110 protein-coding genes and 3 pseudogenes (2 of these 113 cut by a window edge) are annotated in these 112,554 nt (G+C 71.6%); 72 read left to right on the top strand and 41 right to left on the bottom strand.

The window, feature by feature from the left end; all coding sequences use genetic code 11:
- The 21 genes from OG254_RS38015 to OG254_RS38115 form a co-directional block, all read left to right on the top strand.
- On the top strand, nt 1-917 hold the 3' portion of the coding sequence (locus OG254_RS38015; protein ID WP_405591191.1) for a hydrogenase expression protein HypE. Its footprint begins 172 nt before the window's first position; 917 of the gene's 1,089 nt are visible here — the last part of the coding sequence; its start codon lies off the left edge, out of view; its stop codon occupies nt 915-917.
- Between the two features lie 89 nt (nt 918-1,006).
- Nucleotides 1,007-2,791 (top strand): nickel-dependent hydrogenase large subunit, encoded by a 1,785-nt coding sequence (locus OG254_RS38020; RefSeq protein ID WP_405591194.1) that lies wholly within the window; start codon nt 1,007-1,009, stop codon nt 2,789-2,791.
- Nucleotides 2,788-3,303: a hypothetical protein gene (locus OG254_RS38025; protein ID WP_405591197.1), complete on the top strand. Its 516-nt coding sequence runs from the start codon at nt 2,788-2,790 to the stop codon at nt 3,301-3,303. The genes OG254_RS38020 and OG254_RS38025 overlap by 4 nt, the downstream gene beginning before the upstream one ends.
- Nucleotides 3,300-3,929 carry a DUF5947 family protein gene (locus OG254_RS38030; protein WP_405591200.1) on the top strand — a complete coding sequence of 210 codons (630 nt, stop codon included), beginning with the start codon at nt 3,300-3,302 and terminating at the stop codon, nt 3,927-3,929. Before OG254_RS38025 ends, OG254_RS38030 begins: the two co-directional genes overlap by 4 nt.
- A complete protein-coding gene (locus OG254_RS38035) occupies nt 3,926-4,609 on the top strand; it encodes a DUF6084 family protein (protein ID WP_147995723.1) in 684 nt (227 codons plus the stop codon). Before OG254_RS38030 ends, OG254_RS38035 begins: the two co-directional genes overlap by 4 nt.
- Nucleotides 4,606-6,021 (top strand): hypothetical protein, encoded by a 1,416-nt coding sequence (locus OG254_RS38040; RefSeq protein ID WP_405591203.1) that lies wholly within the window; start codon nt 4,606-4,608, stop codon nt 6,019-6,021. The genes OG254_RS38035 and OG254_RS38040 overlap by 4 nt, the downstream gene beginning before the upstream one ends.
- The gene (locus OG254_RS38045; RefSeq protein WP_351199619.1) at nt 6,018-6,560 is read left to right on the top strand and encodes a hydrogenase maturation protease; all 543 of its coding nucleotides are present in this window, start codon (nt 6,018-6,020) and stop codon (nt 6,558-6,560) included. Before OG254_RS38040 ends, OG254_RS38045 begins: the two co-directional genes overlap by 4 nt.
- Nucleotides 6,557-6,670 (top strand): DUF6893 family small protein, encoded by a 114-nt coding sequence (locus tag OG254_RS38050; protein WP_405591206.1) that lies wholly within the window; start codon nt 6,557-6,559, stop codon nt 6,668-6,670. The genes OG254_RS38045 and OG254_RS38050 overlap by 4 nt, the downstream gene beginning before the upstream one ends.
- A gap of 140 nt (nt 6,671-6,810) precedes the next feature.
- Nucleotides 6,811-7,209: a hydrogenase maturation nickel metallochaperone HypA gene (hypA, locus tag OG254_RS38055; protein WP_405591209.1), complete on the top strand. Its 399-nt coding sequence runs from the start codon at nt 6,811-6,813 to the stop codon at nt 7,207-7,209.
- Between the two features lie 3 nt (nt 7,210-7,212).
- Complete coding sequence (hypB, locus tag OG254_RS38060; protein ID WP_405591212.1) at nt 7,213-7,995, top strand: hydrogenase nickel incorporation protein HypB; 783 nt, start codon at nt 7,213-7,215, stop codon at nt 7,993-7,995.
- Nucleotides 7,992-10,364: a carbamoyltransferase HypF gene (gene hypF / locus OG254_RS38065; RefSeq protein ID WP_405591215.1), complete on the top strand. Its 2,373-nt coding sequence runs from the start codon at nt 7,992-7,994 to the stop codon at nt 10,362-10,364. The genes hypB and hypF overlap by 4 nt, the downstream gene beginning before the upstream one ends.
- A gap of 28 nt (nt 10,365-10,392) precedes the next feature.
- A complete protein-coding gene (locus OG254_RS38070) occupies nt 10,393-10,698 on the top strand; it encodes a HypC/HybG/HupF family hydrogenase formation chaperone (RefSeq protein WP_351199611.1) in 306 nt (101 codons plus the stop codon).
- The gene (gene hypD, locus OG254_RS38075; protein ID WP_405591218.1) at nt 10,695-11,822 is read left to right on the top strand and encodes a hydrogenase formation protein HypD; all 1,128 of its coding nucleotides are present in this window, start codon (nt 10,695-10,697) and stop codon (nt 11,820-11,822) included. Before OG254_RS38070 ends, hypD begins: the two co-directional genes overlap by 4 nt.
- Nucleotides 11,815-12,870: a hydrogenase expression/formation protein HypE gene (hypE, locus tag OG254_RS38080; protein WP_405591221.1), complete on the top strand. Its 1,056-nt coding sequence runs from the start codon at nt 11,815-11,817 to the stop codon at nt 12,868-12,870. Before hypD ends, hypE begins: the two co-directional genes overlap by 8 nt.
- Nucleotides 12,871-12,961: 91 nt before the next feature.
- A complete protein-coding gene (locus OG254_RS38085) occupies nt 12,962-13,213 on the top strand; it encodes a hypothetical protein (RefSeq protein WP_405591223.1) in 252 nt (83 codons plus the stop codon).
- Nucleotides 13,210-13,578 carry a helix-turn-helix domain-containing protein gene (locus tag OG254_RS38090; protein WP_405591226.1) on the top strand — a complete coding sequence of 123 codons (369 nt, stop codon included), beginning with the start codon at nt 13,210-13,212 and terminating at the stop codon, nt 13,576-13,578. The genes OG254_RS38085 and OG254_RS38090 overlap by 4 nt, the downstream gene beginning before the upstream one ends.
- Nucleotides 13,579-13,701: 123 nt before the next feature.
- Nucleotides 13,702-14,211, top strand: a complete 510-nt coding sequence (gene uraD, locus OG254_RS38095) for a 2-oxo-4-hydroxy-4-carboxy-5-ureidoimidazoline decarboxylase (protein ID WP_405591229.1) — start codon at nt 13,702-13,704, stop codon at nt 14,209-14,211.
- 7 nt (nt 14,212-14,218) lie between these two features.
- Nucleotides 14,219-14,611 carry a hydroxyisourate hydrolase gene (uraH, locus tag OG254_RS38100; RefSeq protein WP_351199600.1) on the top strand — a complete coding sequence of 131 codons (393 nt, stop codon included), beginning with the start codon at nt 14,219-14,221 and terminating at the stop codon, nt 14,609-14,611.
- Between the two features lie 5 nt (nt 14,612-14,616).
- Nucleotides 14,617-15,540, top strand: a complete 924-nt coding sequence (pucL, locus tag OG254_RS38105) for a factor-independent urate hydroxylase (RefSeq protein WP_405591232.1) — start codon at nt 14,617-14,619, stop codon at nt 15,538-15,540.
- Between the two features lie 120 nt (nt 15,541-15,660).
- Nucleotides 15,661-17,040, top strand: coding sequence for an 8-oxoguanine deaminase (locus OG254_RS38110; RefSeq protein WP_405591235.1), 1,380 nt, complete (start codon nt 15,661-15,663; stop codon nt 17,038-17,040).
- 227 nt (nt 17,041-17,267) lie between these two features.
- Nucleotides 17,268-18,653 (top strand): nucleobase:cation symporter-2 family protein, encoded by a 1,386-nt coding sequence (locus tag OG254_RS38115; RefSeq protein ID WP_405591238.1) that lies wholly within the window; start codon nt 17,268-17,270, stop codon nt 18,651-18,653.
- On the opposite strand, the gene OG254_RS38120 is transcribed toward OG254_RS38115, so the two are convergent.
- A complete protein-coding gene (locus OG254_RS38120; protein WP_405595432.1) occupies nt 18,619-19,140 on the bottom strand; it encodes a 3'-5' exoribonuclease domain-containing protein in 522 nt (173 codons plus the stop codon). The two genes, OG254_RS38115 and OG254_RS38120, sit on opposite strands and share 35 nt — an antisense overlap.
- Before the next feature lie 101 nt (nt 19,141-19,241).
- Here OG254_RS38120 and OG254_RS38125 point away from each other — a divergent pair, with 101 nt between their 5' ends.
- A complete protein-coding gene (locus OG254_RS38125) occupies nt 19,242-20,768 on the top strand; it encodes a recombinase family protein (protein ID WP_405591241.1) in 1,527 nt (508 codons plus the stop codon).
- Nucleotides 20,765-20,920, top strand: a complete 156-nt coding sequence (locus tag OG254_RS38130; RefSeq protein ID WP_405591244.1) for a hypothetical protein — start codon at nt 20,765-20,767, stop codon at nt 20,918-20,920. The genes OG254_RS38125 and OG254_RS38130 overlap by 4 nt, the downstream gene beginning before the upstream one ends.
- Nucleotides 20,921-20,985: 65 nt before the next feature.
- Here the strand turns inward: OG254_RS38130 and OG254_RS38135 are convergent, their stop codons facing one another.
- Together OG254_RS38135 and OG254_RS38140 are read right to left on the bottom strand one after the other, a co-directional pair.
- Nucleotides 20,986-21,198, bottom strand: coding sequence for a hypothetical protein (locus tag OG254_RS38135; protein ID WP_405591247.1), 213 nt, complete (start codon nt 21,196-21,198; stop codon nt 20,986-20,988).
- Nucleotides 21,195-21,572: a DUF6415 family natural product biosynthesis protein gene (locus OG254_RS38140; RefSeq protein ID WP_405591250.1), complete on the bottom strand. Its 378-nt coding sequence runs from the start codon at nt 21,570-21,572 to the stop codon at nt 21,195-21,197. Before OG254_RS38140 ends, OG254_RS38135 begins: the two co-directional genes overlap by 4 nt.
- 155 nt (nt 21,573-21,727) lie before the next feature.
- Between OG254_RS38140 and OG254_RS38145 the strand changes: the two genes are divergently transcribed.
- The 7 genes from OG254_RS38145 (at nt 21,728) to OG254_RS38175 (ending at nt 26,044) form a co-directional block, all read left to right on the top strand.
- Nucleotides 21,728-22,975 carry a helix-turn-helix domain-containing protein gene (locus OG254_RS38145; RefSeq protein ID WP_405591253.1) on the top strand — a complete coding sequence of 416 codons (1,248 nt, stop codon included), beginning with the start codon at nt 21,728-21,730 and terminating at the stop codon, nt 22,973-22,975.
- Nucleotides 22,976-23,160: 185 nt separating this feature from the next.
- Nucleotides 23,161-23,376 (top strand): helix-turn-helix transcriptional regulator, encoded by a 216-nt coding sequence (locus tag OG254_RS38150; protein WP_405591256.1) that lies wholly within the window; start codon nt 23,161-23,163, stop codon nt 23,374-23,376.
- Nucleotides 23,373-24,596: a hypothetical protein gene (locus OG254_RS38155; protein WP_405591259.1), complete on the top strand. Its 1,224-nt coding sequence runs from the start codon at nt 23,373-23,375 to the stop codon at nt 24,594-24,596. Before OG254_RS38150 ends, OG254_RS38155 begins: the two co-directional genes overlap by 4 nt.
- Nucleotides 24,593-25,513: a hypothetical protein gene (locus OG254_RS38160; RefSeq protein WP_405591261.1), complete on the top strand. Its 921-nt coding sequence runs from the start codon at nt 24,593-24,595 to the stop codon at nt 25,511-25,513. Before OG254_RS38155 ends, OG254_RS38160 begins: the two co-directional genes overlap by 4 nt.
- On the top strand, nt 25,510-25,668 hold the full coding sequence (locus tag OG254_RS38165; protein ID WP_405591264.1) for a hypothetical protein: 159 nt from the start codon (nt 25,510-25,512) through the stop codon (nt 25,666-25,668). Before OG254_RS38160 ends, OG254_RS38165 begins: the two co-directional genes overlap by 4 nt.
- Nucleotides 25,669-25,670: 2 nt before the next feature.
- Nucleotides 25,671-25,868: a DUF4236 domain-containing protein gene (locus tag OG254_RS38170; protein WP_405591266.1), complete on the top strand. Its 198-nt coding sequence runs from the start codon at nt 25,671-25,673 to the stop codon at nt 25,866-25,868.
- Entirely contained in the window at nt 25,865-26,044 is a 180-nt protein-coding gene (locus OG254_RS38175; RefSeq protein ID WP_405591268.1) for a hypothetical protein, read from the top strand. Before OG254_RS38170 ends, OG254_RS38175 begins: the two co-directional genes overlap by 4 nt.
- Before the next feature lie 45 nt (nt 26,045-26,089).
- On the opposite strand, the gene OG254_RS38180 is transcribed toward OG254_RS38175, so the two are convergent.
- From OG254_RS38180 to OG254_RS38200, 5 genes are all read right to left on the bottom strand, one after another.
- Entirely contained in the window at nt 26,090-26,389 is a 300-nt protein-coding gene (locus OG254_RS38180) for a hypothetical protein (RefSeq protein ID WP_405591271.1), read from the bottom strand.
- A gap of 69 nt (nt 26,390-26,458) precedes the next feature.
- Nucleotides 26,459-26,662 (bottom strand): hypothetical protein, encoded by a 204-nt coding sequence (locus tag OG254_RS38185; RefSeq protein WP_405591274.1) that lies wholly within the window; start codon nt 26,660-26,662, stop codon nt 26,459-26,461.
- Nucleotides 26,659-27,006 carry a hypothetical protein gene (locus tag OG254_RS38190; protein WP_405591276.1) on the bottom strand — a complete coding sequence of 116 codons (348 nt, stop codon included), beginning with the start codon at nt 27,004-27,006 and terminating at the stop codon, nt 26,659-26,661. Before OG254_RS38190 ends, OG254_RS38185 begins: the two co-directional genes overlap by 4 nt.
- 2 nt (nt 27,007-27,008) lie before the next feature.
- Nucleotides 27,009-27,158: a hypothetical protein gene (locus tag OG254_RS38195; RefSeq protein ID WP_405591278.1), complete on the bottom strand. Its 150-nt coding sequence runs from the start codon at nt 27,156-27,158 to the stop codon at nt 27,009-27,011.
- On the bottom strand, nt 27,155-28,213 hold the full coding sequence (locus OG254_RS38200; RefSeq protein WP_405591281.1) for a C40 family peptidase: 1,059 nt from the start codon (nt 28,211-28,213) through the stop codon (nt 27,155-27,157). The genes OG254_RS38195 and OG254_RS38200 overlap by 4 nt, the downstream gene beginning before the upstream one ends.
- Before the next feature lie 279 nt (nt 28,214-28,492).
- Between OG254_RS38200 and OG254_RS38205 the strand changes: the two genes are divergently transcribed.
- The 5 genes from OG254_RS38205 (at nt 28,493) to OG254_RS38225 (ending at nt 32,494) form a co-directional block, all read left to right on the top strand.
- Nucleotides 28,493-28,690 carry a hypothetical protein gene (locus tag OG254_RS38205; protein WP_405591284.1) on the top strand — a complete coding sequence of 66 codons (198 nt, stop codon included), beginning with the start codon at nt 28,493-28,495 and terminating at the stop codon, nt 28,688-28,690.
- Between the two features lie 199 nt (nt 28,691-28,889).
- Complete coding sequence (locus tag OG254_RS38210) at nt 28,890-30,950, top strand: hypothetical protein (RefSeq protein WP_405591287.1); 2,061 nt, start codon at nt 28,890-28,892, stop codon at nt 30,948-30,950.
- Between the two features lie 164 nt (nt 30,951-31,114).
- Nucleotides 31,115-31,378: a hypothetical protein gene (locus OG254_RS38215; RefSeq protein ID WP_405591289.1), complete on the top strand. Its 264-nt coding sequence runs from the start codon at nt 31,115-31,117 to the stop codon at nt 31,376-31,378.
- Nucleotides 31,379-31,416: 38 nt separating this feature from the next.
- Nucleotides 31,417-32,223 (top strand): hypothetical protein, encoded by an 807-nt coding sequence (locus OG254_RS38220; RefSeq protein WP_405591292.1) that lies wholly within the window; start codon nt 31,417-31,419, stop codon nt 32,221-32,223.
- The gene (locus OG254_RS38225; RefSeq protein ID WP_405591294.1) at nt 32,189-32,494 is read left to right on the top strand and encodes a hypothetical protein; all 306 of its coding nucleotides are present in this window, start codon (nt 32,189-32,191) and stop codon (nt 32,492-32,494) included. Before OG254_RS38220 ends, OG254_RS38225 begins: the two co-directional genes overlap by 35 nt.
- A 267-nt stretch (nt 32,495-32,761) precedes the next feature.
- On the opposite strand, the gene OG254_RS38230 is transcribed toward OG254_RS38225, so the two are convergent.
- On the bottom strand, nt 32,762-33,559 hold the full coding sequence (locus OG254_RS38230) for a helix-turn-helix domain-containing protein (protein ID WP_405591297.1): 798 nt from the start codon (nt 33,557-33,559) through the stop codon (nt 32,762-32,764).
- A 96-nt stretch (nt 33,560-33,655) separates the two neighbouring features.
- Between OG254_RS38230 and OG254_RS38235 the strand changes: the two genes are divergently transcribed.
- Nucleotides 33,656-34,510: an NAD(P)H-binding protein gene (locus OG254_RS38235; RefSeq protein WP_405591299.1), complete on the top strand. Its 855-nt coding sequence runs from the start codon at nt 33,656-33,658 to the stop codon at nt 34,508-34,510.
- A gap of 53 nt (nt 34,511-34,563) precedes the next feature.
- Here the strand turns inward: OG254_RS38235 and OG254_RS38240 are convergent, their stop codons facing one another.
- From OG254_RS38240 to OG254_RS38260, 5 genes are all read right to left on the bottom strand, one after another.
- Nucleotides 34,564-34,986 carry an acyl-CoA thioesterase gene (locus OG254_RS38240; RefSeq protein WP_405591302.1) on the bottom strand — a complete coding sequence of 141 codons (423 nt, stop codon included), beginning with the start codon at nt 34,984-34,986 and terminating at the stop codon, nt 34,564-34,566.
- A 54-nt stretch (nt 34,987-35,040) separates the two neighbouring features.
- Nucleotides 35,041-35,670, bottom strand: a complete 630-nt coding sequence (locus tag OG254_RS38245) for a hypothetical protein (RefSeq protein ID WP_405591304.1) — start codon at nt 35,668-35,670, stop codon at nt 35,041-35,043.
- 74 nt (nt 35,671-35,744) lie between these two features.
- Nucleotides 35,745-36,344, bottom strand: a complete 600-nt coding sequence (locus OG254_RS38250) for a histidine phosphatase family protein (protein WP_405591307.1) — start codon at nt 36,342-36,344, stop codon at nt 35,745-35,747.
- A gap of 2 nt (nt 36,345-36,346) precedes the next feature.
- Nucleotides 36,347-36,880, bottom strand: coding sequence for a hypothetical protein (locus tag OG254_RS38255; RefSeq protein ID WP_405591309.1), 534 nt, complete (start codon nt 36,878-36,880; stop codon nt 36,347-36,349).
- A 25-nt stretch (nt 36,881-36,905) separates the two neighbouring features.
- Complete coding sequence (locus tag OG254_RS38260; RefSeq protein ID WP_405591312.1) at nt 36,906-38,117, bottom strand: pyridoxal phosphate-dependent aminotransferase; 1,212 nt, start codon at nt 38,115-38,117, stop codon at nt 36,906-36,908.
- Nucleotides 38,118-38,204: 87 nt separating this feature from the next.
- Between OG254_RS38260 and OG254_RS38265 the strand changes: the two genes are divergently transcribed.
- Complete coding sequence (locus OG254_RS38265) at nt 38,205-38,843, top strand: winged helix-turn-helix transcriptional regulator (protein WP_405591315.1); 639 nt, start codon at nt 38,205-38,207, stop codon at nt 38,841-38,843.
- Between the two features lie 52 nt (nt 38,844-38,895).
- Here the strand turns inward: OG254_RS38265 and OG254_RS38270 are convergent, their stop codons facing one another.
- The 3 genes from OG254_RS38270 to OG254_RS38280 are packed head-to-tail and all read right to left on the bottom strand — an operon-like array spanning nt 38,896 to nt 42,542.
- The gene (locus OG254_RS38270; RefSeq protein ID WP_405591318.1) at nt 38,896-39,702 is read right to left on the bottom strand and encodes a hypothetical protein; all 807 of its coding nucleotides are present in this window, start codon (nt 39,700-39,702) and stop codon (nt 38,896-38,898) included.
- Nucleotides 39,702-40,973, bottom strand: coding sequence for a VWA domain-containing protein (locus OG254_RS38275; protein ID WP_405591321.1), 1,272 nt, complete (start codon nt 40,971-40,973; stop codon nt 39,702-39,704). Before OG254_RS38275 ends, OG254_RS38270 begins: the two co-directional genes overlap by 1 nt.
- Nucleotides 40,974-41,027: 54 nt before the next feature.
- On the bottom strand, nt 41,028-42,542 hold the full coding sequence (locus tag OG254_RS38280; protein ID WP_405591324.1) for an IucA/IucC family protein: 1,515 nt from the start codon (nt 42,540-42,542) through the stop codon (nt 41,028-41,030).
- 107 nt (nt 42,543-42,649) lie between these two features.
- Between OG254_RS38280 and OG254_RS38285 the strand changes: the two genes are divergently transcribed.
- Nucleotides 42,650-44,173, top strand: a complete 1,524-nt coding sequence (locus tag OG254_RS38285; protein ID WP_405591327.1) for an IucA/IucC family protein — start codon at nt 42,650-42,652, stop codon at nt 44,171-44,173.
- A 52-nt stretch (nt 44,174-44,225) separates the two neighbouring features.
- On the opposite strand, the pseudogene OG254_RS38290 reads toward OG254_RS38285, so the two are convergent.
- A pseudogene (locus OG254_RS38290) lies at nt 44,226-44,366 on the bottom strand (hypothetical protein); the annotation flags it as partial.
- 44 nt (nt 44,367-44,410) lie between these two features.
- On the opposite strand from OG254_RS38290, the gene OG254_RS38295 reads away from it, so the two are divergent.
- From OG254_RS38295 to OG254_RS38320, 6 genes are all read left to right on the top strand, one after another.
- The gene (locus OG254_RS38295; RefSeq protein ID WP_405595675.1) at nt 44,411-44,884 is read left to right on the top strand and encodes a hypothetical protein; all 474 of its coding nucleotides are present in this window, start codon (nt 44,411-44,413) and stop codon (nt 44,882-44,884) included.
- Between the two features lie 32 nt (nt 44,885-44,916).
- Nucleotides 44,917-45,174: an anti-sigma factor family protein gene (locus OG254_RS38300; protein ID WP_405591330.1), complete on the top strand. Its 258-nt coding sequence runs from the start codon at nt 44,917-44,919 to the stop codon at nt 45,172-45,174.
- 101 nt (nt 45,175-45,275) lie between these two features.
- A complete protein-coding gene (locus OG254_RS38305; RefSeq protein WP_405591332.1) occupies nt 45,276-45,578 on the top strand; it encodes a WXG100 family type VII secretion target in 303 nt (100 codons plus the stop codon).
- 75 nt (nt 45,579-45,653) lie between these two features.
- Complete coding sequence (locus OG254_RS38310) at nt 45,654-45,935, top strand: hypothetical protein (RefSeq protein WP_405591334.1); 282 nt, start codon at nt 45,654-45,656, stop codon at nt 45,933-45,935.
- 31 nt (nt 45,936-45,966) lie between these two features.
- Nucleotides 45,967-46,605: a hypothetical protein gene (locus OG254_RS38315; RefSeq protein ID WP_405591337.1), complete on the top strand. Its 639-nt coding sequence runs from the start codon at nt 45,967-45,969 to the stop codon at nt 46,603-46,605.
- A gap of 49 nt (nt 46,606-46,654) precedes the next feature.
- Nucleotides 46,655-48,211 (top strand): putative T7SS-secreted protein, encoded by a 1,557-nt coding sequence (locus tag OG254_RS38320; RefSeq protein WP_405591339.1) that lies wholly within the window; start codon nt 46,655-46,657, stop codon nt 48,209-48,211.
- A 113-nt stretch (nt 48,212-48,324) separates the two neighbouring features.
- Here the strand turns inward: OG254_RS38320 and OG254_RS38325 are convergent, their stop codons facing one another.
- Entirely contained in the window at nt 48,325-52,710 is a 4,386-nt protein-coding gene (locus OG254_RS38325; protein WP_405591342.1) for an FtsK/SpoIIIE domain-containing protein, read from the bottom strand.
- A gap of 235 nt (nt 52,711-52,945) precedes the next feature.
- On the opposite strand from OG254_RS38325, the gene OG254_RS38330 reads away from it, so the two are divergent.
- Complete coding sequence (locus OG254_RS38330) at nt 52,946-53,905, top strand: hypothetical protein (RefSeq protein WP_405591345.1); 960 nt, start codon at nt 52,946-52,948, stop codon at nt 53,903-53,905.
- Between the two features lie 268 nt (nt 53,906-54,173).
- On the opposite strand, the gene OG254_RS38335 is transcribed toward OG254_RS38330, so the two are convergent.
- From OG254_RS38335 to OG254_RS38345, 3 genes are all read right to left on the bottom strand, one after another.
- Nucleotides 54,174-54,641: a sigma-70 family RNA polymerase sigma factor gene (locus OG254_RS38335; protein ID WP_405591348.1), complete on the bottom strand. Its 468-nt coding sequence runs from the start codon at nt 54,639-54,641 to the stop codon at nt 54,174-54,176.
- Nucleotides 54,642-55,169: 528 nt separating this feature from the next.
- A complete protein-coding gene (locus OG254_RS38340) occupies nt 55,170-55,892 on the bottom strand; it encodes a LamG domain-containing protein (protein WP_405595434.1) in 723 nt (240 codons plus the stop codon).
- A 208-nt stretch (nt 55,893-56,100) separates the two neighbouring features.
- A complete protein-coding gene (locus tag OG254_RS38345; protein WP_405591350.1) occupies nt 56,101-56,778 on the bottom strand; it encodes a DUF429 domain-containing protein in 678 nt (225 codons plus the stop codon).
- Between the two features lie 159 nt (nt 56,779-56,937).
- Here OG254_RS38345 and OG254_RS38350 point away from each other — a divergent pair, with 159 nt between their 5' ends.
- The 3 genes from OG254_RS38350 to OG254_RS38360 all read left to right on the top strand — a co-directional run bounded on the left by OG254_RS38350 (nt 56,938) and on the right by OG254_RS38360 (nt 58,982).
- Nucleotides 56,938-57,726, top strand: coding sequence for an alpha/beta fold hydrolase (locus OG254_RS38350; RefSeq protein ID WP_405591353.1), 789 nt, complete (start codon nt 56,938-56,940; stop codon nt 57,724-57,726).
- 63 nt (nt 57,727-57,789) lie between these two features.
- Nucleotides 57,790-58,704 (top strand): HipA family kinase, encoded by a 915-nt coding sequence (locus OG254_RS38355; RefSeq protein ID WP_405591356.1) that lies wholly within the window; start codon nt 57,790-57,792, stop codon nt 58,702-58,704.
- Nucleotides 58,701-58,982: a SelT/SelW/SelH family protein gene (locus tag OG254_RS38360; protein ID WP_147995752.1), complete on the top strand. Its 282-nt coding sequence runs from the start codon at nt 58,701-58,703 to the stop codon at nt 58,980-58,982. Before OG254_RS38355 ends, OG254_RS38360 begins: the two co-directional genes overlap by 4 nt.
- Before the next feature lies 1 nt (nt 58,983).
- Here the strand turns inward: OG254_RS38360 and aceB are convergent, their stop codons facing one another.
- Both aceB and OG254_RS38370 read right to left on the bottom strand, forming a co-directional pair.
- Nucleotides 58,984-60,609, bottom strand: coding sequence for a malate synthase A (gene aceB / locus OG254_RS38365; protein ID WP_405591359.1), 1,626 nt, complete (start codon nt 60,607-60,609; stop codon nt 58,984-58,986).
- A 210-nt stretch (nt 60,610-60,819) separates the two neighbouring features.
- On the bottom strand, nt 60,820-61,422 hold the full coding sequence (locus tag OG254_RS38370; RefSeq protein WP_405591362.1) for an NTP transferase domain-containing protein: 603 nt from the start codon (nt 61,420-61,422) through the stop codon (nt 60,820-60,822).
- A 187-nt stretch (nt 61,423-61,609) separates the two neighbouring features.
- Between OG254_RS38370 and OG254_RS38375 the strand changes: the two genes are divergently transcribed.
- Nucleotides 61,610-61,924 carry a DUF5955 family protein gene (locus OG254_RS38375; RefSeq protein ID WP_351199559.1) on the top strand — a complete coding sequence of 105 codons (315 nt, stop codon included), beginning with the start codon at nt 61,610-61,612 and terminating at the stop codon, nt 61,922-61,924.
- Between the two features lie 79 nt (nt 61,925-62,003).
- Here OG254_RS38375 and OG254_RS38380 read toward each other — a convergent pair whose 3' ends face one another.
- Nucleotides 62,004-62,801 (bottom strand): IclR family transcriptional regulator, encoded by a 798-nt coding sequence (locus OG254_RS38380; RefSeq protein WP_405591364.1) that lies wholly within the window; start codon nt 62,799-62,801, stop codon nt 62,004-62,006.
- Nucleotides 62,802-63,062: 261 nt separating this feature from the next.
- Between OG254_RS38380 and allB the strand changes: the two genes are divergently transcribed.
- Entirely contained in the window at nt 63,063-64,400 is a 1,338-nt protein-coding gene (allB, locus tag OG254_RS38385) for an allantoinase AllB (RefSeq protein WP_405591367.1), read from the top strand.
- Between the two features lie 29 nt (nt 64,401-64,429).
- Nucleotides 64,430-65,569 (top strand): allantoicase, encoded by a 1,140-nt coding sequence (alc, locus tag OG254_RS38390; RefSeq protein ID WP_405595436.1) that lies wholly within the window; start codon nt 64,430-64,432, stop codon nt 65,567-65,569.
- Between the two features lie 47 nt (nt 65,570-65,616).
- On the opposite strand, the gene OG254_RS38395 is transcribed toward alc, so the two are convergent.
- Nucleotides 65,617-66,375, bottom strand: coding sequence for an SDR family oxidoreductase (locus OG254_RS38395; RefSeq protein ID WP_405591370.1), 759 nt, complete (start codon nt 66,373-66,375; stop codon nt 65,617-65,619).
- A gap of 133 nt (nt 66,376-66,508) precedes the next feature.
- On the opposite strand from OG254_RS38395, the gene OG254_RS38400 reads away from it, so the two are divergent.
- Nucleotides 66,509-67,135, top strand: a complete 627-nt coding sequence (locus OG254_RS38400) for a dihydrofolate reductase family protein (protein WP_405591373.1) — start codon at nt 66,509-66,511, stop codon at nt 67,133-67,135.
- Between the two features lie 153 nt (nt 67,136-67,288).
- Nucleotides 67,289-67,675, top strand: a complete 387-nt coding sequence (locus OG254_RS38405) for a ribonuclease domain-containing protein (protein ID WP_405591376.1) — start codon at nt 67,289-67,291, stop codon at nt 67,673-67,675.
- Between the two features lie 60 nt (nt 67,676-67,735).
- Here OG254_RS38405 and OG254_RS38410 read toward each other — a convergent pair whose 3' ends face one another.
- A complete protein-coding gene (locus OG254_RS38410; RefSeq protein WP_405591379.1) occupies nt 67,736-67,936 on the bottom strand; it encodes a hypothetical protein in 201 nt (66 codons plus the stop codon).
- A 178-nt stretch (nt 67,937-68,114) separates the two neighbouring features.
- Between OG254_RS38410 and OG254_RS38415 the strand changes: the two genes are divergently transcribed.
- The 3 genes from OG254_RS38415 to OG254_RS38425 all read left to right on the top strand — a co-directional run bounded on the left by OG254_RS38415 (nt 68,115) and on the right by OG254_RS38425 (nt 71,389).
- Nucleotides 68,115-69,359: a sensor histidine kinase gene (locus OG254_RS38415; protein ID WP_405591382.1), complete on the top strand. Its 1,245-nt coding sequence runs from the start codon at nt 68,115-68,117 to the stop codon at nt 69,357-69,359.
- Nucleotides 69,360-69,485: 126 nt separating this feature from the next.
- Nucleotides 69,486-70,166 carry a response regulator transcription factor gene (locus OG254_RS38420; RefSeq protein ID WP_351199541.1) on the top strand — a complete coding sequence of 227 codons (681 nt, stop codon included), beginning with the start codon at nt 69,486-69,488 and terminating at the stop codon, nt 70,164-70,166.
- 44 nt (nt 70,167-70,210) lie between these two features.
- Complete coding sequence (locus OG254_RS38425; protein WP_405591385.1) at nt 70,211-71,389, top strand: cytochrome P450; 1,179 nt, start codon at nt 70,211-70,213, stop codon at nt 71,387-71,389.
- 34 nt (nt 71,390-71,423) lie between these two features.
- Here OG254_RS38425 and OG254_RS38430 read toward each other — a convergent pair whose 3' ends face one another.
- Nucleotides 71,424-72,446: a Gfo/Idh/MocA family oxidoreductase gene (locus tag OG254_RS38430; RefSeq protein ID WP_405591388.1), complete on the bottom strand. Its 1,023-nt coding sequence runs from the start codon at nt 72,444-72,446 to the stop codon at nt 71,424-71,426.
- 129 nt (nt 72,447-72,575) lie between these two features.
- On the opposite strand from OG254_RS38430, the gene OG254_RS38435 reads away from it, so the two are divergent.
- The 9 genes from OG254_RS38435 to OG254_RS38475 all read left to right on the top strand — a co-directional run bounded on the left by OG254_RS38435 (nt 72,576) and on the right by OG254_RS38475 (nt 85,087).
- A complete protein-coding gene (locus OG254_RS38435) occupies nt 72,576-73,313 on the top strand; it encodes a GntR family transcriptional regulator (protein ID WP_351199662.1) in 738 nt (245 codons plus the stop codon).
- A gap of 209 nt (nt 73,314-73,522) precedes the next feature.
- Nucleotides 73,523-74,671 (top strand): ROK family glucokinase, encoded by a 1,149-nt coding sequence (locus OG254_RS38440; RefSeq protein ID WP_405591390.1) that lies wholly within the window; start codon nt 73,523-73,525, stop codon nt 74,669-74,671.
- Complete coding sequence (locus OG254_RS38445) at nt 74,668-75,249, top strand: sugar kinase (protein ID WP_405591393.1); 582 nt, start codon at nt 74,668-74,670, stop codon at nt 75,247-75,249. Before OG254_RS38440 ends, OG254_RS38445 begins: the two co-directional genes overlap by 4 nt.
- Nucleotides 75,250-75,360: 111 nt before the next feature.
- Nucleotides 75,361-78,180 (top strand): SNF2-related protein, encoded by a 2,820-nt coding sequence (locus tag OG254_RS38450; RefSeq protein WP_405591396.1) that lies wholly within the window; start codon nt 75,361-75,363, stop codon nt 78,178-78,180.
- Complete coding sequence (locus OG254_RS38455; RefSeq protein WP_405591398.1) at nt 78,177-80,417, top strand: SWIM zinc finger family protein; 2,241 nt, start codon at nt 78,177-78,179, stop codon at nt 80,415-80,417. Before OG254_RS38450 ends, OG254_RS38455 begins: the two co-directional genes overlap by 4 nt.
- 125 nt (nt 80,418-80,542) lie before the next feature.
- Nucleotides 80,543-81,538, top strand: coding sequence for a hypothetical protein (locus tag OG254_RS38460; protein WP_405591400.1), 996 nt, complete (start codon nt 80,543-80,545; stop codon nt 81,536-81,538).
- Nucleotides 81,539-81,814: 276 nt separating this feature from the next.
- Nucleotides 81,815-83,083: an ATP-grasp domain-containing protein gene (locus OG254_RS38465; protein WP_405591403.1), complete on the top strand. Its 1,269-nt coding sequence runs from the start codon at nt 81,815-81,817 to the stop codon at nt 83,081-83,083.
- Nucleotides 83,084-83,126: 43 nt separating this feature from the next.
- Entirely contained in the window at nt 83,127-84,344 is a 1,218-nt protein-coding gene (locus OG254_RS38470; RefSeq protein WP_405591405.1) for an MDR family MFS transporter, read from the top strand.
- A 98-nt stretch (nt 84,345-84,442) separates the two neighbouring features.
- Complete coding sequence (locus tag OG254_RS38475) at nt 84,443-85,087, top strand: nitroreductase family protein (RefSeq protein WP_405591408.1); 645 nt, start codon at nt 84,443-84,445, stop codon at nt 85,085-85,087.
- A 47-nt stretch (nt 85,088-85,134) separates the two neighbouring features.
- On the opposite strand, the gene argJ is transcribed toward OG254_RS38475, so the two are convergent.
- The 5 genes from argJ to OG254_RS38500 form a co-directional block, all read right to left on the bottom strand.
- Nucleotides 85,135-86,316: a bifunctional glutamate N-acetyltransferase/amino-acid acetyltransferase ArgJ gene (gene argJ / locus OG254_RS38480; RefSeq protein WP_405591411.1), complete on the bottom strand. Its 1,182-nt coding sequence runs from the start codon at nt 86,314-86,316 to the stop codon at nt 85,135-85,137.
- A 181-nt stretch (nt 86,317-86,497) separates the two neighbouring features.
- On the bottom strand, nt 86,498-87,472 hold the full coding sequence (cs1, locus tag OG254_RS38485; RefSeq protein WP_405591414.1) for a clavaminate synthase Cs1: 975 nt from the start codon (nt 87,470-87,472) through the stop codon (nt 86,498-86,500).
- Nucleotides 87,469-88,419, bottom strand: coding sequence for an agmatinase (gene speB, locus OG254_RS38490; protein WP_405591417.1), 951 nt, complete (start codon nt 88,417-88,419; stop codon nt 87,469-87,471). The genes cs1 and speB overlap by 4 nt, the downstream gene beginning before the upstream one ends.
- 82 nt (nt 88,420-88,501) lie before the next feature.
- Nucleotides 88,502-90,028 (bottom strand): asparagine synthase-related protein, encoded by a 1,527-nt coding sequence (locus tag OG254_RS38495; RefSeq protein ID WP_405591419.1) that lies wholly within the window; start codon nt 90,026-90,028, stop codon nt 88,502-88,504.
- A gap of 2 nt (nt 90,029-90,030) precedes the next feature.
- A complete protein-coding gene (locus OG254_RS38500; protein ID WP_405591422.1) occupies nt 90,031-91,746 on the bottom strand; it encodes a thiamine pyrophosphate-binding protein in 1,716 nt (571 codons plus the stop codon).
- A gap of 257 nt (nt 91,747-92,003) precedes the next feature.
- Here OG254_RS38500 and OG254_RS38505 point away from each other — a divergent pair, with 257 nt between their 5' ends.
- Nucleotides 92,004-93,206, top strand: a complete 1,203-nt coding sequence (locus tag OG254_RS38505; protein ID WP_405591425.1) for a serine hydroxymethyltransferase — start codon at nt 92,004-92,006, stop codon at nt 93,204-93,206.
- An 82-nt stretch (nt 93,207-93,288) separates the two neighbouring features.
- Here OG254_RS38505 and OG254_RS38510 read toward each other — a convergent pair whose 3' ends face one another.
- The 4 genes from OG254_RS38510 to OG254_RS38525 form a co-directional block, all read right to left on the bottom strand.
- Nucleotides 93,289-94,263, bottom strand: coding sequence for an aldo/keto reductase (locus tag OG254_RS38510; protein ID WP_405591428.1), 975 nt, complete (start codon nt 94,261-94,263; stop codon nt 93,289-93,291).
- 28 nt (nt 94,264-94,291) lie between these two features.
- Nucleotides 94,292-95,626, bottom strand: coding sequence for a 4-aminobutyrate--2-oxoglutarate transaminase (gabT, locus tag OG254_RS38515; protein ID WP_405595438.1), 1,335 nt, complete (start codon nt 95,624-95,626; stop codon nt 94,292-94,294).
- 191 nt (nt 95,627-95,817) lie between these two features.
- A complete protein-coding gene (locus OG254_RS38520) occupies nt 95,818-98,166 on the bottom strand; it encodes a BTAD domain-containing putative transcriptional regulator (protein WP_405591431.1) in 2,349 nt (782 codons plus the stop codon).
- A gap of 528 nt (nt 98,167-98,694) precedes the next feature.
- Nucleotides 98,695-101,667, bottom strand: coding sequence for an AAA family ATPase (locus OG254_RS38525; RefSeq protein ID WP_405591434.1), 2,973 nt, complete (start codon nt 101,665-101,667; stop codon nt 98,695-98,697).
- A gap of 244 nt (nt 101,668-101,911) precedes the next feature.
- On the opposite strand from OG254_RS38525, the gene OG254_RS38530 reads away from it, so the two are divergent.
- Together OG254_RS38530 and OG254_RS38535 are read left to right on the top strand one after the other, a co-directional pair.
- Nucleotides 101,912-104,749: an AAA family ATPase gene (locus OG254_RS38530; RefSeq protein ID WP_405591437.1), complete on the top strand. Its 2,838-nt coding sequence runs from the start codon at nt 101,912-101,914 to the stop codon at nt 104,747-104,749.
- Between the two features lie 153 nt (nt 104,750-104,902).
- Nucleotides 104,903-105,391, top strand: a complete 489-nt coding sequence (locus OG254_RS38535; RefSeq protein WP_405591440.1) for a GNAT family N-acetyltransferase — start codon at nt 104,903-104,905, stop codon at nt 105,389-105,391.
- A 243-nt stretch (nt 105,392-105,634) separates the two neighbouring features.
- On the opposite strand, the gene OG254_RS38540 is transcribed toward OG254_RS38535, so the two are convergent.
- Nucleotides 105,635-106,843, bottom strand: coding sequence for a metallophosphoesterase (locus OG254_RS38540; RefSeq protein WP_405591443.1), 1,209 nt, complete (start codon nt 106,841-106,843; stop codon nt 105,635-105,637).
- 245 nt (nt 106,844-107,088) lie between these two features.
- Between OG254_RS38540 and OG254_RS38545 the strand changes: the two are divergent.
- Nucleotides 107,089-107,633 (top strand): annotated as a pseudogene (locus OG254_RS38545) (NAD-binding protein); the annotation flags it as partial.
- Between the two features lie 500 nt (nt 107,634-108,133).
- Here OG254_RS38545 and OG254_RS38550 read toward each other — a convergent pair.
- A complete protein-coding gene (locus OG254_RS38550) occupies nt 108,134-108,958 on the bottom strand; it encodes a hypothetical protein (RefSeq protein WP_405591446.1) in 825 nt (274 codons plus the stop codon).
- Between the two features lie 546 nt (nt 108,959-109,504).
- Between OG254_RS38550 and OG254_RS38555 the strand changes: the two genes are divergently transcribed.
- The gene (locus OG254_RS38555; protein WP_405591448.1) at nt 109,505-110,902 is read left to right on the top strand and encodes a trypsin-like serine protease; all 1,398 of its coding nucleotides are present in this window, start codon (nt 109,505-109,507) and stop codon (nt 110,900-110,902) included.
- A 69-nt stretch (nt 110,903-110,971) separates the two neighbouring features.
- On the opposite strand, the gene OG254_RS38560 is transcribed toward OG254_RS38555, so the two are convergent.
- Complete coding sequence (locus OG254_RS38560; RefSeq protein WP_405595440.1) at nt 110,972-111,301, bottom strand: winged helix-turn-helix domain-containing protein; 330 nt, start codon at nt 111,299-111,301, stop codon at nt 110,972-110,974.
- On the opposite strand from OG254_RS38560, the gene OG254_RS38565 reads away from it, so the two are divergent.
- Together OG254_RS38565 and OG254_RS38570 are read left to right on the top strand one after the other, a co-directional pair.
- On the top strand, nt 111,242-111,730 hold the full coding sequence (locus OG254_RS38565) for a hypothetical protein (protein ID WP_405595677.1): 489 nt from the start codon (nt 111,242-111,244) through the stop codon (nt 111,728-111,730). The genes OG254_RS38560 and OG254_RS38565 overlap by 60 nt on opposite strands.
- Nucleotides 111,658-111,861: pseudogene (locus OG254_RS38570) on the top strand (3-oxoadipate enol-lactonase); the annotation flags it as partial. The gene OG254_RS38565 and the pseudogene OG254_RS38570, both read left to right, overlap by 73 nt.
- A 187-nt stretch (nt 111,862-112,048) precedes the next feature.
- Here OG254_RS38570 and OG254_RS38575 read toward each other — a convergent pair.
- Nucleotides 112,049-112,554, bottom strand: partial view of an IS30 family transposase gene (locus tag OG254_RS38575; RefSeq protein WP_405591451.1) — the final stretch only. The gene runs 730 nt beyond the window's last position; 506 of the gene's 1,236 nt are visible here — the last part of the coding sequence; its start codon lies off the right edge, out of view; the stop codon is at nt 112,049-112,051.

A 112,554-nucleotide genomic window follows, 5' to 3' on the forward strand; every position in this document is an offset into this window, starting at 1 on the left:
TGCTGCCGGGGCTGCCGAAGATCCAGGTGCACTGGCCGCTCATCGACTTCGAGTGCGGTCCGGTCGGCGGCGCGGACACGTTCATCGAGTGGTTCTTCAAGGGCGAGCGGGGCGAGATCGACCCGTTCGTGCTGGTCGTCGAGGGCTCGGTCCCCAACGAGGCGATCAAGCCCGAGGGTTACTGGTGCGGCTTCGGGGACGACCCGCAGACCGGCCAGCCGATCACCACCAGCGAGTGGATCGACCGGCTCGCGCCGAAGGCCCTGGCCGTGGTCGCCATCGGCACCTGTGCCACCTACGGCGGCATCCACGCGATGGCCGGCAACCCGACCGGCGCGATGGGCGTCCCGGACTATCTCGGCTGGGACTGGAAGTCCCAGGCCGGCATCCCCATCGTCTGCGTCCCCGGCTGCCCGATCCAGCCCGACAACTTCGCCGAGACGCTGACCTACCTGCTCTACCAGGCGACCGGCGCCGCCCCGATGATCCCGCTGGACGACAAGCTGCGTCCGTCCTGGCTGTTCGGGGCCACCGTGCACGAGGGCTGCGACCGGGCGGGCTACTACGAGCAGGGTGAGTTCGCGGAGACGTACGACTCGCCGAAGTGCCTGGTGAAGATCGGCTGCTGGGGCCCGGTGGTGAAGTGCAACGTGCCCAAGCGCGGCTGGATGAACGGCATCGGCGGCTGCCCGAACGTCGGCGGCATCTGCATCGCCTGCACCATGCCCGGCTTCCCCGACAAGTTCATGCCGTTCATGGACGAACCCCCCGGCGCCAGGCTGTCCGTCTCGGGCAGCTCCGCCTACGGCGCCGTGGTCCGCAAGCTGCGGCACATCACGGCCAGGACGGTCGACAAGGAGCCCAAGTGGCGCCGTACCGGAGAGAAGATCGCCACCGGCTACCGGCCCCCGTGGTGACGCCCCGTCACCCCTGATCCGCCCCTGCTTCGTGCACCCCCGACACACGACCCGAACCTCCCGCACAACGAAGGGCACGGCAAACGACGATGGCAGCGAGGACGAAGGCGGCCGGTGACGGCAGCGGCCTGGTGGAGATGTCCTGGGATCCGATCACCCGGATCGTGGGCAGCCTCGGCATCCACACGAAGATCGACTTCAAGCAGAAGCGGGTCGCGGAGTGCTACAGCACCTCGTCGGTCTTCCGCGGCTACAGCGTCTTCATGCGCGGCAAGGACCCGCGCGACGCCCACTTCATCACCAGCCGCATCTGCGGGATCTGCGGCGACAACCACGCCACCTGCTCGGTGTACGCGCAGAACATGGCGTACGGCGTGAAGCCCCCGCACCTCGGTGAGTGGATCATCAACCTCGGCGAGTCCGCCGAGTACATGTTCGACCACAACATCTTCCAGGAGAACCTGGTCGGGGTCGACTACTGCGAGAAGATGGTCAAGGAGACCAACCCCGGCGTCCTCGAACTCGCCGAGCGCACCGAGGCCCCGCACGCCGCCGAGCACGGCTACCGCACGATCGCCGACATCATGCGCTCGCTGAACCCGCTGGAGGGCGAGTTCTACCGCGAGGCCCTCCAGGTCAGCCGCTACACGCGGGAGATGTTCTGCCTCATGGAGGGCCGCCATGTGCACCCCTCCACGCTCTACCCGGGCGGTGTCGGCACTGTCGCCTCCGTACAGCTCTTCACGGACTACATGAGCCGTCTGATGCGGTACGTGGAGTTCATGAAGCGGGTCGTGCCCCTGCATGACGACCTGTTCGACTTCTTCTACGAGGCCCTGCCCGGCTACGAGGAGGTCGGCCGCCGACGCGTCCTGCTCGGCTGCTGGGGCGCGCTCAACGACCCCGAGTACTGCGACTTCACCTACGCCAACATGACGGACTGGGGCCGGCGGATGTTCGTCACGCCCGGCATCATCGTCGACGGCAAACTCGTCACCAACGACCTCACCGAGATCAACCTCGGCATCCGGATCCTGCTCGGCAGCTCCTACTACGAGGACTGGGAGGGCCAGGAGCAGTTCGTCACCCACGACCCGCTCGGCAACCCGGTCGACCCGCGCCACCCGTGGAACCAGCACACCATCCCCGCCCCGCAGAAGCGGGACTTCGACGACAAGTACAGCTGGGTGATGTCCCCGCGCTGGTTCGACGGCAAGGACCACCTCGCCCTGGACACCGGCGGCGGCCCCATCGCCCGACTGTGGTCCACCGCCCTGTCCGGGCTCGTCGACATCGGGTACGTCAAGGCCACCGGCCACAGCGTGGTCATCAACCTGCCCCGCACGATGACCAAGCCGGAGACCACCTTCGAGTGGAAGATCCCGCAGTGGAGCAACGCGCTGGAACGCAACCGCGCGCGCACCTACTTCCAGGCGTACGCCGCCGCTGTCGCCCTGCACAGCGCGGAGAAGGGCCTGGAGGAGGTGCGGGCCGGACGCACCCAGACCTGGGAGAAGTTCGAGGTCCCGGACCAGAGCATCGGCTGCGGCTTCACCGAGGCCGTCCGCGGCGTCCTCTCCCACCACATGGTGATCCGCGACGGCAAGATCGCCAACTACCACCCGTACCCGCCCACCCCCTGGAACGCCAGCGTCCGCGACAGCTACGGCACCCCGGGCCCGTACGAGGACGCCGTGCAGAACACCCCGATCTTCGAGGAGAACTCCCCGGAGAACTTCAAGGGCATCGACATCATGCGCACCGTGCGCAGTTTCGACCCCTGTCTGCCCTGCGGCGTCCACATGTACGTCGGCGGCGGCAAGACCGTGAAGAGCCTGCACGTGCCCACCGGCCTGAGCGGACTGGGCGGATGAGCGCGACGACGACGGCGCGGCCGGCGAGCGCGGAGGAGACCGGCCGCCGCATCGAGGAGATCCTCGACCGGCTGTCCGCGAGCGGCGACCCGGCCACCGCCGCCGCGGCCGAGGAACTCGTCCGGTCCCTCATGGACTTCTACGGCTCCGGACTGGCCCGCGTCCTGCAGCTGCTGTCGGGCGCGCCCGGCGAACCGCTTCCCCGGCTCCTCGGCGACGAACTCGTCGCGAGCCTGCTGGTCCTGCACGACCTGCACCCCGAGGACCGCGACACCCGCATCCGCCGGGCCCTGGACAGCGTGCGCCAGCACGACCTGGACGTGGCGGGCTTCGACGAGGAGACGGGCACCCTGCGGCTGCGGGCGGCCGCGAGCGGCGGCTGCGGCTGTGGCTCCGGCACCGGCGCCCAGGAGGCCGCCGAGGCGGCGCTCGCCTGCTTCGCGCCGGAGGTCAGGGCCGTCGAGCTGGAGTCGGCGCCCGCCTTGCTGCAGATCGGGACGAAGGCCCGGTGACCGCGGCCACGGTCGGCCTGCGCAGGTTCCTCACCGAGCGTCCGCCGCAGCCCGAGCGATGCGAGCTGTGCGCGGCCCCGGTGCCCGAGGACCACCGTCATCTGGTCGACGTCGAACAGCGCGCCCTCGTGTGCGCCTGCACCGCCTGCGCGCTGCTCATGGAGCAACCCGGCGCCGCCGCGGGCCGCTTCCGCGCGGTCCCGGCCCGCTACCTCACCGACCCCGGCCACCGCCTCGACGAGCGGGCGTGGGAGGCGCTGCGGATCCCGGTCGGCGTCGCCTTCTTCTTCCGCAACGCGGCGCTCGACCGGCTGGTCGCCCTCTACCCCAGTCCGGCGGGCGCCACCGAGAGCGAACTCGAACCGGCCGCCTTCGACGAGGTCCTCGGCGCCAGCCCGCTCGCCGGACTCCTCGAACCGGACGTGGAGGCGCTGCTGCTGCGCCGCACCGGCGACGCCTTCGAGTGCCACCTCGTCCCGATCGACGTCTGCTACGAACTCGTCGGCCGGATGCGCCTGTTGTGGCAGGGCTTCGACGGCGGCGCGGAAGCGCGGGCCGCGCTGGACGCCTTCTTCGACGACGTCCGGCGCCGCGCCCGGCTCCTGGACGAGGCGGAGCGGCCGTGACCGAGTTCTCCTTCGCCTGCGTCGGCGTGCGCGCCGACCGTTACGCCGCCGGCCCCACCCTCGTCTTCCGGCTGCGCGTCACCGCGTCCGGCGACACGCCCGTGCACGCCGTCGCGCTGCGCTGCCAGATCCGCATCGAACCCGCCCGCCGCGGCTACGCGGCCGCCGAGGCCGACGGGCTCACCGACCTCTTCGGCGAACGCTCCCGCTGGGGCAGCACGCTCCAGCCGGTGCAGTTCGCGCAGGTCCCGTTGATGGTCTCCGCGTTCACCGGGGAGACCGAGACGGACCTCGTCGTGCCCTGCACCTACGACATGGACATCGCCGCGACCCGCTACCTGGACGCCCTCACCGACGGCGAGGTCCCGCTGCTGATGCTGTTCTCCGGCACGGCGTTCACCGGCACCGGGGGCTTCCGGGTGGAGCCCGTCCCGTGGGACCGCGAGGCGTCCTTCAGGATGCCGGTCGCCACCTGGCGGGAGATGGTCGAGCAGCACTTCCCCGGCTGCGGCTGGATCCGGCTGCCCGGCGACACCATGGACGCCCTGCTCGCCTACCGGTCCCGGCACGCGCTGCCGTCCTGGGAGGCGACCGTCAAGGCGCTGCTCGCAGGTGCCCGGCCACCGGCGAACGACCCTTTCCGCACGCTCACCGGCACTACCGGAAGGACCGAGCCGTGACCGCCACCGCGTTCGCGCCCGCGACCGAGGAGCGCCTCGCCCTCGCCCGGCAGGTGGCCGACGCCGTGCTCTTCGAGGGGTATGTGCTCTACCCCTACCGTGCCTCGGCGGCCAAGAACCGGCTGCGCTGGCAGTTCGGCGTCCTGGTGCCGCCCGCCTGGGGCGCCGAGTGCGAGGAGCACGACTTCCAGCACACCGAGTGCCTGATCGAGCCGAGAGCGGGTGCGACCCTCGCGGTCGAGGTCCGCTTCCTGCACGCCCGGCGCCGCACCGTACAACGCGCCCTGCCCGACGGCGGCTTCGAGACCGTGGCCGAACTCCCTCTCGACGACCGGGTGCTGGTGCCCTGGGACGAAGGGGCCGAGGAACGCGTCGAGTTGGTCGTGCCGGTCGGAGAACTGACGGGCGACGGGCTCGAGTTCCCCTTCCGCAAGCCGGCCGTGGAGGAAACCGAGCCCGTCCTGGACTCGGCAGGGCGCACGGTCGGCCGGCTGGTCCGGCGCAGCGCCGAGGTCAGCGGGGTCGTGCGGCTGTGCGCGCGCGAACTCGACGGGCCCTACCGGGTGTCACGGCTCACCGCCGTCGTCGAGAACACCACCCCCTGGGCACCCCTGGAGGGTCGCGCCGCCGACCGGGACGCGGCCCTGCCGCACTCCCTGGTGGCCACCCACCTCCTCATGGCCCTCGACGCCGGCGCGTTCCTGTCGATGACCGATCCCCCCGAGTGGGCCAGGGGCGCGGTCGCCGCCTGCCGCAATCTGCACACCTGGCCCGTGCTCGCCGGTGAACCCGGCCGCACGGACCTCGTGCTCTCCTCGCCGATCATCCTGGAGGACCACCCGTCCATCGCCCCCGAGAGCCTGGGCGCCCTCTACGACGCCACCGAGATCGACGAGATCCTCGCCCTGCGCACCGCCGCCCTCACCGACGAGGAGAAACGCGAGGCCCGCGGCACCGACGCACGGGCCGCCGCGGTCATCGACCTCGCGGACTCGATGCCGGCCGAGGTGCTGGAACGCCTGCACGGCGCGGTGCGCGGCCTGCGCGAAGTCACCGGTGAGACCGCCGGCCTCCCCGACGAGCCGGGAGTGCCGCGCCCCGAGACCCCCTGGTGGGACCCGGCGAGCGACGCGGGCTTCGACCCCGAGCAGGACAGGGTCATGGTCGACGGCCACTCGGTCGGCAAGGGCAGCCGCGTCGAGCTGCGCCCCGGCCTGCGGCACACCGACGCACAGGACCTGTTCCTCCACGGCCGCACGGCGACCGTCGAGGCGGTGCTGCACGACGTCGACGGCACGGTCCACCTCGCGGTCACCGTCGACGGCGACCCCGGCGCCGACATCCGCCGGGAACAGGGCCGCTACCTGTACTTCCAGCCGGACGAGGTCGCACCGCTGGAGGCTCCCCGATGACCCGGACGCTCGTCGCCGGCATCGGCAACATCTTCCTCGGCGACGACGGCTTCGGCGTGGAGACCGCCCGCCGCCTGACCGGACGGCACCTGCCGGAACACGTCGAGGTCCTGGACGTCGGAGTACGCGGGGTGCACCTCGCCTACCAGCTCCTGGACGGCTACGACACCCTCGTCCTCGTCGACGCCACGGCGCGCGGCGAGGCCCCCGGCACGCTGTACGTGATCGAGCACGACGGTCCCGGCGCCGGCGCCACCGGCGAGGCCGTTCCCGCGATCGACGGCCACCGCATGACGCCCGACACCGTCCTGGCGCTGCTGGACACCCTGTGCGCCGGCACCGGCGGACAGCCACCCCGGCGCGTCCTGGTCGTCGGATGCGAACCGGCCTCGACCGACGAGGGCATCGGGCTCAGCCCGCCGGTGTCCGAGGCCGTACCCCGGGCCGTTCGCCTGATCGAAGAGTTGCTCCAGGGCGGCTCGCCGGCCTTGGTACAGGCCCCGACCGCAGAAGCTTCCACCAGAGGAGAGACGGGATGAAGAAGATCATCGCTGCCGGTGCCGCCGGAGCCGCGCTGGCCGCTGCGGCCGCCGTCGTCACACAGGTGCTGCCCGACCTCAGGCGCTACTTCCGGATGCGCCGGATGTGAACCCACGCCCGCCGGGCGACCGGCGGCTGCCGCCGCCTTGCGTCGAACGGTGTACCCGAGGGCCCGGCCACGGCGTGCCGGGCCCTCGCACCTGGGGCGCTCGCCTCTAATGAAGGCCCGCCCCGGGAGGACGAGGACCCATGCACGAGATGTCCGTCGCCCTGGCCGTGATCGACCAGGTGGAAACGGCCGCCGCACAGACCTCGGACGTCACCTCGGTGCGCTCGGTGCGGCTGCTCGTGGGCGAGCTGGCCGGCGTCGTACCCGACTCCCTCGCCTTCTGCTTCGAACTCGCCTGCGCCGGAACCCTGCTGGAAGGCGCCGAACTGGTCACCGAACCGGTGCCCGGACGGGCCCGCTGCACGCCCTGCGCGCACGAGTGGGCCGCCGGCATGCCGCCCCGGCTGAGCTGCCCCGAGTGCGGCGGCGCCGAGGTCGAGCTGGTCTCGGGCCGGGAGCTCCAGATCGCCGAGGTGAGGTGGGGGGACGGCGACCCCCCGCACGCGGCCACCCACGAACCGACCCTCGAGGAGTGCTGAACCATGTGCCGTGTCGTCGACCTGCAACAGGCCGTGCTCGCGAAGAACGACGCGAGCGCCCACCTCCTGCGCACGCACCTCGACTCCCGTGGCACCACCGTCGTCAACCTGCTCTCCAGCCCCGGCAGCGGCAAGACCGCGCTGCTGGAACGCGAACTGCTGCTGGCGCGGGAGCGGTCCGTCGCCGTCGCGGCGCTCACCGCCGACCTCGCCACCGAGAACGACGCCGAACGGCTCGCGCGTTCCGGCGTCCCGGTCAAGCAGGTGCTCACCGACGGGCTGTGCCATCTGGAGGCGGCGATGCTCGCCGGGCACCTGCTCGGATGGCTGCCCGACGACACCCGGCTGCTGTTCGTGGAGAACGTCGGCAACCTGGTCTGCCCCGCCTCCTACGACCTGGGGGAGACCCTCAGGGTCGTCCTCGCCTCCGTGACCGAGGGCGAGGACAAGCCGCTCAAGTACCCGACCGCGTTCGGCCTGGCCCAACTGGTCGTGGTCACCAAGACCGACATCGCCGAGGCGGTGGAGTTCGACGAGGGCGCGTTCCGGGCGAACGTGGAGCGCGTCAACCCGGGCGTGGAGGTGGTTCTCACCTCGGCCCGTCGGGGACGCGGCGTCGGCACGCTGCTCGACCACGCCCTCGCCGCGGCGGGAGGCGCGCCCCTCCACTCGCCGGTCATGGCCCGCCGCCCGGACGCCGGCCACGGACACGGCCACGCCCACGGTCACACCCACTCCCACACCGGCGCGGCCGACGCCGCCGCCACGGCCCCCGCCCGCTCGTGAGTGCTCCGCCGCGGTCGGCCGCCGTCGCCCCGGACCCGCCGCACCGGCGGCGGGTCGTCGTCCGGGGCGTGGTGCAGGGCGTGGGCTTCCGGCCGTACGTCTACGGCCTCGCCACCGAACTCGCCCTGGTCGGGCATGTGACCAACACGTCCGAGGGCGTCGTCGCCGAGGTCGAGGGCAGTGTCTCGGCGGTGGCCCGCTTCTGCGACCGGCTCGCGGTCCAGGCACCTCCGCTGGCCCGGGTGGAGTCCGTCCACCACCAGGAGCTGCCCGTCACCGGCGGCGAGGCGTTCACGATCCTCGCCTCCCGCACCGGCGGCCCGGCCCGCACCCTGGTCTCCCCGGACGCGGCCACCTGCGCCGACTGCCTCGCCGAACTGGCCGACCCGGCCGACCGGCGCCACCGCCACCCGTTCGTCAACTGCACCCACTGCGGGCCGCGCTTCACGATCGTCACGGACGTCCCGTACGACCGGGCGAACACCACGATGGCCGGCTTCCCGATGTGCCCCGACTGCGCGCGCGAGTACGGCGATCCGGCCGACCGGCGCTTCCACGCGCAGCCGGTCGCCTGCCGGGCCTGCGGTCCCCGGCTGCGCCTGATTGTCCCGGGGGCCGAGGGCGCCGCGGGCGCGGACCCGGTCACCGAGGCCCGCGCGCTGCTCGGCCGTGGCGCGATCCTCGCCGTGAAGGGACTCGGCGGCTACCACCTCGCCTGCGACGCCGCGAACGCCGACGCCGTCTCGCTCCTGCGCCGCCGCAAGGCCCGGGGCGACAAGCCCTTCGCCGTCATGGCGAGGAGCGCGGGCGACATCGAGCACCTCGTCCGGCTGGGCCCCGAGGAGCGTCGCCTGCTCGAAGGCGCCGTCCGGCCCGTCGTGCTGCTGCGGCGGCGCCCGGACCCGTCGTACGCCGAGGGGGCGGTGCGGCCCGCCGGCGCCGTCGCGCCCGGCAGTCCCGACCTCGGCGTGATGCTGCCGTACACCCCGCTGCACCATCTCCTGCTCGGGCTGCCCGGCGACCCGGACGGCCCCCGGCTGCTCGTCATGACCAGCGGCAACCTCTCCGGCGAGCCGATCGTCACCGACGACGCCGAGGCCCTGGAGCGGCTCGCGCACCTCGCCGACGCCTGGCTCACCCACGACCGGCCGATCCATGTGCCGTGCGACGACTCCGTGGTCCGCGTGTGCGGCAAAGAGCCGCTGGTGCTCCGGCGCTCCCGCGGCTACGCCCCGCTGCCCGTCACCCTCCCGCTGCCGGTCGGCCCCGCCCTGGCCACCGGCGGAGACCTGAAGAACGCCTTCTGCCTCGGCGAGGGGCGCCAGGCCTGGCTGTCGGCGCACATCGGCGACATGGACGACGTCGCGACGCAAGCGGCCTTCGAACGCGCCGTGGAGCAGCTGGAGTCCATCACGGGGGTACGGCCGAGTAGCCTGGCGTGCGACCGGCACCCTGCCTACCGCTCCGCGCGATGGGCCGACCGGAACGCGGCCGGCCGGGCCGTCGTACGCGTCCAGCACCATCACGCCCACATCGCCGCCGCGATGGCCGAGCACGGGCTGGACGGCACCCGGCAGGTGATCGGCGTCGCCTTCGACGGCACCGGCCATGGCGACGACGGCGCGGTGTGGGGCGGGGAGTTCCTGCTCGCGGACTACGCCGGCTTCACCCGCTTCGGGCATCTCGCGTACGTCCCCCTGCCCGGCGGGGACACGGCGGTGCGCAGGCCGTACCGGATGGCGCTGGCCCACCTGCGCGCGGCCGGCATCGACTGGTCCGGCGACCTCGCCTGCACGGCCGCCTGCCCGCCCGACGAACTGCGCCTACTCCAGCGGCAGTTGGAGCGCGACCTGAACTGCGTCCCCACCTCCAGCATGGGCCGGCTCTTCGACGCCGTGTCCTCGCTCGCCGGTGTCTGCCACCGCGCCGGCTACGAGGCACAGGCCGCCGTGGAGCTGGAGGCCGCCGCGCTGGACGCGCCCGCCGGCGACACGACCGCGTACGCCTTCGGGCTGCGCGACGGCGATGGCGACGGAGCCCCGGTTCGAGCCGACGCCGCGCCCGTCCTCGCGGCGATCGTCCGCGACCTGCGGGCGGGCGACGGAGCGGCGGCCATCGCGGCCAGGTTCCACCGCGGCGTGGCCGCACTCGTGCACGCCATGTGCCGGCGGGCGCGGGAACGGCACGGGCTGGACACGGTGGCCCTGACCGGCGGCGTGTTCGCCAACACGCTGCTGTCCTCGGCCTGTTCGGCTGCCCTGCGCACGGACGGCTTCACGGTTCTGCGGCACCGGCTGGTGCCGCCGGGCGACGGCGGCCTGGCGCTGGGCCAGCTGATGGTGGCAGCCCGGACGACGACCGACGACTGAGTAACACCCGACCCCACAGGAGATGCCCATGTGCCTGGCGGTACCCGGCAGAGTGCTGGAGATCGAGGAACGGGACGGCACCCGGATGGCCACCGTCGACTTCGGCGGCGTGGTCAAGGAGGTGTGCCTGGAGTATCTGCCGGACCTCCAGGTCGGCGAGTACGCCATCGTCCACGTCGGGTTCGCGCTCCAGCGACTGGACGAGGAGTCGGCGAAGCAGACGCTGGAGCTGTTCGCCGAGCTCGGCATGCTCCAGGAGGAGTTCGGCGACGCCTGGGAGATGGCGGCGGCCGAGGCGGGCGCGGCCCCGGTGGAAGAGGTGCACAACCAGTGAAGTACATCGAAGAGTTCCAGGACCCGGAGCTGGCCCGCCGGCTCCTCGACGACATCCGGGCCACGGTGACCAGGCCGTGGGCGCTGATGGAGGTGTGCGGAGGGCAGACGCACAGCATCATCCGGCACGGTCTCGACCAGCTCCTGCCCGACGAGGTCGAGTTGATCCACGGGCCGGGCTGTCCCGTCTGTGTGACCCCGCTGGAGGTCATCGACAAGGCGCTGGAGATCGCCTCCCGCCCCGAGGTGATCTTCTGCTCGTTCGGCGACATGCTGCGGGTCCCCGGCACCGGCCGGGACCTGTTCCAGGTGCGCGGCGAGGGCGGCGACGTACGCGTCGTGTACTCGCCGCTCGACGCCCTGCGGATCGCCCAGCAGAACCCGGACCGCGAGGTGGTGTTCTTCGGCATCGGCTTCGAGACGACCGCGCCGCCCAACGCCATGACGGTCCATCAGGCCCGCAGGCTGGGCGTCCGCAACTTCAGCATGCTGGTGTCCCACGTCCGCGTCCCGCCCGCCATCGAGGCGATCATGTCGTCGCCGAGCTGCCGGGTGCAGGGCTTCCTCGCGGCCGGGCACGTGTGCAGCGTGATGGGGATGGGGGAGTACCCGGAGCTGGCGGAGCGCTTCCGGGTGCCGATCGTGGTGACGGGTTTCGAGCCGCTGGACATCCTCGAAGGCGTACGCCTGACCGTACGGCAGCTGGAGCGCGGCGAGCACACCGTCGACAACGCCTACGCGCGTGCCGTACGGCCCGAGGGCAACCCCGCCGCGCGGGCCATGCTGGAGGACGTCTTCGAGGTCACCGACCGCGCCTGGCGGGGCATCGGGGTGATCCCCGGCAGCGGCTGGCGGCTGTCGCCGAAGTACCGCGACCACGACGCCGAGCACCGCTTCTCGGTCGAGGGGATCCGGACCGAGGAACCGGCCGAGTGCCGCAGCGGAGAGGTCCTGCAGGGACTGCTCAAGCCGCACGAGTGCAGCGCCTTCGGCACCCTGTGCACCCCTCGTACACCGCTGGGCGCCACCATGGTCTCCAGCGAGGGCGCCTGCGCGGCGTACTACCTGTACCGGCGGCTGGACCTGCCCGCCGCCACGGCCCGGGAGGCGAGCCCCGTTGTCTGACCTCGATGTGACCTCGTGGACCTGTCCGGCCCCGCTGCGCGACCGGCCCCGCGTCGTCATGGGACACGGCGGCGGGGGCGCTCTCTCCGCCGAGCTGGTCCAGCAGATCTTCGCCCCCGCCTTCGGCGGCGAGGTGCTCGCGCAGATGGGCGACGCCGCCGTCCTCTCCCTCGGTGGAGCCCGGCTGGCCTTCTCCACGGACTCCTTCGTGGTGCGGCCGCTGTTCTTCCCCGGCGGCAGCATCGGCGACCTGGCGGTCAACGGCACGGTCAACGACCTCGCCATGAGCGGGGCCCGCGCCGCCTACCTCTCCTGCGGATTCATCCTCGAAGAGGGCGTCGAGCTGGAGACGGTCACCCGGGTCGCCGAGGCACTGGGCGCGGCCGCGCGCACCGCCGGCGTGGAGGTGGCGACCGGTGACACCAAGGTGGTGGAGGCCGGACACGGCGACGGGATCTACGTCAACACGGCCGGGATCGGTGTCGTCCCGGCGGGCGTCGACCTGCGTCCGCAGCGGGTCGTCCCCGGCGACGTCGTGATCGTCAGCGGCTCCGTCGGTGTCCACGGGGTGGCGGTCATGAGCGTCCGGGAGGGCCTGGAGTTCGGCGTGGAGATCGAGAGCGACTGCGCGGCGCTCGGCGGCCTGGTCGACGCCATGCTCGCCGTCACCCCGGATCTGCATGTGCTGCGCGACCCGACCCGGGGCGGCGTCGCGGCCTCGCTCAACGAGATCGCGGCCGCCTCCGGCACGGGCGTGGTCGTCCGGGAACGCGACGTCCCCGTCCCGGCCGCCGTGGCGAACGTCTGCGCCATCCTGGGCCTCGACCCGATGTACATCGCCAACGAGGGCAAGCTGGTGGCCTTCGTCCCGCGCGAGCACGCCGACGCCGTGCTGGAGGCGATGCGGGCCCACCCGCTGGGCGCGGACTCCGCGATCATCGGGGAGGCCGTCGAGGCACACCCCGGCATGGTCGTGGCCCGCACCGGGCTGGGCGGCACACGCGTCGTCGACCTGCCGCTCGGGGAGCAGCTGCCGCGGATCTGCTGAGCCGGCCGGCATGCCCTGTGACCTGTCAGGACACCTCGCGCCGGTGGTGAAGGGGCTGCCCGAACAAACGCGCGCGCGTTAGGTTGAGCGCGTGCGATTGAGAGTGGAGTTCACGACCGAGCCCTTCGACCTCGACGAGGCACCCGCGCACGCGCTGGTCGCCCGCCAGGTCATCGAGGCTGCCGAGCTCGACGAAGTGGACGTGGGCCCGTTCGGGAACACGGCGGAGGGCGGCACCGACGCCGTGCTCACCGCCGTGGACGCCCTGCTGCGCAAGACCCTGGAGGCCGGCGCCACCCGGATCTCGCTCCAGGTCAACGTGGTCGGGGAGGGTCAGGAGTGACCGGCACCGGGGACGAGCCCTTCATCGCGGCCGTGAAGCCGCTGGTCGACGCCATGGGCGGCGAGATACTCCCGCCGGACGAGGCCGGGCCCGAGGATGTCGTGCTCTCCTGGGAGGGCGCCGACGTCGTCGCCGTGCGCCTGCCCCAGCTGGCCGACTCCCTCGACCACATCCTGGCCGCCATGGAGCGCCGGCAAGGCAAGCCGCTGGCCGACCTGGACCGCAAGGCCAAGCAGGAGGTCGTACGGATACTGGAAGCGCGTGGTGCCTTCTCCGTACGGCACGGCGTGGAGACCGTGGCGAGCGCGCTCGGCGTGAGCCGCTTCACGGTCTACAACTATCTCAACCGTGACAAGAACGCCTGAGGCGGCTTACCCGGTTTCGTTGCTGCGAATTTTCAACAAAGTGTTGACGTCTCGTCGTCGTAGGGCGTTAGCTATCGGCACGCCCGTTCAGCACGAAGGCCCTTCGCGGCCACGGAGGCTCCCGTGACGTCGAATTCCCTGCCCCCGGGCCTGGCCCGGTTCAACGCCCTGGAGGAGCACGCGGCCCACGCCGCTCTCCACGAGGCGTGCGCCTCCACGGCATGGGTGCGGCGGCTGCTCGCCGCCCGCCCCTACGCCACCGTCGGCGACCTCTACACCGCCAGTGACGCCGCCATGGCCGAGCTGAGCACCGAGGACCTCGCGCAGGCCATGGCCGGGCACCCGCCGATCGGCCGCCCCAAGCCGGGCGACCCGACCTCGGCCCGGGAGCAGCGCGGCATGGCCGGCGCCTCCGAGGAGCTCAAGGCGGAGCTGCTCGAACTCAACCTGGCCTACCAGGACCGGTTCGGCCATGTCTTCCTGATCTGCGCCACCGGCCGGACCGGCGAGGAGATGCGCGACGCGGTCAAGGAGCGGATCGGCAACTCGCCGGAGCAGGAGCGGGAGATCGTCCGCACCGAGCTGGGCAAGATCAACCGTATTCGGCTCGCCCGCATCGTCGAAGAGGACTGACAGCAGCATGAGCACCAGCACCACCGCCTCCGTGTCCACCCACATCCTGGACACCAGCGTCGGCCGTCCCGCCGAAGGCGTCGCCATCCACCTTTCCGCCCGCTCCGGGCACGAGGCGGACTGGCAGGCGCTCGGCGGCTCCGCGACCGATGCGGACGGGCGGTGCAAGGACCTCCCGGCGCTGCCGGAAGGCACCACACACGTACGGCTCGACTTCGCCGTGGAGCCGTATTTCGAGAAGAAGCAAGCCGATGCGCAGCAGGACGCCCCCGCGAATCGGGACAGCGGTGCCGTGTTCTTCCCCGAGGTGGCGATCACCTTCGCCGTGAACCCCGGGGAGCATTACCACGTACCGCTGCTGCTCAACCCGTTCGGCTACTCCGTTTACCGAGGGAGCTAGCAGACATGCCCACGATCCTGGGACAGAACCAGTACGGCAAGGCCGAGAACCGAGTCGTAAAGATCACGCGGGACGGCGCCACCCACTACATCAAGGACCTGAACGTATCCGTGGCGCTGAGCGGCGACATGGCCGAGGTCCACTACTCCGGCTCGAACGCCCACTGCCTGCCGACCGACACCACCAAGAACACGGTGTACGCGTTCGCCAAGGAGCACGGCATCGAGTCGGCCGAGCAGTTCGGCATCCACCTCGCGCGCCACTTCGTCACGAGTCAGGAGCCGATCAAGACGGCCCGGATCCGTATCGAGGAGTACGCCTGGGAGCGGATCGACGCCTCCGACGCCAACTCCCAGTTCATCGGCGCCGACGAGGTCAAGCACTCCTTCGTCCGCAAGGGCCAGGAGACCCGGGTCACCCAGATCACCTACGACGGTTCGTCCTGGGAGGTCATCTCGGGTCTGAAGGACCTCGTCGTGATGAACTCGACGAACTCCGAGTTCTGGGGCTACGTCAAGGACAAGTACACGACGCTCCAGGAGGCGTACGACCGCATCCTGGCCACCCAGGTCTCCGGCCGCTGGCGGTTCAACTGGACCGACGACGAGCAGCGGATGCCCAACTGGGAGAAGTCGTACGAGCAGACCAAGAAGCACATGCTCCACGCCTTCGCCGAGACCTACTCCCTGTCGCTCCAGCAGACCCTGTACCAGATGGGTTCGCGGATCATCAACAACCGCAGCGAGATCGACGAGGTCCGCTTCTCCCTCCCGAACAAGCACCACTTCCTCGTGGACCTGGAGCCGTTCGGGCTGAAGAACGACAACGAGGTGTACTTCGCCGCCGACCGCCCCTACGGCCTGATCGAGGCCACCATCCTGCGGGACGGCTGTGAGCCGAAGATCCCGGTGGACCTGACCAACCTCTGAGCCGGTAACTGCATTTCGGCACCCGCGGCCGGCGGGCCGGGCTTGGAAAGCCCCCGGCCGCGGTACTCAAATCTCCAGGGTCCTGCCGTGCCCACTCCACCCAAGCGCAAAGGACGAATCATGGCAGCAGCCCAGCGCATCGTCATCGAGAACTGTTCGATCGCGACCGTGGACGCGCACGACACCGAGCACGCCACCGGCCACCTCGTCATCGCGGACAACCGCATCGAGTCGCTGGGCGCGGGCAGGGCCCCCGAGGGCCTGGAGAACGTCGTACGCCGTATCGACGCCACCGGGCACCTGGTGACCCCCGGCCTGGTCAACACCCACCATCACTTCTACCAGTGGATCACCCGGGGCCTGGCCACCGACCACAACCTCTTCGACTGGCTCGTCGCCCTGTACCCGACCTGGGCGCGCATCGACGAGCAGATGGTGCGCTCCGCCGCGCAGGGCTCGCTGGCGATGATGGCCCGCGGTGGCGTCACCACGGCCATGGACCACCACTACGTCTTCCCGAAGGGCTCCGGCGACCTGTCCGGCGCGATCATCGGCGCCGCCCGCGACATGGGTGTCCGCTTCACCCTCGCCCGCGGCTCCATGGACCGCAGCGAGAAGGACGGCGGACTGCCGCCCGACTTCGCCGTCGAGACCCTCGAAGGCGCCCTCGCCGCGACCGAGGAGACCGTCAAGCAGCACCACGACGCCTCCTTCGACGCGATGACCCAGGTCGCCGTCGCCCCCTGCTCCCCGTTCTCCATCTCCACCGAACTCCTCAGGCAGGGCGGCGAGCTCGCCCGCCGCCTCGGCGTGCGCATGCACACCCACGGCTCGGAGACCGTGGAGGAGGAGAAGTTCTGCCACGAGCTGTTCGGCATGGGCCCGACCGACTACTTCGAGTCCACCGGCTGGCTCGGTGAGGACGTGTGGATGGCGCACTGCGTCCACATGAACGACTCCGACATCGCCGCCTTCGCCCGCACGAAGACCGGCGTCGCCCACTGCCCCTCGTCCAACGCCCGCCTCGCCGCCGGCATCGCTCGCGTCCCCGACATGCTCGCGGCCGGAGTCCCGGTCGGCCTCGGCGTCGACGGCACCGCCTCCAACGAGTCTGGCGAACTGCACACCGAACTGCGCAACGCCCTGCTCATCAACCGCCTCGGCGCCCACCGCGAGGCCGCCCTGAACGCCCGGCAGGCCCTGCGCCTCGGGACGTACGGCGGCGCCCAGGTCCTGGGCCGCGCGGCCGAGATCGGCTCCCTGGAGCCGGGCAAGCTCGCCGACCTCGTGCTGTGGAAGCTGGACACGCTCGCCCACGCCTCCATCGCCGACCCGGTGACCGCGCTGGTCTTCGGCGCGGCGGCCCCGGTCACGGCGTCGTTCGTGAACGGCCGGCAGATCGTCGAGGACGGAACTCTGCTGACCGCCGACGAGGACGCGATCGCCCGCAGCACGCGGGACCAGGCCCGGCGGCTCGCGCAGATCGCCGCGCAGGGCTGACCGGTTGAAGATCTCCGGTCGAGGGGGACGGCCCTCGACCGGTAGCCGTGGACCCGAGCGGGGTCCATGGCGGCCGTCTCCGGGGCGCCCGCCCATGCGTGCGCCCCGGAACGGTCACCGTGCCCCTTATTTGGGGCTCCGTCCCCTCGGTCCCGCACGACCGCGCACCACCTCCTTGAAACCCACGTCAGAGCCGACGTGCTGTTAACCGACCGGAGGAGCCGCCCGTGTCCACCCACCCCGTCGACGAGAAACTCCCCGCCCTCAAAATGGCGACCACCGGCCTTCAGCACGTGGCCGCCATGTACGCGGGCGTCGTCGCCCCGCCCCTGATCGTCGGCGCGGCCATCGGCCTCTCCGCCACCGAACTCACTTTCCTCACCGGCGCCTGCCTGTTCACCGCGGGCATCGCGACCTTCCTCCAGACGCTCGGTATCTGGAAGATCGGCGCCCGGCTGCCCTTCGTCAACGGCGTCACCTTCGCCGGCGTCGCCCCCATGACGGCGATCGTCGCCTCCACCGAGGACAAGTCCGACGCCCTGCCGATCATCTTCGGCGCGGTCATCGTCGCCGGTCTCCTCGGCTTCCTGGCCGCACCCTTCTTCAGCAAGGCGGTCCGCTTCTTCCCACCGGTCGTGACGGGTACGGTCATCACCCTGATCGGCATATCCCTTCTCCCGGTCGCCTTCAACTGGGCCCAGGGCCCCAACCCCGCAGCGGACGACTACGGTTCGGCGACGAACCTGGGGCTGGCGGCGGTCACCCTGCTGATCGTCCTGCTCCTGCGCCGCTTCACCCGGGGCTTCGTCAAGCAGATCGCGGTGCTGCTCGGCCTGGTGATCGGCACGCTGATCGCGATCCCGTTCGGCGTCACGGACTTCGGCCCGGTGGCGGACGCGAGCGTGATCGGCTTCCCGACCCCGTTCCACTTCGGCGCCCCGCAGTTCCAGCTCGCCGCGATCATCTCGCTGTGCGTGGTGATGGTGGTGTCGATGACCGAATCGACGGCCGACATGCTGGCGCTGGGCGAGATCGTCGAGCGCCCGGCCGACGAGAAGACCATCGCGGCCGGCCTGCGCGCCGACACCCTCGGCTCGGCGCTCAGCCCGCTGTTCAACGGCTTCATGTGCAGCGCCTTCGCCCAGAACATCGGCCTGGTCGCGATGACGAAGATCCGCAGCCGGTACGTCGTCGCCACCGGTGGTGGCTTCCTGGTGCTGATGGGCCTGTGCCCGATGGCCGCGTCGCTCATCGCCGTCGTACCGCGCCCGGTGCTGGGCGGCGCGGGCGTGGTCCTCTTCGGGTCGGTGGCCGCGAGCGGCATCCAGACCCTCGTCCGGGCCGGCCTGGAGAAGGACAACAACATCCTGATCGTCGCCGTCTCGCTGGCCGTCGGCATCATCCCGATCACGGCGCCGGAGTTCTACCACGCGTTCCCGGAGACGGTCCGGATCGTCCTGGACTCGGGCATCTCGACGGGCTGTGTGGCGGCGGTGGCCCTGAACCTCGTCTTCAACCACCTGGGCAGGGGCCGTGACGCCCAGGACGTCACTCATCCCATGGAGGCAGGAGAGGAGATCACCGGGGCGACCCGGGCCCCTGCCACACCATGAGGTTGGCGAAGAGCTCGGCCTGCTCGACGGCGTCGTCCAGCGCATGGTGCGTGTGACGACGCCGCGACAGCAGTTCACGCGGCATCGTGCCCTTCGCCACCGCCCGCAACGGCAGCCCCGCCTTCGTCGCGTACAGCGTCTTCATGTCGAGGCAGCCCGAGTGCCCGAACGGGCTCGTGCCGGTGAAGCGGATCAGGTACCAGTACAGGAACGTCCAGTCGTACGACGCCGGGTAGCCGCACATCACCGGCTGCGCCCCGGCGCTCACCTCACGCACCCATGCGCTGAACTCGGCGAGCGCGGTGGCCGGTTCACTGCCCTCGCTCGCGAGCCGCTCCCGGTCAAGGCCGCTCACGGCCAGCGCCTCCGGCACGAATTCCTCACTGATCGGCCGCAGCTCCCGGTAGAAGGTCCGCTCCTCCGGGTCGGCCGGCGTGAAACGGTCGGCGTCCTGCACCCCGGCGACCGCCGCGCCGAAGCTCAGCATGGAGTACGGGCCGGGGATCGGGCCGTCGGCCTCGATGTCGACGGACAAATACTCACCTACGGTTGGGAGGTAAGAGGGCACACCGGGACAGGGAGGGGCACATGGCGACAGCAGTCGCAACACGGACAGCGCGGGAGTACGCGCGGTCCAGCAAGGGCAAGGGCGGCCGGTCACGGTCCACCGACGACCAGCACAAGGACAACCTCAAGGCTGAGCGGAACCACGGCCCGTGGACCTGGGGCCAGCCGTACGCCGACACCGGTAGCGCCTCCAAGTTCGCCACGAAGGCACGCGGCGACTTCGCCCAGCTCCTGGCCGACCTGCGCTCCGGCGCCTTCGGCCAGCCAGGGGACGTGCTGGTCCTGTGGGAGATATCCCGGCTCACCCGCGAGACCGGTCAGGGCTCCGAGATCATCCGGCTGTGCGAGGCGCACGGCTACCTGATCCACGTGACCGTCGCCGAGCACACCTACAACCCGGCGAACGTCGATGACTGGGCAGCGCTGATGGGTGGCGTGGTCAAGGCGGAGGAAGAGGCCCGGCGCCTGTCGGCTCGTACGCTGCGTGGTGTGAACTCCGCAGTCGACGACGGCCGCCCGCACGGCAAGATCCCGTTTGGGTACTGCCGCACGTACGAGCTGATCGACGGCCGCCCGCGTCCCGTGTCGCAGGAGCCGGACCCGGTCCAGGGGCCGCTGGTGGTCGAGCTGTTCGAGCGGGTGGCCGGGTGGAACGGGCGCAAGCGCGACTCCATCCGCGCCGTGGCCCTCAACTGGGAAGAACGAGGCATCGTCAGCCGCCAGTCCGACAAGCCGATCTCGGCTGCCAACATGCGGCCCCTGCTGATCAACAAGGCGTACATCGGCATCCGCGTGCACAAGGGCAGCGAGCGGCCGGGCAACTGGCCCGCGCTGGTGGACCGGGAGCTGTTCAACGCCGTGCAGCGGCTGCTGGCAGATCCCTCCCGGAAGTCGGTCACCTCAAGCGCCGTCAAGCACGTCCTCACCGGCACGCTGCGGTGTGACGTCTGCGGGAACGGCATGACCATCACGCCGGGCGACCGTCCGAAGAAGCAAGGCGCCGGGCACCATGGCCACGCGGCGTACGTCTGCCGCAAGTACGGGTGTCTGAGGATCGACAAGACGGCCGCCGATGACTACCTGATCAACGAGCTGCTGACCTACTTGTTCCTGGCGCCCCGGGAGGAAGTGCCTGCCCAGCTCGCCGAGGACGACAGCCACTCCGAGCTGTCGTCCGTGCGTGCCGAACTGATCCGGCTCCGTGGCGAGTTGGACGAGCTGGAGGCCGCCCCGGCGCCCAGGAACGCCCGTGCCCGCATCCAGCGCACCAACGACATGGATGAGCTGGAGACGGAGATCGCCACCCTGGAGCGCCGGGAGGCCGACCTCACCGCGCCCGACCCGCTGGACGGCCTGTTCGAAACCGGCCCCGGTGCGGCCGACCGGTGGGTGGCGTCGGATATCACGGTGCAGCGGGCCGTCGCCGCCCTCGTCTTCGCTCCGCACGGGCCGCTCGGTCAGCCCCGGGTCCGGCGCGTGGCCGACAGTGCGTCCCCGGCCGCCCGGGACCGCATCCGCCGGTACAAGGCGGAGGGGGCAGCGGTATGAGCGACATCCGCGAGCCCCTGTACGGCGCTCAGGCGGCCGAAGTCGGCCGGGCCCTACGCCGGTTGATGGCCAGCGGCACAAGGCCGGAGACGGCCCCTCAGCGTCCCGTGCTGACGCCGTTCCGGGTCGCCCTGCTGCGCCGCCGCACCTGACCCCACGCCGCACACGACGGAGCCGCCCCGCATCGGCATCGGGGCGGCTCCGCGCTGTGTCGCGGCTACTGCGCCGCCGGGCGATGCGCTGCCCAGATACGCAGCATGATCCTCAACAGGTCCGGGTCGATCAGCTCCACGTCGTCCACGTGCTCACGGTGGGCGTATATGTCCCAGCCGGGGCCCGAGTTGCCCAGCTCGTGAGCCACCAAGACGGCGTCCGCCGGGTCCTCGATCACCTCGTCGCACGCCCGGCACACGTGCAGGGCCAGGGTCACCGGTGTACCCCGTCCAGGTTCACCACGTGATCGCACAGCGCGTTCACCGAGCGGGACAGCCGCTGTGCGTGGGCGATCCCGGCGGGCAGTGTCCGCCCCGGCTCCAGCCCGAGCCGCATCCGCGCCTCACCCACGCACGCCAGCGCACACGCCCGGGGTACGTCGTCCTCGGGCAGGGGCCGGGCCGCATCCTCCACGGCCGGAATGAGCAGCATCATGTGTCCCCGCAACAGGAGCGTCAGCGTCTCCAGCTCCTCCGTCGTGGGTAGTTCGGCGTCCGGAGCCAGCAGCCGCCGGGCCGTCTCCCTCATGGTCTCCAGGTCCAGCGGCAGTGCCTCTGCCACGGGCGGAGGTGGGGCGGTAACTTCCGTCATGTCGTCGCTCCCTTGAAGCGTCGGCCACGCCCCGGGGCCGTTCGCTGCGGTCGCCGGGGTCTGTGCTGTTCACCAAACCGCTGTGGTGGATCTTTCGGAGGCGCCGGGTAGGGGGCCTACAGGGGGCCTAACCTTGAGGCCCGAGGGGGCCACAAATGCAGACCACGGAACGCAAGAGGCAGTTCGGGCAGTACCTCGCGCGCCTGCGCCGGGACGTGCGCCTGTCCCAGCGGCAGTTGGCCGACCGGCTGTGCGCCCTGTCCGGCCTCACCACCCTGACCCGCAACGAGGTTGGCCGCTGGGAGCAGGGCCGCCGCCTCCCGGACGCGTGGCTGCCCGCGCTGGCGGTCGCCCTCGACGTTCCGCTCGGCACCCTGGAGCGGGCAGCCGCGTACGCCCGGGGAGAGCCCGAGGGCCGCCTTCCCGGAGCGTTCGCCACGCTGGCGGAGCTGTTGCCCCCGGGTGACCCTCTGGAGGCGGGAGACGGACGCTCAGGCCGTCGTATCGGCGCCTCCACTGTGGCCGCGCTGGCGGGGCGGGTGCACGGCCTGCGCCTGGCGGATGACGTGCTGGCCGGGGGTGACCTCATCGTCCCGGCGTTCCGGGAGCTGTCCGGCGCCGTCGGCCTCTACCGGGACCGCACCTACGACGAGCCCACCGGCCGGGCGCTGCTCGTCCAGATCGGCGAGCTGTCCCAGATCGCCGGGTGGATCGCCTCCGACGCCGGAGAGCACGACCAAGCCGCCCACGCGTACGCCCTCGGTATCTCTGCCGCCCGTCAGGCCGGTGACGGCGCCCTGGTGGCCAACCTCGCCGGGTCGCTGGCGTATCAACACGCGAACACCGGGAGGGAGTTGGACGCGGTCGACCTAGCCCAGGCCGCCCTGGACGAAGCCGGGCCGTCCGCCCCGCCGCAGACCCGCGCCCTCTTTTTCGACCGGGTCGCCTGGGCTCACGCCAAGGCAGGCCGCACCCACGCCCAACAGGCCATGCGCGCCCTCGGAGAGGCGCACGAAGCCCTCACCGAGGAGGCCCCCGACGAGGCCCCGCAGTGGGCCTACTGGGTCAGCCGACCTGAGCTGGAAGTGATGGACGCCCGGGTCTACACCGAGCTGCGCCGACCGTTGCGGGCCGTGCCGCTGCTGCGGTCCGTGCTGGAGCGCTACGACGCCACCCACGCCCGCGAGATGGCCCTGTATCTGTCCTGGCTCGCCGTCGCCTACGCCGACGCCAACGAGCCCGAGGCCGCCGCCGACACAGCGGCCCGCATGTTCGAGCTGTCCGCCGACGTCGCCTCGGACCGGACGTCCGAGCGCGGCCGGGTGGTTATCGCCCGGCTGACTCAGTTCGACGACGTGCCCGAGGTCCGCGCGGTGCTCGCTGAGCACCCTCTTGCCGGCTGATTAATCGAATCGACTAATTCCCCAGCTCAAGTTGGGTGCGACAAGCCCCGGTAACCCCTGGAAAGCGGTGAGAAGCCGGGATACGCTGGGAGCCGCAAAGACCACAGACCACGGACCAGCAACACGCGGTCCGTGGTCTTTTTGCGTGTGCTGGGCCGGGTCATGTCCCGACCTGGAGGCGCCCCGTGGGCGATCCCGCAACCCTGGACGAGGTCCGCCGCTGGCCCGCCCTCGTCTCACTCGCTCAGGCGGCCCGTGCCCTGGGCTTCAGCACAGCCACCGCCTACCGCCTGCACCGCCGTGACGGGTTCCCGGTGCCTGTTGTCAAGGTCGGCAGCCGCCGCCGCGTACGCACGGCCGACCTGGTGCGGCTCCTGGAAGCGGGCGGGGGCACGGCATGACCGTCGTTCTCTGCCTCGCCGCTGCCGCCGGGGCCTGGTTCTACCTCCGGTATCGCTGGCGGCTGTGGAAGGCCACCCGCGACGCCCGCCGGGCCATCATCGCCGGACAGGCGGCCAAGGAGCGTGAGGCCGCCCGCCGGACCCTCACACAGCGGCTGCACGCCGTCCTGTCGGAAAAGGCTCTGGCCCGGCTGTTCCGCTGGACGCCGGACAGCCGGATCCGCCCCACGGTCCGCATCGCCCGCCGGGGATTCTTCGGCCGGTACGAGCGGATCCGGCCGGATCAGCACATCATGGTCGTCGGCTTCACGGGATCGGGGAAGTCGTCGGCGCTGCGGGTGCTGGCGGCGTGGGCTCTGTCCAACTCCTCCTGGTCGCTTGAGGCTTGGGACGGCAAGTGGGGCGCGTCGGTGCGCGCCTACCGGGGCAAGGCTCCGGTCCTGGACACCATGGAGGCGATCGAGGCCCGGCTGAGGGACCTGGTGACGCGGGAGCTGCCCGCCCGAGCGCTCATGGCCGAGCCGCCGCACCTGGCGATCATCATGGACGAGTCCCGGCTCCTCAACGAGCTGTCGGCCGCCGGTATGCGCGATCTCGTCACGGTCATCCAGACCGGCCGGGAGCTGGGTGTGCACCTGTGGTTCGGGCTCCAGGACCCCAAGACGGACAGCGTGCCGTCCGAGATCCGCGACCAGTTCAGCGCCAAGCTCGTGCACCAGCTCCAGACCCGCGAGGCCGCACAGGTCGCGCTCAAGGAGCTGGTGGCCGCCGGGTGGGCTCCGCACCGCCTGATGCGCTCGGGCCAGATGCTCATCTGGACGCCCGTGCGGGCCATGTCCGCGCCCCGCGTCGTCTACGGCCTGTGGCTGTCGGCCGGGCGGCTGGCCGCCCTGGAGCGCCGGGGCCCGTACACCGCCCCCGAGTTCGCGGTGCCCGTCAGCCTGCACAAGCGCGTTGCCCGCGTTGCGCACGCCTTTGACCTGGGCGGACGCACGCAACACGCAACACGCAACGCCCGCACGGACGAGTTCGCGGAGGCCATCGAGCGCGCACTGCTCGGGGGCCCGGTGGGCGTGCGGGAGATCGCCCGCTCCACCGGCCGCAACCCCGGCTCCGTGCAGCGCAAGATCCAGCAACTCACCGCCCGGGGCCAGGTTGAAGCGACCCCGGACGGCTACACCCTCCCCCAGGTCAACGAGCAGGAAGAGGACTACTCATGATGTTCCGCACCGAGACCCGGACGCGCCAGGTCCCGGTCACACACGACGGCATCACGCAGATGGTGCCGGAGCCGTACAAGGTAGAGGTCCCGGTGCCGCCCCGGGACGTCCCGGCCCTGGTCAAGCGGGTCATGTTCCGCATGGCCGTGGGCATCACCGTGCTGGCGGTGGCGCTGTCCGTGGCGGCCATCGGCGGGCTGCTCGCCCGGCTGGTCACGCCGTTCGTCGCGTACCCGGCCGCCATGGTGCTGGACGCGCTGTGGATCTACGCCGTGATGGGTGAGTGGGAGTCCCGCTACGACCCGAGGACGGCCCGGTGGGCGCAGTTCGCCGGGGCCGCGTTCGTGGCCCTGTCCATGGCTGCCATCGTCGTCTACGGGGCCCTGCTCGGGGAGCTGGCGGCGGGCATCATCGCCGCCCTGATCCCGCTCGGGTCCAAGGCCGCATGGGTGCTGCGGTTCAAGCTGACCGTCCGTCGGCTGGACACGAAGAACCAGGCGTGGCTGGACCAGACGCGCAACGACATCTACGCCCGCAAGGCGCTCGCCGAGGAGATGCGCACGCTCGACGAGGCCCGGCGGGTCACGGCCGAACTGGACGCCGAGCGCGCGCCGGAGGCAGCTGAGCTGGAGCAGGGGGCTCAGCCTGAGCCGCTGAGCCTGGCTGAGCCGGTGGCTCAGGTCGTCGCATCTGTGCAGGTCGCACCAGCTGAGCCGGAGCTGAGCCCGGCTCAGCCACGTGAGCCCTTCGGGTTCAGCGCCGCCACCGTGCAGCGCGTCGAGCGGACGGCTCAGGTGGCCGAACTACTCAAGGCTGAGCCCCGGCTCACGGGGGCCCAGGTGGCTGAGCGGCTGGACGTCTCGCTCGCCAGCGCCAAGCGCTACCTCGCCGACGCCCGCAAGGAGGTGTCGAAGTGATCCAGTTCGCCGCACTCGTCGCTCTGGCCGTGGTGCTCGCCATCGGAAAGCAGCATCGCATCCCCGCCCTCATCGCGGGGGCCGCCGTGGTCGTCCTGATGGGCGGGCCGTCCGAGTTCGTCCAGGCGGCGCTGGCCGCCGTACCGGGGGTCTGACCGTGGCCGTCACGTTCCGCAAGCGCATCCGGGTCCTGCCCGGGGTCTACCTGAACCTTGGCCGCCGCTCCGTGTCGGTCACGGTCAAGGCCGGACCCCTGGCCCGTACCTGGTCCACCAACGGGCGGACCACGACGTCCGCCGACCTGCCGGGCCCCCTCGGGTACCGGCGCACAACTCGCCGCCGGAGGCAGCCGTGAAGTCGTCGCCGTTGACCTGGATCGCCATTGCGATCATCGCCTATGTCCTGCTGATCTCCTCGGACGTGGGGTCGGGCCTCCCCGGAGCGCACACAGTGCGCTGCGACGGCGGCCCGGTCCTTGCGGGTACCAAGAGCGCGGAGGAGCATGAGGCGTTCTGCGCCCAGGGCAAGTAGCCCGCAGACAGAGCCACGCCGGTACGCCCGGCGTGGCTCGTGTCGTCAGCCGGTCGTGAAGGACTCGCCGTCGTTCCGGGTGATGCGGAACGTGGCGGGCCTCGCGTCGGTCGGTGGCATGCCCACCCCATCCTTGACGTCGAACGGGCCTTCCTGCCCGTCGGGGAGCCGCAGACGGAACTGCCGCGTCCTGTCGATCTCCCTCCACACCTCGACGGAGTGGAGGGTCATCGTGCCGGACCAGTAGGGATTTCGGATGCCGTCGGGCACCTGCCGGAGGCTGACGGAGACGGGCGCTTCGCCCGCGTCGGTAACGGCCGTCGCCGGGCCGCTGATTGTGCTCATGTCTGCCGAGCGTAGCCGTCCAGGCGGAGAGTGATTTAAATATGTCGGCCGGCAAGTAGACCGCCCAGCTCAGCCGGTGGGCCAGTACTGGCCGTCGGCGTCCACCCGCACGGCGCAGCCCTCGCGCAGCACCAGCAGCGCATCCGGCAGCCAGCTCCGCATGACCGCCGACCGGCACAGGCTCATCAGCTCGTCCGCCGGGCGGCCGGGGTGCTGCTGGACCAGGGCGAACGCCGCCGTGCGCTGCGGGTTCGGGATCGGGACGTGGCTCACGACAGCCCCGCCTTCACCAGGTTGTCCGCGATCTGCTCCCGTACGTCCTCGGGCAGGTCCCGCACGAACTCCCCCAGCGTCACCACGTCCCGGGGCCAGAACCACCCCCGGATCAGGTCCACGGCGACCAGGGCGTGCCGGGCGCGGCGCTCCGCGTCAGCGAGCTGGGCCTTGGTCGCGTCCATGATCGACGGCGACCGCACGGCGAGGGTCACGCCGGTCTGCTGCTCCACCACCCGCACCACGGCCCCGGCTGCTTCCGCTGAAGCCTGGTTGATGTCGGCGAGGGCGGCGCGTCCGGCGGAGACGATCGCCGCCCGGTGAGCTTCGATGTCATCGGTCATGGTCAACTCCTCCGAGCCGGGCGGGGGTTACTGACCCCCAGCCGGGTCAGCACGCGGATCTGCTCGGCCGCCGACAGGGCGGCGAAGTGCTCCAGGCAGGGCCGGAGGTTGCGGCCCGAGCCCGCGCAGGCGCATACCGGCCGCCCGCTCATGACGCCTCCAGGGCTATGCCCTGCTCGGCGGCGACGGCTCGCAGTGCCGCGAGGGCCGTCAGAGCGGCGAGAGAGCCGCTGTCGACCGTCTCCGCGCCCGAGGCCACCAGGCCCGTCCGGGACAGCCTCACGCCGTCCGTGAAGCCCTCCAGGGAGGTGTGCTGCACCCCGCCCTCGACCGCGTGCAGCACCCGGCCGCTCCCGGCGTACAGGCCCGCGTGCGTGGCCGGGCGGTTGAGCACGACGTCGCCCGGCTCCAGGCCGTCCAGTTCCACCCGCTGCCCGGCGTCGATCAGGGGCAGGTTCATGCGCGGCACGAGCACCCCGCCCGCCTGTGCGTACGCCCACCGGATGAGTCCGGCGCAGTCGAACGACATCGGGCCGTCGGCGTCGTCGGCGTAGGGGGCACCGACCTTCATCTCAGCGAACCTGAGCGCGTCGGCGCGCATCCGGCCGTCCGCCGCCGTCTGATCGCTCGCCGCGCGGGCGGCGGCCCGGCGCCTCTCCGTGGCGGCTATCTGGTCGTTCCAGCGGGCGACGTCCCGGGCACAGGGCTCCGAGCCGAACAGCACCCGGAAGGTGGCGTCGCCGTCGGGGGCGGCGAACACCTCGTCCGCCGGGACGTCCGACGCACACCACCGGCAACCGGCGCCGTCCGGCAGGAGGACCCCGTCCAGTACGTCGGGGGAGAACATCGCACGCAGGGCGGGCATCTGCCCCAGCGCCTTGTCCCGCCGGGTGCGCAGCTCCTCCCGCGTGGGCGGGGCGGACGGCGGGGGCTTCTCGCCGGTGCTGGCCAACCGGCCGTCCACCGTGAGCTGAGGCGGAGGAGGCCGGAGCTGTTCGGCGAGGTAGCGCGCGGCCGTGGCCGGAGTGAGGCCCGAGGCGGCCCGGCTGCGGCGGCGCCGGGCGAAGGCGTCCACCGACGTCCCGGTGAGCAGGATGACCCCCTCGCCGGGCACCCGCTCCAGGTCGCCCCGGTTGAGGGCGTCGTACGCCGCCTGCGTCGTCGTGTTCAGGCGATCTGCCGCCTGGGCTACGGTCAGGAATTCCATTTGCGCGCCTCCCGGCTTTTAAAAGGGAGCATAATGGTGGAGCGAGCCTGCCCCTAACCCGGAGGGATCACCGACAGGGGGCAGGCTCGCCCTGTTTAGCTAAAGATATTTACAGGCCCGAAACTGCTGTCGATATAAGTAAATCGATGAGGTGGAACTTGGTTCCCGGCGGGCACTGAATGGGGTTTACGGGACCCAATGCACAGGGCATTCTGTAGGTAGACCAAGGAACCCGGCCGCATCAGCGGTCCGGGTTCTACTGCTTTCAGGGAGGAACAGATGCCCCGGGTGAAGATGTCGGCGGCCGAGTGGTCGGCCAAGGGCCGCCAGGCGGTGGCCCTGCGCTACGGGCGCCCCGAGGAGGCGCACCGCGCGGGCGTTGACCTGCTGCGGGCAAGGGCGGAGACGCTGACCACTGAGGCCGAGCGCCTGCGCGCTGAGGCGGACGAGCTGGAGAAGACAGGCCCGGCCCTCTAGCCGGACCGAGCAGCACCCCGCCGGACGGGCAAGGCGTCCACCGACCGGCAGCACCTGACCAAAGACCACGGAAAGGAGGCGCGAGGCAACCAGTGCGGAAAGGCTCGCAATGAGCACAAAAGAAACCCCCCGGGGGCTCAAGCCGGGGGGCCCTGAAGGAGACGCGGCGACCAACCGCTCCACTGTTGAGCTTACCCGAATGGGGGCCGGATCGAACCCGTCCGATAAAGCGAATTCGACGCCGTACGACGGGCTGACCGCCGCTCTGGAGGTGCACGGCTTCTACGAGTCCGAGCGCGAGCGGGGGCGCTGGGACTGCCCGCGCCACAACGGCCAGCGGCCCGCCCTGTCGGTGAAGGACGCCGGGGACGGTACAGCGCTGCTGTACTGCTTCGCCTGCATGGACGGCAAGCCCAAGGACGAGCAGGACAAGGCGCGGGCTGAGATCGTGAAGGCTGTCGGCCTGTCCCTGGCCGACCTGTCCTGGCCCGCCGAGGACGACGGCGAGCCGCAGCCAGGCCAGGTGCCCGACTGGGCGACGCGGGAGATCCCGGGCATCAACGCGCCCGGAGAGCACGCATTCGTCTACACGGACGAGGCCGGGGAGACGCTGTACGCGGCCGTCCGCACTCAACTGGCCGACGGAACAAAGAAGTTCACGCAGAAGGGCCCTGGCGGCGTGCCGTCCATCGAGGGCATCCGGCGGGTGCTGTGGAAGCTCCCGGACGTGATCGAAGCCGTCAAGGCGGGCCGGACGGTCCACCTGGCCGAGGGAGAGAAGGCGGCCGGTGCACTGATCGCCTCGGGTGAGACGGCAACGTGCAACAGCGGCGGGTCCGGGGGCTGGAGGGACGAGCTGGCCGACAGCCTGAAGGGCGCGGCGGAGGTGATCGTCTGGCAGGACCGGGACGACAAAGGGGCGCAGTGGACCGCCGCCGTGACCAAGTCCCTTGAGGCGCGCGGTATCCCGCGCACGGTCGTCCAGAGCCGCACGACCAACCCGAGGGATGACGCCTGGGATCACCTCGCCGCCGGGTACGCCGTGGCGCAGGCCAAAGCGGTCAAGGCGGCTGAGCCGACCGAGCTGGAGGTGTTCGCTCCGGACGTCAGCCCGGTGGTGCGCGAGATGGCCGAACGGATGCTGGCGCAGAAGGCTGCTCAGCGGCTCGTGAGCCAGTGGGAAGCGAGCCAGCGGGCCAGTACCACCATGACCGTCTCGCAGGCCCTGGACGCCGTGCTGAGCGGGCAGGCGGCGGTGCTCCCGACGGTGGCCCGGCTGGAGGGCGGAGAGACGAGCGGCGGCCTGTTCTACCCCGGGCTGGTGAACGGGGTCTACGGAGACGCCTCTGTCGGTAAGTCGGTCATTCAGGCCGAGGTGGAGGCGCGCACACTCGCCGACGGCGGGATCGTCGTGCACTGGGAGTTCGACAACAACCCGGTGATGGTGATCGTGTCCCGGCTGCTGCACGCGGGGGCGAAGCCGGAGGACATCCGGGGCCGGTTCCACGTGCTGTACTCCACGCTTGACCGCGACGCCCTGACGGACGACGTACAGCGCGCGGTCAAGCTGGTGACCCTGGACGCCCTGAACCCGGCGGTCACGTCGCTCGGAGGTGACCCCTACCACCCCGGCGGCATCGACAACGCGGTGCGGGAGTTCTTCGCGCCGTTCACGCTGCACGGGGCGTGCGGGGTGTTCGTGGACCACGTGGGCCACGAGTCCAAGGACAGGCAGGCGGGCTCCATCCGCAAGGCGCAGGCGGTACAAGGCGCCCTGTATGAGTGCCAGTTCGAGGCCCCGCTCAAGCCCGGACTCACGGGGCGTACGCGACTCATCCTCCGCAAGGACAACCAGGGCGCCCTCGGGGACCGGGTCGGCAAGGCCGTCGCCACGGCCGTCATGACATCGGAGGCGGAGAAGGACGCCCCGGCCGGGCCAGTGCGGACGGTATTCGTCCCGCAGGACCCGTTCGTCCCGGAGGAGGGGGACGAGAAGAAGTGGACGGACGAGGAACGGATCGAGTGGGCCATCCGGAAGATGGACGAGGCCGGGGTGCCCACGGGGCGCGGCATCAACGCGACGCACGAGTGGATGGACGGCGAGGGCGTCAAGATCCCCCTCCGCCAGGCCCTCAAGAACCGTGCGATCAAGGCACGCAACCACAGGGCTGAAAAGGCGTCCGGTACCGATACCGGAGAGGGGCCTACCGGCCCCTCTCCGCTCCGGGTATCGGGGGCGATACCGAGTGATACCCGGTGATACCCCGATCTTGGGTATCACCATAAGTCCAGGTCAGAGCCTCGCGCGGGTGGTACCGGTACCCGCCCGCCCCGGTACCGGGTACCGATACCCGCCCGGTACCGGCCCCCCCCGGACCAAGATCCGGGTATCACCTCGAACGAAGATCGATAAGGAGAACGATCATGACCTCGACCCCCGAACTGCCCGCCTACCGTTCGCCGCTCGGGCACCAGCTCTGGGTGTGGTGCGAGCACGAGAACCGCTGGCACTACCACGGCGCCGTGGAGGGCGACCGGGCCGCCCACTGCGCCTGCCCGTGCTCGCCGCTGAAGCGGACCGGCTACGTGCTCCGTGAGGTCGGGCCCCTCACCCCGGAGGTCCGCCGCCGACATCGAGAGAGCCGGGGGCGGCACGCCTGCCCAGCACCCTGTCCCGTCGCCGCATAGGCCCCGCCCCGGCGGACTGATCACTGAGAGGTAATCGGATGACCGCTCCACCCCAGCGCCGCCCCAACAAGGCGCAGCGCGCTGCACGAGACGAGAAGATCTTCAAGCTCAAGATCCGGGGCGTGCCCGAGCGCCGGATCGCCGCCGAGGTCGGCCTCAGCCAGACGCGCGTGAACCAGATCATCGAGCAGCGGGCCGCCGCTCAACTGGGTCCCCTCTCGGAGGCGTTCGCCGCCATGCGGGACGCCGAGCTGGAAGACCTCTGGGCTCAGTCGATGCGCATCCTCGCCGAGTCGACCGACGCCGACACCCGGCTCAAGGCGATCAACACCCTCCGGGGCCTCAACGAGTCTCGCCGCCGCCTGCACGGCGCCGACGCTCAGCAGCCGCTGGAGGTCCGGCTGGAGCACCGCCTCAACGAGGAGTCGACGCTGACCGTGGAGGCGATCATGACCGGGCTCAAGGCCGTGTCGCTGCCCCAGGACCGGCTGACCTACGCCCTGGAGGCCGCAGCCGCCCGTCTCCACGCCATCGACGGCAGGGAGTTCACCCCGCCGGAGCCGCTGCCGCCGCTGGCGGTCGCACTCACGCCGTACACCGAGGACGGACAGCTCTACATCGACGGGCCGGACGGCCTGCGGTACAGGGTGGTCGCCGTGGAGCCCCAGGGCGCACCGGCCGTCACCCGGCTCGCCCTGCCGCCAGGGCGCGCGGACAGGGGCCCCGAGCCGGACAGCGCTGACGCCGTGCTGGCTGAATTGGTGAAGATCCAGAACGAGTTCGGAGATCTGCTCGACGAGGAGGACGACGATGAACCGGAAGACGATCAAGCGACGGTTGCGTGAGCTGGCGGCCGACCCCGGCCAGCCCGGCGCGGCGGCCGAGGTGCAGAGGCTCAAGGGTGCCCTCCGGCGCCTGTCCCGCTCTGAGGCTCCGCCCCGCCTGGCGGCCGGGGCACCCGCCCCGGCCGACCCGGAGGCGGACGCCGTGGCCACCTGGCCTCCGGAGCTGCGCGCCCGGCTTCAGCATGCGTCGTTCGGCCGGGTCATCGACGGCCGCACCCTGGACGATCCCGGCGGCTGGGGAGCCCTGAACGACCTGCGCCGCTCGCGCTGACCTGGGTGTCTGTGATTCGTGGGCCCCGGCGTGCCGTGGCCATTGATTCGCTGGTGCGCCCCGCTCGCCGGATCAGGCCGAAACTACGCGCTGTAGTCGACCTCGCCCCAGGTCAGACGCCTACGAATCAAAGGCCCCTGGTTAGTACTTGTCGACGGAGATGTAGAGGCTGGGTCTGGTGCGTCGTGCGGCCATGAACCGGGAGCATCCCAGCCGCCCCGGGCCTCCCGCATCCCATTTCCCCCGTGGGCGCCGACCACGGCCTCGTCAGTGGCGGGCGGCGGCCTGGCACGGCTGGGCGTCGGGGAGGCGGCCGCTGAAGTACGAGCGGGGCGGGACGCCCATCAGGGTGCGGAAGTCGGACGTCATGTGGGACTGGTCGTAGTAGCCGGAGGCGACGGCGAGCTGCGCCCAGGGGACGTCGTCGGCCCGGGCCAGCACCGCGTGGACCCGGTCGATCCGGGCATAGTGCTTCGGGGAGAGTCCGACGCCCTCGGCGAAGAGGTTGCGCAACTGGCGCTCGCTGACGGCGAGTTCGCGTGCCACGTCCCGCACCTGCCCGGGAACGTGGCCGGTGCGCATCGACAACGCGTCCGCGCCGGCCTGCAACAGGGCCGTGCGTGAGCGGTCCGCGGCGGCGGACAGACGGTCCGGGAGCGTCCGCGCCAGATGCGGCACCACCTGCTCCGGCGTCATGTGCCGCAGTTCGCGGGCCAGTTGGCGTGCCCTCGCGCCGGGCAGTTCCTCCAAAAGCGCCGCGTCACCCACGAGATCGACCGCAGGCACGCCGAGCAGGGGACGGACGGTGCCCGGCGCCAGCCGCATCTCAAGACAGGATGTGAACCGTTTGCCCAGGTGGTACGAGGCGCGGGTGCGCGGGCCGACGACCAGCGTGCTGCGGTGGCCGTCCTCGTCGACCCGGAAGACCAACTTCGTGGCGGTGTCCGGGAGTTGGACGTACGGCTCCGACGGCTCGGCGCCCACCGACACCGACCCGATGCCCGCGACCCATGGGTGCAGCGCCCGGGGTGTGGGCAGGATCCGTCGGGACATCGTGTGCGTCACGCCTCCACCGTATGCCCGGCACCCGGCCGTCCGGGCCCGTGAACCGTGCCGGAATTTCCAAGAGTCCGGCGCCGCCCGCCGCCCATCGTGGTGGTCATGATCCTAGTGACGGGTGCCACCGGCACCATTGGCAGTGACGTGGTACGACAGCTTGCGGCGCGCGGCGAGAAGGTGCGTGCGCTGACCCGGGACCCGGCGGCGGCCCGGGTGCCCTCGGGCGTCGAGGCCGTACCCGGGCACCCCCGTGACCGGGATTCGGTCCGGGCGGCGATGGCCGGCGTCGAAGCCGCCTTCCTGGTCGGGGTGTTCGGCCCGGACGACGCCGAGCACGACCGGGGCCTGGTCGAGGCGGCGCGGGCGGCCGGGGTACCGCGGATCCTGAAGCTCTCCTCGATCGGCACCGGTGACCCCCGGCTGGCCGGGTTCGGCACCTGGCACCTGCCCGGCGAGGAGGCCGTCCGGGCGAGCGGCCTGGAGTGGACCCTGCTGCGTCCTTCCTCCTTCGCCTCCAACACCACCGCCTGGGCCGAGGCCGTCCGCGCGGGCACCGCGGCGCCCAACCTGATGGGCGACGGCGCACAGGGCGTGGTCGACCCGCGGGACGTGTCCGAGGTCGCCGTGAGCGCACTGCTCGACCCACGTCATGCGGGGCGCACCTACACCCTGACCGGACCCGAGACCATCAGCGCCGGTGACCAGGCCGCGGTACTCGGCGAGATCCTCGGCCGGCCGGTGGAACTCCTCCAACTGACCGCGGACCAGCGCCGCGAACAACTCCTGGGTGCCGGCCTCGGGGCCGCCTACGCGGACAGTCTTGTGGCGAGTGCTCGCTTCATCGAGGAAGGCGGCAACGCCGTCGTCACCGAGGACGTACCGCAGGTACTGGGACGACCGGCACGGAGCTTCCGGGAGTGGGCGCTGGACCACAGGGCGGCATTTACGGAGGGGTGACCGGCGTCGGCGAGGAGGCGCCGCATCGGCACCTGCGCCGGAGCCGGTGTGAACTAGAGCCCGAACAGGCTCGGGTCCGACGACAGCTCCTTGAAGATCTCGTCGGGGCGGGCGACCAGCTTGCGCTCCTCCAGGTCCAGGACTCCGCCGACCGCGGTGATCTCGGCCGCGACCGTGCCGTCGGTCCTGCGGATGATCTGCTCGACCCGGAACGTCTTGCCGCCGCCCCACTCGAAGGCGCACGTCACCTCGACCTCGTCGCCCGCGAGCAGCTCCCGCTTGAAGCGGATGGTCGTCTCCAGGGACACCGGTCCCACGCCCTTGGAGGCGAGCCCCTTCTGGCTGATCCCGGCCGCCTGCAACAGCGCCCAGCGGGCGTGTTCCGCGTAGTTCAGGTACACCGCCTGGTTGAGGTGTCCCTGCACATCCGTCTCGTACCCACGGACGGTCACCGGAACGGAGAACAGCTCGGTCACGACTTCCCCTTCACGTGCCACGCTTCTTGTCGGTCCGATCCTGACATGTGCCCTCTACATCCGTCGCGGAGAAGCCAGCAAATACCGCACTCTTGTGCGGGACTCGGTGTGCTCGCCCACCTGCCAGCCCGCCTCTTCCAGTGTGGTCGCGCAGGCCCGCAGCCGCGCGCCGTCGGCCTCGTGCACGGCGACCGCCTCCGGCTGGGGGGTCGCCCGCACCCGGTACCCCTCCTCGGAGTCCGGCCCGGCCGGAGGAAGCCCGGCCGCCTCCAGCGCGAGCGCGGCGGCCTGCACCAGATGCGTACGCTCCCAGCCGCACGGCCGGTCCACGGCGCCGTCCGGGTTGGTCATCCGGCGCAGCTCCAGCAGCCCCTCCCAGGCCCCGCGCACCTCACGCAGCCGGGCCGGGCCCGACGCCGGGGCGCGTTCCTCACCGCCGATCCGCGCGGCGAACACACCGCGCGCCTCGGTGGCCTCGGCCTCTTCGGGCACCGCAGGCTCGGACTCCCGTATCCGATGCCCCGCCGGGGTCAGAAAGTGATCGTGCGGCGGGCGCGGGTGCCGGAAGGCGAGCCCCCGCTTCACCAGTGCCGCGAGCTGTGCCTCCGTACCCCTGAGCCGTCCGGTGTCGGGATCGGCCGCGTCGATGACACGCCGCTGGGCGGCGGTCGGTGGTCTGGTCACGGCGTGCTCCTCCCCGGGCGTTCGGATGCCGGCCCGGCCTCATGGCACGGCACCGGCTCCATCTGCTGGGAAGGCTACGACCCGGGTCTGACATTCCACCCCGAGATCACCGGCCGCCCGTGCTCCGTGCCCAGCCGGCACAGCGTCCCCGTGGCCAGTTGGAACAGCGCCCCGTCCGCGGGCGGCAGCCCGAGCCGCCGGGCGGTGAGCACCCGCAGGAAGTGCCCGTGGGCCACCAGCACCACGCACCCCTCGGTGTTGGCGAACGCCGCGTCCACCTTGGCCAGCATTCGGTCGGCGCGCTCCCCGACCTGCTCCGGGCTCTCCCCGGGATGGTCGGGCGGCCCCGGCGCGACACCGTCCCGGAACAGGAACCAGTCGGGCCGTTCGTGCTGGATCTCGACGGTCGTGATGCCCTCGTAGCCGCCGTAGTCCCACTCCCGCAGATCGGTGTCGACCTGCGTGTCGTGCAGCCCGATCAGCTCGGCCGTCTCCCGTGCCCGCTGCGCCGGGCTGACGAACGACGCCCCGATCCGGTGCGAGCGGATCATCGGCACGAGCCGTCGCGCCTCCTCCCGCCCGTGTTCGGTGAGCGGTACGTCGGTCCAGCCGGTGTGCCGCCCGGAGCGGGACCACTCGGTCTGGCCGTGCCGGACGAGGAAGAGATCACTCATGGTCACAGGCTAAGAGCCCAGCGCTCCAACTCGGCGAAGTCGTGCTCGCGCAGCCCCCTGCGCGCGTCGACCGGGAGCAGCAGGGCGGCGCCGCCGTGGTGGGCCGCGACGTGCCGTACGTCGAGGCCGGTGATCATGTCGTCGACCCAGACGAAGGGCCGCCCCGCCGCCCACGCCACCACGTGCCGGGTCTTCCAGTACAGCCCGTCGGGGTCCGTGGCGAACAGTTCGGGCCACTCGATGACCGGCAGGTCGCCGGGCAGCCCGATCACCGGCGCGATCATCTCGTTGGCCTGGTGCTGCCAGGTGGTCGCCCACGCCAGTTCGTACGGCAGCGCCAGCAGCCGCGCCCCGTGCCCCGGATGCAGCCGCACCCTGAGGCCGCGGCGCAGCCGCCGGGATCCCGGCGGCTGCCGGGCCGACCAGTTGGCGGGGTGCAGCCGGCGGGTCACATAGCCGCGATGGCGCAGGAACGGGGCGCGGAAGGGGTTGAGGGGGCCGTCCACGTCGAGGAGCAGGAGGGGGCGGGTGCTCATGGACGGTTCCTACCCACCCGGAGGGTCAGGTCTGCCGATATCCGCTCAGGAACCGCCCGATCCGCCCGATCGCCGCCTCCAGGTCCTCCGCGTACGGCAGGGTCAGAATGCGGAAGTGGTCGGGGGTCGGCCAGTTGAAGCCGGTGCCCTGGACGACCTGGATCTTCTCCCGGAGCAGCAGGTCCAGGACGAACTTCTCGTCGTCGTGGATCTTGTGCACCTTGGGGTCGATGCGCGGGAAGGCGTACAGCGCGCCCTTCGGCTTCACGCACGACACGCCGGGGATCTCGTTGAGCTTCTCCCAGGCCACGTCGCGCTGTTCGTGCAGCCGGCCACCCGGCGTGGTCAGCTCCCGGATCGACTGGCGGCCGCCGAGGGCCGCCTGGATGGCGTACTGGGCGGGCGCGTTGGCGCACAGGCGCATGGACGCCAGCATCGTCAGGCCCTCCAGGTAGTTCTTCGCGTGCTGCTTCGGGCCGGTGACGACGAGCCAGCCGGAGCGGAAGCCCGCTACCCGGTACGTCTTCGACAGGCCGCAGAAGGTCAGGACGACCAGGTCGGGGGCGAGGGTCGCGACCGAGTGGTGCACGGCGTCGTCGTAGAGGATCTGGTCGTAGATCTCGTCGGCGAAGACCATCAGGCCGTGGCGGCGGGCGAGGTCGAGGATGCCCTCCAGGATCTCCTTGGGGTAGACCGCGCCGGTGGGGTTGTTCGGGTTGATGATGACCACGGCGCGCGTGCGGTCCGTGATCTTCGACGCCATGTCGTCCAGGTCCGGGTACCAGTCGGACTGCTCGTCGCACAGGTAGTGCACGGCCTTGCCGCCGGCGAGGGTCGTCACGGCCGTCCAGAGCGGAAAGTCAGGGGCGGGGATGAGGATCTCGTCGCCGTCCTCCAGGAGTGCCTGTACGGCCATGGAGACCAGCTCGGACACGCCGTTGCCGAGGAAGACGTCGTCGACGCCGACCTCCAGACCGAGCGTCTGGTAGCGCTGGGCCACGGCCCGGCGGGCGGAGAGGATGCCGCGCGAGTCGGTGTAGCCGTGCGCCTGGGGCAGCATCCGGATCATGTCCTGGAGGATCTCCTCCGGCGCCTCGAATCCGAAGAGCGCGGGGTTGCCGGTGTTCAGCCGCAGGACGCTGTGGCCCGCCTCCTCCAGCGCGTTCGCGTGCTCGATCACCGGGCCGCGGATCTCGTAACAGACCTCGCTCAGCTTGCTCGACTGCCGGAACTCCATGCGCGCTCGCCCCTCCGGTTTCGTGTGTTGCTTGGTTTTACCAAGTTCGAGCTTGGAAAGTCCAACAACATGTCTAGACTGCGTCGCATGTCACCACGCCGAAGCTACGACCAGTACTGTTCCGCCGCCCGCGCGCTCGACGTCGTCGGCGACCGCTGGACCCTGCTGATCGTCCGGGAGCTGCTGGCCGGCCCGCGGCGCTACACCGATCTGCACGCCGATCTGCCGGGCGTCAGCACGGACGTACTCGCCTCGCGGCTGAAGGACATGGAGCGGGACGGGATCAGCACGCGACGCAAGCTGCCGCCGCCCGGTGCGGCGTACGTCTACGAACTCACCCCGCGCGGGCGGGAGTTGCTGCCCGTGCTCCAGGCGCTGGGGCAGTGGGGGCAGGCCGAGCTCGGCGAGCGGCGGCCCACCGACGCCGTGCGCGCGCACTGGTTCGCGCTGCCGCTGCTGCGAGCCCTGCGGGCAGGCGGGGCGGGGGAGGGCCTGGTCGAAGTCCGGCTGGAGGAGGGGGACTTCCATCTGTACGTCGGCGCCGAGGACGGGCCGGTCTACGGCGACGGGCCCGCACCCGGGGAGCCAGACGCGCGGCTGGTCCTGGACTCTGGGACGTGCCAGGCGGTCGCGCGGGGGGAGCTGAGCGTGGCGGACGCCGTACGGGGCGGGCGGGTCGAGGTGAGCGGGGACGGGACGTTGGCCAAGGCCCTGCGCGAGGGATGAGCCCGGCCAAAAGGGCCCACCGTCGAGTACGGCAGGCCCTTTTGGCGACGGATCAGGCGCCCGGCGGCACCCGCGACGGCCGTCCCGGTCCACGGGTCAGCGCGTAACCGCCGATCCCCGCGAGCGCGGCCAGCGCGCCGCCGATCGCCGTCCACACCCAGCGGTCGGACCACCAGCCGGAGGCCCAGCCGTCCTCGGGCTCGATGTCGGACAGTACCGCCGAGGCCGACGAACTCTCCTCGTCCGCCTGCGACTTCAGGGCCGCGCCCGGCACGAGGGGCTGCGCCAGCGCCCCGTCCACCGCGGCCGAACCGCCGATGTCCTTGGAGTCGACCCGGACCTCGGCGCCGACCGGCAGACCGAGGTCGGAGGTGGGCACGTCCACGGCCGTCAGACGGATGTAGTACGTACCCGGCAGCGGGTCATCGGCCCACTGCTCCGACCAGGCGCGAACGGTACGCAGGACGCAGGTCAGCTCCACCGAGGAGGTGCCCGCGGCGGCGGTGCGCGTCTGCGCCCCGTACTGGCAGGCCTGGCGGCGGCGCAGACCGTCGTACACGTCGATCTGCCAGGTCTCGGCGGCGTGCGTGTCCGGCAGCTTCACCGTGGCCTTCACGGTGGGACGCAGGCCGGCGTCCGCGGGGAACGACCAGTACAGGTAGTCGCCGGTGGAGGCGCTCGCGGTGGCCGTCTGGCCCTGCTCGACCTCGGTCGCCGTACGGAAGGAGGTGCCCGCCACGGACGGCGCGCCGCCCTCGTCCTGGGATGCGCTCGGGGACGGCGAGGTGTCGGCGGCGGCCGGGGTGACCGCCAGTCCCAGCATGAGCAGGGAAGCGCTCAACACACGTGTGATCCGCATCAGTTGGTCCTCCAGACCGCGACGCGCCAGCGCGACAGCCAGCCCCAGACGAGACCGGCGAGGAAGCCGGTGAGGATCAGCGCGCCGAGCAGCCACCAGCCGCGCCCGAGGCCGAAGGCGGCCACGTCGCTCGACTGCGACGGCCCGTCCACGACGTCGATCGTCAGCTCCAGCGGCAGTCCGGGCGTGGTCTGCACGCCGGAGCCCGCCGAGAAGGACTGGGTGACCTGGAGGCACACGGTCTCGGCGGGCGCGGTGTCCTCCTCGTCGCCGTCCGCCTCCGCCTTCGGGTAGCGCAGACCGGTGGACATGACGTCCGTACGGCCGTTGCCCGCCGCCTCGCCGCGCACGATCTCCCGGCCGCGCTCGGTCACCGCCCGCAGGAGCACCCCGTACGAGGGGTTCACCGCACGGTCGGCCGACACGCTCACGGACGCGCGCAGCTCCTGGCCGGGCTCGACGTCCACGCGATACCAGCGCTGCTGCCCGAACTCCTCGCGATCCGTGTACAGGCCGGACTTCAGCGCGGGCGCCTTCGCGCACTGGTCCGCGCCCGTCGTCGCGACCGGCGTCACCACCGGATCGGCCGCCCGGTCCACCAACTGGTTGACCTTGTCGGTGAGTTCCTCGGTGTGCTCGACGGAGGTGAAGGTGCCGCCGGTCGCCTCGGCGATACAGCTCAGCTGCTGGCGCATCTTGGTGTTCGGGACCAGGCCGAGCGTGTCGATCGTCAGGCCGATGCCCTTGGCGGCGATCTCCCGCGCCACCTCGCACGGGTCGAGCGGCGCGCAGGTGTCCTCGCCGTCGCTGATCAGCACGATCCGCTTGGAGCCCTCACCGCCGTCGAGGTCGTCGGCCGCCTTCAGCAGCGCCGGACCGATCGGCGTCCAGCCGGTGGGCGCCAGGGTCGCCACCGCCGTCTTCGCCTCGGTGCGGTCCAACGGGCCGACCGGGTAGAGCTGCGCGGTGTCCTTGCAGCCCGTCTTGCGGTCGTCGCCCGGGTAGTTGGCGCCCAGCGTGCGGATGCCGAGCTGGACCTCCTCGGGCGTCGCGTCGAGCACCTCGTTGAACGCCTGCTTCGCCGCCGCCATCCGCGACTGGCCGTCGATGTCCCGCGCTCGCATCGAGCCGCTCACGTCGAGGACGAGATCGACCTTGGGCGCCATCGCGCTGGTCTCATCGGCTACCGCCCCGGCCGGGAACGCCATCCCGGCCGCGAGCGCGGCGAGCAGGGCGCAGGCCCCGGTCGCCAGCCGTGTTCTTGTGATCATCGGCGGATCTTATTGATCAGAGGTGTCCTGCTTCAAACGAGGTCGGAACGAGGGTCAGAACACCTCGGTGACCAGCGGGTTCGGCAGTTCGGCCCACTGATCCCCCGGCGTCGCCGGCGACAGCCGCATCAGCGTCAGCGCCTTCGTGGGCAGCGCCTCCTCGCGCAGCGCCGCCAGATCCACGGTGTCCGGCAGCTCCCGTACGACCGCCTCCAGCGCCCCGCGCAGCGCCGTACCCGAGCCCGCCGTACCCGCGAGGGCCCCCGCCACCAGGGACCCGAACAGCTTGCGGCGCAGGGCCGTCACCTCGTCCGTGACGATCCGGCCCGTCAGTTCCGGCATCGGGATGCGGTGGCGGGCCAGCCGTGCGGGGCTGATCCGGATGTCGGCGAGGTCGCGGTAGACCAGCCGCACCGGGGAACCGTCCGCCGACAGCACCACGAGCAGGTTCTGCCCGTGCGCCTCCAGAGCGACCCCCAGCTCCAGCAACCGCAGCCCCACGGTGAGCGCGAGCCGCGTGAACTCGGCCAGCCACGCCGGGGATCCGGGCAGCCCGGTCGTCGCCAGCGCGGCCACCGGCACGACGTGCTCGCCGGGCCCGGCGTACACCTGCGGCGACTCGCGCACCACCGCCGCCAGATCGGGGGAGTCGGCCGTGGCCGCCCCCAGGGTGCGCGTGACGTGCAGCAGCCCGTCCATGCGGGACGCCAGCATGTGCGCGAACGCCGACAGCGTGGCCGACAGACCGATGGAGTACACCGAGATGTCCCGCACCGAGGACGTCAGCCTGGCGCTCAACGCGGTCTTGACGTGCGGTCCTTCGGGGAGGGCGAGCGTGCGCAGGGACATCAGCGGATGCGCGGCGATCCCCTCGCCGTAGGGATCGCGGGGGCGCTTGAGCACATGCTCGGCCTGCCACGGATGCACCGGGATCAGCAGCCGCCCCCCGTCCCGCATGCCCTGCGGCCACTCGCCGGTCACCAGGCACTCCCGCGCCCGCACCGGCACCAGCCCCAGCGTCACCACCGGCCGGTGCTCGGGCCCGTACGCCAGCTGCTCGGCGACCGAGAACCCGGGCCGGGAACGGCAGTTGGGATGGAACGGATGCCCGTCGACGACCCGCTGCTCCCACTTCCAGTCGAGCGACGGCCACTCCTTGGAGTGAGCACCCTGCCCGGCCCGCGACAACGCCAACGAGGCGACGCTGTGGCCGAGTTCGGCGGCGAAGGACGTACCGTGCGGCACACCGAGGTCGGTCAGCAGCCGGGCCGGATCGTCGTACGAGGTCTCGTCGAGTCGTACGGCGGTGACGTACGCGGCGGTGGCGTAGGGGTCGGCCTGCGGGCCGTGCAGCCGGCGCCCGTCCGAAAGGCGCAGGGTGAGGCCCTCCCCGGCGCGCTCACGGCCGGCCACCCAGGGCAGCGGCTCGTAGACCAGCGCGCGCCACAGCCGGCTCAGTACGGCCGCGCGGGCTCCGGGGAGTTCGGCCGCGTGGCGCGAGACGAGTCCGGGGCGCACCTCGGCCAGTTCGGCGGCGACCTCGGACTCTGCGCTGGGGGGACGGTGCACGGGCGGTCTCCTCGGGTACGAGTAGGGCGTCGGGACAGGCACCGACGACAGACATACTGATCGTCTCCCCGCCGAGACGGACCGTAGAGACGGACCGTAGAGAACGAGTGGATCGCGTGCATCTCAACCCTCCGCCCGCCGCCGACGTCGCGGAACGCGCCGACGCCCTCTCGGTCGCGCCCCTGCTCAACTGTCTGCTGCGCGAGGTGGCCGAACCGCAGCCCGGGTCCGGCGAGCGGCGGGTGTACCGGCTGCCCGGATCGGGGCGTCTGCTACGGGTCCTCGGCGAGCGGCGGCCCGCGGAACCCGAGGTGTACGCGGCCGGCGGCTGGCAGCGCGTCGGGCACGCCGAACTCGTCAAACTCGTCGCCGACGAGCTGCGCCGCCACACCGGTCTGTCCAACCACGAGCTGCCCGCCGAGATGATCGACAGCCGCGACGCGCTGGCCGCGCTCCTCACGGCACGCGCGCATGCCACGGCGCCGGACGACCTCTACCTGCGCTCCGAGCAGTCCCTCCTCACCGGCCACCCCTACCACCCGGCCCCCAAGGCACGCGGCGGCGGCCCGGTCGCCGGCTGGCTGCCGTACGCCCCCGAGGCGCACGCCCGCTTCCCGCTGACCCTGCTCGGCGTGCGCGAGGACACCGTCGTCGAGGAGGGCGACACCCGCGCCCTGGACGCCCTCGGCGAGGCCCCGCCCGGATACCGGCTGCTGCCCGCGCACCCCTGGCAGCTCGACCTGGTCGGCCCGGAGCTCGCGGACGCCTTCGCGGACGGCAGGCTGGTGCGGCTGGGCACGACCGGCTTCGACGCCTGGCCGACGGCCGCGATCCGCACGCTGTACGCCCCCGAGGGCGATCTGTTCCTCAAGTTCAGCCTGGACGTGCGCATCACCAACGACATCCGTCGGCTGTGGCGCCACGACCTGCTGGGGCTGCGCCGCACGGACACGGCGACGGCCGCCGCCTTCGCCGCGCTCGACGGGCCCGCCGCCTGGCTCGGCGACCGCGGATACCGCACCGCCGACTTCGCCTTCGAGGAACTGGCGGTCCTGGTCCGCGACGGGCTGCGCGGCAGCGTCCTGCCGGGCGCGACGCCGCTGCTCGCCGCGGGGCTCGTCGAGGGCTTCGAAGGCAGCCCGCTCCCGGGTGCCCAGGACCCGGCGGTCTGGTGGGAGGCGTATCTGGCCCAGGTCGTCCCACCCGCACTCGCGGCCTTCGCCGACCACGGAGTCGTACTCGAAGCGCACCTGCAGAACACGCTGGTCGCCGTCGACAGCGACGGCATCCCGGCGCAGGCCCTGTTCCGGGACGCCGAGGGCGTGAGGCTGCTGCCGGACGTGTCGCGGGCGGCGGGCTGGGAGCGGCTGGTGTACTGCCTGGTCGTCAACAACCTCGTCGAGATCGCCGGGGCCCTTGCCGCACGGCACCCGACGCTGGACCCCTGGCCCGCCGTACGCCACGAGCTCGCCCGCCACGACCTCCCCGAGATCCCGGCGCTACTCTCGGCCCCCACCCTCCCGGGCAAGACCAACCTGCTGCTGCGCTGGACGGGCGCGGGCGGCGCCGACGCCCGCTATCTGCCCCTCCCGAACCCGCTGGCCGGCAGCCAGGGGGCAGGCCGGCTGTGAGGTGCGGCGCCTTTCAGCCGACGCGACGCCGGGACGATCCGAACGACAGGGCCTAGGAGCGGCTCCCCGCCTCGGCCTCGTCTGCGGTCCAGGTCTGCCAGGCGGTCTGCCGGCCGCCCGGTCCGGTGGTGCGGGTGCTCGGGCCCGCCCAGGCGATGTAGCCGTCGGGGCGGACGAGGAGTGCGGGGCCGTCGTCGACGCGGCGGACCTGTACGAGCGGGGTGCAAAGACGGGAGTGTGGTGTTCCCGGACGAGGACGAACTCGGGGTGCTCGCGCTGGATGTCGGTCAGATGCCCCTCGGCGAGGGGGACTTCGGTGGCGCGAGTGCCGGCGAGGCGGTGCTGGTCGCGGGTGCGCGGGTAGCGCAGGGTGACGCCGGAGAAGCTGCCCGCGATGGCGTCGCGGACCGGGCCGATCCGCAGCACGGCGGGTGCCAGGAGATCGCGCAGCGCGCGGGCCGGGGGCGGGCCGAGGGTGACGGCCCGCATCATGGCGCCGCTCTGGCGCAGCACGCGGCGTCCGATGGGGTGCCGCTCCTGGTGGTACGTGTCGAGGAGTGCCGGATCGACACCCGGGCGGCACCTCGGTCGACGACGTGCCGGGCAATGTCACCGGGATTCGAACCGGCACGGCATCCGTCTCGTAGTGCGAGATGTGCCGCGATCCAGCCGAAAGCGCTTGTCGGGGCACTGCGTTCGCGGGAACAATAAACCGGCCGGTACGTACGAGGAACGGGACCTGCATGACTGTGCCAACCAGCGGCGACGCCCACGTCGAGCTGCTGCTCGGGGCGTACGTGCTCGGCGCGCTCACCGCCGAGGAGGACCGGCAGGTCACCGCCCACCTCGACGTCTGCGAGCGCTGCCGGACGGTCTTCCTGGAGCTGTCCGACACCCCCGCCTTGCTCTCCCTCGCCACCGCGGCCGATCTGGCCGAAGGGCTCGAAGGGCTCGAAGGCGCCCTCCGTCACGACGAGTCGGGCGGTCCCGCGCGCGGTTGACGCGCCGGACCCGTGAACCGATTCCGCGTAACTCCCGTAGGCCCCGGATGCGACGGCATGGATGTCCGTCGCTGTCCCAGCTGGCTACGGAGGGAACCAACATGCCGGGTCCTGGCGGAATCAACGTCGAACCGGAAGAGATCCAGGCGGCGGCGGCGTGGCTGTCGAACCAGCGTGAGCAGATGCAGCAGGCGCTCACCGATGCCAACACGAAGATGAACGAAGTCGTCGAGGCGGCCTACGCGACGCCCGGATCCCGGGAGAAGTTCGCGCCCTACTGGGAGGACTTCAAGAACGGACTCGACAAGGGGATCGGCGACCTGGAGCAGGTCAGCGAGTTCCTCAAGCAGGTCGCCCAGGCGTTCGTCGACACCGACCAGCAGACGAGCTCCGGGATCGGCTGACACTTCCGCCGGCCGGGTTGCGGAACGCCGATGTCCGGAACCCGGCCTCTCCCCTAGGCCCTGTGGAGAACAGGCATGGCAGACAGCATCCACATTCCGGTGGAAGAGCTCAAGGACACCATCACCAGGCTCGCCGAGATCCGTGCGCGTATCGAGGAGAAGACCGGCCTCGAACGCGCCGGTACCGAGGAGGACGTCGGCGACGGGGAGCTCATCAGCGCGGTCAGCAGCTTCGACGGCGCCTGGAAGTCGGGCCACGAGACGGTCCAGGACAACGTCGACACCTACAAGGAAGCCACCCAGGGCATCGTCGACAACTTCGAGAAGACCGACACGGACATAACCGCCGACCTGTAGGCCCGGGTACCCACGGAGGGACACACCCCGCATGACAGATACGGCCGTCAAGGCGTCGCCCGCCGCGGCGCCCCGGCACTTCACCGTCCGCTACCCCGACTCCTGGTGGAAGCTCGACCTGGATCCGAGCACGCGGGACGCCGCCATCCGACGTGCCGTCGCGGAACAGGTCAAGGGCATGCAGGTGGATCGCGCCCGGCTCGACGCGGCCGTACGCGACGCCCGGTCGCGCGCACGCGCGGCCCATGCGCGCGGTGCGCTCCAGATCGCGGGGATGATCGCCTTCACCGACCGCGACGAGTCGCTGACCGCGAACGTGGTCGTGATGCGCGTCAGCCCGCCCGAGGGGCACTCGTCCGATCTCGCGGAGCTGCTCCTCCCGGTCGCCCTGGAGAACGCCAAGAACCCACTGGGACGCGGGACTTCGGCGAACACGGCGGAGCTCATCGAGGTGCCCGGACTCGGCACCGTCGGGCGCGTCACCCAGATCGAGGACATCGACTACTACGGCCGCGGCACGGTCCGCACCGCGCTGATGCACACGGCGGTCCCCGTGCCGCACAGCCGGGACCTGCTGGTCATCACCTGTGCCACCCCCAACCTGAGCCTGGTCGACGCGTTCTTCGACGTGTTCGACGCCGTCAGCGGAACGCTGCGTTTCCAGCCCTGACCATGCCGGCCCCGACCATGCACGACCGACAGAGAGGGAGGGCGGTGCGATGCCTCGGCCCCCGGTGATCGAGTGGGAGGTCCTCGATCTCAGCGAGGATCCGACCCCGGGCGACCCCGATGTACTGCGCGAACTCGTGCGCCAGTACCAGAGGGTGTCCGACGACGCGGAGTCCGCGTTCTCCGTCATCTCGCGGATCGAGAGCCAGGATCTCGGCAAGGGACAGTCGATGCAGAAGCTCAAGGAGGTGCTCGACGACCTCCCCGATCAGGTGGCGGTGCTGCGGGACTCCTACGAGGCGGCGGCGTCGGCCATCTCGACGTACGTTCCCCAGCTCGAAGACCATCAGGAGCGGGCGGACCGGGCGCTCAGGGACGGCAGAGAGGCCAAGACCGCCCTGGAGGCCGCGCAGGCCACGGCGAACACCGCCGAGGCCGCCCTCGACACGGCGAAGGGTGCCGAGAAACCGGACGACACGGCGGTTCAGAACGCCACCTCGGATGTGAGCGACGCCAACGCGGCCGTGTCGACGGCCCAGGCGGATCTGGACGCGGCCAAGCGACTGGCCCTGGACGCACGGGAGTTGAGAGAGACCGACGCCAAGGTCGCTGCCACCGCGATGGGTTCGGCCGGGGACCAGGCCGTCGAGGGCAAGAACTTCTGGGACAAGCTCTGGGACCAGATCGGCTCGGCGTTCGGGATCATCAGCGCCTTCCTGGGCGTGATCTCGTTCATCATCGGCTTCATTCCCGGGCTGCAACCTTTGGCGCTTGTCCTGGGCGCCGCCAGCTTCGTCTTCGGGCTCGTACCGCTCGGCATCAACATCGCCAGAGGCGTGAAGACCGGCGACTGGGATGTCGTCGGCATCGTCCTCGGCGTGGTGGGCGGCGCCTTCGGCGGGTTCTCCGTCATCAAGGGCGTCGCCGGCGCGCTCAAGGGTGTCGGGGGCGGTGCCAGGGGCGGCGGCAGTGGCAGTTCCGCGTCGAGCACGGCGGACGACATCGAGCTGCAGAACCTGCCTCCGAGGCCGAACAATCCGACGCCGTACAACCAGCCGCCCAGGCCCGGGAGTTCGGGCAGCAGCGGGTCGTCGTCGGCGGACGACCTGGACTCGATGCCGCCCAGGCCGAACAACCCGACGCCGTACGACCAGCCGCCGAGCCCCAGCGGTTCGGGCAGCAGCAGCGGTTCGGGCGGCAGCGGGGCGACGCCGCCGCCGTCCACGGGGCGGCCGCTCAGCCCCATCCCGGAGGAGTCACCGCCGCCAAGCCCCACGCCGAGCGGCAGCAGCGGCGGCAGCGGCGGCAGCGGTGGAAGTGGCGGCAGCGGGGGAAGCGGTGGAAGTTCGCTGCCGCCCAGGCCCACGAACCCGACGCCGTACGACCAGCCTCCGGTCCTGCCCAGCAACCCGTTCACCATCGGGCAGTACTTCCAGAACATGGGCAACGGCATCCGCAGCGACATCCCCGGCGCCATCGGCGCGGGCACCGCGTTCGGCGGCGCCATCTACGCGCCGATCGCCACCGACGGGAAAGCGCCCGGAGCCGTGGCGCACGGCTATCCGCTGGTCGGCAACACCGACGTCAAGGCCGACGGCAGCACCTGAGACGGTCCTGCGAACGCGGGACAGCCGGCACCTGACTCCCCTGCAGGTGCCACACCCAGAGGGCTCCCCACCGTCACCGCCCGGTGGGGAGCCCTCGCTGCTGTGCGGTCGGCTCACTCGTCGGCGGCCACCACGGTGTGCGGCACCTGCACCGTCCGGATCAGTCCGTCTCCCAGATGCAACATGCCGCGTCCGGCCTTGCCGCCGCCGAGCCGACTGCGCTGCACCTTGATGCCGATCAGATCGCCGTCCGCGACCGTCTGCGGGCTCAGCAGAAGGCCCTGCCGGTTGCGGCGGGCGTCCGAGGGCCAACCCGAGAACCCGGACGACAGCCGGTCCACCTGGCCCGCGATGACCAGGGCGTGCCCGGTCTCCGCGCCCGAGCGGGCGATGCGGTTGAGGACGGCCTCCGCGTTGACCTTCAGGATCAGATCGGCGTCGTCCAGGATGACGACCGCGCCGTCCGGAGCCTGCGCCAACACCTCCTCCAGCGCCGTGTGTTCGATGTCGGGCTCGGCGAACACGGCGAGCACTCCGGGCCGCCCGGCGAGATCCCGCAGCGGCGAGCGCCGCGGCGCGCCGGCCACGACCGGCGTACCGGCGTCGAGCAGCGACTGCGCCATCGTGAGCAGCACGGTGCTGCGCCCGGAGCGCTGTGGTCCGCCCACGACGAAGGTCGGCGTCAGCCCCAAGTCGACTCCGATTCCGGTGAGTTCGTCACCGCCGATCCCGACCAGTGCCCACCGCGGCCCCGGCCGCTCGGCGGGCAGATACGCGGCCGTCTCGTCGTAGGAGATCCGGTCGGGCAGCACATCGACCCTGAACGGCCCTGCGGCGGCAGGTACTTGGGCATCCCGCTCCCGGCACCGCGTCCCGATCTCCAGGAGTGCCCCGGCCTGCCCCTGGCCGCTCTCGTCGGGCCCGAGCAGCGCGAACTGCACCTCGGCCTTGTCCGTCGCCCGCATCGCCCGGCCCGCGGGAATGTCCTCCGGTACGTTGCGGGACTGGATGCCGATCATGGCGTAGTCGGTCTTCTCGTTGAGCCGCAGCACCAGCTTGTCCTCGGTGGTGGAGGCGAGCCGCGTGGAGAACAGGGCACGGTCCCCGGCGATCACCAGGTGCACCCCGACGCCGGCCCCGTCCCGCATCAACGCGAGCATGCCGCCGAGCAGATTCCCCGCGTCGTACTCGCCGAGGGTCTTCTCGAACACCTCCCAGCGATCGAGCAGCACCAGCACATGTGCGGGCCGCTCGCCCGCGGGCAGGGACCTGCGCAGCTCGGGCAGATCGGCCGCACCCCGGGATGCCAGGAGCTCCTGGCGCCGGGTCACTTCCTGGGTGAGCCGGGTGACGAGGCGGGCGACCCGCTCCGGCTGGGTGCGCTGGACCACGGCCCCGCAGTGCGGCAGCGACTCCAGGGGCAGCAGCGCGCCGTTGCCGCAGTCGATGCCGTACAGGTGCACGTCGGCCGAGGAGTGCTTGCGGGCGACGGAGCCCGCGATGGTCCGCAGCGCCGTGGAGCGGCCCGCCCGGGGCGAGCCGATGATGTGCAGATGCCCGAGCGTCGCGAAGTCCAGGGCGAGCGGGCGCTGCGCCTGGTCGGCGGGCAGGTCGATCATGGCGTACGGCGTCGGCGCGAGGTCGTAGGTGCTCAGGCCGACGTGGGTGATGTCGTCGAGTTGGAGGCTCGTGGACAGCGGGGCGAGCCAGGGGCTGTGCTGGGGTGCGATGTTGAGGTCCTGGTTGGCGCCGCGGATGGCGTGGACCAGGTCGTGCAGATCGGTGACGGCGTCGTCCTGGGCGCTCTGCGCGGGCCGGGGCCGCTCCGGCAGCGGGGTGCCGAGCTGGTCCCAGCCGAGCGGTACGACCCACGGGGTGGGCACCGAGCCGGCGACGGCCCCCGGTCGCCGCCCGCCGACGCGTCCCGCCTGGAACGGGACCAGCGAGGTCTGCCCGAGGCGGACGTAGGCCCGTCCCGGAGCGTTCTTCGAGATGGCCGACGCCTCGGGGGAGGTGATGACGTCCTGGCTCTCGCTGGCGTCGGTGACGCGCAGCGCGATGCGCAGGTTGGTGTTGGCGCGGATCTCGGGGGAGATCACGCCGCCGGGCCGCTGGGTGGCCAGGATCAGATGGATGCCGAGGGAGCGTCCGCGCTGGGCGATGTTGACCAGGCCCTTGACGAAGTCGGGCAGTTCCCGGGCCATCGAGGCGAACTCGTCGATGACGATGAGGAGCCGGGGCATCGGGTCGCGGCCCGCGTCGGGCTCACGGCGCAGCAGGTCGATGTAGTCCTCGATGTCCTTGGCCCCGGCGGCGGCCAGGATGTGCTCGCGGCGCTTGAGCTCGGCGGACAGCGACACCAGTGCGCGCTCCACGAGGTGGGCGTCGAGGTCGGTGACCATGCCGACGGTGTGCGGCAGGTCGACACAGTCCTTGAAGGCGGAGCCGCCCTTGTAGTCGACGAGGACGAACGTCATGGCGTCCGGCCGGTTGGCCACGGCCAGCGAGGCCACGACGGTCTGCAGGAGTTCCGACTTGCCGGAGCCGGTGGTGCCGGCGACCAGTCCGTGCGGGCCGTCGCGGCGCAGGTCCAGGGCGAGCGGACCGTCGAGGGAGACGCCGACGACGGCCGAAGTGGTGCGGCCGCCGGCCTTCCAGCGGGCGGCGACGGCGTCGGGGGTGGGCGGGTCGAGGAGGAGGACGTCGAGCAGCCGCGCCGAGTTCGGCAGGACGGCGCCTTCGTCCTCCGCGCCGCCGGAGTCGCGCAGCGGGCCGAGGGCGCGGGCCGCCGAGCGGCACCAGTCGGAGGACACGAGGTCCGCCCTTACGCCGTGCAGGGTGCCGGAGCGGGAGAGACCGACGCGCAGCGTTCCCCCCGGCTCCTCGACGACGACGGCCTGGCACTCCTCGGGCAGCAGCCGCTCCTCGGTGTCGACGCACACCGCGTGCACGCCGACGGCGGGCCCGTCGCGCAGGATCTGGACGACGCCGGGAAGGGAACGCAGCCGGCGGGCGCCGTCCAGGACCACCAGGATGTCGGGCTGCCGCAGCGTCTTGTGCTCGCGGACGGCGGCCGCGCGCTGCGCGATGATGCCGGTCAGTTCGGCGACGCGGCGCGCCGAACTCTCGGTGTCCGTACCGATGGTGGCGAGGATGTCGCCGGAGGTCTGCCGGACGTGCGGCAGCCAGCGGATCCAGGTCCACTCGCGTTCGCCGCTCTGACCGGTGCTGAGCACGTACAGGTGCAGGTCCTTGGGGCTGTGCAGGACGGCCGCCTGGGCGACCACCCAGCGGGTGACCGACCGTACGGCGTCGCCGGGTCCCGCGATGCCGAGGACCTTGTGCTCGCGCAGCGGGACCGTGACGGGGACGTCGTAGGCGGTCCGGGAGTCCCGGCGGCGGTGCTCGTCCTTGGTGGGGTCCTCCAGGACGACCGCGGAGGGCTGGTCGGCGGTGCCGACGCGCAGTTCGAGGAAGTCGGTGTCGCTCTGCCGCCGCTCCCACAGCCTGCGGCGGGGGCCGACGGCGGTCAGCAGGACGGCGGCGGGGTCGGGGAAGCCGCGTCTGCGGGCGGTGCGTTCGACGACCAATGCCTTGTCCGCGTCCGCGGAGATCCGCTCCTTCTTCTCCTCGTACTTCTGCTTGGCCTCGGCGTAGGTCTCCTTGCCGGAGCGCCGGCTCATGATGTAGTTGCCGACGACCGCGACGGGGGACAGCAGCCCGAAGAGCAGCAGGGTGATCCGGTCGAAGATGATCACGCCGGCGACCGCCATCACGAGCGGCAGCAGTGCGGCGAAGTACGGCAGCGGGCGCCGGGCGGGCGGGACGGGCGGCGACGGCAGCCGGAAGTTGGTCTGCGCCTCGGGCGGCAGCAGGCGCGGGGGCCGGTTGTAGTCGAGGCCGGTGCCGTCCTCGGAGGGCTGCACGGCGGCGTCCGGGGGTTCGGGCGCGACGAGCTCCAACAGGCAGTCGGCCAGGCGAAGTTGGCCACCCTTGGGCCACTCCGTTTCGCCGTCCACGTCCTCCCGGTCCATGCGCATGCCGTGCTCCTCGGCCAGCGGCAGCACAGCGGTACGGCCGCCGGGTCCGACGCGCAGTGCGGCGTACGTCCGCTCGATGCCACCGCGCGCGACCTGCGGGACGTCGGCCGAGGACAGGCCGATGCGGTAGTCGCCCATGTCGAGGCGGTGCACGGCGCCGGAGCCGGGCCCACCGACCACTCGTATCTCCACCAGCCCCGTGGGCTCGCCCTGTGCGGCGGCGACGGGCCGGCCGAGGCCCACGACGGCGGCGTCCCGCAGCGGCGCCTGACGCAGCGGCAGGTCCTGGGGCAACTGGGCGCCGTCGACGTAGAGGCCCGAGCCGTCCAGGGGCAGGGGGGCACCCACGGTCTCGGCGAGCGCTTGCGCGACGGCACCGACCGGTGTGTCGGGGTCGGCGTCGAGGTGGACGTCGAAACGGTCACCCCGCTCGGCGACCACGGTGAGAATCAACGGCACGGAGTCCTCCTGGCTCGGCACGACGACGGGGAGAGCAGGCCAGGGCCGGGTCCGGTCGATCATGTCGGCGTCGCGGACAGACCCTGGGCGAGCGCTCAACGGGCCTACGGGAGCGCGCCGAAACCGGTTCACGACAGCCGCGCGCGATTTCGCCGCCCCCCGGTGAACCATCCGGAGGCGAGGCCCGTAGTGCCCGCTGTCCCGGCACCGCTCTGTGACCTGACGAGGTGGTCGCATGTCCCTTACCGCAGTACTCGCCGTCGTGATCGGCGTGGCCCTGGTCGGCGCCATCGCCGTACTCGTCGTCACCGAGATCCGGCCCCGCCCGGCCCCACGCCGCGCGCCCTCCGCGGATGTGACGGGCCGTGAGGCGCTCGACACCATCGACCTGGGCCTGCGCCGGCTGGCCGCGGACTGCGAACGCGTCGCCCGGCCGATGCCCGACGTGTACGCCCTGGCCTACTCCGGGGACCGGCTAGCGCTGCGCCTGGCCGGGGCCGACCGGGCGGCGCCGGGCGGGTGGACGGCCGACGAGGACGGCGGGGAGTGGCACTTGAGCTCCGACGTGATCACCACGTACCCGCCGCACGAGCCGCCCGCGCCGTCCCAGCCGTACGCCCTGGCGGTGACGCTGGGGCTGCACGACGGGGAGCGGATCCTGGTGGACCTGTCGCGGGCCGGGACGGCCGTCGCGGTGACCGGGGACCCGGGCGGAGTACGGGAGTTGGTGCGGGCCATGCTGTCCGAGCTGATCACCGGGCCGGTCGGGCGGCACGCCAATGTGACCCTGGTGGGCTCGGTGGCCACGGCCGGGATGACGGCCGGGCTCGGCCTGCAGTCGGCTCGGCTGCGGACGGCGGCCACGCTGGAGGAGGCCTTGGGCGACGCCGAGTACACCTCCGTCCACCCGGTGGTGACCGCGGACGACGATCCGCAGGTGACCCAGGTGTTCCGGCTGATCGAGGGCGATCGGCCGGTCGGGGTGCAGGGGCGGGCGCCGCGGCTGTTCGTGATGGACGTGGCCCAGTACCTGGACGAGCAGGCCGGAGTCAGGTCGCTGTATCCGTCGGACGCGCTGCTCGTGCTGGGTGACGCCGCCGACTTCGGCGTACGGTTCACCGTCGACATCGACGGTTCCGTCGACACCGGACCGCTGGGGCTGCGGGTGACCGCGCACGCGGGGCGGCTCGACTGAGGGGGGCGGGCCTAGGGCCTGTCCGGCGGATCAGGCCGGCTGCACGGAACGGCATCTCATCAACGCAGGTGAGCGGGGCATGGTGCGTCCAGCTGCAAGGCGGAGGAGGGAGTCGACGCGGAGCGTCGGCGAGTGACGACAACGCGGCTGGGGGTACCCCCTCTGGGGGAGGGCGTGCCATGCCCCGCGACGCCGGCATGATCCGCCGGACAGGCCCTAGGGGCGGCGGAGACGGCGGACGGGCCGTCACCCCGCTCGGGCCGGGCGGTCAGCCCTCGGCGGCGGTCGTCAGACCGCGTTCACGCAGCCCTTCCCGCAGGGCCCGAATCGCATAGTACGTACGGGACTTGACCGTTCCGGGCGGAACTCCCAGCAGCCGCGCCGTCTCGCTGACGCTGCGGCCCATGTAGTGGACGTGCAGCAGTACCTCCCGGTGCATCGGGGACAGCTCCCGCAGCGCCTCGATCACCACCTGCCGGGTCAGCGACTGGTCGACCCGGTCGGAGACCGGCAGGCTCCACGGGCTCGGCTCGCCCTCCTCGGGCGGCCGGGCCTGGCGTACGCGGTAGCCGTCGATGACGAGGTTGCGGATCACCGCGAAGAGCCAGGGGCGTAACGCCTCGGCGGTGGGGTCGAGTTCGTTCGCGTGCTGCCACGCGCGGATCGTCGCCTCCTGCCAGATGTCCTCGGCGCGATGCCAGTCGCCGCCGGTCAGCCGGGCGGCGAAACGCAGCATGACCGACCCGTGCCGGTCGTGGAGCGCCTTGAGGAACTCGTCGGTCGGTTCCGGGGCACGGGGCGGGCATGCGCCCCGATCTTGGGGCGGCATTAGATCGAGCAAGGCGCTCCCCTCCGTTGTGTGCCTTGATATGCCGTTGTGGTCGCGGCGGCGACGGACACATGCGCGCTGCGGTGCCGTCGTACGGCTCCCTGGGCCTGTCCTTGTGCGTGTTCGCGAGCGTGGGTACGCGTGGAATGCGGACGTCCGGTGCCATGCACCCGGTCGAGCGGCGCCCGGTATCGCACCGGCGGGCTCCCGTGCCACAGGGATCCTCTGCGGCACTCCCTGTGCCTTTTGTAGCGCCAGGTCGACCGGCCGAACGAGCCCGGCGCTGTATGCAATTGGCCCGAGTTCGCCCGACCGCGCGGACTCCGCCTCACCAGGTCAGGCGCCGTCGCGGGCAGCGAACGGCGCGGACGGGCGCCCGAAACGCCGCGCCCGCATGCCCGTTCACTGCCCGACTCGATGACATTCACATTGCGGTCACTGTGGTTCCTCGGCCGCCAGGGAGGCGACCTCGGCCGGGGCGAGGGCCCGTTGGAAGACGTGCACATCGGCGATCGCGCCGGCCCAGAAGTCGGCCTCCTTGCCGAACGACTTGCCCCGGCCGATGATCAGGTTGCCGTCCGTCCGCTGCTCGTTCAGGGCCACGGCGGAGCCGGCCGGCTTTCCGTCCACGTAGATCCGCAGCGTGCGGTCGGCCTGCGAGTAGGTGCCCGCCAGGTGGTACCAGCGGCCCAGCTCGGCGGGGCCGGCATCGGCCGCCACGGCACGGGCGTTGAAGAAGCTGAAGGCGAAGCGGTCGTCCTCGCCGGAGTACTGCAGATAGAAGGTGCTGGCCTCAGCGCTGTCCTGGGAGACGGCTGTACGGAAGCCCTTGTCGTCGAGACGGACCCGCGCGGCCACCGAGTAGTCCTTGGTGGCGGTGTCGAGGATCGGGGCGCCGGCGTCCAGGAACCCCGTCCGGCCGTCGAACAGCAGCGCCCGCCCGTCCGGCGCCGTGATCCAGCTGACGCCGCCTTGGAACTGTGCGGGGTGTGAACCGGCCCGGTCCTCGGCGGTCTTCCCGCCTTCGTCGTCGGTGGGCCACCAGCCCTTGCCCTTGCCCTGGTCCTTGTCCTTGGCGTCGTTCGTCTTCCCGTCGCCCTGCGGCGTGGCGGCCGCCGCCGGCTTGGCGTCGCCCCCACTGTCGAGGTTGATCAGCACCAAGGTCAGAGCGCCGGCCAGGGCGACGATCAGGGTGACAAGTGACCACCTTCGTACGTGTGTTGACTCCCGCCTCATAAACCCGTTACGGGTGTTCGGCCCGCCCTGCGTCATCGGTTCCTCCCGCGTGTGTCAGCGCATCGCACGGTGCGTGCGTTGGCTGACGGACGCCGGGAGCATCCGGTTCACCGCGGGATGTGACGGGTCATCAGTATCGGATCTCGACGACGCGGCCTTCCGCGTCCAGCTCCGGCGCCTCGGGAATCCGGTCCGAGATCCCCAGCGCGATCCGGTGTGCCGACCAGGCCGCCGCGGCGGCGTCGAGCACGTCGTCGGCAGGTACGCGATCCGCCTCACCGAGCTCGTCCGGCACCACGAGTCCGGCCGCGGCGAGCAGGGCGCGGCGCGCGTTCTGGCCGCGCCAGGTCTTCTTCGCGTACTCCAGCGGCACCCCGCCGGCCAGGGCGCGGAAGGAAATCTCGGGGTGCACCTCGTGGATCCGCTCGTCGGCGAGCCAGCACTCCCGGGCCTCGAGCAGCTTCGGAGCCAGCGCCCATGCCTGCCGGCTCAGCCGCTGCCCGGTGAGCTCATGGCACCGGTCACCGGCGGCCTCGTACCCCGATTCCCGCCACGCCTGCCGTGGCGCCACGAGGAAGACACTGCTGCGCCGCACCCCGAGCAGCGCCCGCGCCCCGAGATCCGCGGCGCGCCAGCCCCTCTCGACCAGGCCCAGCGGCATGTCCACCGCGATGACCTCGACCCCGGCGGCACGCCGGATCAACGCATCGAGCCGGACGTCGACCAGACTGCCGGCGTACGCCCCGTCCGTGACCCTGATCCCCACCCACCCCTGCTTGCCACAGGCGTCGACCCCCAGGACGTCCATCTCGCCCGCCTCTCACTCGGCTCTCGCAGGACTCAAGCATCGGCGAGGGCGGTCACGGTGAACCACTTGACGGCGTGTTGACGTCTTGCTCCATAAGGCCCCCGGGCCGGTGTCGCAAGCACCGATCTGTACCCCAACCCCCCACCGAAAGCAGCACAGATGATCACCCGACGAACCTTCACCGGCTCCATCGTGGCGGCCGGTGCGTCGTCCTCCTTGGCGGCGGCTGAAGCGACCGCGGCGCCGCAGCGTCGGTCCGAGCCCCCGGCGGTGCGCAACGTCGTCCTGGTGCACGGCGCGTACGCCGACGGCTCATGCTGGTCCGAGGTGATCGAGCGCCTCCAGTCGGCCGGCATGAACGTGACCTCCGTACAGAACCCGCTGACCTCACTGGCCGACGACGTCGCCGCGACGGAGCGTGCCCTCGCCCTCCAGGACGGTCCGACGATCCTGGCGGCCCACTCCTGGGGCGGCACCGTCATCTCCCAGGCCGGTCTCGCGCTGAACGTCAACGGCCTCGTGTACATCGCCGCCCGCGCCCCCGACGCCGGAGAGGACTACACGGCCCTGGCCGCGAGGTTCCCCACCCCGCCCGCCAACGCCGAACTGGTCGAGTCCGGCGGCTTCAAACACCTCACCAAGAAGGGCTTCCTCCGGGACTTCGCGGGCGGTGTCCCGCGCCCCCGAGCCCTCGCTCTCCACGCCGCCCAGGGCCCCGTCGCGGCCTCACTCTTCCCCACCTCGACGACCACGACGGCAGCCTGGCGCCACAAGCCCTCCTGGTACGCCGTGTCCGCCCAGGACCGAACGACGTCCCCCGACCTCCAGCGCTTCCTGGCCATGCGCATGCGAGCCCGGACCGTCGAACTCCCCACCAGCCATCTGTCGATCGTCACCCACCCCGACGCCGTCACCGACCTGATCCTGGAGGCGGCCGACAGCAGCTGACCGACGGATTCCCTCACGCCCGGTTACTATGTTCCCTTCATGTCGGCTGGATGGCCTGGGAAGATGCTGACCGAAGTCACCGCAACCCGTTACATCGCACCGCTGCACTCCGGCGGCTCCGTCCCCGGAGTCGTCGAGGCCGACGATCTGGGCACCTATGTCGTGAAGTTCACCGGCTCCGCGCAGGGCCGCAAGGCGCTGGTCGCCGAGGTGATCGTCGGGGAGCTGGCGCGTGCGCTCGGGCTGCGCTTCCCCGAGCTGGTGCTGGTGCACTTCGACCCGGCGATCGCCTCGGACGAGCCCCACCAGGAAGTGCGGGAGCTGCACAACGCCAGCGCGGGGGTCAACCTCGGCATGGACTATCTGCCGGGCGCCAAGGACTTCACGCCCGAGGTCGCCCAGCACTTCACGGTCGATCCGCTGGAGGCCGGCCGGATCATCTGGCTCGACGCGCTCACCGTCAACGTCGACCGCACGGTGCACAGCTCCAACCTGATGGTCTGGCCCACCTTCGGCACCGTGCCCCCGCGGCTCTGGCTGATCGACCACGGCGCCGCCCTCGTCTTCCACCACCGCTGGGACACCTCCGACCCCGCGAAGGCCTACGACTTCCGCCATCACGCCCTCGGCCACTACGGCCCCGACCTGCGCGCCGCAGACGCGGAACTCGCGCCCAAGGTCACCGAAGAGCTGCTGCGCGCGATCACGGCCGAGGTCCCGGACGCCTGGCTGCTGGACGAGCCCGGCTTCGCCACCGCCGAGCAGGCCCGTCAGGCGTACGTCGGCTACCTCCACGCGCGCGTGCGGGCCTCGGCGTCCTGGCTCCCCACCGACTTCCCCACCCGGGAGGAACTCGCCGCCGAGGAGGCCCAGCGGGCGGCGAAGTCACAGCAGGGCCGGCCGAAGTGGCTGAAGCAGGTCCCCGACCTGCACGGAAAACCGGCCGCGGAACAGGATTGGTCGGTGCACCTCGGATGAGTGGCCGTGTCGAGATCGAGTACTGCACCCAGTGCAGGTGGCTGCCCCGCGCGGCCTGGCTGGCGCAGGAACTGCTCACCACCTTCGAGGCGGAGCTGTCCGAGCTGGCGCTGAAGCCGGGCAAGGGCGGCGTCTTCGTCGTCCGTGTCGACGACGAGGTGGTCTGGGACCGCCGCGACCAGGGCTTCCCGGAGCCGACGGCGGTGAAGCAGGCCGTACGCGACCGAGTGGCCCCGGGGAAGTCCCTGGGCCACTCGGACAAGCCTGCGCAGGAGTAGGTCAGCCCCTGAGCTGCTCGTACGCCGGCAGGGTCAGGAAGTCGGCGTAGTCCTCGTCGAGGGAGACCTCCAGGAGCAGGTCGTGGGCCTGCTGCCAGTGGCCGGCCGCGAAGGCCTCCTCGCCGATCTCGGCGCGGATGTTCGCCAGTTCCTCGGCGGCGACCTTGCGGGCCAGCTCGGGCGTGGCCTTCTCGCCGTTCTCGAACTCGACGCCCGCGTTGATCCACTGCCAGATCTGGGAGCGGGAGATCTCGGCGGTGGCCGCGTCCTCCATGAGGTTGAAGATGGCGACCGCGCCGAGGCCGCGCAGCCAGGCCTCGATGTAGCGGATGCCGACCTGGACGGCGTTGACCAGGCCCGGGTACGTCGGCTTGGCGTCCAGGGAGTCGACGGCGATCAGGTCGGCCGCCTCGACGTGGACGTCCTCGCGCAGCCGGTCCTTCTGGTTCGGCTTGTCGCCGAGGACCTTGTCGAAGGACTCCATGGCGATCGGGACCAGGTCGGGGTGGGCCACCCAGGAGCCGTCGAAGCCGTCGCCGGCCTCGCGGTCCTTGTCCGCGCGGACCTTCTCGAAGGCCACCTTGTTGACCTCGGCGTCGCGGCGGGACGGGATGAACGCCGCCATGCCGCCGATCGCGTGCGCGCCGCGCTTGTGGCAGCTGCGGACGAGGAGTTCGGTGTACGCGCGCATGAAGGGGGCCGTCATCGTGACCGCGTTGCGGTCCGGCAGGACGAACTTGGCTCCGCCGTCACGGAAGTTCTTCACGATGGAGAACAGGTAGTCCCAGCGGCCGGCGTTCAACCCGGAGGCGTGGTCGCGCAGTTCGTAGAGGATCTCCTCCATCTCGTACGCCGCCGTGATCGTCTCGATCAGGACGGTCGCGCGGATGGTGCCCTGCGGGATGCCGACGTAGTCCTGCGCGAAGACGAACACCTCGTTCCAGAGGCGGGCCTCCAGGTGCGACTCCGTCTTCGGGAGGTAGAAGTACGGGCCCTTGCCGAGCTCGATGAGGCGCTGGGCGTTGTGGAAGAAGTACAGGCCGAAGTCGACCAGCGCGCCGGGGACCGGGGTGCCGTCCGCGTCGAGGAGGTGGCGCTCGTTCAGGTGCCAGCCGCGGGGGCGCATGACGACCGTCGCCAGCTCCTCGTTCGGCCGCAGGGCGTAGGACTTGCCGGTGCGCTCGTCCGTGAAGTCGATGTTCCGGCTGTACGCGTCGGCCATGTTCACCTGGCCAAGGATCACGTTCTCCCAGGTGGGCGCCGAGGCGTCCTCGAAGTCGGCGAGCCAGATCCGCGCGCCCGAGTTGAGGGCGTTGATGGTCATCTTGCGGTCGGTGGGGCCGGTGATCTCGACGCGGCGGTCCTGAAGCGCGGGCGGGCACGGGGCCACCTGCCAGGAGTCGTCCGCGCGGATCGCTGCGGTCTCCGGGAGGAAGTCGAGCGTGGAGGTGCGGGCGATCTCGGCGCGGCGCGCGGCTCGACGGGCGAGGAGTTCGTCACGCCTGGGCGTGAACCGGCGGTGCAGCTCGGCCACGAAGGCGAGGGCCGCGTCGTTAAGGACCTCCTCCTGCCGGGGCAGGGGCTCGGCGTCGACGATGGCCAGCGGGGACGGCGCTGGTGCGGACATGAGCTGTCACTTCCTTCAGCGAGCTACGTGGACGAGCTGTCGAGCTTCTGGCACCCGGTGCCAGTGTTCCCGGATACCACGAGCGGCGCCCGTGGAGCAGTCGGGCGCTTCTGAACAGTGGATACTAGTTTCCTCATGGTGGAAGTTCAATGGTTTGTTGATGTCGAGATTCTCTGAGTCGAGGGAAGGTGGCTCTGGGTGCCACCACTTTCACTCAAGGTGGGCGAGATCGGCCACCGTGTCGATGTCGTAGGGCTGTGCCACATCCCCGCACTCGACGAGCCGGACCGCCTCCTCGTGCTGCTTCAGGTAGGCGCGTGCGCCCCGGTCGCCGGTCGCGGACGCCGCGATGCCCGCCCAGTGGGCGGCGCCGAACAGGACGGGATGCCCGCGTACCCCGGCGTAGGCGGCCGAGGCGAGCGAGGTCTCGTCCTCGTAGGCGGCCAGCACGCGCGCGACCGCCTCCGGCCCGATGCCGGGCTGGTCGACGAGCGAGACGAGCGCCGCCCGCGCCCGCGTCCCGGCGAGCGAGTCGAGCCCGGCCCGCAGCGACGAGCCCATTCCGTCGGCCCAGTCCGGGTTCTCCACCAGGACACAAGTGCCGAGCTCCGCCTGCTCCCGTACGGCATCGGCGCCGGCGCCCAGCACCACGTGGACGCGGGCACAGCCGGCCGCGCGCAGCACCCCGGCCGCGTACTCCACCAGTGGCCGGCCGCGGTGCCGGAGCAGGGCCTTGGGCCGGCCGCCCAGCCTGCGCCCACCGCCGGCGGCGAGGAGGAGTCCGGCGACCGGCGAGGCTTCCTTATCGGTCATACGTCCTGCATACCTGACGCCCGCGGGCGGGCCGGGCTTCGTTGGGCTGAATTTCGGTCCGTACGGTGGCGCCCCCGGCATGGGTGGCGTTTACTGACCCGCGTCCCCGGCGCCCGACCACCGCCAGGGGGGCTCGACGGGGGAAGCGAGACCACTGGCGCACTACGGCGTGCGAGGGGGGAGAGCTTTGTTGCGGAGCTTGGGGCAGAGGTCGGTGACGGGCAGCGACGAGGACCCTAGGGTGGCGGAACTGCGGACGGCGGTGTCCCGTCTGCGCCGCGAACTCGCCGCGCACCCGGGCGAGTTCCGGGACCGGGCGATCGCCGAGGACGAACTGGCCGCGCTGGCCGCGATGACGGTCAGCGGCCGCCCCGAAGTCCCGCGCCTGCGCCGCTCGTTACTGCTGGTCGCCGGCGCGATCGGATCCGTCAGCGCGTTGTCCCGAGGACTGTCCCAGGTGCGGGACGCGGTGGAGCTGTTCGGGGAACACCCGCGCCGCTGAGCCCCGCTCGGGGCGGCGGTCGCTCAGATCGCGACGGCCACGTCGTAGCCGCCGCTCTGCATGTCCTCGCAGGTGGGATTCAGGCGGCCGGCCCCGAGCTGGCCAGTGCCTGCGACAGTTCCAGCGCGACCTGCTGGAGCACCGGCACGATCTTGTCCGTGGCCGCCTCGGTGACCCGGCCGGCCGGGCCGGAGATCGAGACGGCCGCCGGGGTCGGGGAGTCGGGCACCGGGACCGCGAGGCAGCGGACGCCGATCTCCTGTTCGTTGTCGTCGACGGCGTAACCCTGAAGGCGCACGTCCTCCAGTGCCGCGAGGAAGCCGTCCGCGGTGGTGATCGTCTTCTCCGTGGCGGCGGGCATCCCGGTGCGGGACAGCAGCGCGCGTACCTCCTCCGGCGGGAAGGAGGCGAGCAGCGCCTTGCCGACGCCGGTGGAGTGCGGCAGCACCCGGCGGCCGACCTCGGTGAACATGCGCATGGAGTGCTTGGACGGCACCTGGGCGACGTAGACGATCTCGTCGCCGTCGAGCAGTGCCATGTTCGCCGTCTCGCCGGTCTCCTCGACCAGCCGGGCGAGGTAGGGGCGGGCCCAGGTGCCCAGCAGCCGGGCGGAGGACTCGCCGAGGCGGATCAGGCGCGGGCCGAGGGCGTAGCGGCGGTTGGGCTGCTGGCGTACGTATCCGCAGGCCACCAGCGTCCGCATGAGGCGGTGGATGGTGGGCAGCGGCAGCCCGCTGCTCGCGGAGAGCTCGCTCAGGCCGACCTCGCCGCCCGCATCGGCCATCCGCTCCAGCAGGTCGAAGGCGCGCTCGAGGGACTGGACTCCGCCACCGTTGGACTTGGCGGAGTCGGTGGTGCTGGCGCTGGACGTCGGCACGGCGCGTTCCTTTCGGGACCGGTGGGAGGGCAGAAGCCTACCCGTGGGTCGGTTGACTCCCTGTTTGTGCATAGCTACGTTCTGCTTGATGGAATTGTAATTCCGCTTTGTGGAAACGTCCAGAGAGTGTCGCACGGGTGCACTGTGGAGAAGTGTGCCCTTGACGGCGCCGGAACGGGAGTGAAGACTCCTTCAACAGAAAGTTGAATTCCGTTTCGCGGAAGTCTCCGTGACGCGGAGGTGCGGCAGAGAGGGGTCCGGGTGTCCGACGCTGAACTGGTGCTGCGCTCGACGCGCGTCATCACTCCGGAAGGGACGCGCGCCGCCTCGGTCGCCGTCGCCGCCGGCAAGATCACGGCCGTACTCGGCCACGACGCCGAAGTCCCGTCCGGCGCCCGGCTGGTGGACCTCGGCGACGACGTCCTGCTGCCCGGCCTGGTCGACACGCACGTGCACGTCAACGACCCCGGCCGCACCGAGTGGGAGGGCTTTTGGACCGCCACCCGCGCCGCGGCCGCCGGCGGCATCACCACCCTCGTCGACATGCCGCTCAACGCCCTCCCGCCGACCACGACGGTCGACAACCTCCGCACCAAGCAGGAGGTCGCCGCCGACAAGGCGCACATCGACGTCGGCTTCTGGGGCGGCGCCCTGCCCGACAACGTCAAGGACCTGCGCCCGCTTCACGAGGCCGGCGTCTTCGGCTTCAAGGCCTTCCTGTCGCCGTCCGGCGTGGACGAGTTCCCGCACCTGAACCAGGACCAACTCGCCCAGTCCCTGGCGGAGATAGCCTCCTTCGGCGGCCTGCTGATCGTGCACGCCGAGGACCCGCACCACCTGGACGCCGCCCCGCAGCAGGGCGGCCCCAAGTACGCCGACTTCCTCGCCTCGCGCCCGCGCGACGCGGAGGACACGGCGATCGCCCAGCTGATCGCCCAGGCGAAGCGGCTCCACGCGCGCGTGCACGTTCTTCACCTGTCCTCCAGCGACGCACTGCCGCTGATCGCCGAGGCCAAGCGGGAGGGTGTGCGGCTCACCGTCGAGACCTGCCCGCACTACCTCACCCTGACCGCCGAGGAAGTCCCGGACGGCGCCAGCGAGTTCAAGTGCTGCCCACCGATCCGCGAGTCCGCGAACCAGGACCTGCTGTGGCAGGCGCTGGCCGACGGCACGATCGACTGCGTGGTGACCGACCACTCGCCCTCCACGGCCGACCTGAAGACCGGCGACTTCGCCACCGCCTGGGGCGGCATCTCCGGACTCCAGCTCAGCCTGGCCGCCGTGTGGACCGAGGCGCGCAGGCGCGGACACGGTCTGGAGGACGTGGTCCGCTGGATGTCCGCGCGCACGGCGCAGCTCGTTGGACTGGATCAGAAGGGCGCCATCGAGGCCGGCCGTGACGCCGACTTCGCCGTCCTCGCGCCCGACGAGACCTTCACCGTGGACCCGGCCGCCCTCCAGCACCGCAACCGAGTGACGGCGTACGCGGGCAAGACCCTGTACGGCGTCGTGAAGTCCACCTGGCTGCGCGGCGAACGCATCGTCGCGGACGGAGAGTTCACCGACCCGAAGGGGCGACTCCTCACCCGGACCAGCTGAATCCCACCCACCGACCTCGAAAGGCAGACCTGATCACCGTGACGGCGCAGCATCAATCCGGTTCGGCAAGCTTCACCGGCGACGCGAACCCCTACGGCGGCGGCGACCCGTACGCGGACTACCGCACCGCCGACTTCCCGTTCACCCAGTACGCCAACCTCGCCGACCGCCGGCTGGGTGCCGGAGTCATCGCCGCCAACGACGAGTTCTTCGCCCAGCGCGAGAACCTGCTGGTGCCCGAGCGTGCCGAGTTCGACCCCGAGCACTTCGGGCACAAGGGCAAGATCATGGACGGCTGGGAGACCCGGCGCCGGCGCGGTGCGTCCGCCGGGCACCCGTGGCCGACGGCCGAGGACCACGACTGGGCGCTGGTGCGTCTCGGCGCGCCCGGCGTGATCCGCGGCATCGTCGTCGACACGGCCCACTTCCGCGGCAACTACCCGCAGGCGGTGTCCGTCGAGGGCACGTCGATACCGGGTTCGCCGTCCCCTCAGGAACTGCTCGGCGACGACGTCAAGTGGACGACGCTGGTCCCGCGCACGTCGATCGGCGGCCACGCGGCGAACGGTTTCGCCGTCTCGGCCGAGCAGCGCTTCACCCATCTGCGGGTCAACCAGCACCCCGACGGCGGCATCGCGCGCCTGCGCGTGCACGGCGAGGTCGTACCCGACCCCGCGTGGCTGTCGGTGCTCGGCACCTTCGACGTGGTCGCCCTGGAGAACGGCGGCCAGGTCGAGGACGCCTCCGACCTCTTCTACTCGCCGGCCACGAACACCATCCAGCCGGGCCGCTCGCGCAAGATGGACGACGGCTGGGAGACCCGCCGGCGCCGCGACCAGGGCAACGACTGGATCCGCTACCAGCTGGTGGCGCAGTCCGTGATCCGGGCGGTCGAGATCGACACGGCCTACCTGAAGGGCAACAGCGCGGGCTGGGCGTCGGTGTCGGTGAAGGACGGCGAGGACGGCGAGTGGACGGAGATCCTTCCCCGTACCCGCCTCCAGCCCGACACCAACCACCGCTTCGTCCTGCCGACCCCGGCCGTCGGCACGCACGCACGCGTGGACATCTTCCCGGACGGCGGCATCTCCCGCCTGCGTCTGCACGGCTCACTGACGGAGCAGGGCACGGCAGCCCTGGCGGCACGCCACCAGGAGCTGGGCGGCTGAACCCGTGGGGCGTACCGGCCCGACAGCACCGGTGCGCCCCACGTCAATCACGCCGCGTGGCCGCCGTCCACGGCGAACTCCGTGCCGGTGACGTAGTCCGCGGCGGCCAGGTAGGCGACGGTGGAGGCCACTTCGTCGGCCGTGCCGAAGCGTCCCAGTGCGGTCATGGCCGCCTGGTCGGACGCGTACGGGCCCTGCGCCGGGTTCATGTCCGTGTCGATGGGGCCCGGGTGGACGATGTTCGCCGTGATCCCGCGCGGGCCGAGCTCGCGCGCCAGTGCTTTCGTCAGGCCGATCAGGGCCGACTTGCTGGTCGCGTAGAGCGTTCCGCCGGGGCCCGGCACGCGCTGTGCCATGCAGCTGCCGATCGTGATGATCCTGCCTCCGGCGCCCATGCGGGCGGCCGCGGCCCGGGATGCCAGGAGGACGCCCCGGACGTTCACCGCGAGGACCCGGTCCACATCGGCGAGCGACATGCCCCCCAGCGGGCCCAGCACACCGACGCCGGCGTTGTTCACCAGGATGTCCAGGCCCCCGAGCGCCTCGGCCGTACGCCCCACCGCGCCCTGCGCCTGAGCCGCGTCGCCGGCGTCCGCCCGCAGGGCCACGGCCCGCCGGCCCAGTGCCTGAACGGCCCGTACGACCTCCTCGGCCGCCTCCTTGCCGTGCACGTACGTCACGGCGACGTCCGCGCCCTCCCGCGCCAGCCGCAGGGCCGTGGCCGCGCCGATGCCGCGGCTGCCGCCCGTGACCAGGGCCACCTTGTCCTGCAGGGATCCGTGAGTGGTTGTCGTAGTGGTTGTCATGCGTCCATCCCAGCGCCGCGCGGGCCGAGGTGCTGGCGGCGAACGGACACCGAGGTCAGCACCGATGAGTTGCGGGTGCCCGTGGGGTCTGAGCTGATGACAGCAGGCCCCACCCCGGAAAAGAGGCACTCCCATGGGCAAGCTCGTTTCCACCCTCTTCGTCACCCTCGACGGCGTCTACCAGGCGCCCGGCGGCCGGGAGGAGGACACCCGCGGCGGCTTCGAGCACGGCGGCTGGAGCTTTCCGTACGCCGACGACGACTTCGGGCAGTTCATGAACGGCGTCTTCCAGCGCCCGGCCGCCTTCCTCCTGGGACGCCGTACGTACGACATCTTCGCGTCCTTCTGGCCGAAGGTGACCGACCCCGCCGACCCGGTCGCGTCCAAGCTCAACGCGCTCCCGAAGTACGTCGCCTCCTCGACGCTGACCGACCCCGCGTGGGCCGGCACCACCGTCGTCAGCGGCGATCTCGGCAAGGAGGTCACCGCCCTCAAGGAGCGCACCGACGGTGAGCTCCAGGTGCACGGCAGCGGCGCCCTCGTCAGGTCGCTGCTGGCGCTCGGCCTCGTGGACACCCTCCACCTGCTGACCTTCCCGGTCGTGCTCGGCTCGGGCCATCGGCTGTTCACGGAGGGAGCCGTGCCCACCGCCTTCAAGCACGCCGGAGGCAGCAGCACGAGCACCGGAGTCGCCATCAACTCCTACGAGCTGGCGGGCCGCCCCGAGTACGGCACGTACGAGCTCCCCGAGAACGCGTGAGGCACCCAGCGCGGCGCTCTCGCACGGCCTTCATGGAGATCGGGTGAGAGCGCGGGGGCGCACGTTAACTTCCCGAAAACTCATCGGACTCGAAGGGAAATTCTGCCACCTTGACATTGACATGCCAGTGTCTACGCGCGTCATCATGAAGCCATGAGATTCCCCCCACGAATCACTCGCATCGGCGCTGCAGCCGCCGTCCTGTCCGCCCTCCTCGTCGGCGGCACCGTCACCGCCACTCCGGCCGCCGCGGCCGTGGGCAGCATCTGCTACGGCGACCTGCCCTCCCAGGCCCACGACACGCTCGACCTGATCGAGCAGGGCGGTCCCTTCCCCTACGACCAGGACGGCACCGTCTTCCAGAACCGGGAAGGCATCCTGCCGAGCCAGTCGAGCGGGTACTACCACGAGTACACGGTCATCACGCCTGGTTCCCCCACACGAGGCGCGCGCCGGATCGTCACCGGTGAGGAGAACCAGGAGGACTACTACACGGCCGACCACTACGCGTCGTTCGACCTGGTCGACTACGGCTGCTGAGCCTGCCGGCCGAGGTTGACGCCCAGGAACGGTGCGACCAGCCGGGAGTCCGGTCCGCGCTCAGCCGGACTTCCGGCTCTCGGCGGCGGCGAACAGCGCGAACGCCAGCACGATCAGGGCGATGCTCGCGTAGATCTCGAAGCCGTCGAGGAACCCGATCCGCTGTACGAGACCCCAGTCCCAGTCGGTGAACTCGTGCACCAGGCAGGCGATGCCCTGCACGAGGGCGATGAATCCGAGGATCTCCAGGAACTGCTTCATGCCATGACTCTCGCCCCGCGGACCCCCCACGCCCATCCGCCGCGGGGCGAGCCATGGCCGACGGAAGTCCACGTTCCGTGCGGGCTGGTACCTCCAAAGTCGATGGTGCCGCGACTTTGGTCGGCGATCGCGCCCAAGGAAGCGCGTCGGCGCCCGTCCCTGCGTAGATTTGTCGACCGTGAGTGGTGACAAGCCGGAGTTCGCACAGCCGGCGTTCGAGGGGCGGCGCTGGCTGCTGCCCTCCGCCCTGGTGAAGGAGTTCGAGCTCGACCCCGCGCGTTCCGGCCGGCCCCGGCGCACCGCGCGCGACTGGGTGGTCGACTTCTCCTGCTTCCTGGTGGCCGTGTTCATCGGTCTGCTGGCCGCCGACACGTTGAGGGACGAGAACCTCCCCGACGGCTACGCCGTCTTCGACCAGCTGGTGGGCGCCCTCGCCTGCGCCGCGGTGTGGCTGCGCCGCCGCTGGCCGGTCGGGCTCGCCGCCGCGATGGTCCCGGTCGCCCTCGTGTCCAACACCGCGGGCGGCGCGAGCCTGGTCGCCCTGTTCACGCTGGCCGTGCACCGGCCCTTCCGGTACGTGGCCTGGGTGGCCGGGACGTACGCGGTGCTGAATCCGCTGTACTACCTGATCCGCCCCGAGCCCGACATGCCCTACGTCTGGTCGGTCTTCCTGGCCACGCTGCTGACCGCCGCGGTGGTCGGCTGGGGCATGCTCGCACGGTCCAAGCGCCAGCTCATGGTGAGCCTGCGCGACCGGGCCCGGCGCGCCGAGACGGAGGCGCAGCTGCGGGCCGAGCAGGCGCAGCGGCTCGCCCGCGAGGCCATCGCCCGGGAGATGCACGACGTCCTCGCCCACCGGCTGACGCTGCTCAGCGTGCACGCGGGCGCACTGGAGTTCCGGCCCGACGCACCCCGCGAGGAGATCCAGCGGGCGGCGGGCGTGATCCGGGAGAGCGCCCACGAGGCCCTCCAGGACCTGCGGGAGATCATCGGCGTACTGCGGGCGGGCGAGCCCGATGACGGCGGCCGACCGCAGCCGACCCTCGCGGCGCTGGAGGCGCTGGTCACCGAGTCCCGCGAGGCCGGCATGAAGGTCACTCTCGACCAGCGCGTCACCGACCCGGGCGCCGTGCCCGCCTCCGTCGGGCGCACCGCCTACCGCATCGCCCAGGAGGGCCTCACCAACGCCCGCAAGCACGCCCCCGGCACCGAGGTCACGGTGACGGTGACCGGGGCGCCGGGCGAGGGCCTGTCCGTCTCGGTGCACAACCCCGCGCCCGAGGGCCCGGTACCGCACGTTCCCGGCTCGGGACAGGGCCTGATCGGCCTGACGGAACGGGCGACGCTGACGGGCGGAACGCTGGAGCACGGGCCCGCGGCGGACGGGGGGTTCGAGGTGCGGGGCCGGCTGCCGTGGGGGTGACGCCCGCCGGGTCGGCGTCATGGCACCCAACGGCCGCCCCGGCGCCCGCTGTTGTGCGCCGCGGAGATCGGGCACTCCACGCCGTCCGGCACCTGAACGCCGTGCAACCGTGATTACGTGAGGCACATGACTGCGATCAGACTCCTCCTCGTCGACGACGACCCGTTGGTCAGGGCCGGCCTGTCCTTCATGCTGGGCGGCGCCGACGACATCGAGATCGTCGGCGAGGCGGCGGACGGCGCGGAGGTCGAGGCGCTGGTCGACCGCACCCGGCCGGACGTGGTCCTGATGGACATCCGGATGCCGTCGGTCGACGGCCTCACCGCCACGGAGCGGCTGCGCGGCAGGAAGGACGCCCCGCAGGTCGTGCTGCTGACCACCTTCCACGCCGACGACCAGGTGCTGCGGGCCCTGCGCGCCGGCGCCGCCGGGTTCGTGCTCAAGGACACGCCGCCCGCCGAGATCGTCGCCGCGGTCCGCCGCGTCGCGGCCGGCGACCCGGTCCTGTCGCCCACCGTCACACGGCAGTTGATGGACCACGCGGCCGGCTCCGCCGCCGACACCCGCCGCACGCGCGCACGCGCGCGGCTCACCGCCCTGAACGACCGCGAGCGCGAGGTCGCCGTCGCGGTGGGCCGTGGCCTGTCCAACGCCGACATCGCCGCCGAACTGTTCATGAGCGTCGCCACCGTCAAGACCCATGTCTCCCGCGTCCTGGCCAAGCTCGACCTCAACAACCGGGTGCAGATTGCTCTGTTGGCGTACGACGCGGGACTCCTGGAGGAACTGGAGGACGGCGGGCACTAGTCGGGACGCCCGCGCGTTGTCGGTGTGACGGAAGGGGGAGCGTCATGGCGGAAGTGATCGATCTGGGGGAGTTCGGGGACGGGTTCCGGGAGGACCCGCATCCTGTGTACGCGCGGCTGCGCGAACGGGGTCCGGTCCACCGGGTTCTGCTGCCCGACTGGCAGTCCGAGGTCTGGCTCGTCGTCGGGCATGACGAGGCGCGCGCGGCGCTCGCCGATCAGCGGCTGTCCAAGGACGGCACCAAGATCGGCCTGAAGTCGCTCGAAGAGGAGATGATCGGGAAGAACCTGCTGGCCACCGATCCGCCCCAGCACACCCGACTGCGCGGGCTGATCTCGCGCGCCTTCACCATGCGCCGCGTGGAGGAGCTGCGGCCGAGGATCCAGCAGATCACCGACGACCTGCTCGACGCCATGCTGCCGCAGGGCCGCGCCGACCTCGTGGAGTCGCTCGCCTACCCGCTGCCGCTCACCGTCATCTGCGAGCTGCTCGGGGTACCCGAACTGGACCGCGTGGAGTTCCGCAGGCTGTCGACGGAGGCGATCGCGCCGACCAGCTCCGGCAGTGAGCTCGACGCCTACACCCGCCTCGGTGCGTACTTCACCGAACTGATCGAGGACAAGAGGTGCGCCGGGCCCACTGGTGACCTGCTGAGCGACCTGATCCGCACCACGGCCGAGGACGGCGACCGGCTCTCCCCGGACGAACTGCGGGGCATGGCCTTCATCCTGCTGATCGCCGGTCACGAGACGACGGTCAACCTCATCGCCAGCGGCGTCCACGCCCTGCTCACCCACCCGGACCAACTCGCCGCCCTGCGAGCCGACATGACCCTTCTGGACGGCGCCGTCGAGGAGATGCTGCGCCACGAGGGCCCGGTGGAGACGGCGACGTTCCGGTATGCCGCCGAGCCCCTGGAGATCGCGGGCACTCACATCGCGAGGGGCGATGGGGTGCTGGTCGGCCTTACGGCGGCCAACCGGGACACCGGTCGCTATGCCGCTTCCGACACCTTCGACATCCACCGTGACACCCGTGGCCATCTCGCCTTCGGCCACGGCATCCACTACTGCCTGGGCGCTCCCTTGGCCCGCCTGGAGGCCCGCACGGCCCTGCGCTCCCTCCTGGAACGCGCTCCCGGCCTGGCGCTGGACGGCCCACCGGGGGAGTGGCTGCCGGGGATGCTGATACGCGGGATGCGGAGCCTGCCGGTGCGCTGGTAGCGGCGTAAGTGCCGAGGCTCTTCGGGTGCCCTCCTCACAGCGCCGCGGCCGAAGCCCCGCCCTGCAGTTCGGCGATCGCGACCGGTCTTCGGTCGCGTCTCGACAGCTCGCACGCCTCCGAGATCCGCAGCGCCTGCAAGGCCTCCCGGCCGTCACAGGGGTTGGCCCGCTCGCCGCGCACGACCTCCACGAACGCGTTCAGCTCCGCCTCGTACGCGGGCCCGAACCGCTCCAGGAACCCGGCCCAGGGCTTGTCCGCCGCGGGCGGCCCGGTCGGCTCGGTGGACGCGATCGGCGTCCGGTCGTCCAGGCCCACCACGACCTGGTCCAACTCCCCGGCCAGCTCCATGCGTACGTCGTATCCGGCGCCGTTCAGCCGTGTCGCCGTGGCCGTGGCGAGCATGCCGTCGTCCAGGGTGAGCACCACAGCGGCCGTGTCCACGTCACCGGCCTCACGGAACATCGCGGGCCCGGCGTCCGACCCGGCCGCATAGACGTCGACGATCTCCCGCCCGGTCACCCAGCGCAGCATGTCGAAGTCGTGGATCAGCGTGTCCCGGTACAGCCCGCCGGACAGCGGCAGCCAGGCGGCCGGCGGCGGTGCCTGGTCGCTGGTCAGCGCCCGCACCGTGTGCAGCCGCCCCAGCCGGCCGGAGCGCACCGCCTCACGCGCGCCCACGTAGCCCGCGTCGAAGCGCCGCTGGAAGCCCATCTGCAGGATCGTCCCGGCGGTCTCCACCTCGCCGATCGCGTGCAGCGTGCCCGGCAGGTCGAGCGCTATGGGCTTCTCGCAGAACACCGGAAGCCCCGCCCGTGCTGCCCGACCGATCAGTTCGGCGTGGGCCGATGTCGCCGTCGTGATCACCACGGCGTCCACACCCCACCTGAAGATCTCGTCCACCCCGGGCGCGGCCGTCTCGCCCAGCCGGTTCGCCAGCTCCTGGGCACGCGAGGCGTCCGCGTCCGTGAGGATCAAGGAGCCGACGTCGCGATGACGGCTGAGTGTGTTGGCGTGGATGGTGCCGATGCGGCCCGTACCGATGACCCCGATGCGCATGGAAACAAAGTGCGGGTTCAGTGCGTAAGCTGTCAATGCAAATGTCCGGACAATCAAACTACACGACTTCCCGTCAACAACGCGTAGAGCTACAGTCGGCCCGTGCCGAAACCAGAAGTGGACCCGACCGTGGAACTCGAGCTCAGCGTGGACCGGAGCAGTCCGGTGCCCTTGTACTTCCAGCTGTCCCAACAGCTCGAAGCCGCGATCGAGCACGGGGCGCTCACGCCCGGCAGTCTGCTGGGCAACGAGATCGAACTCGCCGCGCGCCTCGGCCTGTCCCGGCCGACCGTCCGCCAGGCCATCCAGTCGCTGGTGGACAAGGGCCTGCTGGTGCGCCGCCGGGGCGTCGGCACCCAGGTCGTGCACAGCCAGGTCAAGCGCCCGCTGGAACTCAGCAGCCTCTACGACGACCTGGAGTCGGCCGGCCAGCGCCCGGCGACCAGGGTGATCGTCAACACCGTCGTCCCGGCGTCCGCCGAGGTCGCCGCGGCGCTCGGGGTGGCCGAGGACAGCGACGTGCACCGCATCGAGCGGCTGCGCCTCGCGCACGGCGAGCCGATGGCGTACCTGTGCAACTTCCTGCCGCCCGGCCTGCTGGGCCTGGACACCGCGCAACTGGAGTCCACCGGCCTGTACCGGCTGATGCGCGCCGCCGGCATCACCCTGCACAGCGCCCGCCAGACCATCGGCGCCCGCGCCGCGTCCGCCGCCGAGGCGGAGCGCCTGACCGAGGAGGAGGGCGCCCCGCTGCTCACGATGCAGCGCGTGACGTTCGACGACACGGGCCGGGCGGTGGAGTACGGCACGCACACGTACCGCCCGACGCGCTACTCCTTCGAGTTCCAGCTGCTCGTACGGTCGTGAGGACGCCGACGGACCGGCCGGTAGGTTGCAATGTCAGGACAAAGCGACGCCCTGAACCGCAACGTGCCCCAGGGGCGCGGGCCGTATCGATGCGCGGCTCCGCCGCGCGGGCGACCCGCCACGGCGAACCGGCACCCGGCGTGTGACGCGCACCCCCATTTGTCGCCCCGTTCGGCACCCAGCGTGAGCGTGCGGCAGAATCGGGCCTGATGAGCACCTACCGCGACCTCACCGCCCCCATCGGCTCCCGCCGAGCCCCCGTGCTCCGAACGGTCGGCCCCCGGGAGCGCCGGTCACACCTGTCGGCGCCCAGAGTCCCCACCGTGGGCATCGACATCGGCGGCACCAAGGTGATGGCGGGCGTCGTGGACGCCGACGGCAACATCCTCGAGAAGGTCCGCACCGAGACCCCGGACAAGTCCAAGAGCCCCAAGGTCGTCGAGGACACCATCGTCGAACTGGTCCTGGACCTGTCCGACCGCCACGACGTGCACGCCGTCGGCATCGGCGCGGCCGGCTGGGTCGACGCCGACCGCAGCCGCGTCCTGTTCGCGCCCCACCTGTCCTGGCGCAACGAGCCCCTGCGCGACCGCCTCGCGGGCCGGCTCGCCGTGCCCGTCCTGGTCGACAACGACGCCAACGCCGCCGCGTGGGCCGAGTGGCGCTTCGGCGCCGGCCGCGGCGAGGACCACCTCGTCATGATCACGCTGGGCACCGGTATCGGCGGCGCGATCCTGGAGGACGGTCAGGTCAAGCGCGGCAAGTACGGCGTCGCCGGTGAGTTCGGCCATATGCAGGTCGTGCCCGGCGGCCACCGCTGCCCGTGCGGCAACCGCGGCTGCTGGGAGCAGTACAGCTCGGGCAACGCGCTGGTCAGGGAGGCACGCGAGCTGGCCGCCGCCGACTCGCCGGTGGCCTACGGGATCATCGAGCACGTCAAGGGACAGATCTCCGACATCACCGGCCCGATGATCACCGAGCTGGCCCGCGACGGCGACGCCATGTGCATCGAGCTGCTGCAGGACATCGGCCAGTGGCTCGGCGTCGGTATCGCCAACCTCGCGGCCGCCCTGGACCCGTCCTGCTTCGTGATCGGCGGCGGTGTGTCGGCCGCCGACGACCTGCTGATCGTCCCCGCGCGGGACGCCTTCAAGCGCCATCTCACCGGCCGCGGCTACCGTCCCGAGGCCCGCATCACCCGCGCCCAGCTCGGCCCCGAGGCCGGCATGGTCGGCGCCGCCGACCTGGCCCGCCTGGTCGCCCGCCGCTTCCGGCGCGCCAACCGGCGCCGGGTGGAGCGCTACGAGCGATACGCGCGCTTCGCAGAAGCCCGCCGGACGTCCCAGGGGTCGGCGTGACCGTGTCCGTACCCCGCCAGACCGACTCCCCGGGCGAGCAGTCCCAGCCGGGCGAGGACCGTCGCCACAAGATCCGCCGCAGGGCGCTCACCCTGCTCATCATCGTGCTGCTCATCGGCGTCCCCGCCGGCTACCTGGTGATCTCCGCCAACCAGAGCCGCAACAGCGGCAAGGACAAGGAGGAGAAGTACTCCGCGACCGGCCTGTCCGAGGGCTGGCCGTCCAGGGTCCAGCGCCGGATCTACCAGGTCCCGATCCCGGTGCCGGCGTACAAGGTCGCCTACTACGAGACGAACAACTGGCGGACCAGCCGTCTCTACGTCCAGTTCGAGACGACCGGCGAGAACCTGGACCCCTTCCTGAAGTCCATGGGCGTCCACCGGGACGGCCTGAAGAAGGACGACATCACCATCAACGCCCGCGACCAGAAGATCACCGGCTGGGACTTCACCGGATCCGGTCCGTGGTACGGCCTCGTCCACAAGCAGAAGGACCCGGCGCCCACGAAGGACGTCGTGGTCAACCTTTCCGACCCGGACCACCCGTTCGTCTACGTCGTCTCGCGCACGACCCCTTGACGACTCCATGAGGTGCCGCGGCCCACGCCGGTCGCCGCGACCGATTGTCAGACCCCGCCCGTAGAGTCGAAGACGGTTGATCGGACTCGAGGGCGGGAGGTGACAGGGCGTATGAGCGACAGGGCCGCGGTGGCCGAGCGAGCGGGGGAGAGCGTCCCCGTGCGGCTCGCGGCCGTCTTCCTGCCCGCGCCTCTCCCGCGCGAAGGCCGGATCGCCTTCTGGGACCCGGAGGGCGGCCCGCTGCCCGCCGAGGACACGGAGCTCACTGTCGTACGACGCCATGGAGCGGGAGTGCGCCGCAGGACCGCCCCCGCGCTGTCCCTGCCGGTCGGCGAGGCGCTGCCGCTGCTCGTGCGGGCCCGGCGCGACCCGGCCGCCCATCCCGCCACCGCCTGCTGGGGCGCGGCCGCGCTGCACGCACTGCGGCTCACCGCGCGCGGCCGCCTGCTGCCGGGCCTGACCCCCACCGGCCACGACGCCTGGCGGGCCGGCCCCCTCGACCCGGACGACATCGCCCATCTGCGCGCGGTCGCCGCGGCCCTGCCGTACGAGGGCCACGCGGTCCCCCTGCCCGGTCCGGGGCCCCTGCGGCTGCCCGAGCCGGAGGCGCTGATGCGCGCCTTCCTCGACGCGGTCGCCGACACCCTGCCCCGCACCCCCGCCGCACCGCACGTCTCGGGAAAGCCCTTCGCCGCCCGCGAGGCCCAGCGCCTGCCCGGCGCCCAGGACTGGGCGGCCGAGGTCGCCGCCGGCATGGACGCGGGCGTGCGGATCTCGCTGCGCCTGGACCTGTCGGCGTACGACCTCTTCGACGACCGCGACGACGGCGCACGCAGCGCGGGCGCGGCCATCGTCCAGGTGCACAGCCTCGCCGACCCCACCTTGGTGGCCGACGCGGCCGCCCTGCGGTCCGGCGAGGCGGACGCGGCCTTCGGGCCCCGCGCGCGGGTCGACGCGGCGCTTGCCGTGCGGCGCGCGGCCCGGGTGTGGGGGCCGCTCGACCGGCTGGCCGAGCAGGACGTGCCCGATGTGCTGGCCCTGTCCGACGAGGAGTTGGGCGACCTGCTGGGGGTGGCCACGACCCGGCTCGCGGCGGCCGGGGTGGCGGTGCACTGGCCCCGGGACCTGGCGCAGGACCTCAGCGCGGCGGCGGTCGTACGGCCCGCGCCGGGCTCGGCGACCGACGGCACCGGGTTCTTCGAGAGCGAGGAACTGCTGCAGTTCCGCTGGCAGTTGGCGATCGGCGGCGACCCGCTCAGCGAGGGTGAGATGGACGCGCTCGCCGAGGCGCACCGCCCGGTCGTCCGGCTGCGGGACCGCTGGGTCCTGGTCGACCCGGCCCTGGTCCGCAAGGCCCGCAAGCGCGAACTGGGCCTGCTCGACCCGGTCGACGCGCTGTCCGTCGCCCTCACCGGCACCGCGGAGGTCGACGGCGAGACGGTCGAGGCGGTGCCGGTCGGCGCCCTGGCCACCCTGCGCGACCGGCTGACGATGGGCGTACGACCGGCCGACCCGCCACCGGGACTGCGGGCGACCCTGCGGGACTACCAACTGCGCGGCCTGGCCTGGCTGGAGCTCATGACGTCCCTGGGACTCGGCGGCTGCCTGGCGGACGACATGGGACTGGGCAAGACGATCACGGTCATCGCCCTGCACCTCAAGCGCGCCCGCACGGCCCCGACCCTGGTGGTCTGCCCGGCCTCGCTGCTCGGCAACTGGCAGCGGGAGATCACCCGTTTCGCGCCGGGCGTCCCCGTCCGCCGCTTCCACGGCCCGGACCGCACCCTGGAGGACCTGGACGGCGGCTTCGTCCTCACGACGTACGGCACCATGCGGTCGACGGCGCCGACGCTGGCCCAGCACACCTGGGGCATGGTCGTCGCCGACGAGGCACAGCACGTCAAGAACCCGTACTCGGCGACCGCGAAGGCCCTGCGCACGATCCCGACGCCCGCGCGCGTGGCGCTGACCGGCACACCGGTGGAGAACAACCTCTCCGAGCTCTGGGCCCTGCTCGACTGGACGACCCCGGGTCTGCTCGGCCCCCTGAAGTCCTTCCGCGCCCTGCACGCGCGCGCCGTGGAGAACGGCGAGGACGAGGAAGCGGTGACCCGGCTGGCGCGCCTCGTGCGCCCCTTCCTCCTGCGCCGCAAGAAGTCCGACCCCGGCATCGTCCCGGAGCTGCCGCCCAAGACCGAGACGGACCACCCGGTCCCGCTCACCCGTGAACAGGCGGCGCTCTACGAGGCGGTGGTGCGCGAGTCGATGTACGCCATCGAGACGGCGGACGGCATGGCCCGCCGGGGCCTGGTCCTGAAGCTCCTCACCTCCCTGAAACAGGTCTGCGACCACCCCGCGCTCTACCTGAAGGAGGAGACGGCGGCGACCGAGCGACTCGCCGTCCGCTCAGGGAAGTTGACCCTGCTCGACGAACTGCTGGACACCTTGCTGGCCGAGGACGGTTCGGCGCTGGTGTTCACGCAGTACGTGGGCATGGCCCGCATGATCGCCGCGCACCTCGCCGCCCGGGCGGTCCCGGTGGATCTGCTCCACGGCGGTACGCCGATCCCGGAGCGCGAGCGGATGGTGGACCGCTTCCAGGAGGGCGCGACACCGGTCCTGGTCCTGTCCCTGAAGGCCGCCGGCACCGGCCTGAACCTGACCCGCGCGGGCCATGTCGTCCACTTCGACCGCTGGTGGAACCCGGCCGTCGAGGAACAGGCCACCGACCGCGCCTACCGCATCGGCCAGACCCAGCCCGTCCAGGTCCACCGCCTCATCACCGAGGGCACGGTCGAGGACCGCATCGCCGAGATGCTCGAATCCAAGCGGGCCCTGGCCGACGCGATCCTCGGCTCCGGCGAGTCGGCCCTCACGGAACTGACGGACCGTGAGCTGTCCGACCTCGTGTCGCTGAGGAGGGAGTCGTGACGGGGCCGGCCGAGCCGGGGCGTGCGGCGGGCGGCGAGCCCGAGCCCAGCCCGGCCGACGCGGTACGCCGAGCACTGCGGGCTGCTCGGGAGCGGCGGGAGGCGGCTCCGGACGCAGCGGGGGAGCAGGGCCTGGTGGAGCCCTCCGACGGGCGGGATTCCGAGCGAGGGGTGCCTGCGAGTGAGGAGTTGGCAGCGGGTGAGTACGAGCGCCGGGGAGCCCGGCCGGGCGACGCCGCACGTGCGGCGCTGCGGCGGGCGGTAGTTGCCAGGCGGGGTGGGAGTGAGGGCGCCGAGGAGGAGGCCGCGCAGGGCAGCAAGGGGGCTGTGCCGGGGGCTGCCTCGGACGGTGAGAAGGCCGTTTCCGAGGGTGGTTCCGTCGCTGCGCGGAGTGCTGCGGACGAGGACGATGCGGAGGGCGACCGTGGTGTGAGACGGCCCGCGGCACCCCGCACCGCCGACGGAAGCGAGGACGCGGACCGGCCCGGTACGGGGGCGGGTTCGGCCACCGACGTACCCGACCCCGCGGCCGACCGGCGAGGGGCGCGCCCCGCGGATGTCGCCCGGGAGGCGTTGCGCGCTGCCATGGAGGACCGGCGACGGGCCGAGGCGGAGGAACCCGACCGGGGTGCTCAGGGCGCGCGCCGGGTGCGTCGGCCCGCGGCGACGACCGGTTCCGACGGCCGACGTGGAGGGGAGGGTCGTACCGACAGCCTGCGTGGCCGTGCCGAGAGCATGCGTGTCCGTGACGTACAGAGCCTGCTCGCCGGTGCCTTCCGGATGCCGTCGTCGGACTCGCCGTCGGACTCGCCCCAGGGGGACGACTCGGGGCTGCCCGATCCGGCCGACCGGCACTCGGCACCCACCGACGCCGCAGCTTCGGCCGTCACGCCTCCCACGGCGGCTTCCTCATGGGCCGGCAGCGATCACTCACCCGCTCCCGCGGCACCCCAAGTCCCCCGCTCCATGGCCGCCCCCGCCCGAGACGGTGAACTCCGGCGTACCTTCCCCGCCTTCGAGCCCCGCCCGTCCGACGACGAGCGCTTCGCCGAGAGTTGGTGGGGCGACGCCTGGGTGACCGCGTTGGAGGAGGGCGCCCTCGATGCCAAGCGGCTTGTGCGGGGGCGGGGTTACGCGCAGGAGGGGCACGTCGATGCCATCACCGTGACGCCGGGCCTCGTGCTGGCGTATGTGCGCGGCAGCCGGCCGCGGCCGTATCGCGTGCAGGTGCGGCTGCGGACGCTGGACGACGCGGACTGGGCGCGGTTCCTCGACGCCGTCGCGGAGCGGCCGGGGCACATCGCGGCGCTGCTGGACAAGGAGATGCCGCAGTCCCTCGCCGAGTGCGGCGTGCCGCTGTTGCCGGGACCGGGTGACCTGGAGCCCCGTTGCAGCTGCCCCGACCGCGGCCACCCCTGCAAACACGCCGCCGCCCTCTGCTACCAGACCGCACGCCTGCTGGACGCCGACCCCTTCGTCCTGCTTCTGCTGCGCGGCCGCGGTGAGCGCGAGTTGCTCGACTCGCTGTCCCGCCTGAGCGCCGCCCGCGCGGCCCGTGCCGCACAGGAACAGAAGCCGGCGCCCCTGGCGGGCGTCCGGGCCACCGACGCCCTCGCTCCGGACCGTCGACTCCCGCCCCTCCCGGCCCCGTTGCCCACGCCCCCGCATCCGGAGCAGCCCCCCGTCTACCCGGCGTCCCCGGGCGGCCCGGACTCCTTCGCGCTGGACCAGCTGGCGACGGAGGCCGCCGCCCGCGCGCACGCCCTGCTCGGCACCGGCCGCGACCCCGTCGCCGAACTGACCCTGTGGCAGGACGCCATCCGGCTTGCCGCCGCCCGTCCCGGTTCCGGCCTCACCGCATCCACTCGCGCCCTGTACTCCTCCCTCGCCTCCGCCGCCGACCGCACCCCGGCCGAGCTGGCCCGCGCGGTCGCCGCCTGGCGCCAGGGCGGCCTCGAAGGGCTCACCGTCCTCGAAGACCCCTGGGACCCACCCGCCGGTCGCTTCGACCGCGCCCGCCCTCTCCTCCTCGCCGCCGACCTGCCCGCCTTCCGCCCCTGGCGCAACCGGCTCACCCACCCCCGCGGCCATCTCCAGCTCCGCCTCGGCCGGGACGGCCTCTGGTACCCGTACGAGTCGGAACCGGGCCACGACGACTGGTGGCCGCGCGGCACCCCGGACCTCGACCCCGTCGGCGCCCTCACCGGCCTCGACCTCGGCGCGGCGCCGGAAAGCTGACCTGGCCCCACGTCCATGGACCTTCCCCACGCCCGCCACCGCCCATACCCCAGGAGCAACTACACTGCCGCGAAGTCGACAGACGACACACAGCAACTGGCCGGAAACGAACGGTGGGAGAGGCCATGGCAACGGGGGGATGGGGTCCTGGACCCGGCTCGGGACAACCGGGCGGCAACGGACCGGGCGGCCAGGGCTGGGGCCCCAACAACGCCTACGGGCCCCACACCGGCGGCAACCCCTATGGCCCGCCCGCGCCGAACCCGTACCCGAATCCGAACCCGTACCCGAATCCGAACCCGTACCCCTACGGCCCGCCGCCCGGCGCTCCCGCCCCCGCTCCCGCGGCGCGCCGCCGTGGTAGCTGCCTGTCGTACTTCTCCCCGTTCTACCTGGCCTTCGCCATCATCCGCTCCGCGCACCGCGTCGCCACGCGGCTCTTCGTGCAGCAGGGCGACGGCCGGATAGTGGACCGCACCGTGGACCGCGTCCAGGTGGCCCGCACCGTGCTCGGCGTGCTGGCCACCCTCGCGCTGATCCTCGTCTACGGCGTGGAGAAGGACCGCTGGAACAACGCGGCGGAGGCGGGCTTCGCCAACGCGCTCATCACGCCCATCCTGCTGATCTGCACAGGGCCACTGGTCATCCTCGGATTCATCCTCTACGCGCCCCCGCACCTGCGGCCGCACATGCGTTCCCGGCTCGGCGCCCCGGCAAAGGCGGTCGGCTGGTACGTACTGACGCTGGTGGTCCTCGCCTCGGTCATCTACGTGGGCGGCACGGGACTCAAGGACAGCCTGCACGGCTGGCAGGTGTATCCGCTCGCGCTCGTCCTGATGGTCGCGATCTTCTGGGGGCTGCCCTTCTTCGTCCTCGCGTCGCTGTACTCCGCCCGCAGTGCCTTCAACACCGCCCATGTCCACCCGATGCTGCCGCCCGTGGTCACCGCCGTACTGGTGTGGGTGCTCACCATCTTCAACCTGATCGACAGCGGCATGCCGGCGGGGCCGCCGGTGGCCCAGTTCTGCTCCCTGCTGGGCGGACCGCTGTCGGTGACCGCGGTCTCGGCGTGGGAAGTGTGGCGCCTGCGCACGCGCTTCGGAGTCACCGTCCGAGGCTGAGCCGCAGCCGGGCACGGGTCGGCGCCGGGCGACGGCGCACCACGACAAGAATCGTGCAAGGCGTCGTCCCACCGACTGCAAGCCGGTGTCGGACGCCGCGTTGCCCAGCACGCCCAGCACTCCTGGCGTTCGGTGTCGGTGCGTCACATCGCTTGCAAGAGTGCGTCAAGGCCGACAGGACAGGCTGTGCGGCGGGTCGTTGGTGATCGGGATCGGCTCGGTTCCGTTCCCACCCGGCGACTCGCTCCTCAGCCGTCTTCCTCCTCGGAGATCGCCATGGCGCAACGCCCGAAGATAGTTCTCGTCGGCCAGCTCCTGACCACCCCGTGGGTGCTCGACGCCGCCCAGCGGATCGGCGTCGACGTGGTGCTCGTCCCCTGGACGGGAACCAGCGTCGAAGCGGCGCGGCAGGCCACCGCGGTCACCGAGGTGCTGCCCCTGGACATCGAAGGGGACCCGGACAACGCGCTGGCGGCCCTCGTCGAGCGCCACCGCGCCGACCCCTTCGACGGAATCATGGCGGGCAACGAGCTGGTGGTGCCCTTCACGGCCCGTGCCGCGAAGGCCCTCGGGCTCACCGGCCTGTCCGAGCAGGCCGCGGCGATCGTGCGGGACAAGCGTGCCATGCGACGTGCGTTGAGCGAGGCGGGCCTCGAGGTACCCGGGTTCGTCCTCCTGGAGCGCGCGGAGGACTGGACGGACGCGTTGACGCTGCGCTTCCCGGTCGTGGTGAAGCCGGTCCGCGGATTCTCCAGCCTGGGCGTTATCCGCGTCGACGACAAGGAGCAGCTCGAACAGGCCGTCGGCAGCACCTGGGAGCTGGTTCAGGCCCGCGCCCACAAGCCCGTCGAAACGGGCGGGGGCGGCGGCGTCCTGGTCGAGGAGTACCTGGACGGGCCCGAGATCTCCGCCGAGTCCCTGGTCCACGACGGCCGGGTACGGATCGGCGCCATCGCCTGGAAGGGGGAGATCACGGGGCCGTACTTCGAGGAGACCACGCTGCGGGCGCCGGCCCAGCTGCCCACCGAGATCCTGTCGGCGATCGAGGCGGAAGTCGTCGCCGCGCACCAGGCCTTCGGCGTCGACCAGGGCGCCACGCACACCGAGCTGCGGTTGGTCGGCGGGGTGCGGCCTGTCCTGCTGGAGATGGGCGCGCGCATCGGTGGCGGGGGCTTCATGCACCACTTCGTCCAGGTCAGCAGCGGCATCGACTTCGCGGCGGACACCCTGCGCGTACACCTCGGTCGTGAACCCCTGTGCTGGACCGAGGAGACGGTGCCGACCGGTCACGCCGCGGCCTACCTGGTGCCGGTCGGCACCGGTGGAGTGTTCCGACGGGTGCGCGGCCTGGACGAGGTGCTCGCCGACCCCCGGGTGGACCATGTGTCGCAGGGCGTCGCCCCCGGCACCGTGCTTCGCCCCTACCCGGCGTGGTCCGCGTACCCGGCGATCGTGCTGTCCCACCACGCGTCGGACGCGGCGGCCGTGGCGTTCCGCGACCACCTCGTGCGTACGCTGCACGTCGAGTACGAGGAGCAGGGGTGACGCTGCCGTTCGTGCCGCGGCGCGAGACGGCGGAGAACGGCTCGTGAAGCGGCGGGCCTCGGCCCTCGAAGGACTGCCGAGGGCGTTCTGGTGGCTGTGGGCCGGAACGCTCATCACGTCCGCCGGCGGCTTCGTCGTACCGTTCCTCGCCATCTATCTGACGACCGTGCGCGGCTACTCGGTGTCCTTCACCGGCGTGGTCATGGCCGTGTTCGGCATCGGCAGCGGCCTTGCCTCGCTGGTCGGCGGAGTCCTCGCGGACCGTCTCGGCCGCCGGGTGGTCCTGCTGGCCAGCGAGGCGCTGACCGTCGTCGGCATGCTGGGGCTCGGCGCCGCGCACAGCAAGGTCCTGCTGCTCGCGGGCACCCTGGTCGTGGGCGTGGGGCTCAACGCGACCCGGCCGGCCCGGGCGGCGGCCGTGGCCGACCTGGTGGAGGAGGCCGAACGGCCGCGTGCCTTCTCCCTGCTGTACTGGGCGACCAACCTCGGCTTCTCGGTCGCCGCCGTCACCGCCGGCGTGGCCGCGGAGCACGGCTTCCTCGTGCTGTTCCTGGTGAACGCGGGCGCCAACCTGGTCGCCGGCGTGATCGTCTACCGCTACCTCCCGGAGACCCGACCGGAGTCGGCCCAGCCGCCTGACCGGCCCGTCGGGCGGGGGACGGGAGCCGTCCGCCGGGACCGTTCCCTGCTGGTGCTGCTCGGCTCGGTGCTGTTGCTCGGGGTCATGTTCCAACAGCCGTTGGTGGCACTGCCGCTGACTATGACGGAGCAGGGGCTCAGCCCGGCGCAGTACGGCACGGCCATGATGGTGAACGGCCTGGTCATCGCGGTGTTCCAACTGCCGCTCGGCCGACTCGCGGAGCGGCTGAGGCCGGAGTCCGCACTGGCCGGGGCCACCGTGCTCGCCGCCGTCGGCTTCGGCCTCACCGGCCTCGTCCACACCCTGCCGGGCTACGCGGCGACCGTGGTGCTCTGGAGCCTCGGAGAGATCGTCGTCTGGCCCACGTGCATGGTGCTCGTGGCCCTCCTGGCACCACCCCACGCACAGGGCGGCTACCAGGGGAGGCTGCTGATGGTGTGGAGCACGTCCGTGGCCCTGGCACCGCTGCTCGGCAGCCAGTTGATCGAGGCGTCCGGCACGGCCGCGGTCTGGACGGCCTGCCTGGCGCTGGGGTTCGTGGCGGCCGGGATCCACCTCGTCCTCGCGCGTCTGCGCCGGGCACCGGCGTCCGAGGACGCCGACCCCGTGCTGCAGTCCTGACCCACCCCGACCGGCGTGCCGCTCGCACCCGTGTGTGAGCGGCGCTCGTCCACCCACCACCCCGGTCCCCGCGGACCGCCAACCCCAAGGGATGCCCCATGTCGTTGCTGGACCTGAACCCCGACGAACTGCTGACCACCACCCGATCCGTGCGCAAGCGGCTGGACCTGACCCGCCCGGTGCCGCTGGAACTCGTCAAGGAATGCATCAACGTCGCCCTGCAGGCCCCCACCGGGAGCAACCGGCAGACCTGGCACTGGATGGTCATCACGGACCCGAAGCAGCGGGCGGAGATAGGCCGTTACTACCAGCTCGCCGTGCAGACGTATCTGGGCTCGGAAGGGGCGTGCGGCACGCTGTACCCGGAGGACCCGGCACGTCACGCGGTGCAGAAGCGCGTGGGCGACAGCGTCGCCTACCTGGGTGAGCGGATGAGCGAGGTGCCCGTTCTCGTCATCCCCTGCCTGGACGCGAGCGCGGCGCCCGAGTACAACGAGGCAGGCATGTGGGGGTCGATCGTCCAGGCCGGGTGGAGCTACATGCTGGCCGCCCGGGCGCGCCGGCTGGCGTCCGCCTGGACCACGCTGCATCTGATGTACGAGAAGGAGATAGCCGAGCTGCTGGGCATTCCCGACGGCGTCGTCCAGGCGGCACTGCTTCCGACGGCGTACTCGATCGGTACGGACTTCAAGCCCGCGCCGCGACAGCCGCTCGACGACGTGATGCACCTCGACACCTGGTAGACACGAGGCGGCCCCTCACCCCGGGAGGGGGTGAGGGGCGCTCGCGCTCACGTCGAATAGTCGGCGTTGAGCCGGACGTACCCTTCGGTCAGATCGCAGCCGTACACGGTGAAGGCACCGTCCGCGATGGCGAGATCGATGCCGATGACCACCTCGCTGCCGCGCATCTGCTCGGCCACCGCGGCGCGCACCTCGTCCTCGTCGCTCCCGCCGTGCCGACCGGGCGGGTAGACGGCCACCTCACCGAACCGGATGACGACCTTGTCCTGGTCGATGTCCGTGTCCTCGGAGCACTTGCCGATCGCCATGGCCACCCGCCCCCAGTTGGGGTCGCCGCCGTGCACGGCGGTCTTCACCAGCGGCGAGTTGACCACCGCCTTGCCGACGCGCTTGGCCTGTGCGGTGTCCCGGGCCCCGCCCACCCGCACCTCGATGAGCTTGCTCGCGCCCTCGCCGTCCGACGCGATGGACTTGACCAGTTCCAACGCCACCTCGTACAGGGCCTGTTCGAACGCCGCGGGGTCCACGGGCCCCGCCAGGCCGTTGGCGAAGAGCGCCGCGGTGTCGCTGGTGGAGGTGTCCGTGTCGATGCTGACCGCGTTGAACGTCCGGTCCATGACCCGGCGGAAGACCCGGTCCTGCTCCTCGCGGTCCAGCCGGGCGTCGGTGGCGAAGAAGGTCAGCAGGGTGGCCATGTCGGGCTCCATCATGCCGACGCCCTTGGCGATGCCGGTGATCACCGCGTCGCCGACCCGCCTGCGGGCCACCTTGGGCCGGGTGTCCGTGGTCATGATGGCCTGCGCTGCCCGCTCGAAGCCGCCGTCGGCAGCGAGCGGGGCAAGGGTCTTGATGTGGTCCCGGATGCCCTCCATCGGATACTGCCTGCCGATCACGCCCGTGGAGGCGATGAGCAGTTCGTCCTCGGCCAGGCCGACCGCGCGGGCGACCGAGGCGCGCACCTCGCGCGCGTTGCGTTCGCCCTGCGCCCCGGTGGCCACGTTCGCGTTGCGGGCGAGTACGACGACACCCCGTGCGCCGCGGTCCGCGGCCGCCTCACGGCTCAGCAGCACGCTGGGCCCGGCGAAGCGGGAACGCGTGAAGACCGCACTCACCACGGCCGGCTCCGTGGACATCAGCACGGTGAAGTCGTCGCGTCCGTCGTCCGCCAGCCCTACGGGCGCGGTGTGCACCGCGAACCCTCGCGGATCGAAGGCTGCGCTGTCTGTCATGGTCGATCGTCTCCCTGGAAGCGGATATCGGTCCACCGGCCGACGGAAAGCGCTCACCAGGCGTCCGGCGGACCCTGGCATTCTTCCCTGTACCGGGAGGACATTCGGACCTCGGACAATCGACTGGCGGCGTGGGCCGGCCCTCCCAGGCCGGCCCACGCCGCCAGTGACCTGCGACGATCTACCGGCGCGGCGCGAAGTCCACGACGTCACCGGCCCGTTCGCCACCGGACAGCTGTCCGCCTCGGTCCGTGCGGATGTAGACCCGGTGCAGCCAGCGGTCCTTGCCGTCCCAGCGCGGGCTGAAGGGCGTGCGGGCGTGCGTGGTGCGGAAGTTGTCGATGATGACCATGTCGCCGGGGGTGAGGCGCACCGACTCGGTCACCTCGTCGAGCGCCTTCGACAGCACAGAGACGGCCTCGACGTCGGCCGGCTCCCGCGGCGCGAGGAGTTCACGGTCGTATCCGAGCAGCGGGTCCTGCGGATCGCCGTAGAACGGCCTGACGTTGGCGATGGCGCCGGGGTCCTCGACGCCGCCGCGGAACGCGACGTCCACGCAGCAGGGCATGGGGCGCTCGTAGAGGTGGCTGCGGACCTCGTCCGGGATGAGGGGCAGCGCCCGGCGGATCGAGCTCACCAGCGTGGCCGCCTTGCGCTCGTGGTCCGCCCGGGAGCAGGCGAGCATCACATAGTTCGGCTGGAGGACGTGGTACGCCATCTCCGTGTGGAACTCCAGCAGGGTCTCGGAGGTCTCCGAGGACAGGTGGTGCGCGCCCGGCGAGGGATACACGTCGTGGTACACGGAGCCCGAACGCAGCTCCCGGTAGGCGGTGTGCAGGCCCAGGCGGCGGCCGACGATCCCCAGCATCGCCTCCATCCGCTGGAGCGGGCGGTCCACGGGGGCCGGGGTGCTGGTGGGGGTGTCCGGCAGGTCGTCGTCGCGCTCCACCGGCAGGCCGCGCAGCAGCAGGTAACCGGCGTGGTTGCCGCCCGCGTTGAAGTCGTCGAGCGCCGCTCCCAGGTCCTCGGGGAGATCGGCGGCGGCCTCATGCGCGGCGTCGAGGAAGCCGTACAGGTCCTCGCGGGGGACCCGGGGCAACCGGGTGGTCAGCCCGAGCAGATGGGCGGAGTACTCCGAGCAGTCGATCACGGTCACGAGCTCTTCCTTTCTCGGGTGACGGAGCGCGCGTACTGGTACAGCAGTTCCGCTCCTATCTCAGTGGCCAGCACGGAGGTGATGCCGCCGTGGTCGTAGAGCGGCGAGACCTCCATGACGTCGAAGCCCACCGGGCGCAGGTCGCCGACTCCGCGCAGCAGGGCGAGCACCTCGCGCGAGGTGGGGCCGCCCGGAGCGGGTGTCCCGGTGCCCGGCGCGAAAGCCGGGTCCACGACGTCGACGTCCACCGACACATAGACCGGCAGGTCGCCGACCTGCTCACGGACCAGGGCGGCGGTGGCCTCGGGGCCGAGCGCGCAGAACTCGTCGGCCGTGAGGATCCGCACGCCGTGCCCGCGGGCGTAGTCCAGTGAGTCGGGCTGCGGATTGTGCCCCCGGATCCCGATCTGCACCATGCGCTGCGGGTCGACGAGCTTTTCCTCGATGGCGTGCCGGAACGGGGTGCCGTGGTGGTACTCGCCGCCGTAGAACGCGGGGTTGGTGTCGGAGTGCGCGTCGAGGTGCAGCACGGCTACGGGGCCGTGCTTGCCCGAGACCGCGCGCAGGGCGGCCAGCGTCAGCGAGTGGTCGCCGCCGATCATCAGGAAGGCGGCGTTGTCGGCGAGCAGGCCGGTCAGCCGCTGCTGGGCGGTGTCCATCGCGATGTGCATGTTGAACGGGGTCAGGTCGATGTCCCCGGCGTCCACGCAGCTGATGAGGTCGAAGGTGCCGGGCCCGCGGTCGATGCCCACGCCGTGGATGAGGCCGGACTCGTTGCGCACGGCGCGCGGACCGAAGCGGGCTCCGGGCCGGTAGCTGGTGCCGCCGTCGTAGGGGGCGCCGATGACCACGACGTCCTTGCCCTCGGGTGACGGGTCGTGCGGTAGGCGCATGAAGGTGGGGATCTGCGCGTAGCGGGGGGAGATGTTGGTGTCGATGCGATTCACGGTGTGGTCCCTGTTCGGTGCAGATATCCGGGGTGGGACGGACGGTGTGGGGTCGAGAGGCGGCCGGTGGACGGCTCGCACGTCACTGGGCGGCCGTCCGGGCGTCGGCCTCCAACCGGTCGGCGGCCCACTGCACGACCGCGTCGGTCTTCACCTCGTCCGGGTGCCGGCCCTCGACGACGACCTGGTCGAACAGCTGCTGGACGACGAGGTGCTTGGCCCGGTGCACGCTCCCGGGCGGCACCGACGACTCCGTCAGCAGCCGGGTGAACGAGGAGGTGGTGCCCGAGCCCTCGTGCACGCCGAGCTTGGGACGGATGACGACCTCGTGCGGCAGCAGATCGCCCATGGCGGCGCGCAGCACCCACTTGTCCTGGCCGTAGCGGCGCTTCAGCCCCGCTTCCAGCCCGACCAGCACGTCCAGGACGTCACGGTCCCAGAAGGGGTGGGTGGACCAGTGGCCGCTGATGCCGGAGAGCACCGGCGTCATCTCGTTCAGCCCGTCGAAGGTGGCCATGTCGTGGCAGACGGCCGTGTCCAGCTCGGGCAGCCGGTCCTCGCGGTGCATGCCGCCCAGCGGGATGTCGGCGCCGTACCCGGTGAGGATCCGCCGGCCCGGCCCTTCCAGCCGCAGGTACAGGGCCGTCAGCGGCAGCAGGTACTCGATGATGTCCGGGTCCAGGGACTCCGCCGCCCACACCGCGTGCGGCAGTTGCCGCAACAGGTCGGCGGTGGACATGCTGATCTCCCGGTGCGCGGAGCCGAGATGGGTGGCCACGACGCGGGCCTGCGGGAACTCGTCGGCCTCCTCGGTGCCCATGGAGACGGTGTCGATGGGCCCCGCCGACCTGCGGGCGGCCAGCGTCGCGACGCTGGAGGAGTCGATGCCCCCGGAGAGCACCACCAGGGGCGTGTCCTTGCCGGTGCGCGTTGCCACGGCACGCTCCAGAACCTGGCGGACCGTGTCGACCGCCTCGTTCTCCGACACGATCCGGCGGCCCAGCGGCGGCGTCCACGTCTGGCGGGCGACGCACTTCCCGGTGCCCACCTCGATGTCCAGCACGGTGCCGGCCGGTACCTGGTGGACGCCGGCCAGCCGGCGGACCGGCCGGGCGGCGATCGGCCGCCCGGCCGGAGCCGCCCGCAACGCCTTCGCCTCGGTCGCCGCCAGGACCCGGCCGGCCGTGGCGCAGGCGTACAGCGGCACCGACCCCGCATGGTCGGTGGCGAGCACGGCCCGGTCGGCGGACCCGACCAGTGCGGCGAACCGCCCGTTCAGCAGCCGGAACGCGTGCACGTCGTAGACGGCGAAGAGAGCGAGGACCAGGGCTGCGTCGCCGACCGGCGAGGCGTCAGCGGGCAGCAGCCGGATCAGCTCGTCCTGGTTGTACAGCTCGCCGGCGAGGATCACCGTGGTGCCCCGGGATTGAGCGTGAGCGCCGTCCGGGGCCCCCGAGTGCAGGAGGACGGCGCGCATGTTCTGACCGGGAGTGCGCTCGCTCAGTTCGGCCGTGGAGCCGAGGGACGCGAAGACCGGTTCCAGGGGCGCGCCCCCGTCCTTGCTGACCTCGACGAGGAAGCCGACGGCGGCGGGGAGGTTCCGCGCCATGATCAGATGCTCAGGGCGCCGAAGCCGCCGGCCTGGAAGTCGTAGTTCACCGGCACCTCGACCACGAACGGCCGCCCCAGCCCCGCACCCTTGCGCAGCGCGGCCAGGAGTTCCTCACGGGTACCGGCCTTGATCGCCTCGACGCCGTTGGCGCGGGCGAGCGCGACGAAGTCGACGCCGGTGAACTTCACCGCCGGGTCGAAGGAGCGGTGGTGGCCGAGGTTCTGGTACAGCTCGATCAGGCCGTTGGTGTCGTTGTTGACGACGACCGTGACGATCGGCAGGTTGAGCCGGGCGATGGTCTCCAGGTCGGCGCTGTTGGAGTGGAAGCCGCCGTCACCCGCGATGAGGAAGGTCGGCTGTCCGGGCCGGGCGAGCTGGGCACCCATCGCCGCCGGCAGACCGTAGCCGAAGCTGGAGCAGCCCGCCGAGGTGAGGAAGCCGAACGGCTGGTCGGCGCGGGCGAACAGCACCCCGTAGTGCCGGAAGAACCCGATGTCGGAGACGATGGTGCCCTCACCGGACTCCGCGGTCTCCTCCATGACGGTGTTCATGCAGTCCATGACCTGGTGCACCCGCATGCCGTCGTCGTACTGGTCGGGGTCGGCCAGGAACTCGCCGATCCGCTCCCGCAGCGGCGTGATGTCGTGCGGGGTCTTCGCGGCGACGTCCGCCGTCCGGCTGTCCAGGTACTCCATGAACATCTGCACGTCGGTGACGATGTCGACGTCCGGGCGGTAGACCCGCGGAATCGGGTTCGCCGTCGGCGACACCCGCACCGTCGTCTTCTCCCCGCCGCGCTTCCACATCGAGGGCCGCAGGTCCTCGGCGTAGTCGTAGCCGATGGTGAGGATGACGTCGGCCGGCCCGAACAGGGTCTCCAGGGCCGGGAAGGACAGGATGCCGTCCATGTAGCCGGTGACCGCGCCGTAGTTGAGCTCGTGCCCGTGCGGCAGTACGCCCTTGGCGATGTAGGTGGTGATCACGGGGATCTGCAGCCGCTCGGCCAGTGCGCGGATGGTGGGCACGGCGCCGGAGCGGATGGCCGCGGCACCGACGACCAGCACGGGGTGCTGCGCCGACTTGAGCAGGTCGACGGCCTGGTCCGCGGCCTGCTCCCAGCCGGCCTCGACCGCGCCGATCGGCTTGGCCGGAGTCCTCGCCGGGGGGTGGACCACCGAGGTGTCTATCGCGCCGCCGAGCAGGTCGACGGGCAGGGAGATGAAGCTGGGGCCCACCGGCTCGGTCATCGCGGCGGTCATCGCGGAGTCCACCAGGTCGGTGATGTCGTCGGGCCGCTGGAGTTCCACGGAGTACTTGGTCATCGGGTCCATGACCGCCACCGAGTCCAGGCACTGGTGGGTGTCGTTGGGGAAGATGTCGTGCGACTCCGACTGGGCCGCGAGCGCGATGACCGGGGAGCGGTCGAGTATGGACGTGGCGACCCCGGTGGACAGGTTCGTCATGCCGGGGCCCAGCGTGGCCCAGCAGGCCTGCGGCCGGCCCGTGATGCGGGCCAGCACGTCGGCGGCGACGCCGGCGGTGAACTCGTGACGGGTCAGGACGAAGTCGATGCCCTCCGCCTCGTCGAAGAGGATCGACGCCGCCTCCCGGCCCACCACGCCGAACACGGTGCGCACCCCGTGGTCGTGGAGTCGCCGCAGCAGGGCGTGGGCGGTCGTCGGCACAGTGCTCGGGCCGGTGGAGACACGTGACATGGCAGCTCCTCTGTGGGGAAGTCCCTGAATCAGGCGTGTGCTCGTCCAGACGGCACGGATTGGCGTGCCGGCCTGGGCACCGCCGAGTGTGCCGAGCGTGTCTTGCAGCGCCATGGACATCCCCTTGCGGCGCTCGTGCCCGGGACGGCCCGTCCGAGCCTGCTCGGTCAGTGGATGCCAAGTGCGTGCCAAGCGGGCGCTGTCAGCATCTGCGCAGTCAGCGATCTCCGCTTCCCAGGTGACCAGAGGTGTTTTCCATGGACGTGTTGGAAGTCCTGCGGCGCCAGCCCAGCCTCAATCTCTTCCCCATCGAGAACAGGCTCTCCCCGCGGGCGCGGGAGGCACTGTCCAGCGACGCGAACAACCGCTACCCGTACGTCGAGGGGCCCGTGTCCCACTACGGGGACGTCATGGGGCTGGACAAGGTGTACGACTACTGCGTCGAGCTGGCCAAGGAGTTCTACGGCGCCCGGTACGGGTGCGTGCACTTCCTGTCCGGGCTCCACACCATGTACACCGCCATCACCGCCCTGGTGCCTCCCCGCAGCCGCGTCATGGTCCTGCACCCGGAGGACGGCGGGCACTACGCCACCATCACGGTCTGCGAGGGCCTCGGGCACTCCATCTCACGGCTGCCGTTCGACCGCAAGACCCTGCTGATCGACTACGACAAGCTGGCCGCCGAGCTCGAAGAGAACCCCGTCGACGCCATCTACCTCGACGCGTCCAGCATGCTGCGCCTTCCCGACGCCCGGCTGCTGCGCCAGGCGGCACCGGACGTCCTGATGTGCCTGGACGCCTCGCATCTGCTGGGCATCCTGCCGGCCGCGCCGCAGACCCTGGTGCTGGACGGCGGCTTCGACACCATCTCCGGCAGCACCCACAAGACCCTGCCCGGACCGCAGAAGGGCCTGCTGGTCACGAACGACGAGACCCTGGCGCAGAAGGTCATGGAACGGGTTCCGTTCACGGCGTCCAGCTCGCACGCCGGGAGCGTCGGCGCGCTCGCGGTCACGCTGGAGGAACTGCTGCCCTGCCGGGTGGAGCACGCCGAGCAGATCGTGTCCAACGCCCAGGAACTGGCCGCCCAGTTGGCGGGGCGCGGCTTCAGCGTGGCGGGCGAGGAGTTCGGCTGGACGCAGACCCACCAGGTCTGGGCGTACATCCCCGAGGAACAGGGACCGCACGGCTGGGGAAGGCTGCTGACCGAGGCGAACATCCGCAGTACGACGGTCCCCCTGCCCAGCAGTGACGGTCTGCCCGCCCTGCGCCTGGGGACACAGGAGTTGACGCGCAGTGGCATGAAGGAGGCCGACATGGCCGAGGTGGCCGAGATCCTGGAGCGGATCCTGCTGCGCGGTGAGGCGCCCGAGCGGGTGGCCGGCCAGGTCCGCGATCTCGCCCTGCGCTTCCCGGGGGTCGCCTACATAGGGTCCCCGCAGGGCATGTCCGCCGACTGATCCGGTTCGGGTCCGGACGGCTTGGTCCGAACGCTGGGCGCCGCTTCCCCGGTTGAGGGAAGCGGCGCCTTGGCATTCCGGGTCAGTTGCCCACCAGTTCCATGAGGAAGTCGCCGTAGCGCTCCCCGTGCACGTCCTCCGGCGCCACCGCCTCCTCGATCTCCCAGAGGTCCCGCGCGGACAGCGCGAGCCAGGCCGCGGCCAGGTTCTCGTCGAGGTGGTCCCTGCGGGCCGTACCCGGGATGGGGACGATGTCGTCGCCCTGATGATGGATCCAGGCCAGGGCGAGCTGGGCGGGGGTGACGTCCAGCCGGCGGGCGACGGCGCTCAGCTTGCCGATGAGCGCCAGATTGAGGCGGATGTTGCGCTCGGTGAAACGGGGCAGCGTACGCCGGAAGTCCTCGGGTCGCAGACCGGCCTGCGAGGTGACGCCCCCGGTGAGGAAGCCGCGGCCGAGCGGACAGCTCGCGATGACACCGATGCCCAGTTCACGGCACGTCGACAGAACATCGTGCTCGATACCGCGCGTCCACAGGGACCACTCGCTCTGCACCGCGGTGACCGGATGCACCGCGTGGGCCCGGCGGATCGTGTCGGCGGACACCTCCGACAGACACACATGGCGCACCTTGCCCTCGGCGACGAGTTCGGCCATGGCCTGCATGGCCTCCTCGATGCGTTCCCCGGGAGCGGCCCAGTGCTTGGTGTAGAGGTCCAGGTGATCCACGCCCAGCCGGCGCAGCGACCCCTCGCACCGGCTCCGGATGTAGTCCCGGTCCCCGCGCACTCCCAGGAACTCACCGCTCGCCGAGCGTTCCAGGCCCACCTTGGTGGCGATCAGCACCCGATCGCGTCGCCCGGCGATGGCGGCGCCGACCAGCCGCTCGCCCTCGCCGAGCCCCTGTACGTCGGCGGTGTCGAGCAGGGCGACGCCCCGCTCGACCGCCTGGTGGACGGTGGCGATCGCCTCGGCTCGGTCCGACTGCCCGTAGAACGAACTCATGCTGAGACAGCCCAGCCCCTGGGCCGGGACCTTCAGCGTTCCCAGCCTGCTCACGGGCAGTGCGGCAGCCGAAGCGGACGCGTCAGTCCATAAGTTCGGCACAGCACTCCTCAAGGACGTCGATCGCGTCGGCCAGCAGGGGCAGCGGAATCACCAGGGAGGGCAGGAACCGCAGGACGTTGCCATGAGTTCCGGCGGTCAGGAGAAGGACTCCCCGCGCCTGGCACGCCTTCACGAGGCGCTGCGCCAGCTCGGGGTCGGGCAGGGTACTGCCCGGCCGGACGATCTCGACGCCCACCATCGCCCCGCGCCCGCGTACCTCGCCCACGGCTTCATGCCGGCCGGCCAGGGCGTCCAGGCGGGTGAACAGGGTGGTGCCGATCGCCTGAGCCCGTTCCGTCAGCTTGTGGGTGCGCATCACGTCGATCGCGGCCAGGGCCGCCGCGCAGGCCACGGGGTTGCCGCCGTAGGTGCCGCCGAATCCGCCGAGTTGCACGGCGTCCATGAGTTCGGCGCGCCCGGTCACGGCGGACAGCGGCAGCCCGCCGGCGAGCGCCTTGGCCGTGATCACCAGGTCCGGTACGACGTCCTCGTGCTCGCAGGCGAACCAGGCGCCGGTGCGGCAGAACCCGGTCTGGATCTCGTCGGCGATGAAGAGGGCACCGTGTTCCAGGCACCATTCCTGCAGGGCGGACAGGAAGCCGGGGGCCGGCACGATGAACCCGCCCTCGCCCTGGATCGGCTCGACGACGACAGCGGCCACGTTGTCCCCGCCGACCTGCCGGTCCAGCGCCTCCAAGGCGCGCCGCGCCGCCTGTTCGCCGGTCATCCCCTCCGGATCGCGATAGGGGTACGAGGTGGGAATCCGGTGGATGTCCGGGGCGAACGGGCCGAAGCCCTGCTTGAAGGGCGCGTTCTTGGCCGTCAGCCCCAGGGCCAGGTTCGTGCGGCCGTGGTAGGCGTGGTCGAGGGCCACGATCGCGGTGCGGCCCGTGGCGGCCCGGGCGACCTTGACGGCGTTCTCGACCGCTTCGGCGCCGGTGCTCAGCAGGACACTCCGCTTGGCATGGGCGCCCGGGATCAGGCTCGCCAGTTCTTCGCAGACCTCGACATAGCCGGAGTAGGGGCTGGTGAGGACGCAGGTGTGGGTGAACCGGCCCGCCTGTTCCCGTATGGCGTCGACGACTTGGGGGGCCGCGTTGCCCACCGCCGTCACACCGAGGCCGGACGCCAGGTCGATGAGGGCATTGCCGTCGATGTCGTGCAGCAGGCCGGGCCCGGCCGCCGCCGCGTACACCGGCACCGCGCTGCCGACGCCGCGGGCGACGACCGACCGACGCCGTTCTTCGAGGGCGCGGGAGCGTGGCCCGGGTATCTCGGTCGAGAGGTGGCGCTGTTCTGGCCGTACGGAGGGCATCGAAGTGGTCAAGAGAATTCTCCTGTCCGTTCGGTGGGCTGTCATGAGGACTGGTACGAAATAGGCGCCCAGCCGAGCGGATTTCACATTAGCGGCCTCGACAGTCCCGGAACACCGTTGTTTTCGCACGGTGGTTGGCGCGCAAGAATGCGTCAAGAAGCGCCGTCCTCAAGCGAAAATCAAGAATTGCGTCAAGCGTGGTGCAGGCACGCTGCAATCCCCGCCACCAGGTTCCGCTTGTCGCAGCACGCCGAGACGGGGAATTTCTGCAGGATGGTTTTTCCGCGAGGCGTCTTCCCTCTGCCCGGACCGGGGTCGGACTGCGTCCGGCATCCGTCACAGGCCCCGGCCGTCAGCCGGCCCATGCGTTCACGCAGTGCACGTTCGGCCTGGGCGGCCCCGCCCTTCAGCGGACGCGCGCGCAGCACCGCGGATGCCTGGGCCAGCCACATCCACGCTTCGGTCTGACGCCGCTGCCCCTCCGCCCGGTCCGCCAGAGCGACCATCGGACGCACCGCCTCCGTCGGATCCAGGACCTTGGCCGCCTGCGCGCAGTGATGACCGATGTCCGGCCCGACGACCCACCGCGAGCCGTGCGCCGTGGCGTCGGCCAGTGCCTGGGCGATGGCCAGGTGCACCTGTGCCCTGAGCATCGTGTCCAGCCCGGCGAGCACGTGCTCACGGACCAGGTACTGACTGAACCGCAGGTCGCCGGGGTCGTCGGGATTGCGCGTGAGCAGTCCGGTCTGCAGCGCGTCATTCACCGAGCCGGTCATCCTGCGCTGGGTGAGCACCGCGTTCACCAGGTAGTGGTCGATGACCGGCCCCATCACCGCGCACACTTCGAGCACGGCGATCACCTCGGCCGGGTACTCGGCGAGCCGGCACTCAAGGACGGTCCGCACGGCGAAGGGCACCGCGCCCAGCAGATCCTTGTGGATGCCGGTCAGATCCTTCAGCTTCGCCAGCCCGGTGAGCAGGTAGGGGTTCCCGCCGGCGGCACGGTGCAGGAAGGACACCTGATACCAGGGGACGGGCGCGCCATGGAGCTCGTGGATCAGGGCGTGCGCCTCGACCGGGGAGAGCCCGGTCAGATGGAGGTTGCCCACGGCGTCCGTGCGCAGCAGATCGGCCACCGCGCGCCGCAGCTCCGGGCGCAGGGCCAGGCAGTGCTCGCGCACCGTCGCGATCACCACGAGACGGGCGTCGGGGACCTCCACGGTGAGCAGGTGCAGCAGTTGCATGGTGTAGGCGTCCGCGAGATGCAGATCCTCCAGCATCAGCACCACGGGCTTGCCGGCGGCGGCCAGGAGCAGCTGTACGACGGCATGCTGGTAGGCGGTGTCGTCGAGATGCGTGAGGCGGCCGGTGTCGTGCTCCGAGGGCCGGTCGTGCTCACGGGCGGGAAACGCGCCGGGTAACTCGCCGACCGGCGCTTCGAGTCGGCCTCCCCGCGCCCGCAGCACCTTCCGTACGACCTGGTGCCACATACGGCGGGCGCTCGCCCCGGCCCCGGCGCAGTGGGCCCAGATCACCTCACGGTCCGTTGCCGCCAGTTCCTTCTCCAGCTCCTTGAGGAAGCGGGTCTTGCCGACTCCCTGCTCGCCGGTGACCAGCACCGTGCGCATGGGGCGTTCCCCCGCCACCAAGGACCGCAGCTGCGCCAACTCCTGCTCCCGCCCGACAAGGCTGCCCATCGGCGGTGCCGACTTGGCCGCCCGTGGCTGCGCGACGGTGACCTCTCGGCTCCCGGCGCCGGGCCGCTGCGCGGGCCGGCTCTCCCGGGGCGGGCCCGGACGGCAGGCCGGCAGGTCCTGGCGCAGGATCGCCTGGTGGATCTCCTGCAGTTCCTTGCTGGTGTCGGCGCCGAGTTCCGCGGAGAGATGGGAGCGGATCTGCTCGTACGTCAGCAGTGCCTCGGCCGGGGAACCGCTGTGATACTGCGCCAGCATCAGCCGGCTGCCCAGGCGTTCCAGCATCGGATTGTGCCGGATCTCTCTGCCGAGTTCCCGGACCACCTCGTCGTAGGAACCCAGGCCCAGGCAGGAGTCGGCCCATATCTGCAGGCCCTGCAGGCGCAGTTGCTCAAGGCGGGTCGCCTCCAGAGTCGCGAAGTCGTAGGCCGCCAGTTCGCCGTAGGGAGTGTCGGTCCACAGCGCCAGGGCCTGGTCCATCGCGTGGTGAGCCCCGGTCAGGTCGCCGGCGGCGAGCCGTACGCGTCCGAACTCCACGAGGCTTTCGAAACGGTGGACGTCGGTGTCGTCAGGGGAAATGTCCAGCTGGTATCCGGGACCCGCATGACGCATGCTCACGAGGACCTCGTGCTGTGTCGTCATCGTCTCGGAGATCGCCTTGCGCAGACGCGACACATAGGAATGCAGCGTGCCCATGACGGACGTGGACGGGGAAGGCCCCCATATGGAGCTGATGATGTCGTGCACCGACACCGTTTTGCCGACGTTGATGAGCAGCACGGCGAACAGGGCACGCTGCCGCGGAGAGCCCAGGGGCACATCCAACTGACCGAACCGGACCTTCATGGGCCCGAAGACCCTGATGGCCGGCGGGGATTGCCCGAAGGATTGCACGACATCGTTGTCTCCCGAAAACATGCATGTCCTTCCTTTCCCCCGTGGAATGGCCGGGATCGTGATCCCATGTGACATACGCTATTTATCGGTGTCCACGGTGACCCGCGTTTATCCGTCGAACCCGGTGGCGGGCCTTGCCGGTGAGGCCACTGTCGGGAGGGGGCTCGAACGTCGCTGCGCGGCCGGTCCTGATCGGGTGGATCCCATGCTGGACGTACCTTTCCGGGGAGCGGAAGCAAGGCCTCGGCCCCAGGGGGAGGGCCGGCCCGGAAAACCAACGTCGGTGCAGCGAGCGAGACTTCCTGTGCGGGGCCGCACGCCTGCTTTGCCGACGCCTCACTGGTGGTGCTGATCAAGATGGTGCCATGTGCGATCAGCTGTTCCGGCTGCATGACCCCCCTCATCGGCTAAGGGCAGGGAAACCTGGCGCGAGCCGCCGCGCGCTCGTTCCGACGTCGACGGACGTCCAGGACGAGGTCAGAGGGAGCCGGTGAGCACGGCCGCGACGACCTCGGTCCGGGAGCGCATTCCGGTGCGGGTGAACAGCCGGGACAGCCGGTTGGCGACCGCGTCCTCACTGAGCCGCAGGACGGTGGCGATCTGGCGGTTGGTGAGCCCCTCGGCGATCAGGACGGCCAGCAGGTGCTCGTTCTCGGCGGTGGCCTGCTTACGGCCGGCGACGGTGAGCCCGGCCTGGCGCATCGCGGTCCTGGTGTGGAAGCGCCACAGGGTGGCACCGGTCGTGCCGAACAGTTCGTACGCCTCGTGCAGCAGCGTGGCCGGACCCGCGCCCGCGTCGGCGGCCGCCGCCAAAGTGGTCGCCGTCTCCCACGGCAGGCCGCGTGCACGGGCCAGGTCCACCGCCCTGCGCAGATTTGCGCGGGCGATGTCGGGGGAGTCGGACCGCAGGACCCGGGCCGAGGCCAGCAGATGCAGCAACCGTGTCCGCTCACTGCCCGACCGGGCCGCGATCCGTCCCAGGCGCTCCAGGCAGGTCACCGCCTCGGCGGTGCGCCCCGCCCCGGCCGTCACCTCGGCGAGCGGGGCCCACAACTCGTCCGTGCCCTGGACCTGGCCGTGCTCCTGAGCCCGGTCCAGTCCGCGGCGCAGCGCCCGTTCGGCGCCGTCCAGGTCGCCGAGCGTGCCGAGCACCTCCGCCTCGGTGGCGGTGAGGGAGCACGACGGCGGCGCCTCTTGTATGCCGGGCACGCTCTCCAGTACGCGCAGGGCACTGCTGGTACGGCCCCGGGCGAGGAGGATGGCCGCGGTCCGCGCGGGCAGCAGGAAGCTGTCCGACGCGGGGAGTTGGACATCGTCGGTCGCCAACAGTCGGCGCCCCGACTCCAGCGCCTCGTCCCACCGGCCCGTGAGGTGGGACCAGAGGAACCGGCTGAGCGGCGGCAGCATCTCCACCGTCATCCCACGGGACTTCAGCAGGGTCTGTGCCGCGTTCCGGTCGTAGCCGACGATCATCTCGTCGAACATGGCCCCGGCGAGCGCGTACACCTGGCCGACGGGCAGTGCCGGCGCGTCGGGCAGGGCCAGTTCGCGCAGGTAGGCCTCCGGGCGGCCCATCGCGCGTGCGGCCGCGGCGCGGAAGGCCCGGGGTGTCGCACGGCAGCGCGGACTGGTGTTCCACATCGCTTCCGTGCGCGAGAGCAGGTCCCACGCCTCCTGCCACCTCGCCAGATGGCACAGTGCCAGGGCCCGGCCGCTCACCTTGGCCAGGGCAGGCACCGGCAGCTCGTCCCACCACTGTGCCGTCGTCAGCCGGGACAGCGTCCGCCAGTCCAGCTCGTTGACCGTCACTCCGACGAGGAGCTGGGCGATCGCCTGAAGATCCGACGGGGACAGTGTGTGCCCCGGATTGCGCAGCAGCCGTTCCGCGACGGCCCGCCCGGTCCGGTAGTCGCCCGCCACATAGGCGGCCCGGGCCCACCGCTGCAGGGCCGGCGCGCGGGCGGCGGGGTGCTCGATCAGCTGGGCGGCCGCCCGGAGCCAGCGCAGCGTCGCCCAGTCCTCGGTGCCGGGCCGCACCCGTTCCGCGGCGGCCGTCAACTCCGTCACCGCGCGTTCACGGTCGACGAGGGTGCCCGCGTCCGCGATCCGGTCCGCCAGGTAGGTACGCGCCCGTGCCTCGTCGAGCAGGAGTGCCGCCGGGCGCACCGGCTGCCCGGCGTCCGCCGCGCCCGCGTCCGCCGCGTCCGCGTTCGCCCAGAGCGCCTCGACCGCGATGGCGGACAGTCGACTGCGTTCCAACGGCCTGAGCCGCCCCGCGACGGTGTGCGCCATCAGCGGAAGGCGGAACGTCCAGCCCTGAACCGCGGTGCCGTCCGGGCCGGGCAGGCCGTCGACGATTCCCGCCCCGACCAGGTCGCGCACGCCGTCGCCGACGGCGCCGGGGGACAGGCCCGTCCACGCCGCGATCAGCTGCAGGGCCGCAAGGCCGAACGGCCACAGGACGCTCAGTGCCGCGGCCACCGTGCGACACGGCTCGCCCAGCGCGTCCAGCGCCCTGACGAATCGGTCGTCGTCCGGCAGCACCGGCAAGGGAGCGCGCGTGCCGACGAAGGCGTGACCGTCGGTGATCCGGATCTCGCCCTTGCGTTCCCAGCCGGTGAGTATGGCGTCGACCGCCCCCGGGACCCCGCGCGTGCACTCGTCTATCCGCAGGGCCAGGGTGGCGTCCGGCGTCGCCCGCAACCGCTGGGCCACCAGCGCGGTGACGTCCTCCGGGCTCAGCCGCGACAGCACCATCGAATGGGCCCCTTCGGCCCCCCTCAGCCGTTCCACGGCGTCGCGCGGACCGTCGCGGCCCGGCGTCCGGTCCGGGCCCGGGGTGCTCCCGGCACGGTCGGGTGCGCGGTGGCGGCCGTCCTTCGCTCCGCCCGCGTGCCGCGCCGCCGACACCACCAGCCGGACCCCCGGCGCGAGCCGCGTGAAATGGATCCCGCGGAGCACGGCCAGGGACGCCGTATCGGCGTGCTGGGCGTCGTCCACCAGCACGGCGACCGGCCCGGACTGGGCGAGTGCCGCACGCAGCAGCGCGTCCATCGCCGGCCCGTCGCGCCGGTCCACCGCGGACAGCGCCCGCGCGACCGGCTGTCCGGCCGGCCACCGGCGCTCCGCTGCGGGCCGGTGCTCCTCCAGCGCCATGACCAGCCGCAGTGCCAGCAGCAACGGCCGTTCACCGTCGGCCGGGGCGCACTCCATCGCAAGCACCGCGGTCCCCTGCTCCCGCAGCCGGTCCCCGACGGCCTGTACGAACGTGGTGCGCCCTACGCCCCGTTCGCCTCGCACGAGCAGCAGGCGCGGGCCGTCCGGGTCGGTCAGGCGGCCAAGGATCTCGTGCTCCTCGCGCTCGCGGCCGAGCAGCCGGTCCTCCGTCCGGTCCATGCGGGCGGCCGTGCCCCAGCTGATCCGTTCGGTGTCGCCCGTCCACGCCGTCACTGTGCAGTGCGTCCCTCTTCTGTGCCATGCCCCGGCCGGCGGTGAGCGGCCGTCTCCGGGCTCCCCGGTCCTGGGCTTTCCGATCTTGTTCTTCGACATTACGCCGTCGCCGCCGTTCGTGAGACTTCCCGTCAGCTGTGGTGCGAAGTCCCTTTTGTGGCAGGGCCATTCATCGCGTCGGAGTGAACTGTGACTGGCGCGCAGTCGTCTTACCTCGGTGAGCGAGGACGAGCGAGGAGCCGGCGTGCAGCAGGACCATGGGCCGGTCATCGGCAGGGACGGCGAAGTCCGCGACGTGGCGGAGGTGCTGTGCGCCACCGGTGCGTCGGCGCGTGTCCTGCTGGTCACCGCCGAGGCCGGGGTGGGCAAGACCGCCGTGCTGGACGAGGCACGGCGTAGGGCGGCGCAGGAGGGCACCAGGGTTCTCCGGCTCGCCTGGGAAGCCGCCGTGGACATCCCCGACCCGGGTTGCGACCTGCTCCTGGAGGACCCCGACGCCGGCCTGCTGTGCTTCGCCGCCGCCCGCCGGGCGCTGGTGGGTGCCGCCGCGCAGGACGGCGAGCTGACCGGACTTTCGGCCTTCGGCGCGGCCCTCGCCGACGCATCCCGTCAGGCCCCCTTCTCCCTGGTCGTCGACGGCGTCGAGCGCATGCCGCGGCACGTCGCCGAGACACTGGGACTGCTGCTGCGGCTGTTCCGCCCACGCGGCGTGCCGGTCGTGATGGCCGTCCGGCCGGGAACCGCGGGGGACGCCGTCGTCGGGCAGCTGACTGCCGCGGCCGACCGGCTGCTGGAACTGCCCCCGCTGCGCCAGGCCGACGTTGCCGCGCTGGTCGCCACGCATGTCGCCGGGCGGTTCGGCCGTCCGGCCGAGCCCGCGCTGGCCGAGGCCGTGTCGCGTGCGCTGGGTACCTTGCGGGGCAACCCCCGGGCCGTGCTCTCGGTGGTCGACTCGCTGGACGAGCGCGCTCTGCTGGAACTCGACGGCAAGCTCTGTCTGACGGTTCCGGCCGGAGAACTGCGGTTGGGCTCGGATCCGGCCGAACTGCTCGGGCTCGCCCGGCCCGACGCGACCGCGGACTCCGGGACCACCGAGGCGCTGCTCGCTCTGGCCCACATGGCGAGCCGGGCCGAAGTGCGCTTCGACGATGTGCTCAGCCTGCTGCCCTCGGTCGGCGTCCAGGCCGTCGAGCGCAGGCTGGACCGGCTCGTCGCCGACCGGGTGCTGATCGTGGACCGGGAGGGCCGGCTGTCGTTCGCCGTGCCGGCACTCGGGGCGTCCTTGCGGACCCTGCCCGTCCGGCACGACGTACCAGGGGCCCACGCGCGGCTCGTCACGTCGGTCAGCGACCGGCTGGGAGCCGAGGCGACGGGCAGCGGCCACCCCCGGCTGGCCGACCATGCGACAGCCGCCGGTCACCGGCTGGACGACGAACTCGCGGTGCCGGTCCTGCTGGCGGCGGCCCGCGAGTCCGCCCGGACCGACCAGTCCCTCTCCGCCCGCGCGTACGCATCGGCCCTGCGCCGGCTGGCGCCGCAGGATCCGCGAACGCCCGGCGTGCTCCACGAGGCGAGCAGCCTGAGCCTGTGGCACGGCGACCACGCCGGGCTCCTGGCGATCGGCGAGCCGCTGCTCGCCCGCCTGGACGCGCCGGACGCCGAGCATGCCGAGAGCGCCGCCGGTCTGGAGGCCGTCGCCGGCGCATGGGCGCTGGCGGCACTGCACGAACACCGGTCGCCGTACGCAGACGACGCCGATCCCCGCTATCGCGAGGCGCTGAGCAGCCTGCCGGCCGCCGCCGGACTGGCCGCCCTCGGTGGCCGCTACGGCATCGGGCCGGCCACACCGGTGCCCGTGCCGGCCGCGCACCCCACGGTGGCCGCCCCCGCCCGCCGCCGCTCCGGGCCGATGCCCTCGCCGCCCGAGTTACGTCTGCTGGCCGCCGCCGGGGGCAGCCTTGCCGACCTGCGGCGGGCCCGGCAGAGCCTGCCGTCCGACGCCATCGACGAGGCCGGCCTGGACCGGCTGCGCAACGCCGCCGCATACGGAGACCTGGCCGGCGCCCTCGCCGCAGTCCTCGGTGACCGCTATGCCGCGGCGGGGGACAGCATCGCCGCCCGGTACCTGACCATGGTCGGTGACTATCTGGCGGGGGACTGGGACGCCGCCCTGGCGGCCGCCCGCGGCATCGAGGTGCGCGGCCGGTCCGACACGACGGCCGGTGCCTCCCAGTCGGCGCGGGCCCTGGCCGCCGAGATCCACTGCATGCGCGGGGACCTCGAACGCGCCCGCGCGTGGCTGCGGCGGATACCCGACACCGCCACCCATCCGCTGGTGACGCGGGCCCGGCTGGGCGTCCGGTACCGGTCCGGCCAGGCCGGGGAGGCGCTGGAACGCGCATGGCACGACGTGCGGCAGGCACGCGGGGCCGGCCTGCTCGCCGGTGTGGAGCGGGTGTTGCTGCGGATCATGTGGTTCGAGCTCCTTCAGGGCAGACCGAGCACAGCGCGGCAGGCGGAGGAGGAGCTCCAGGCGCTGCACGAGGAGGCGGCGTCCCCCATGACCCACGAGGCGGTGCTCATCGCACGCGGCATCGCACACCGCGACGCCGACAGCGCACTCGCCGCCCACCGGCTGGTGCAGCGCCGGGGCGACGTTCACCTGGCGGTGCTGTGCTGCCAGTGCCTGACGCATGTCGCCGACGACCCCCGGCCCTGGCTGACCGAGGCGACCCGCAACGCACACCGGCTCGGCATGGGGCGCTCCTTCCGCACCGAGCTGACACGTGCCGCCCGGCGGCGGAACATCTCCATGCCGAGGCTGCGTCCCACCAGGGACGAGCTCACCGAACGGGACATCAAGTTGGTCCGCATGGTGAGTGACGGCGCGACCAACCGGCAGATCGCCGTCGCACTCGCCTGCAGCGAGAAGACCGTCGAACAGCGGCTGACCCGGCTGTTCCAGCGCACGGGCTGCCGCTCCCGCGCGGAACTGGCCGCCGCCTGGCTGGACGGAAACCTGGCACGACTCGGACTGCTGCCCCGGGCGGCCGCGTGGCCGTCACCGGGCACCGGCAGGTGACTTCCGCTTTGCTGCTGGCGGGCGGCCCTTCGGCGGCAGTGGCGTGGTCGATCGGGGCCTGGGCGAGTGGTTCCCGGGAGCGGTGCAGGAACGCCTGCCCGAGCAGCCGACCCCGCCGCGGGAAGGCACTCCCCGGTGCGAAATACTCTCCCGATGAGTTCACGCACTTCCCCGATCAGCTGGCCGATCACGATACGGAGGGCAGTCGCGCGGGATGCCAAACGGCTCACGCGGCTCGTGCGTGGCTCAGGCGCCTACGAGGGTAAGTACGCAGCCGCAGTGGCGGGCTACCGGGTCGGTCCTGATTACATCGAGGCTCACCGTGCCTTCGTAGCCGTCGACGCCGACGAGCATGGAGGCCGGGTCATCGGGTTCTACTCGCTCGTCCTCGCTCCACCGGAGCTCGACCTGCTGTTCGTCTCCGACGAAGCGCAAGGACGTGGTATTGGACGGCTGCTCGTCGCGCACATGCAGTCCGAGGCCCGTGCCGCCGGGCTCGAACGTGTCAAGGTCGTGTCGCATCTTCCCGCCGAGGACTTCTACCACCGCGTCGGCGCAGTGCGGACCGGGACCGCGCTCGCGAACCCGCCCGCCGTGCCGTGGGACCGTCCCGAATTCGAGTTTCGCATTCCTTCGGAATGAAGCGGTGTGCCGGTTCGTGCGGGACCTGGCCCCGTGAAGCTTGGGCGGCCGGCGTCGGTGCGGCCGGCGGTGGCGGCCAGGCCGTAGGCCGACTGCAGGTCGCTGGGGCCGTAGCCGATGAGGGAGTCCGCGGCGGCGGTCGGCCGGACGGTCTGGGGTGCGATGCCCTTCTTCGCCGCCTGCACTTCCTGGAAGGCGGTGGTGCCGGTGGTGACGCGCAGGGCGTTGCCGGCCCGCCCAGCGCTACGGCGTGGGGGGCCGCTGCGGGGAGCGGAGTACGAGCAGGGTGATCTCGCTCGGGGCGAAGACGCGGAAGGGCGGGCCCCAGAAGCCGGTGCCACGGCTCGTGTAGAGGAGGGTGCGGGTGCCGTGGCGGCTGAGGCCGGCGAGGGCGGGCTGGTCGATGCGGACCATGTGGTGGAAGGGCCAGATCTGGCCGCCGTGGGTGTGACCGGAGAGCTGGAGATCGACGCCGCCGGCTGCCGCCCGGTCGACGAACTTGGGCTGATGGGCCAGGAGCAGGACGGGGTGGTCGGGGTCGGCGCCGTGCAGGGCTCCGGCGAGGTGGGCGCCGTGGCCGGCGAGGCCGGAGGACTCGGCCGTGACGTCGTCCACGCCGGCGACCACGAGGGTGTCGCCACCGCGTTCGAGCAGCAGATGGCGGTTGCGCAGCGGCTCCCAGCCCAGCTCGTCCATCAGGTCGACCCAGCCCTGGGCCTCGCTGTAGTACTCGTGGTTGCCGGTGACGTAGACCCGGGCCCGGGTGGCCTGCACGGTGCCGAGTGGGGCGGCCTGGGCGCGGCGGCGTTCGGCCGTTCCGTCCGCGATGTCTCCGGTGTGGCAGACCAGGTCGGCCTTCAGCGTGTTGACCGTCTCGCAGACCCGTGCGGACCAGCGGGCGCGGTCGAGTGGGCCGTAGTGGGTGTCGGTGATGAGGACGACGCGCGTGCCGTCCAACCCGGCCCCCAGACGCGGAAGTTGCACGTCCAGGCGGCGTATCCGTGGTACCCGGCGGGCCTCGGCGTACCCCCAGGTGAGCAGCGCGGCGGCTGCGCCGAGGACCGCCCAGGTGACAATCCGGGCCCGGTCCTGGCCGTCGCCGACGCCGGTCAAGGTCAGGACGAGCCGCAGCGGGACGCCGAGCACGACGGACCAGGTGAACAGGACCCAGATGGTGCCCAGCAGGGTGTCCCCGACGATCGCCGCCCAGTCCTGCTGCCGTCGGCCGTGGCCGCGCACCATCGCGAGCGGCATACCGATCAGGCCGAGGACGAACAAGGCGGTGCCGGCGAGCGGCCAGTGCTGCCCGGTGTGCAGCAGCAGCCAGCAGGGCACGGTCCACAGCAGGACGGGGGCGATCAGGGGGAGATAGCGCATCAGTCGGTGCAGTCGGCTCGGCTGAGTCGCGTGCGCCGCGCTGTCGGCGGACCGGGTTTCGCTGGTGTCAGTCACGCTTCCCCTCCTAGAGCAACCAGGTTGCCGTCGCGCGCACTGTATCCGGCCGTCCCGGGCCGGTCGGACGGGGTGCTCATGGTGGGCAGCCCCATGTGGCAAGGCGGCCTCCGAGTTCGCCCCCGGCTCACGCGGTTGGTAACTCTGCTCCTGACCGGGGCCGCGGCGGCTTCGAACGGTGAGGTGTAGAAGCTCCGGAAGCAGTGGAGTCCCGGGTCCGTGGTCTGACTCATGACACGCCCGACCTGGTCTTCTACGACGCCCCGGTGCTCGGCACCCGCCGGCCCCCCGAGGCTGGACGGCTCCTGGTGCTCGCCGCAGGGCCGGTGGCCGGCAGGGAGCGGGTGACCCCGGTTCTCGACGCGGTCGGCGCCCGCACGGTGTGGACCGGCGAGGACGGCGCGGCAGGCAGCGCGACACGGCTGAAGCTGGTCGCCAACAGCTGGGTCATCGCGACGACCAACGCGCTGGGCGAGGTACTGGCACTGTCGAAGGCGCTCGACGTGGACCCGCGGAGCTTCTTCGACGCGATCGCGGGCGGCCCGCTGGACATGGGCTATCCGGGGCCAAGTCCGGGCTGATCCTGAACGACCGGCTGTCCCCGGCCCAGTTCGCGGTGGCCGCCGCCGCCAAGGACGCCCGCCTGATCGTCGAGGCGGGTGAGAGGAACGGGGTCCGCCTGGACGTGGCCGCCGCGAGCGCCGCCCGCCTCGAACGCGCCGCCGCGCTTGGCCATGGCGACGAGGACATGGCCGCCGCCCACTTCGCCGGCTTCGACGAGAACGCCTGAGGAGGCCCCGCATGTCCAGGCCGCAGCTGCCGGCCGAGGCCCAGTACCTGTTGCGCCGCCCCAACCCGGCCGTGGCCCTGGCCCTTCTGGCCGTTGGCGCGTCTGAAGCCGCAGACCGGGCAAAGGCTCTCGCGCACCGGTGCGCTGGGTGCGCATGTCCGGGACGAGGGCCGGCCCCGGTGCATCCCGGACCACCTCTACGGTCGCGGTAGATCCGCGGCAGGGCACTCGTATCCCTCCCCGGCCGCCAGTTGGGCACCGTCAACACCCCCACCATCCGCCGCTCGGCTCCGGCGTACGCGGATGACTCCTGAGCCTGGCCTGTGACAGCGGATTCCGACTCGGTCGTCGCTATGGATCCGGAGTCCGCGTCCAACATGTCAGATGCACCGGCTGACAATCGCGGCCATCACCTGCGACACCGTCTTCCGCGCCTCCTCCAACTGTCCTCTCCCCTCGGCCAGTTGATCCTCAAGATCCCAGCGGCATTCCGATATCGATCACAGGTTGCTGGATCTGTGCCTCCGGGAGGCAGGTTGTTCCGGGTGTCTGAAGTGCGTACACAACGCGCACCAGTCCTCGTTGACCCATGCACTACCGGTCATCGCGTGCCGAACCGACTCGACCGTGGCTGCCAGGTCCTCGGCCTGCCGAGCGAAGCAGCGCACGATCCAGACGTCCTCACCGCCCCACCACTTGTGGAGTCCGGCATGAACGGCAGCCTGACCGTTGCTCCACCATTTGTCGGCAGGCCCGGTTGCCACAACATCGAGGGCCGGCAGGTCCGCCCCGCACACAGTCGGCTCCTGGCCGGGTTCGGTGGAGATCCCGAGAGTCACATGAGGCCAGCCACGGACCTGTGCCAACTGAGCGTGGGACTCGAGGCGTTGCATGATGCTGCGGTTGATGATCCGGGGGCGGTCCGCAAGCGTCATTGCGGTGCGCTCGTCCAGGAGGACCTCAACGGTCCAGGTCTGGTCACCATCGAGGATGCCGGAGAAGGACCAACCGTCGATGCTGGGATGGACCGTGACCTCGCCATCCAGGCCATGCTCCATGCCGTTGGATCCGATGAGTGGATACCACAGGCCGCCGTAGCGTTCCTCGAAACGGACCATCGCTTCAACAGCCGCGTCGGGCAAAGGCACCTCACCCCCGTCGGGGGCTTCCGCACGAGCCGATTCACGGAATTGGTCGGCGGACATCGCCGGACCACGCCGGGCTCTTGTCAGGAGAGCCTTGACGCGCGGTGACAAGCAGGGATCGTCGATAATGTGCACGTCAACACGCTGGCGGGCCCCGCCGGCGACGGTCGTCTCGACCACTCGCAGCTGGACGTCGAGGCGGCTGGGTCGGGCGCGGCGGCCCCTCACCTGGCGCGACACCCTCCGGGCCGAACTCGCGCCGACCGGAGGCGGAGATCAGCCGATCCACCCGATCGACCACCGCCTGCCAGACCATCGTGAATGCCTTCAACCAGCACCCCGACAGGCATTCAGGTCCGCGGGCCGCTACCAGAAAGACTCAAACCCTCCGACAAGCCATCGCGAGGGCCGCACCGCTGTTCATGAACTGCGCGGTGCAACTGAGGAGCTGTGATGCGTATCCGTATTTCGAGGCTACGGATATCCGGTGTTGTTCGTGCATCAGTACGTTCGCTGCCAGTCAGGCGTGCCGATTGAGTCTGTGCGGTGCCGAGGATGCGTTTCTCGGTGGTCCCATCCGGAACGTTTTGTGGATCGGACCGTGCCTGGAGGCGGACCCCTTGAAGGTGGGTTGTGTCCTTGTGTGGGGTGCGCGCCCGTCCATCGGTGTCGGCTGTCAGATCTTGAACATGGCGAATTCTGCGAACAGTTAGAGAGGCTTCAGCGATGGCAAGACACAGAAGGACAACCGCGAAGGGCAGACACCGCAAGCCTTCCCAGAATGCCCGCCCGGGACTGATTACCGCGGCGGCCGGAGGGCTGTTGTACGCCACGCTGTCAGTGTCGGGTGCGTCGGCTGCGGAACTCACCGACGAACAGCCCATCAGCGCGGACGAGTCCGGTGGGTATGTCGAGGAGTCCTACGGAGGCGATTCGCACGGGCAGGAGTCCGACGGATACGCCGAGGACTCGTATGGCGGTGGGTCGTACGGTCAGGAGCCCGGCGGGTACACCGAGGAGCCCGGCGCGGACGCAGAGGCGCAGTACGACGAGCCGCAGCCCGAAGCGGAAGCCGAACCGCTCAACGCCGAAGCAGAGCCCGACGGGTACACCGAGCAGCCGGGCGCGGACGCAGAGGCGCAGTACGACGAGCCGCAGCCCGAAGCGGAAGCCCAGCCGCTCAACGCCGAAGCGGAACCGGGCACGGAGGGGACGGAACCGGGCGTCAGGCTCGTGAACGAGGTCGACGGAGTCCCCGTCTTCCAGGTCCTGGACGACAACGAGCCCCAGCCCGAGTCGGATGCCGGGGATGGGCAGCCGCCCACGGAGGGGCAGCTGGTGGACGGTGGGCAGCCGCCTGCGGACGAGGAGCCCCAACTCAGCGACGGCAGTGAGGAAGCGACTGTCAGTCCGGGCGACAGGATTCAGCCCGAGGGCATCCCGCTCGGATCAAGCGGGTGCACCGCAGGCCCGATCGTGTCGGACGGGTCTGGAGCCAGTGGCATCCTGACGGCAGAGCACTGCGGTGGCACCCGCTGGACCGACAGAGACGCAAGGTACGTCGGTTCGGTGCAGCCGCCGGAAGTGGAAGTCGACGGCAACGACACCGAGATCATCAGGCTGGACGGCGATGTCGTCCCGGAAACAGACTTCACTGGTATCGCCGAGCCCGAGGTCGGCCAGGATGTCTGTGCGAGGGGCGCCACTTCCGCGGAAATGGGGAGGGGCCTCGAACGCTGCGGTCAGGTCACGGACCTCGATGTCACCGTCCACTATGACAAACAGGAGAAGGACGCGGACGGCCAGCCGATCCTTATGAACGGGTTGCCGGTCTACCAGATCGGGCCGACAGTGACCGATCTCATCGAGACCGACATCCCCACTCTGGCCGGAGACAGCGGCGGACCGCTCTACACGAAGGACGGCCGAGAGGTTGTCGGCACTCTCAGCGGCGGCAATGGCGATTTCCCGGATACATGCGGGAGCCCGAATGCCGTCGCGGGCCCGTGCTTCGCCCCCAACAGCAAATTTGTCCCCATAGCGAAGGGACTGTCGTCGTTCCCAGGCTGGGGCGTGAGTGTCGCCCCGGGAGTCACGCCGTCAGAATCCGCCGACCGATTCTGAGACTGCCGTCCGCTCCGGGTCTTCGCCCGGCCCGCTGCCGGTCCGGCCTCCATGCCTCCGGGGAGCGCATCACCGCCTCCCCGGAGGCCGCGGTTGAACCACTCTGGCTGGCCTGCTGCTTGTGCGGCGCCGGGGTGCGCGGTGGGCTGCGATGCAGGTCCGCATGGTCCGGCAGAGCCCCTGCCACCGGTGGAACCGGCCGGCGACCTGGGCGCCAGGCGCCCAAGTCCGCCGCCCTCTCTTTACGACGGGCCACTGCTCGGCCCTCCACGCGGCGATCCGTGCCTCGTCCCGCTCGGTGGCCTTGCGCGAGGGAACCTGCACGCTCCAGTCGATACGGTGCAGCAGCAGGTCCGGCCCGCCGGCCAGGGTGTATTCGACGCCGAACCGGCGACACACGACCTCGGCGATACGAGCCGGCGTCCAGCACTGGCCAGACCAGCCGGAGGCGGCCGGGCCGGCATCCAACACCGCCTCCAGAACCCGCAGTTGTGCCGCATCGAGCTTGCAGCGGGCGCCGCCGGAGCCTTTTGGCCCCGACGTAACCCGCAGAGTCAGGTGGGTATCGGTCCGGATACGGCGGTCACTTTGCTGATCACGATGGGAGACAAGCCGGAACGTCTGGGCGGCGAGGCGTCCCTTGCCGCGCTGCTTGGGGCCAGCTCGTCGAGCGCTCCTCGGGAAGCCGGCAGCACCGGCACCGCAACCGCGGGGGTGACCGGCAGGCCAGGCAAGACCCGACGCGAAGTCGTCCGATGCCTCAAACGCCACGTCGCCCGGGAAGTCTTTCACCTGATCCAGCCCGTATCTTCACAGCCCCCGTCATAGGGGCTGTCGTGACGGATGAGAGGCTCAGGCGAGTGAGTGAGAGTACCCCTAGTAGCCTGCAATACCGCTTCGACGGTCCGGAAGACGCCCCCGTCCTGATCCTGGGTCCCTCGCTGGGAACGACCTGGCACAGGTAGTCAGAACCGTCTTCTCACGTCCACGTGGTCCAGTTCGATGCCGTTCACGCAGTTTTGGCGCTGGTGGTCTTGGTGCGTCGACGGTGTTGGTGACAGCAATGTGACACGTAAGGGCCACTGAGGCCCCCTGTCGGCCAGATGGGCGGATTCTAGGGATCGTTGCAACACGTGGTCGTGTTGATCAGGCCGCGAGCAGTTTATGTAGGCGCTCGGCTGGGGTTTCCCAGCCGAGCGTTTTGCGTGGGCGGCCGTTGAGTTCGGCGGCGACAGCTTCGAGGTGCTCACGGGTGTGGACGGCGAGGTCGGTGCCTTTGGGGAAGTACTGCCGCAGCAGGCCGTTGGTGTTCTCGTTCGAGCCGCGCTGCCATGGGCTGGCCGGGTCGCAGAAGTAGACCGGGATGTCGGTGACGACGGTGAAGGAACCATGGGCGGCCATCTCGCTGCCCTGGTCCCAGGTCAGTGACCGCACCAGGTGCGAGGGCAGTGTCTGGACGGTTGCGACGAGGGCATCGCGCACGTGCTCGGCAGTGCGGCCGTCGGGCAGGTGCAGGAGCATCACATAGCGAGTGGCGCGTTCCACGAGGGTGCCGATGGCCGAGGCGCCGTCCTTGCCGATGATGAGGTCGCCCTCCCAGTGGCCGGGCACGGCCCGGTCGGCGGCCTCGGCCGGTCGCTCGCTGATCATCA

The organism is Streptomyces sp. NBC_01092 (genome assembly GCF_045039535.1).
GTDB lineage: Bacteria > Actinomycetota > Actinomycetes > Streptomycetales > Streptomycetaceae > Streptomyces.

Coding starts and splice junctions, on each gene's coding strand:
- OG254_RS38020 (WP_405591194.1), top strand. CDS start 1,007: ATGGCAGCGAGGACGAAGGCGGCCGGTGACGGCAGCGGCCTGGTGGAG.
- OG254_RS38025 (WP_405591197.1), top strand. CDS start 2,788: ATGAGCGCGACGACGACGGCGCGGCCGGCGAGCGCGGAGGAGACCGGC.
- OG254_RS38045 (WP_351199619.1), top strand. CDS start 6,018: ATGACCCGGACGCTCGTCGCCGGCATCGGCAACATCTTCCTCGGCGAC.
- OG254_RS38050 (WP_405591206.1), top strand. CDS start 6,557: ATGAAGAAGATCATCGCTGCCGGTGCCGCCGGAGCCGCGCTGGCCGCT.
- hypA (WP_405591209.1), top strand. CDS start 6,811: ATGCACGAGATGTCCGTCGCCCTGGCCGTGATCGACCAGGTGGAAACG.
- hypB (WP_405591212.1), top strand. CDS start 7,213: ATGTGCCGTGTCGTCGACCTGCAACAGGCCGTGCTCGCGAAGAACGAC.
- OG254_RS38070 (WP_351199611.1), top strand. CDS start 10,393: ATGTGCCTGGCGGTACCCGGCAGAGTGCTGGAGATCGAGGAACGGGAC.
- uraH (WP_351199600.1), top strand. CDS start 14,219: ATGAGCACCAGCACCACCGCCTCCGTGTCCACCCACATCCTGGACACC.
- pucL (WP_405591232.1), top strand. CDS start 14,617: ATGCCCACGATCCTGGGACAGAACCAGTACGGCAAGGCCGAGAACCGA.
- OG254_RS38110 (WP_405591235.1), top strand. CDS start 15,661: ATGGCAGCAGCCCAGCGCATCGTCATCGAGAACTGTTCGATCGCGACC.
- OG254_RS38120 (WP_405595432.1), bottom strand. CDS start 19,140: ATGCTGAGCTTCGGCGCGGCGGTCGCCGGGGTGCAGGACGCCGACCGT.
- OG254_RS38125 (WP_405591241.1), top strand. CDS start 19,242: ATGGCGACAGCAGTCGCAACACGGACAGCGCGGGAGTACGCGCGGTCC.
- OG254_RS38130 (WP_405591244.1), top strand. CDS start 20,765: ATGAGCGACATCCGCGAGCCCCTGTACGGCGCTCAGGCGGCCGAAGTC.
- OG254_RS38140 (WP_405591250.1), bottom strand. CDS start 21,572: ATGACGGAAGTTACCGCCCCACCTCCGCCCGTGGCAGAGGCACTGCCG.
- OG254_RS38145 (WP_405591253.1), top strand. CDS start 21,728: ATGCAGACCACGGAACGCAAGAGGCAGTTCGGGCAGTACCTCGCGCGC.
- OG254_RS38155 (WP_405591259.1), top strand. CDS start 23,373: ATGACCGTCGTTCTCTGCCTCGCCGCTGCCGCCGGGGCCTGGTTCTAC.
- OG254_RS38160 (WP_405591261.1), top strand. CDS start 24,593: ATGATGTTCCGCACCGAGACCCGGACGCGCCAGGTCCCGGTCACACAC.
- OG254_RS38180 (WP_405591271.1), bottom strand. CDS start 26,389: ATGAGCACAATCAGCGGCCCGGCGACGGCCGTTACCGACGCGGGCGAA.
- OG254_RS38190 (WP_405591276.1), bottom strand. CDS start 27,006: ATGACCGATGACATCGAAGCTCACCGGGCGGCGATCGTCTCCGCCGGA.
- OG254_RS38195 (WP_405591278.1), bottom strand. CDS start 27,158: ATGAGCGGGCGGCCGGTATGCGCCTGCGCGGGCTCGGGCCGCAACCTC.
- OG254_RS38200 (WP_405591281.1), bottom strand. CDS start 28,213: ATGGAATTCCTGACCGTAGCCCAGGCGGCAGATCGCCTGAACACGACG.
- OG254_RS38205 (WP_405591284.1), top strand. CDS start 28,493: ATGCCCCGGGTGAAGATGTCGGCGGCCGAGTGGTCGGCCAAGGGCCGC.
- OG254_RS38210 (WP_405591287.1), top strand. CDS start 28,890: ATGGGGGCCGGATCGAACCCGTCCGATAAAGCGAATTCGACGCCGTAC.
- OG254_RS38215 (WP_405591289.1), top strand. CDS start 31,115: ATGACCTCGACCCCCGAACTGCCCGCCTACCGTTCGCCGCTCGGGCAC.
- OG254_RS38220 (WP_405591292.1), top strand. CDS start 31,417: ATGACCGCTCCACCCCAGCGCCGCCCCAACAAGGCGCAGCGCGCTGCA.
- OG254_RS38225 (WP_405591294.1), top strand. CDS start 32,189: ATGAACCGGAAGACGATCAAGCGACGGTTGCGTGAGCTGGCGGCCGAC.
- OG254_RS38235 (WP_405591299.1), top strand. CDS start 33,656: ATGATCCTAGTGACGGGTGCCACCGGCACCATTGGCAGTGACGTGGTA.
- OG254_RS38250 (WP_405591307.1), bottom strand. CDS start 36,344: ATGAGTGATCTCTTCCTCGTCCGGCACGGCCAGACCGAGTGGTCCCGC.
- OG254_RS38255 (WP_405591309.1), bottom strand. CDS start 36,880: ATGAGCACCCGCCCCCTCCTGCTCCTCGACGTGGACGGCCCCCTCAAC.
- OG254_RS38260 (WP_405591312.1), bottom strand. CDS start 38,117: ATGGAGTTCCGGCAGTCGAGCAAGCTGAGCGAGGTCTGTTACGAGATC.
- OG254_RS38265 (WP_405591315.1), top strand. CDS start 38,205: ATGTCACCACGCCGAAGCTACGACCAGTACTGTTCCGCCGCCCGCGCG.
- OG254_RS38270 (WP_405591318.1), bottom strand. CDS start 39,702: ATGCGGATCACACGTGTGTTGAGCGCTTCCCTGCTCATGCTGGGACTG.
- OG254_RS38275 (WP_405591321.1), bottom strand. CDS start 40,973: ATGATCACAAGAACACGGCTGGCGACCGGGGCCTGCGCCCTGCTCGCC.
- OG254_RS38300 (WP_405591330.1), top strand. CDS start 44,917: ATGACTGTGCCAACCAGCGGCGACGCCCACGTCGAGCTGCTGCTCGGG.
- OG254_RS38305 (WP_405591332.1), top strand. CDS start 45,276: ATGCCGGGTCCTGGCGGAATCAACGTCGAACCGGAAGAGATCCAGGCG.
- OG254_RS38310 (WP_405591334.1), top strand. CDS start 45,654: ATGGCAGACAGCATCCACATTCCGGTGGAAGAGCTCAAGGACACCATC.
- OG254_RS38315 (WP_405591337.1), top strand. CDS start 45,967: ATGACAGATACGGCCGTCAAGGCGTCGCCCGCCGCGGCGCCCCGGCAC.
- OG254_RS38320 (WP_405591339.1), top strand. CDS start 46,655: ATGCCTCGGCCCCCGGTGATCGAGTGGGAGGTCCTCGATCTCAGCGAG.
- OG254_RS38330 (WP_405591345.1), top strand. CDS start 52,946: ATGTCCCTTACCGCAGTACTCGCCGTCGTGATCGGCGTGGCCCTGGTC.
- OG254_RS38335 (WP_405591348.1), bottom strand. CDS start 54,641: ATGCTGCGTTTCGCCGCCCGGCTGACCGGCGGCGACTGGCATCGCGCC.
- OG254_RS38345 (WP_405591350.1), bottom strand. CDS start 56,778: ATGGACGTCCTGGGGGTCGACGCCTGTGGCAAGCAGGGGTGGGTGGGG.
- OG254_RS38350 (WP_405591353.1), top strand. CDS start 56,938: ATGATCACCCGACGAACCTTCACCGGCTCCATCGTGGCGGCCGGTGCG.
- OG254_RS38355 (WP_405591356.1), top strand. CDS start 57,790: ATGCTGACCGAAGTCACCGCAACCCGTTACATCGCACCGCTGCACTCC.
- OG254_RS38360 (WP_147995752.1), top strand. CDS start 58,701: ATGAGTGGCCGTGTCGAGATCGAGTACTGCACCCAGTGCAGGTGGCTG.
- aceB (WP_405591359.1), bottom strand. CDS start 60,609: ATGTCCGCACCAGCGCCGTCCCCGCTGGCCATCGTCGACGCCGAGCCC.
- OG254_RS38370 (WP_405591362.1), bottom strand. CDS start 61,422: ATGACCGATAAGGAAGCCTCGCCGGTCGCCGGACTCCTCCTCGCCGCC.
- OG254_RS38395 (WP_405591370.1), bottom strand. CDS start 66,375: ATGACAACCACTACGACAACCACTCACGGATCCCTGCAGGACAAGGTG.
- OG254_RS38400 (WP_405591373.1), top strand. CDS start 66,509: ATGGGCAAGCTCGTTTCCACCCTCTTCGTCACCCTCGACGGCGTCTAC.
- OG254_RS38405 (WP_405591376.1), top strand. CDS start 67,289: ATGAGATTCCCCCCACGAATCACTCGCATCGGCGCTGCAGCCGCCGTC.
- OG254_RS38410 (WP_405591379.1), bottom strand. CDS start 67,936: ATGAAGCAGTTCCTGGAGATCCTCGGATTCATCGCCCTCGTGCAGGGC.
- OG254_RS38420 (WP_351199541.1), top strand. CDS start 69,486: ATGACTGCGATCAGACTCCTCCTCGTCGACGACGACCCGTTGGTCAGG.
- OG254_RS38425 (WP_405591385.1), top strand. CDS start 70,211: ATGGCGGAAGTGATCGATCTGGGGGAGTTCGGGGACGGGTTCCGGGAG.
- OG254_RS38430 (WP_405591388.1), bottom strand. CDS start 72,446: ATGCGCATCGGGGTCATCGGTACGGGCCGCATCGGCACCATCCACGCC.
- OG254_RS38440 (WP_405591390.1), top strand. CDS start 73,523: ATGAGCACCTACCGCGACCTCACCGCCCCCATCGGCTCCCGCCGAGCC.
- OG254_RS38450 (WP_405591396.1), top strand. CDS start 75,361: ATGAGCGACAGGGCCGCGGTGGCCGAGCGAGCGGGGGAGAGCGTCCCC.
- OG254_RS38460 (WP_405591400.1), top strand. CDS start 80,543: ATGGCAACGGGGGGATGGGGTCCTGGACCCGGCTCGGGACAACCGGGC.
- OG254_RS38465 (WP_405591403.1), top strand. CDS start 81,815: ATGGCGCAACGCCCGAAGATAGTTCTCGTCGGCCAGCTCCTGACCACC.
- OG254_RS38475 (WP_405591408.1), top strand. CDS start 84,443: ATGTCGTTGCTGGACCTGAACCCCGACGAACTGCTGACCACCACCCGA.
- argJ (WP_405591411.1), bottom strand. CDS start 86,316: ATGACAGACAGCGCAGCCTTCGATCCGCGAGGGTTCGCGGTGCACACC.
- OG254_RS38495 (WP_405591419.1), bottom strand. CDS start 90,028: ATGGCGCGGAACCTCCCCGCCGCCGTCGGCTTCCTCGTCGAGGTCAGC.
- OG254_RS38500 (WP_405591422.1), bottom strand. CDS start 91,746: ATGTCACGTGTCTCCACCGGCCCGAGCACTGTGCCGACGACCGCCCAC.
- OG254_RS38505 (WP_405591425.1), top strand. CDS start 92,004: ATGGACGTGTTGGAAGTCCTGCGGCGCCAGCCCAGCCTCAATCTCTTC.
- gabT (WP_405595438.1), bottom strand. CDS start 95,626: ATGCCCTCCGTACGGCCAGAACAGCGCCACCTCTCGACCGAGATACCC.
- OG254_RS38520 (WP_405591431.1), bottom strand. CDS start 98,166: ATGAAGGTCCGGTTCGGTCAGTTGGATGTGCCCCTGGGCTCTCCGCGG.
- OG254_RS38535 (WP_405591440.1), top strand. CDS start 104,903: ATGAGTTCACGCACTTCCCCGATCAGCTGGCCGATCACGATACGGAGG.
- OG254_RS38555 (WP_405591448.1), top strand. CDS start 109,505: ATGGCAAGACACAGAAGGACAACCGCGAAGGGCAGACACCGCAAGCCT.